This window comes from Xanthomonas sp. WHRI 8393 (assembly GCF_040203315.1).
In the GTDB taxonomy this organism is placed as follows: domain Bacteria; phylum Pseudomonadota; class Gammaproteobacteria; order Xanthomonadales; family Xanthomonadaceae; genus Xanthomonas; species Xanthomonas arboricola.
In genome coordinates, this window is record NZ_JBEGGL010000002.1 from 795018 (window position 1) to 910360 (window position 115343).

83 protein-coding genes and 5 tRNA genes (1 of these 88 only partly in view) are annotated in these 115343 nt (G+C 64.6%); 48 read left to right on the forward strand and 40 right to left on the reverse strand.

Annotated features, from left to right (window positions below):
- The first annotated feature begins 148 nt into the window (after positions 1 to 148).
- The 6 genes from recA to ABQ137_RS09580 all read left to right on the forward strand — a co-directional run bounded on the left by recA (position 149) and on the right by ABQ137_RS09580 (position 7428).
- The gene (recA, locus tag ABQ137_RS09555; protein ID WP_016904265.1) at positions 149 to 1183 is read left to right on the forward strand and encodes a recombinase RecA; all 1035 of its coding nucleotides are present in this window, start codon (positions 149 to 151) and stop codon (positions 1181 to 1183) included.
- Positions 1184 to 1458: 275 nt separating this feature from the next.
- A complete protein-coding gene (recX, locus tag ABQ137_RS09560) occupies positions 1459 to 1947 on the forward strand; it encodes a recombination regulator RecX (RefSeq protein ID WP_024939583.1) in 489 nt (162 codons plus the stop codon).
- 101 nt (positions 1948 to 2048) lie between these two features.
- Positions 2049 to 4697, forward strand: coding sequence for an alanine--tRNA ligase (gene alaS, locus ABQ137_RS09565; RefSeq protein ID WP_184434290.1), 2649 nt, complete (start codon positions 2049 to 2051; stop codon positions 4695 to 4697).
- Positions 4698 to 4835: 138 nt separating this feature from the next.
- The gene (csrA, locus tag ABQ137_RS09570; protein ID WP_024939585.1) at positions 4836 to 5048 is read left to right on the forward strand and encodes a carbon storage regulator CsrA; all 213 of its coding nucleotides are present in this window, start codon (positions 4836 to 4838) and stop codon (positions 5046 to 5048) included.
- A gap of 83 nt (positions 5049 to 5131) precedes the next feature.
- Positions 5132 to 5224, forward strand: a tRNA-Ser gene (locus ABQ137_RS09575).
- Between the two features lie 236 nt (positions 5225 to 5460).
- Positions 5461 to 7428 carry a methyl-accepting chemotaxis protein gene (locus tag ABQ137_RS09580; RefSeq protein WP_180969674.1) on the forward strand — a complete coding sequence of 656 codons (1968 nt, stop codon included), beginning with the start codon at positions 5461 to 5463 and terminating at the stop codon, positions 7426 to 7428.
- A 177-nt stretch (positions 7429 to 7605) separates the two neighbouring features.
- Here ABQ137_RS09580 and ABQ137_RS09585 read toward each other — a convergent pair whose 3' ends face one another.
- Positions 7606 to 8307: a pirin family protein gene (locus ABQ137_RS09585; protein ID WP_184455725.1), complete on the reverse strand. Its 702-nt coding sequence runs from the start codon at positions 8305 to 8307 to the stop codon at positions 7606 to 7608.
- A gap of 134 nt (positions 8308 to 8441) precedes the next feature.
- Here ABQ137_RS09585 and ABQ137_RS09590 point away from each other — a divergent pair, with 134 nt between their 5' ends.
- Both ABQ137_RS09590 and ABQ137_RS09595 read left to right on the forward strand, forming a co-directional pair.
- Positions 8442 to 9386 carry a LysR family transcriptional regulator gene (locus tag ABQ137_RS09590; RefSeq protein ID WP_349782172.1) on the forward strand — a complete coding sequence of 315 codons (945 nt, stop codon included), beginning with the start codon at positions 8442 to 8444 and terminating at the stop codon, positions 9384 to 9386.
- A 44-nt stretch (positions 9387 to 9430) separates the two neighbouring features.
- Positions 9431 to 10426, forward strand: coding sequence for a DedA family protein/thiosulfate sulfurtransferase GlpE (locus ABQ137_RS09595; protein WP_349782174.1), 996 nt, complete (start codon positions 9431 to 9433; stop codon positions 10424 to 10426).
- A gap of 146 nt (positions 10427 to 10572) precedes the next feature.
- On the opposite strand, the gene ABQ137_RS09600 is transcribed toward ABQ137_RS09595, so the two are convergent.
- The 10 genes from ABQ137_RS09600 to ABQ137_RS09645 all read right to left on the reverse strand — a co-directional run bounded on the left by ABQ137_RS09600 (position 10573) and on the right by ABQ137_RS09645 (position 16751).
- Positions 10573 to 10649, reverse strand: a tRNA-Arg gene (locus ABQ137_RS09600).
- Between the two features lie 109 nt (positions 10650 to 10758).
- Positions 10759 to 10835, reverse strand: a tRNA-Arg gene (locus ABQ137_RS09605).
- Positions 10836 to 10875: 40 nt separating this feature from the next.
- Positions 10876 to 11757, reverse strand: coding sequence for an alpha/beta hydrolase family protein (locus ABQ137_RS09610; RefSeq protein WP_349782176.1), 882 nt, complete (start codon positions 11755 to 11757; stop codon positions 10876 to 10878).
- Positions 11754 to 12563 (reverse strand): bifunctional hydroxymethylpyrimidine kinase/phosphomethylpyrimidine kinase, encoded by an 810-nt coding sequence (gene thiD / locus ABQ137_RS09615; RefSeq protein ID WP_349782178.1) that lies wholly within the window; start codon positions 12561 to 12563, stop codon positions 11754 to 11756. The genes ABQ137_RS09610 and thiD overlap by 4 nt, the downstream gene beginning before the upstream one ends.
- 37 nt (positions 12564 to 12600) lie before the next feature.
- Entirely contained in the window at positions 12601 to 13272 is a 672-nt protein-coding gene (locus tag ABQ137_RS09620; RefSeq protein WP_046342370.1) for a YoaK family protein, read from the reverse strand.
- A gap of 6 nt (positions 13273 to 13278) precedes the next feature.
- The gene (locus ABQ137_RS09625; protein ID WP_054591118.1) at positions 13279 to 13761 is read right to left on the reverse strand and encodes a hypothetical protein; all 483 of its coding nucleotides are present in this window, start codon (positions 13759 to 13761) and stop codon (positions 13279 to 13281) included.
- Positions 13761 to 15158, reverse strand: coding sequence for a PhoH family protein (locus ABQ137_RS09630; RefSeq protein WP_016904785.1), 1398 nt, complete (start codon positions 15156 to 15158; stop codon positions 13761 to 13763). The genes ABQ137_RS09625 and ABQ137_RS09630 overlap by 1 nt, the downstream gene beginning before the upstream one ends.
- Before the next feature lie 82 nt (positions 15159 to 15240).
- Positions 15241 to 15723, reverse strand: coding sequence for a peroxiredoxin (locus ABQ137_RS09635; RefSeq protein WP_104554951.1), 483 nt, complete (start codon positions 15721 to 15723; stop codon positions 15241 to 15243).
- A gap of 37 nt (positions 15724 to 15760) precedes the next feature.
- Positions 15761 to 16111: a ribonuclease E inhibitor RraB gene (locus tag ABQ137_RS09640; protein ID WP_039515997.1), complete on the reverse strand. Its 351-nt coding sequence runs from the start codon at positions 16109 to 16111 to the stop codon at positions 15761 to 15763.
- Between the two features lie 13 nt (positions 16112 to 16124).
- Positions 16125 to 16751 carry a glycine cleavage system transcriptional repressor gene (locus tag ABQ137_RS09645; protein WP_002813792.1) on the reverse strand — a complete coding sequence of 209 codons (627 nt, stop codon included), beginning with the start codon at positions 16749 to 16751 and terminating at the stop codon, positions 16125 to 16127.
- 92 nt (positions 16752 to 16843) lie between these two features.
- Here ABQ137_RS09645 and dapA point away from each other — a divergent pair, with 92 nt between their 5' ends.
- Positions 16844 to 17752 (forward strand): 4-hydroxy-tetrahydrodipicolinate synthase, encoded by a 909-nt coding sequence (dapA, locus tag ABQ137_RS09650; RefSeq protein WP_349782182.1) that lies wholly within the window; start codon positions 16844 to 16846, stop codon positions 17750 to 17752.
- Between the two features lie 16 nt (positions 17753 to 17768).
- Positions 17769 to 18287 (forward strand): hypothetical protein, encoded by a 519-nt coding sequence (locus ABQ137_RS09655; RefSeq protein WP_024939787.1) that lies wholly within the window; start codon positions 17769 to 17771, stop codon positions 18285 to 18287.
- A 119-nt stretch (positions 18288 to 18406) separates the two neighbouring features.
- Here ABQ137_RS09655 and fdxA read toward each other — a convergent pair whose 3' ends face one another.
- From fdxA to ABQ137_RS09680, 5 genes are all read right to left on the reverse strand, one after another.
- Complete coding sequence (gene fdxA, locus ABQ137_RS09660; RefSeq protein WP_006453280.1) at positions 18407 to 18730, reverse strand: ferredoxin FdxA; 324 nt, start codon at positions 18728 to 18730, stop codon at positions 18407 to 18409.
- Positions 18731 to 18847: 117 nt separating this feature from the next.
- Positions 18848 to 19726: a 2-dehydro-3-deoxygalactonokinase gene (locus ABQ137_RS09665; RefSeq protein WP_349782184.1), complete on the reverse strand. Its 879-nt coding sequence runs from the start codon at positions 19724 to 19726 to the stop codon at positions 18848 to 18850.
- Positions 19723 to 20634, reverse strand: a complete 912-nt coding sequence (locus ABQ137_RS09670; protein ID WP_349782186.1) for an SMP-30/gluconolactonase/LRE family protein — start codon at positions 20632 to 20634, stop codon at positions 19723 to 19725. The genes ABQ137_RS09665 and ABQ137_RS09670 overlap by 4 nt, the downstream gene beginning before the upstream one ends.
- Entirely contained in the window at positions 20628 to 21776 is a 1149-nt protein-coding gene (gene dgoD / locus ABQ137_RS09675) for a galactonate dehydratase (protein ID WP_024939784.1), read from the reverse strand. Before dgoD ends, ABQ137_RS09670 begins: the two co-directional genes overlap by 7 nt.
- On the reverse strand, positions 21773 to 22405 hold the full coding sequence (locus ABQ137_RS09680; RefSeq protein WP_039520823.1) for a 2-dehydro-3-deoxy-6-phosphogalactonate aldolase: 633 nt from the start codon (positions 22403 to 22405) through the stop codon (positions 21773 to 21775). The genes dgoD and ABQ137_RS09680 overlap by 4 nt, the downstream gene beginning before the upstream one ends.
- A 373-nt stretch (positions 22406 to 22778) precedes the next feature.
- Here ABQ137_RS09680 and ABQ137_RS09685 point away from each other — a divergent pair, with 373 nt between their 5' ends.
- From ABQ137_RS09685 to ABQ137_RS09740, 12 genes are all read left to right on the forward strand, one after another.
- Entirely contained in the window at positions 22779 to 23750 is a 972-nt protein-coding gene (locus ABQ137_RS09685; RefSeq protein ID WP_024939782.1) for a LysR family transcriptional regulator, read from the forward strand.
- A 258-nt stretch (positions 23751 to 24008) separates the two neighbouring features.
- Positions 24009 to 26939, forward strand: a complete 2931-nt coding sequence (locus ABQ137_RS09690; RefSeq protein WP_349782189.1) for a TonB-dependent receptor — start codon at positions 24009 to 24011, stop codon at positions 26937 to 26939.
- 337 nt (positions 26940 to 27276) lie between these two features.
- Entirely contained in the window at positions 27277 to 30000 is a 2724-nt protein-coding gene (locus ABQ137_RS09695) for a TonB-dependent receptor (protein WP_349782191.1), read from the forward strand.
- A gap of 110 nt (positions 30001 to 30110) precedes the next feature.
- Positions 30111 to 32372 (forward strand): beta propeller repeat protein, encoded by a 2262-nt coding sequence (locus ABQ137_RS09700; RefSeq protein ID WP_349782193.1) that lies wholly within the window; start codon positions 30111 to 30113, stop codon positions 32370 to 32372.
- Between the two features lie 106 nt (positions 32373 to 32478).
- Positions 32479 to 34395 carry a sialate O-acetylesterase gene (locus tag ABQ137_RS09705; RefSeq protein ID WP_349782196.1) on the forward strand — a complete coding sequence of 639 codons (1917 nt, stop codon included), beginning with the start codon at positions 32479 to 32481 and terminating at the stop codon, positions 34393 to 34395.
- Between the two features lie 83 nt (positions 34396 to 34478).
- On the forward strand, positions 34479 to 36149 hold the full coding sequence (gene galD / locus ABQ137_RS09710) for a GH35 family beta-galactosidase GalD (RefSeq protein WP_349782358.1): 1671 nt from the start codon (positions 34479 to 34481) through the stop codon (positions 36147 to 36149).
- 123 nt (positions 36150 to 36272) lie between these two features.
- Positions 36273 to 39176, forward strand: a complete 2904-nt coding sequence (locus ABQ137_RS09715) for a TIM-barrel domain-containing protein (protein ID WP_349782198.1) — start codon at positions 36273 to 36275, stop codon at positions 39174 to 39176.
- Positions 39177 to 39267: 91 nt separating this feature from the next.
- Positions 39268 to 41649 (forward strand): glycoside hydrolase family 95 protein, encoded by a 2382-nt coding sequence (locus ABQ137_RS09720; protein ID WP_349782200.1) that lies wholly within the window; start codon positions 39268 to 39270, stop codon positions 41647 to 41649.
- The gene (gene xylB, locus ABQ137_RS09725) at positions 41646 to 43139 is read left to right on the forward strand and encodes a xylulokinase (RefSeq protein ID WP_016903224.1); all 1494 of its coding nucleotides are present in this window, start codon (positions 41646 to 41648) and stop codon (positions 43137 to 43139) included. The genes ABQ137_RS09720 and xylB overlap by 4 nt, the downstream gene beginning before the upstream one ends.
- Before the next feature lie 47 nt (positions 43140 to 43186).
- Positions 43187 to 44524 carry a xylose isomerase gene (gene xylA, locus ABQ137_RS09730; protein WP_104568532.1) on the forward strand — a complete coding sequence of 446 codons (1338 nt, stop codon included), beginning with the start codon at positions 43187 to 43189 and terminating at the stop codon, positions 44522 to 44524.
- An 87-nt stretch (positions 44525 to 44611) separates the two neighbouring features.
- Positions 44612 to 46039: a sugar porter family MFS transporter gene (locus tag ABQ137_RS09735; RefSeq protein ID WP_016904374.1), complete on the forward strand. Its 1428-nt coding sequence runs from the start codon at positions 44612 to 44614 to the stop codon at positions 46037 to 46039.
- A gap of 384 nt (positions 46040 to 46423) precedes the next feature.
- Positions 46424 to 47962 carry an MASE1 domain-containing protein gene (locus ABQ137_RS09740; protein WP_065032301.1) on the forward strand — a complete coding sequence of 513 codons (1539 nt, stop codon included), beginning with the start codon at positions 46424 to 46426 and terminating at the stop codon, positions 47960 to 47962.
- On the opposite strand, the gene ABQ137_RS09745 is transcribed toward ABQ137_RS09740, so the two are convergent.
- A complete protein-coding gene (locus ABQ137_RS09745; RefSeq protein ID WP_184517803.1) occupies positions 47916 to 48383 on the reverse strand; it encodes a hypothetical protein in 468 nt (155 codons plus the stop codon). The two genes, ABQ137_RS09740 and ABQ137_RS09745, sit on opposite strands and share 47 nt — an antisense overlap.
- 210 nt (positions 48384 to 48593) lie before the next feature.
- Complete coding sequence (locus ABQ137_RS09750; protein ID WP_054591106.1) at positions 48594 to 48818, reverse strand: hypothetical protein; 225 nt, start codon at positions 48816 to 48818, stop codon at positions 48594 to 48596.
- A gap of 219 nt (positions 48819 to 49037) precedes the next feature.
- Between ABQ137_RS09750 and ABQ137_RS09755 the strand changes: the two genes are divergently transcribed.
- Positions 49038 to 50198: an N-acetylmuramoyl-L-alanine amidase gene (locus ABQ137_RS09755; protein ID WP_349782204.1), complete on the forward strand. Its 1161-nt coding sequence runs from the start codon at positions 49038 to 49040 to the stop codon at positions 50196 to 50198.
- Positions 50199 to 50233: 35 nt separating this feature from the next.
- Entirely contained in the window at positions 50234 to 51157 is a 924-nt protein-coding gene (folE2, locus tag ABQ137_RS09760) for a GTP cyclohydrolase FolE2 (protein WP_349782206.1), read from the forward strand.
- A 440-nt stretch (positions 51158 to 51597) separates the two neighbouring features.
- Here folE2 and ABQ137_RS09765 read toward each other — a convergent pair.
- Positions 51598 to 51672 (reverse strand) — tRNA-Glu (locus ABQ137_RS09765).
- A gap of 47 nt (positions 51673 to 51719) precedes the next feature.
- On the opposite strand from ABQ137_RS09765, the gene pcnB reads away from it, so the two are divergent.
- The 8 genes from pcnB (at position 51720) to ABQ137_RS09805 (ending at position 58462) form a co-directional block, all read left to right on the forward strand.
- Positions 51720 to 53087 (forward strand): polynucleotide adenylyltransferase PcnB, encoded by a 1368-nt coding sequence (pcnB, locus tag ABQ137_RS09770; protein WP_349782208.1) that lies wholly within the window; start codon positions 51720 to 51722, stop codon positions 53085 to 53087.
- Positions 53088 to 53090: 3 nt separating this feature from the next.
- Positions 53091 to 53576, forward strand: coding sequence for a 2-amino-4-hydroxy-6-hydroxymethyldihydropteridine diphosphokinase (folK, locus tag ABQ137_RS09775; protein ID WP_349782210.1), 486 nt, complete (start codon positions 53091 to 53093; stop codon positions 53574 to 53576).
- Between the two features lie 35 nt (positions 53577 to 53611).
- A complete protein-coding gene (gene panB, locus ABQ137_RS09780) occupies positions 53612 to 54427 on the forward strand; it encodes a 3-methyl-2-oxobutanoate hydroxymethyltransferase (protein WP_039510407.1) in 816 nt (271 codons plus the stop codon).
- Positions 54424 to 55266: a pantoate--beta-alanine ligase gene (gene panC / locus ABQ137_RS09785; protein WP_349782212.1), complete on the forward strand. Its 843-nt coding sequence runs from the start codon at positions 54424 to 54426 to the stop codon at positions 55264 to 55266. The genes panB and panC overlap by 4 nt, the downstream gene beginning before the upstream one ends.
- 176 nt (positions 55267 to 55442) lie before the next feature.
- A complete protein-coding gene (panD, locus tag ABQ137_RS09790) occupies positions 55443 to 55823 on the forward strand; it encodes an aspartate 1-decarboxylase (RefSeq protein ID WP_039527638.1) in 381 nt (126 codons plus the stop codon).
- Positions 55820 to 57334 carry a glucose-6-phosphate isomerase gene (gene pgi, locus ABQ137_RS09795; RefSeq protein ID WP_349782215.1) on the forward strand — a complete coding sequence of 505 codons (1515 nt, stop codon included), beginning with the start codon at positions 55820 to 55822 and terminating at the stop codon, positions 57332 to 57334. Before panD ends, pgi begins: the two co-directional genes overlap by 4 nt.
- A 156-nt stretch (positions 57335 to 57490) precedes the next feature.
- Positions 57491 to 57835 carry a type II toxin-antitoxin system prevent-host-death family antitoxin gene (locus ABQ137_RS09800; RefSeq protein ID WP_184517211.1) on the forward strand — a complete coding sequence of 115 codons (345 nt, stop codon included), beginning with the start codon at positions 57491 to 57493 and terminating at the stop codon, positions 57833 to 57835.
- A 3-nt stretch (positions 57836 to 57838) separates the two neighbouring features.
- Positions 57839 to 58462, forward strand: coding sequence for an ATPase (locus ABQ137_RS09805; protein ID WP_184517214.1), 624 nt, complete (start codon positions 57839 to 57841; stop codon positions 58460 to 58462).
- Positions 58463 to 58716: 254 nt separating this feature from the next.
- Here the strand turns inward: ABQ137_RS09805 and ABQ137_RS09810 are convergent, their stop codons facing one another.
- Positions 58717 to 60672 carry a PhoX family protein gene (locus ABQ137_RS09810; protein ID WP_026064900.1) on the reverse strand — a complete coding sequence of 652 codons (1956 nt, stop codon included), beginning with the start codon at positions 60670 to 60672 and terminating at the stop codon, positions 58717 to 58719.
- 435 nt (positions 60673 to 61107) lie between these two features.
- Here ABQ137_RS09810 and ABQ137_RS09815 point away from each other — a divergent pair, with 435 nt between their 5' ends.
- Both ABQ137_RS09815 and ABQ137_RS09820 read left to right on the forward strand, forming a co-directional pair.
- Positions 61108 to 63720 carry a glycoside hydrolase family 3 protein gene (locus tag ABQ137_RS09815; RefSeq protein ID WP_349782218.1) on the forward strand — a complete coding sequence of 871 codons (2613 nt, stop codon included), beginning with the start codon at positions 61108 to 61110 and terminating at the stop codon, positions 63718 to 63720.
- A 257-nt stretch (positions 63721 to 63977) separates the two neighbouring features.
- A complete protein-coding gene (locus tag ABQ137_RS09820) occupies positions 63978 to 65540 on the forward strand; it encodes a sodium/sugar symporter (RefSeq protein WP_039815756.1) in 1563 nt (520 codons plus the stop codon).
- A gap of 93 nt (positions 65541 to 65633) precedes the next feature.
- Here the strand turns inward: ABQ137_RS09820 and ABQ137_RS09825 are convergent, their stop codons facing one another.
- Positions 65634 to 67490: a putative bifunctional diguanylate cyclase/phosphodiesterase gene (locus ABQ137_RS09825; RefSeq protein WP_126966403.1), complete on the reverse strand. Its 1857-nt coding sequence runs from the start codon at positions 67488 to 67490 to the stop codon at positions 65634 to 65636.
- Between the two features lie 480 nt (positions 67491 to 67970).
- Between ABQ137_RS09825 and ABQ137_RS09830 the strand changes: the two genes are divergently transcribed.
- Positions 67971 to 68927, forward strand: a complete 957-nt coding sequence (locus ABQ137_RS09830) for a glycoside hydrolase family 5 protein (protein ID WP_046342393.1) — start codon at positions 67971 to 67973, stop codon at positions 68925 to 68927.
- An 818-nt stretch (positions 68928 to 69745) separates the two neighbouring features.
- On the opposite strand, the gene ABQ137_RS09835 is transcribed toward ABQ137_RS09830, so the two are convergent.
- On the reverse strand, positions 69746 to 70324 hold the full coding sequence (locus ABQ137_RS09835; protein ID WP_016903100.1) for a response regulator transcription factor: 579 nt from the start codon (positions 70322 to 70324) through the stop codon (positions 69746 to 69748).
- Positions 70321 to 71547 (reverse strand): ATP-binding protein, encoded by a 1227-nt coding sequence (locus ABQ137_RS09840; RefSeq protein WP_016903101.1) that lies wholly within the window; start codon positions 71545 to 71547, stop codon positions 70321 to 70323. The genes ABQ137_RS09835 and ABQ137_RS09840 overlap by 4 nt, the downstream gene beginning before the upstream one ends.
- Before the next feature lie 120 nt (positions 71548 to 71667).
- Here ABQ137_RS09840 and ispG point away from each other — a divergent pair, with 120 nt between their 5' ends.
- The gene (ispG, locus tag ABQ137_RS09845) at positions 71668 to 72933 is read left to right on the forward strand and encodes a flavodoxin-dependent (E)-4-hydroxy-3-methylbut-2-enyl-diphosphate synthase (RefSeq protein WP_024940821.1); all 1266 of its coding nucleotides are present in this window, start codon (positions 71668 to 71670) and stop codon (positions 72931 to 72933) included.
- Complete coding sequence (locus tag ABQ137_RS09850; RefSeq protein ID WP_184517222.1) at positions 72914 to 73612, forward strand: phosphatase PAP2 family protein; 699 nt, start codon at positions 72914 to 72916, stop codon at positions 73610 to 73612. The genes ispG and ABQ137_RS09850 overlap by 20 nt, the downstream gene beginning before the upstream one ends.
- Before the next feature lie 79 nt (positions 73613 to 73691).
- On the opposite strand, the gene ABQ137_RS09855 is transcribed toward ABQ137_RS09850, so the two are convergent.
- The 8 genes from ABQ137_RS09855 to amaB form a co-directional block, all read right to left on the reverse strand.
- Positions 73692 to 74990, reverse strand: a complete 1299-nt coding sequence (locus tag ABQ137_RS09855; RefSeq protein WP_184517225.1) for an MFS transporter — start codon at positions 74988 to 74990, stop codon at positions 73692 to 73694.
- A 165-nt stretch (positions 74991 to 75155) separates the two neighbouring features.
- Complete coding sequence (locus tag ABQ137_RS09860; protein WP_184517228.1) at positions 75156 to 75860, reverse strand: aspartate/glutamate racemase family protein; 705 nt, start codon at positions 75858 to 75860, stop codon at positions 75156 to 75158.
- Between the two features lie 140 nt (positions 75861 to 76000).
- The gene (locus ABQ137_RS09865; RefSeq protein ID WP_184517231.1) at positions 76001 to 76909 is read right to left on the reverse strand and encodes a DMT family transporter; all 909 of its coding nucleotides are present in this window, start codon (positions 76907 to 76909) and stop codon (positions 76001 to 76003) included.
- On the reverse strand, positions 76903 to 77955 hold the full coding sequence (murB, locus tag ABQ137_RS09870; protein ID WP_046342397.1) for a UDP-N-acetylmuramate dehydrogenase: 1053 nt from the start codon (positions 77953 to 77955) through the stop codon (positions 76903 to 76905). Before murB ends, ABQ137_RS09865 begins: the two co-directional genes overlap by 7 nt.
- A complete protein-coding gene (locus ABQ137_RS09875) occupies positions 77952 to 79007 on the reverse strand; it encodes a quinone-dependent dihydroorotate dehydrogenase (protein WP_184517234.1) in 1056 nt (351 codons plus the stop codon). The genes murB and ABQ137_RS09875 overlap by 4 nt, the downstream gene beginning before the upstream one ends.
- 5 nt (positions 79008 to 79012) lie before the next feature.
- A complete protein-coding gene (locus tag ABQ137_RS09880) occupies positions 79013 to 79780 on the reverse strand; it encodes a class I SAM-dependent methyltransferase (RefSeq protein ID WP_349782224.1) in 768 nt (255 codons plus the stop codon).
- A gap of 2 nt (positions 79781 to 79782) precedes the next feature.
- Positions 79783 to 80067, reverse strand: a complete 285-nt coding sequence (locus tag ABQ137_RS09885; RefSeq protein ID WP_016903110.1) for a DUF4190 domain-containing protein — start codon at positions 80065 to 80067, stop codon at positions 79783 to 79785.
- Positions 80068 to 80409: 342 nt separating this feature from the next.
- Complete coding sequence (gene amaB, locus ABQ137_RS09890; RefSeq protein WP_184517240.1) at positions 80410 to 81942, reverse strand: L-piperidine-6-carboxylate dehydrogenase; 1533 nt, start codon at positions 81940 to 81942, stop codon at positions 80410 to 80412.
- Positions 81943 to 82077: 135 nt separating this feature from the next.
- Between amaB and ABQ137_RS09895 the strand changes: the two genes are divergently transcribed.
- Positions 82078 to 82154: transfer RNA gene (locus tag ABQ137_RS09895), tRNA-Arg, on the forward strand.
- Positions 82155 to 82265: 111 nt separating this feature from the next.
- On the opposite strand, the gene ABQ137_RS09900 is transcribed toward ABQ137_RS09895, so the two are convergent.
- Positions 82266 to 83000, reverse strand: a complete 735-nt coding sequence (locus tag ABQ137_RS09900) for a tyrosine-type recombinase/integrase (protein WP_311769993.1) — start codon at positions 82998 to 83000, stop codon at positions 82266 to 82268.
- Positions 83001 to 83057: 57 nt separating this feature from the next.
- Here ABQ137_RS09900 and ABQ137_RS09905 point away from each other — a divergent pair, with 57 nt between their 5' ends.
- The 6 genes from ABQ137_RS09905 (at position 83058) to ABQ137_RS09930 (ending at position 86939) form a co-directional block, all read left to right on the forward strand.
- On the forward strand, positions 83058 to 83294 hold the full coding sequence (locus ABQ137_RS09905; protein ID WP_349782226.1) for a hypothetical protein: 237 nt from the start codon (positions 83058 to 83060) through the stop codon (positions 83292 to 83294).
- Positions 83295 to 83461: 167 nt separating this feature from the next.
- On the forward strand, positions 83462 to 84019 hold the full coding sequence (locus ABQ137_RS09910; protein ID WP_179465952.1) for a hypothetical protein: 558 nt from the start codon (positions 83462 to 83464) through the stop codon (positions 84017 to 84019).
- Positions 84020 to 84801: 782 nt separating this feature from the next.
- On the forward strand, positions 84802 to 85164 hold the full coding sequence (locus ABQ137_RS09915) for a hypothetical protein (RefSeq protein WP_179465951.1): 363 nt from the start codon (positions 84802 to 84804) through the stop codon (positions 85162 to 85164).
- Positions 85165 to 85373: 209 nt separating this feature from the next.
- Positions 85374 to 85946 (forward strand): hypothetical protein, encoded by a 573-nt coding sequence (locus tag ABQ137_RS09920; RefSeq protein ID WP_179465950.1) that lies wholly within the window; start codon positions 85374 to 85376, stop codon positions 85944 to 85946.
- Positions 85947 to 86240: 294 nt separating this feature from the next.
- Positions 86241 to 86483: a hypothetical protein gene (locus ABQ137_RS09925; RefSeq protein WP_179465949.1), complete on the forward strand. Its 243-nt coding sequence runs from the start codon at positions 86241 to 86243 to the stop codon at positions 86481 to 86483.
- Between the two features lie 54 nt (positions 86484 to 86537).
- Positions 86538 to 86939 (forward strand): hypothetical protein, encoded by a 402-nt coding sequence (locus ABQ137_RS09930; protein WP_349782228.1) that lies wholly within the window; start codon positions 86538 to 86540, stop codon positions 86937 to 86939.
- A 674-nt stretch (positions 86940 to 87613) separates the two neighbouring features.
- Here ABQ137_RS09930 and ABQ137_RS09935 read toward each other — a convergent pair.
- The 8 genes from ABQ137_RS09935 to ABQ137_RS09970 form a co-directional block, all read right to left on the reverse strand.
- Complete coding sequence (locus ABQ137_RS09935) at positions 87614 to 88525, reverse strand: NmrA family NAD(P)-binding protein (RefSeq protein ID WP_184517246.1); 912 nt, start codon at positions 88523 to 88525, stop codon at positions 87614 to 87616.
- A gap of 327 nt (positions 88526 to 88852) precedes the next feature.
- A complete protein-coding gene (locus ABQ137_RS09940) occupies positions 88853 to 89599 on the reverse strand; it encodes an NADPH-dependent F420 reductase (RefSeq protein WP_126966369.1) in 747 nt (248 codons plus the stop codon).
- 121 nt (positions 89600 to 89720) lie between these two features.
- Entirely contained in the window at positions 89721 to 90431 is a 711-nt protein-coding gene (locus ABQ137_RS09945; protein WP_221439236.1) for a nitroreductase, read from the reverse strand.
- A gap of 135 nt (positions 90432 to 90566) precedes the next feature.
- A complete protein-coding gene (locus ABQ137_RS09950; RefSeq protein WP_196768892.1) occupies positions 90567 to 90923 on the reverse strand; it encodes a MarR family winged helix-turn-helix transcriptional regulator in 357 nt (118 codons plus the stop codon).
- A gap of 592 nt (positions 90924 to 91515) precedes the next feature.
- Positions 91516 to 91962, reverse strand: coding sequence for a poly-beta-1,6-N-acetyl-D-glucosamine biosynthesis protein PgaD (gene pgaD / locus ABQ137_RS09955; RefSeq protein ID WP_016904642.1), 447 nt, complete (start codon positions 91960 to 91962; stop codon positions 91516 to 91518).
- A complete protein-coding gene (gene pgaC / locus ABQ137_RS09960) occupies positions 91959 to 93212 on the reverse strand; it encodes a poly-beta-1,6-N-acetyl-D-glucosamine synthase (protein WP_039527593.1) in 1254 nt (417 codons plus the stop codon). Before pgaC ends, pgaD begins: the two co-directional genes overlap by 4 nt.
- A gap of 3 nt (positions 93213 to 93215) precedes the next feature.
- Positions 93216 to 95114 carry a poly-beta-1,6-N-acetyl-D-glucosamine N-deacetylase PgaB gene (gene pgaB, locus ABQ137_RS09965; RefSeq protein WP_184517253.1) on the reverse strand — a complete coding sequence of 633 codons (1899 nt, stop codon included), beginning with the start codon at positions 95112 to 95114 and terminating at the stop codon, positions 93216 to 93218.
- Positions 95096 to 97054 carry a tetratricopeptide repeat protein gene (locus ABQ137_RS09970; protein WP_104608523.1) on the reverse strand — a complete coding sequence of 653 codons (1959 nt, stop codon included), beginning with the start codon at positions 97052 to 97054 and terminating at the stop codon, positions 95096 to 95098. The genes pgaB and ABQ137_RS09970 overlap by 19 nt, the downstream gene beginning before the upstream one ends.
- A 747-nt stretch (positions 97055 to 97801) precedes the next feature.
- On the opposite strand from ABQ137_RS09970, the gene ABQ137_RS09975 reads away from it, so the two are divergent.
- The 4 genes from ABQ137_RS09975 to ABQ137_RS09990 form a co-directional block, all read left to right on the forward strand.
- Positions 97802 to 99502 carry a ShlB/FhaC/HecB family hemolysin secretion/activation protein gene (locus ABQ137_RS09975; RefSeq protein WP_115510932.1) on the forward strand — a complete coding sequence of 567 codons (1701 nt, stop codon included), beginning with the start codon at positions 97802 to 97804 and terminating at the stop codon, positions 99500 to 99502.
- Between the two features lie 69 nt (positions 99503 to 99571).
- The gene (locus tag ABQ137_RS09980) at positions 99572 to 114157 is read left to right on the forward strand and encodes a hemagglutinin repeat-containing protein (RefSeq protein ID WP_349782232.1); all 14586 of its coding nucleotides are present in this window, start codon (positions 99572 to 99574) and stop codon (positions 114155 to 114157) included.
- A gap of 1 nt (position 114158) precedes the next feature.
- Positions 114159 to 114542, forward strand: coding sequence for a hypothetical protein (locus ABQ137_RS09985; protein WP_349782234.1), 384 nt, complete (start codon positions 114159 to 114161; stop codon positions 114540 to 114542).
- 365 nt (positions 114543 to 114907) lie between these two features.
- A protein-coding gene (locus tag ABQ137_RS09990; RefSeq protein WP_503021211.1) for a hypothetical protein crosses the window boundary here: on the forward strand, positions 114908 to 115343 show its 5' portion. Its footprint extends 323 nt past the window's final position; 436 of the gene's 759 nt are visible here — the first part of the coding sequence; the start codon lies at positions 114908 to 114910; its stop codon lies beyond the right edge, outside the window.

The window sequence follows — 115343 nt, forward strand, 5'->3', positions numbered from 1 at the left end:
CGTTATCCCGAGCCGGTGCCGCAGGATTTCCCGCTGCCATCGCCATGGCCACCTCCCTAATCTGAGTGTGTCGCAGCCAGTCTCAGCCTGTGCGATACACCGCCGTTACATTAGCCCTACACCGAAATCACTGACAAGGATCACCCAGATGGATGAGAACAAGAAGCGCGCCCTTTCCGCCGCACTGAGCCAGATCGAGAAGCAATTCGGCAAGGGCTCGGTGATGCGCATGGGCGACCGTGTGATCGAGGCCGTCGAAGTCATTCCGACCGGCTCGCTGATGTTGGACATCGCACTGGGCATCGGCGGCCTGCCCAAGGGCCGCGTGGTGGAGATCTATGGTCCGGAATCGTCGGGCAAGACCACCCTGACCCTGCAGGCGATTGCCGAATGCCAGAAGAAGGGAGGCACCGCTGCCTTCATCGACGCCGAGCATGCGCTGGACCCGATCTACGCCGCCAAGCTGGGCGTCAATGTCGACGACCTGCTGCTGTCGCAGCCGGATACCGGCGAGCAGGCGCTGGAAATCGCCGACATGCTGGTGCGTTCCGGTTCGGTGGACATCGTGGTGGTCGACTCGGTCGCCGCGCTGACTCCGAAGGCGGAAATCGAAGGCGAAATGGGTGACCAGCTGCCGGGTCTGCAGGCCCGCCTGATGAGCCAGGCGCTGCGCAAGCTGACCGGCAATATCAAGCGTTCCAACACGCTGGTGGTCTTCATCAACCAGCTGCGCCACAAGATCGGCGTGATGATGCCGGGCCAGAGCCCGGAAGTGACCACCGGCGGCAACGCGCTGAAGTTCTACGCATCGGTCCGTCTTGATATCCGTCGCATCGGCGCGATCAAGAAGGGCGACGAAATCATCGGCAACCAGACCAAGATCAAGGTGGTCAAGAACAAGCTGGCGCCTCCGTTCAAGCAGGTCGTGACCGAAATCCTCTACGGTGAAGGCATCAGCCGCGAGGGTGAGCTGATCGACATGGGCGTGGAAGCCAAGCTGGTCGAGAAGGCCGGCGCCTGGTACAGCTACGGCGAAGAACGCATCGGGCAGGGCAAGGACAACGCGCGTGGCTATCTGCGCGACAACCCGCAGGTTGCAGTGCGGCTGGAAGCCGAGCTGCGTGAGAAGTTCCAGCCGGCCGAAGCGCCACGCGAAGCCGGCGACGACGTCGAGAAGGAATAACAGCAGCCAGGCAGTGCGAGCCCAGCCGTCATCAGGCAGGTGTCTCGGCAGCAGCGCGAACCGGGACGTCCGCGTGGGGCCACCCCGGTTCTGCCTACCGGCCGCGTCCGCCTGATGGCAGAACGGCAGCACTGACGGCTGTGGCAGGTTTTCTATCGCGGGGACGGCGGAGTCAGTGCCGTCGCTTCCCGCGGTAGATCTATTGAAGGCCAGGAGGGCAGGCGCCACGGACGGCGCATTGATGCTGTGTGGTTTTGGTACTCGGGACACCCACGATGGACGAGCAACAGCCCGCGCCAAAGCGGGGACGCCGGTTCAAGGAGCAGACGCCGGTACAACGCGCACTGGGATTGCTGGTGCGGCGTGAGCATTCGCGCAAGGAATTGAATCGCAAGCTGCTGGCACGCGGTATCGAGCCGGACGCTGCACAGGCGGCCGTGGAGCGCCTGGCTGAGGAGGGGTGGCAGGACGACACCCGTTTTGCGGCCTCGGTCGTACGCAATCGTGCAGGTTCGGGCTACGGTCCACTGCATATTCGCGCCGAGCTCGGAACCCACGGCCTGGACAGCGATGCCATCAGCGCCGCAATGGCGACGTTTGAGGGCGACTGGACCGAAAACGCGCGCGACCTGATCCGCCGTCGCTTCGGCGAGGAAGGGCCTACCGATCTCCCGCAGCGGCGCAAGGCCGCCGATCTGCTGGCACGGCGTGGTTTCGATGGCAACAGCATTCGCAGCGCCACGCGCTTCGACCTTGAGGACTGAGGGCGTCAGGCCTGCTACCCTTCGTGGTTTCAGGTTGTTCCGCTCATCTGCGCCCACATCTCATTGGGTGACCGGGACTGCCGCCCGCCCAATGCCAGCACATGAACGCATCCGCCAAATTCAGCACTTCCCAGATCCGTAGTGACTTCCTCGCGTTCTTCGAGGGGAAGGGCCACACCATCGTGCCATCCGCGCCGCTGGTGCCGGGCAACGACCCGACCTTGCTGTTCACCAACTCCGGCATGGTCCAGTTCAAGGACGTCTTCCTCGGCGCGGAGAAGCGTAGCTACGTGCGCGCGGCCGACGTACAGCGCTGCCTGCGTGCCGGCGGCAAGCACAACGATCTGGATTCGGTGGGCTACACCGCGCGCCATCACACCTTCTTCGAGATGCTGGGCAACTGGTCGTTCGGCGATTACTTCAAGAAGGACGCCATCAGCTGGGCCTGGGAGCTGCTGACCCAGGTCTGGAAGCTGCCGGCGGAGCGGTTGCTGGTCACCGTCTATCACACCGACGAAGAAGCCTTCGCGCTGTGGCGCGACATGATCGGCATTCCGGAAAGCCGCATCGTGCGCATCGGCGACAACAAGGGTGCGCCGTACGCGTCGGACAACTTCTGGCAGATGGCCGATACCGGCCCGTGCGGCCCCTGCACCGAGATCTTCTTTGATCATGGCGACCACATCGCCGGTGGCCCCCCGGGCTCCCCGGACGAGGATGGCGACCGCTTCATCGAGATCTGGAACCTGGTGTTCATGCAGTTCGATCGCCAGCCCGACGGCACCCTGGTGCCGTTGCCGGCCCCGTGCGTGGATACCGGCATGGGCCTGGAGCGCCTGGCTGCGATCCTGCAGCACGTGCATACCAACTACGAGATCGATCTGTTCCAGGCCTTGATCGGCAAGGCCAGCGCGCTGACCGGCGTCACCGATCTGGAGAACAAGTCGCTGCGGGTGATCGCCGATCACATCCGCGCCTGTTCGTTCCTGATCGTCGACGGTGTGCTGCCGTCCAACGAAGGCCGCGGCTATGTGCTGCGCCGGATCATCCGGCGTGCGCTGCGCCACGGCTGGATGCTGGGGGTACGCCAGCCGTTCTTCAGCAAGATGGTGCCGACCCTGGTCGAGCTGATGGGCGAGGCCTATCCCGAACTGGTGGTCGCGCGGGAGACCGTCGCGCGCGCACTGCTGGCCGAAGAAGAGCGTTTTGCCGAGACGCTGGACGCCGGCATGAAGATCTTCGACGACGTTGCTGCGCGCTCGCAGGAAGTGATTCCCGGCGCCGATGCGTTCCGCCTTTTCGATACCTACGGGTTCCCGGTCGATCTGACCTCCGACATCGCACGCGAGCGCGGCTTGCGCGTGGACATGGAGGGCTTCGAGTTCGCCATGGAGCGTCAGCGCGAGACCGCGCGTGCCGCCGGCAAGTTCGGTGGCGGCGTCGCATTGCCGGCCGATCTGGTCGCCACCATGTCGCCGACGGTGTTTCTGGGCTACGAGGCCTACGATGCCGATGCACTCAAGGTCGTGGCGTTACTCAAGCAGGGCCGTCCAGTTGAACGCGCGGAAGCCGGCGACGAGGTCATCGTGTTCACCGACCGCACGCCGTTCTATGCCGAGTCCGGTGGTCAAGTCGGCGATAGCGGCCAGCTGAGCGGTAGCGATGTCTCCATCGAGATCACTGACACCCAGAAGTTTGCCGGTCAGTTCCATGGCCATGTCGGGCGCATCACCGAGGGTGCGCTGGCATTGGGCGATGTGCTGGCAGGCGGCATCGACGTGCAGCGTCGCGGCAAGACCATCCTCAACCACTCGGCCACGCATCTGCTGCATGCGGCCCTGCGCGAGGTGCTGGGCACCCACGTGCAGCAGAAGGGTTCGCTGGTTGCACCGGACCGCTTGCGGTTCGACTTCTCGCACTTCCAGCCGATCACGCCCGAAGAGCTCGCCGTGATCGAACGCAAGGTCAACGCCGAGGTGCGCACCAACCACAGCGTGGAAGTGCACAACATGGCCATGCAGGAGGCGCTGGATTTCGGCGCGATGGCGCTGTTCGGCGAAAAGTACGGCGAGAACGTGCGTGTGCTGAAGATGGGCGGTTATTCCACCGAGCTCTGCGGCGGCACCCATGTCACCCGCACCGGCGACATCGGCTTGTTCAAGATCACCTCCGAGGGCGGTGTGTCCTCGGGTGTGCGTCGCATCGAGGCGGTGACCGGGCAGGGCGCGCTGGACCATGTCGCCGATGAGGAACGACGTCTGCTTGAGGCGGCCAGCCTGCTCGGCGGCAATGCCACCGAGGTGGTCGACAAGGTTCGCGCGCTCACCGAACGGCAGAAGCGGCTTGAGCGTGAGCTGGAGTCGCTCAAGGCCAAGCTGGCCTCCGGCGCAACTGCAGACCTGGGTTCCAGCGCGGTCGATGTGGCAGGCGTCAAGGTGGTCGCCGTGCGTCTGGAGGGCTTCGATGCCAAGGCGTTGCGCGATGCGATGGATCGCCTCAAGCAGCAGCTGGGCGATTCGGTCATCGTGTTGGCAGGCGCGGCTGCCGGCAAGGTTGCGCTCGTTGCCGGCGTGAACGGCAGCCCAACTGGCAAGGTGAAGGCGGGGGAACTCCTCGGCCATATCGCCAGTCAGATCGGGGGCAAGGGCGGTGGTCGTCCGGATCTCGCCCAGGGTGGTGGCGAGGATGGTCCCGCCCTTGCGACCGCGCTGGAAGGCGTGCCCTCCTGGGTCAAGCAACACTTGGGCTGAACACTTGTCCTGGTATGCCTTGCTGCTTGGCAGGGTGTCCCGCTACCATTTCCGGTCTATTCCCTTTACCTAGGGCGCGCCTCGTCAGTCGGCCGCCGATGCTGGTGGGAAACCCACCGGTCCCAGGAGATTTGCAAAATGTTGATCCTCACTCGCCGGGTAGGCGAAACCTTGATGATCGGCGACTCGGTCACTGTGACCGTACTCGGCGTCAAGGGTAATCAGGTGCGTATCGGCATCACCGCACCGAAAGATGTTGCCGTACACCGCGAGGAAATCTATCAGCGGATCCAGCGTGGGGATGAGCCGGTCGCTTCCGGTGCGCATCAAGGCGACGATTCTTCGAATTGATCGTCATAAAGGGTTTACGTTAGCCCCTCTTACCCGGTATTCTTCGCGGCCTGCAACGGACACCGCGGCAGGACGCAAAAACTGGAGCGATGCCCGAGCGGCTGAAGGGGCTCCCCTGCTAAGGGAGTATAGGGTCAAAAGCTCTATCGAGGGTTCGAATCCCTCTCGCTCCGCCAGTGTTTCAAACGCCCGCAAATCCCTGATTTGCGGGCGTTTTCATTTGTGCCGGCAGGTCAGTGACGGTCTGCAGTGGCATCGCTGGCGCCACGCTGGTGGCTGTGCCGGCCGCAGCATCTGAATTGCCACGAACGCGCTGCATGCAGCGATTCAAGTAAGCCGGGCACGGGTCGCTAAGGCTGTGACACCTCTCTCGGATCTCACCCCGATGCGCCTACCGCCTCTGCTTGGACGCCTGTTTTCTTCCCGGAGCCGTGGGCTGCAGCACAAGGCCGATGCGGTGGACCGGGTGATGGCGGTGATCGAGTTCGATCTTGATGGCCGCATCCTGCATGCGAACCAGAATTTCCTGTCGCTGATGGGCTACCGGCTCGACGAAGTTGTCGGTCAGCATCACCGCATGTTCGTGACCCCCAGCGACCGCGACAGCGAAAGCTATCAGCAGTTCTGGCAGGCGCTGCGTCGTGGCGACTTCAACGCCGGGCGATTCTGCCGGCTGGACAAGAACGGGCGCGAGGTATGGATCAACGCTTCCTACAATCCGTTGCTGGATCGTGCAGGCAAGGCCTATCGGGTGGTCAAGTACGCCACCGACATCACCACGCAGGTGCGCCAGACCGCCGACTTCGAAGGCCGCATCGATGCGATCGACAAGGTCATGGCGGTCATCGAGTTTTCGCTGGATGGCACGGTGCTCGATGCCAACGAGAATTTCCTTGCGGTGATGGGCTACCGGCTCGATGAGATTCGCGGCAAGCACCATGGCATGTTCGTGGACGCGCAAACGCGTCAGTCGGCGGCCTATCGCGCGTTCTGGGAGAAGCTGGGACGCGGCGCGTTCGACGCGGGGCGCTACAAGCGCCTCAACAAGGACGGCAGCGAGGTGTGGATCCAGGCGTCCTACAACCCGGTGCTCGACGAGCACGGGCGGCCCTACAAGGTGGTCAAGTACGCCACCGACGTGACCCGTCAGGTGATCGATTCGGCCGACGCCGATGGTCGCATCCAGGCCATCGACAAGGTGATGGGCGTGATCGAGTTCGATCTGGAAGGGCACGTGTTGAGTGCCAACGACAACTTCCTGGCCATTTTGGGGTACTCCGCCGAGGAGGCGATCGGCCAGCATCACCGCATCTTCGTGGACGCAAACTACGGTGCCTCCGAAGACTATCGGCATTTCTGGGCGAAGCTGGCGCGTGGGCAATTCGATGCGGGCCGCTACCGTCGGCTGCGCAAGGACGGCAGTCCGGTGTGGATCCAGGCGTCCTATAACCCGATCCTGGATGTGTCCGGTCGTCCGTACAAGGTGGTCAAGTACGCCACCGATGTCACCGATCAGGTGCGCTCGGCCGAGCGCATGCGTCAGTTGATGCAGCAGACCATGAGCATTGCGCAGAACGTGCAGCGCGAGGCGCACCATATTTCGGTCAGCAACCAGGACCTGGTGAGCCGCTCGTCAACGCAGTCGGCAGCCGTGGCGCAGACCTCGACAACCATTGATCAGCTGGCAGAGACCGTACGCAGCAATTCCGACAGTGCCGGCTCGGCGCAGCGCATGGCGGAGGCATCGGCCGATGTTGCCCGACGCGGCGCTACCGTCATCGCCGACATGGTCAAGACCACGGCCGGCATACGCTCGGCTACCGATCGTATCGGCCAGATCATCGAGGTGATCGACGGCATCGCGTTCCAGACCAATATCCTGGCCTTGAATGCGGCCGTGGAAGCGGCACACGCTGGCGAGCAGGGGCGTGGATTTGCCGTGGTGGCGACCGAGGTGCGCAGCCTGGCGCAGCGCTGCAGTGTCTCGGCGAAGGAAATTCGCGGCTTGATCGACAATGCAGCCGACCAGGTGGGCGATGGTTCGCGCCTGGCCGAGCAGGCCGGGGCGGTGATGCAGGACATGGTCAGCTCGGTGCTGCGGGTCACCGCGACCGTGGAGCAGATTGCCGCTGCCAGTCAGGAGCAGGCGCGGGACATTTCCACCGCCAACACCGCGCTGCAATCGATCGGTGTGCAGGCGCGCGACCAGGCGCAGATGGTCGACGATCTGGCGCGCTCGGCGCGTGTGCTGGAAGCCGATGCCGATGCGCTGTTTGCGCTGGTCAATGGCGACAGCGATGGCGCGGCGGAGGCGGCTGCCGTGCGCAGCGAACCCGCGAGCAAGTCGCTTGTCAGGCCTGCCAAGCCGCAGGCGGCATGATCCCGCGCAGAGTGCTGCGCGGGATTGTCGATGCGCTGCGTCGTCGCAGCTGCCCTGCAAGCAGAGGTGCCTGAGCACAAAAAAGCCCGCCGGAAGCGGGCTTTTTGATATCGGCCGATCCCCAGTGCGCAGCGTGCCGCCTGGTCTGCGGCACGCCGTTCGCTGAGCTGGTGGCGCTTACCTCGGCAGATCGAACACCAGCACTTCCGCATCGCGTGCATCGGCCAGCACGATCTCCGGCTCGTCGATGATCTGCAACGCATCACCGGCCGACAGCGCCTGGCCATTGACGCTCAGGCTGCCGCGCGCCACCTGTACGTAGCCGATGCGGCCCTCGGCCAGTGGCTGCTGCAGACGCACCTCGCCGTCGAGGATCGAGGCATACAGGCGCGCGTCCTGATGCAGGCGCAGCGAGCCGTGCTCGCCGCCGGGCGAGGCGATCAGGCGCAGTTGGTTGCGCTTGCTGTCGGCATCGAAATGCTTCTCCTCGTAGCTGGGCTCGATGCCGCTGCGCTCGGGCATCACCCAGATCTGCAGGAAGTGCACCGGTTCGCTGGCGGAGTGATTGAACTCGCTGTGGGTGACGCCGCTGCCGGCGCTCATGCGCTGCACATCGCCGTAGTGCAGGACCGAGCCGGTGCCCATGCTGTCCTTGTGCTCCAGTGCGCCACCCAGCACGTAGGAAATGATCTCCATGTCGCGGTGGGCATGGGTGCCGAAGCCTTCGCCCGGGGTCACCTTGTCTTCGTTGATCACCCGCAGCGGGCCGATGCCCATGTGGCGCGGGTCGTGGTAACTGGCGAAGGAGAAGGTATGGCGCGAGGACAGCCAGCCATGTTCGGCGCGGCCACGGGTTTCGCTCTTGCGGACATTCAACATGCTGCTTCTCCTTGAAAGGGTTGGTGTCGCCAGGGAATGAGTCGGTGTCCCGGCGGCTTGGTGGCTAGTCTCTACCTCCGCGCCGGCGCCAAAAAGCGAGTAGATTTGGTCGCTACCATCGAAAAAATCGAACAATGAAGATCAGCCTGGAAGCACTGCAGATTCTGGATGCGATCGACCGCCGCGGCTCGTTCGCGGCCGCGGCCAAGGTGTTGTTCAAGGTGCCGTCGACGATTTCCTACACGGTCTCCAAGCTGGAGGACGATCTGGGCGTGCAGCTGTTCGAGCGGGTCGGGCCGAAGGCGACACCGACCCAGGCCGGGCGCGAACTGCTGCGCGAAGGGCGGCAGCTGCTGCGGGCCGCGCAGGAGCTGGAGGTGCGGGTGCGGCGGGTGGCGTCGGGCTGGGAGTCGGACTTCGCGATCGGGCTGGATGCGATCCTGCCGGTGGCCTTGCTGCAGGCGCAGATCCTGGACTTCTACACGGTGGCCGACAGCACCCGCCTGCGCGTGGTGAGCGAATCCTTGTCCGGCAGCTGGGAGGCGCTGCTGGATCGGCGCGTGGACCTGATCGTGGCGGCGGGCGAGGGGCCGAGCGGTGGCGGCTATGTCGCCGAGACGATCGGCACGCTGGGCTTCGTGTTCGCGGTGGCCTCCACGCATCCGCTGGCGGGCGCCGGCCTGCTGGGCGCGGCCGAGCTGGCCGAACACCGTGCGATCGCAGTGGCGGATTCGGCGCGGCGTCTGCTGCCACGCACGGTGGGCCTGCTCTCCGCGCGCGATGTGCTCACCGTGCCGGACATGCAGGCCAAGCTGCAGTTGCAGCTGGCCGGTGCCGGCTACGGTTTTCTGCCCGAGCCGTATGCGCGCGGCGCGCTGCAGGACGGCCGGCTGTGCGCGCTGCAGGTGGAGACCCGTAAACCCGACGAAACCTTCTACCTGGCCTGGCGGCCGGGCGAGGAGGGCGAGGCATTGGGCTGGTGGCGGCGCGCATTGCGCCGTGATGGAGTGTTCGATGGCTGGTTGCAGTCGCTTGCCGAAACGTATCGTTCCGTCGCCGCCGGGCAGCCGTGCGTGTGAGGAAGGGCGGATAATGGGTCCTCGCCGTCGCGCAGGGTCGCCGCATGCAAGGCTTGATCGAACAGTACGGATTGGCGCTGGTCTTTGCCAACGTGCTGGCGTTGTCGCTGGGCCTGCCGGTGCCGGCGCTGCCGACCCTGGTGCTGGTTGGTGCCGGCTACGCGCTGCAGGGCGGCAGCGACGCCTGGCTGGCCGGATTGCTGGCGTTGGCAGTGTCGGTGCTGGCGAGTCTGCTCGGTGACCTGGCCTGGTATCTGGCCGGCCGCCGTTTCGGCAACCGCACCCTGCAGTCGCTGTGCCGGCTGTCGCTGTCGCGCGATACCTGCATGAAGAAGACCGAGCGGTTCTTCTCGCGCTGGGGTGTGCGGGTATTGGCGGTGGCCAAGTTCGTGCCCGGTCTGTCGATGGTCTCGGTGCCGATGGCCGGTGCGATGCGGGTGCGCCCGGCGGCGTTCCTGCGCTACGACGCCCTGGGTGCGTCGCTGTGGGCGTTCGTCGGGCTGAGCCTGGGCGCGCTGTTCGCGCATCAGGTCCAGGACGTGCTCGCGTTGCTGTCGGATCTGGGTTCTGGTGCGGTGGTGGTGCTGGCCGTATTGCTGGCCTGCTACGTCGGCTGGCGTTGGTGGCGGCGGCATGCCTTGCTGCGCTCGCTGGAGCACGCGCGTATCGCGGTGGACGAACTGGTGCCGTTGCTGGATGGCGACGAAGCGCTACGGCCGACGGTGCTGGACATCCGTGCGCCGGGCCACCGCGATCTGCAGCCGTACACGATTCCCGGCGCGGTGTTTGCCGACGAGCGTCAGCTCGCGCAGATCCTGGCCAGCGTGCCGCGCGATCGCAGTGTGGTGATTTATTGCGCGTGTCCGAACGAGGTGTCGGCGGCGTGGTTGGCCGGTCGGATGCGCGAGCGCGGATATGGCGACGTGCGGCCGTTGCTGGGTGGGCTGGATGCATGGCGCGACGCCGGGTATCCGGTGACCTCGCTGCTGCCGGTGGCGGTGGTTGCCCGTACCGATGATGTGCTGGGCGCGATGGCCTGACCGCAGTGACGCGATGTCCTGCGGCGGGCGTGCTGGTCTTTGGCAGTTGCTGCGTCGCGTTCGCTGCGTGGTAACAGCGCGGCCACGCCATGCGCTCGAACGACAGGCAAAAAAAAGACCAGCAAGCTGGTCGTTTTCTTCAAGATTGGTGCGCCCGGAGAGATTCGAACTCCCGACCGCCTGGTTCGTAGCCAGGTACTCTATCCAACTGAGCTACGGGCGCATTATCTTGTTTTGACTTGCATTTCCAACTTGCAGATCCGTCGCAGTGCGATCGAATCCTTGTAACTAAAAAGACAGCGGTTGAAGGCTGTCTCTTATTGTTCTGAAGATGGTGCGCCCGGAGAGATTCGAACTCCCGACCGCCTGGTTCGTAGCCAGGTACTCTATCCAACTGAGCTACGGGCGCGTCGTCAGGAGCGGAATTATGCGGATGCCCGGAGTCCTCGTCAATCCCTTTGTGACATTCGATTGTCGCCACCCTCATCACCAAGACACCGGCGCAGCGCGGCGGCCACGGCGGCAGGCGTCTTCATCCATGCGAAGTGATCGCTGCGCGCGCCCAGTTGCGCATCGTCCAAGGCAACACGTTCGGCACGTGCCTGCGGCATTTTCTGCAGCAAGGCCTGCAAGGCGCCGGGCGGGCCGAAGCGGTCGCGTGCGAAGGTCACTGCGCTGATCGGCATGTCGAGTTGGCCCAACGCCTGCTCGAGATCCCACGACGTGCCTGCCGCACGATAGCGATTGCTGCGACCGACCTGCGCCCAATCGGCGATCAGGCTGCGCGCCTCGGTGCCGCCGAAACCGAGCCTTCGCCCGTGCAGCACGCCTTGCGTGCGTGCCAGCCATGGCAGCAGCCGGAAGATCAGCGGCAGGCCGTAGCGCATCGGCACCGGGAAATTGCGCCAGTACGGCGAGCCGCTGGCGACCAGCCACAGCTGCGCAATCCGTGCCGGCTGCAACGCGGCATGGCAGCAAGCCAGTTGGCCGCCCAGGCTATGACCGCCCAGCACGCACGGCAGCTGCGGGTCATGCAGGTCGAGCAGCGCGCGGCTGGCAGGGATATCGTCGGCAAGCAGCGTGCGATAGCCCCAGTCGTGCTCGCGCGAGGGGCGCAGGGTGCTGCTGCCGTTGCCGCGCCACTCGTGCAGATACACCGCAATGCCAGCGCTCGCCAAGGCGTGCGCGAACGGCTGGTAGTGCCGGGCGGCAACGCCCAGTGCCGGCAGCCACAGCAGGCTGGCGATCGGCCGCGCCGGTGCGTGGCGCAGCACCTGCCAGGCATGTCCATCCGCAGCGGTCACGGCGAGCGTGCTGACCTGCACGCTCATGGGCTAGGCGCGGCACCGAAATGGTCCAGCACCAGCACCTCGCCGTGCCCTGGGCTGTGGCCGAGGCGGATGGCACGCGCAACGTAGTCGATGGCCGCTTCGCAGGCATTGAGCAGGGACAGGCCCTGGCACAGCTGTGCGGCAATGGCCGCCGACAGGCTGCAGCCGGTGCCATGCGCATCGACCTGCAGGCGCGGATGCATGAACACGTCCTGGGTGACACCGTCATCGAAACGGTCGATCACCCGCGCGCCCTCGTGCAGGTGACCACCCTTGAGCAGTACCGCGTTGGCGCCGAGTTCGAGCAGGGCGGCGGTGGCATGCTCGGCGGCGTCGGCATCGTCGATGCGGCGGCCGGTCAGCAGTTCGGCTTCGGGCGTATTCGGTGTGATCAGCGTGGCCAGCGGCAGTAGACGCGCGCGCAGGGCCTCCAGCGCGGCGTCTTCGAGCAGGCGGGCGCCACTGGTGGACACCATCACCGGGTCGAGCACCACGAACGGTGGGCGATGGGTTTCGAGCAGATCGGCCACGCAATGGATGACCTCGGCGTTGGCGAGCATGCCGAGTTTGACTGCCTGAATTTCGAAGTCCTCAAAGCAGGCATCGATCTGCGCCCGCAGAAACGCGACCGGGGGGATATGCACGGCAGTGACGGCGCGGGTGTTCTGCGCGGTCAATGCGGCGATCGCCGACAAGCCGTGCACGCGGTGCGCGGCAAAGGTCTTGAGGTCGGCCTGGATGCCGGCACCACCGCCGGAATCGGAGCCGGCGATGGTCAGGGCGGACAGCGTGCTGGACGTGGTCATGGGGGGATTCTGCACTGCTGTCTGGCGGATGTGCGGATCAGCGCGTGCGCCAGCGACGCCACTGCAGATAGCCAACGTAGCCGGCACCGGTCACTCCGGTCAGGCCCGCCGGCAGGTAGAGCGCGTCGTAGTGCCAGCGCTGGAACAGCCAGGTGCCGAGCATGCTGCCGCCGAGAAAGCCGCCGATGATCAGTCCGCTCAGCGTGAGCCGGCGCACCTGCAGCGGGCGCCCGCGCAGCAGATGTCCCAGGCCGATGCCCAGGTCGGTGAACATGCCGCTCAGATGGGTGGTGCGGACCGCTGCGCCGCTGAGGGTGGTGGCCATGGCGTTCTGCAGGCCGCAGGCGCCTGCGGCGACCAACGCGCCGCCGACATGGTGCAGCTTGAACAGTGGGATTGCGGCCAGCAGCAGCAACGCTTCGAGCAGCAGCGCCGCGCCGTAGCGCTGTCCCAGCCGCAAGACATCGTCCTGGATGATCAGGCCGCTGAGCATGGCGCCTGCGCAGAAGGCGATCAGGATGCCCCAGAGAAAGCCGATCTCCGGTGCGCTGTTCTGCACCAGGGCCACGCCGAGCAGGCTGGTGGTGCCGGTGAGGTGGCTCACCACCTGATGCTCGGAGCCCAGGTAGCCGACCACGTTGACCATGCCGGCCACGCCCGATAACGCCACCGCGCCGATCCAGACCCAGCGCGGCAGCAGCAGGCCCATCGCGGGTCAGGGCGTACCGTTGACGGCGATCTGCGAGAACGCGCCGGTTTGCGGATCGTACAACGCACCCCAGAAGGCGCTACCGCCATCGCACACCCGGATCGCTTCCTTGGCCGGTTTCACCGGCGGATCGTTCGGGAGTTTGAAGGCGTTGATGTAGATCAGCTGCTGGCCCTGGACCACCACGCCCACGTACTGGCGATCGAAATCGCGCGGCTCGGGGATGGTCGGCGTCAATGCGTCCTGCCGGGATTCGAGCTGTTCGATCTGCTGCTGGCTCGGTGTCCAGTAGCCGGTGATCTGGCCCGGATGCCGCGCCGGGCTGTCGCGCGAGCAGGTGTCCAGCACCTGCTCGGCGATGCCCTGGCGGGTGATGACCCAGGACTGCCCGTTCTTGAGGTTGGTCGGCACGCTCGCTGGCGGCGGCGTGGTCGCGCAGCCGGCCAGTGCCATCACGGCGAGTGCCGCCGCGCCGCGCAGCCTGTGCATCACAGCACCTCCGAGGCGAAGTCGGCCAGACGCGAACGCTCGCCGCGCCGCAGCGTGATATGCGCGCTGTGCGGCCAAGCCTTGAAGCGATCCACCGCATAGGTCAGGCCGGAGGTGGTTTCGGTGAGGTAGGGCGTGTCGATCTGTTCGACGTTGCCCAGGCACACGATCTTGGTGCCGGGGCCGGCACGGGTGATCAGCGTCTTCATCTGCTTGGGGGTGAGGTTCTGCGCCTCGTCCAGGATCAGGTAGCGCGACAGGAAGGTGCGCCCGCGCATGAAGTTCATCGAGCGGATCTTGATGCGGCTGGCGAGCAGGTCGTTGGTGGCCGCACGCCCCCAGGCACCGCCGTCCTGGTTGTGGGTGAGCACTTCCAGGTTGTCGGTCAGTGCGCCCATCCACGGCGTCATCTTTTCTTCCTCGGTGCCGGGCAGGAAGCCGATGTCTTCGCCGACGCTGACGGTGGCGCGGGTCATGATGATTTCGCGGTAACGCTGCTGATCCATCGTCTGCGCCAGGCCGGCGGCCAGGGCGAGCAGGGTCTTGCCGGTGCCTGCGGTGCCGAGCAGGGTGACGAAGTCGATTTCTGGGTCCATCAAGGCATTGAGCGCGAAGTTCTGCTCGCGGTTGCGCGCCACGATGCCCCAGACCGCATGTTGGCCGCTGCGGAAATCGTCGACCAGGCACAGCGTGGCCTTGCCGCCGCCGACCTTGGCCACGCGCAGCTCCACTTCGTCCTCGCCCGGCAGGTACAGGTACTGGTTCGGATACCAGTCTTCGTCCTCGGCCAGCACGATCTCGTAATGGGTGCGGCCACGCTCGTTCCAGCTGCGCAGGTCCTGATTGTGCTTTTCCCAGAAGTTGTCCGGCAGCTCGATGGCGCCGGTGAACAGCAGGCTGAAATCGTCCAGCGCGCGATCGTTCTGGTAGTCCTCCGCGTTCAGGCCGCTGATGTAGGCCTTGATGCGCAGGTTGATGTCCTTGGACACCAGGATGACCGGCACATCCGGATGCTCTTCGCACAGCGCCAGCACCGACGCCAGGATCTTGTTGTCCGGGATCATCGCGCCGAAGGTGCGGCCCGGGTCGATCGGATGGATCTGGAAATACAGCCGGCCGATCGCCGCCTGGCCCTTGAGCTGGATACCCTGCGGATGGCTGAGCAGGATGCCGGCCTGGATCTGCTCGGCATTCGTGTTCTCCAGCAGTTCGTCCAGGAAGCGGCTGACCTGGCGCGCATTGCGGCTGACTTCGGACGTGCCCTTCTTGGCGTTGTCGAGTTCCTCGATCACCTGCATCGGCAGGAACACGTCGTGTTCCTCGAATTTGAACAGCGCGGTGGGATCGTGCATCAGCACGTTGGTGTCCAGCACGTAGATGCGCTTGCCTCGGGTCATTGGGTCTTCCAAGTGATGGAGCAGGGGCGAGCCATCACGCCTGCAGGGCAGGGTGATGGAGGACACGGGAAACCAGGGGGCGTCACTGTCTGGCGTGCGCCTTCAACGCGGCCAGCACGGCGTCGGCGTGGCCGGCGACCTTGACCTTGCGCCAGGCCTGCACCACCACCCCTTCGGGCGACAGCAGGAAGGTGCTGCGCTCGATGCCGAGCACCTGCTTGCCATACATGTTCTTTTCCTTGATCACGTCGAAGGCGCGGCACAGGGCCTCGTCGCCATCGCTGATCAGCGGGAAGGTAAATCCCTGCTTGGCGCAGAAATTGTCGTGCGACTTCACCGAGTCGCGCGAAACGCCCAGCACGACCGCGCCGGCCTGGGTGAACTGCGGCAGCAGCGCGTTGAAATCCAGGCCCTCGGTGGTGCAGCCGGGCGTGCTGTCCTTCGGGTAGAAGTACAGCACCACCCACTTGCCGGCGTAGCCACGCAGCGTGGTCTGGGTGCCGCCGGACAGCGACAGTGGCAGGTCGAAGCTTGCAGCAGGTAGTTCGAATACAGCGTCGGTCATCGTTGCTCAGCCCTAAGTGGAGGGGCGTACGGCGCGGTCAAGCCGGGCCGACATCCATCCCATCATAAGCAGCCACGTGGAAACGTTTGGCAAGCGCATCGAACTGCGCATTGCGCTGATTCAGCGACTCGATGGTGTGCTGTTCCAGCTTGTCCACGTGCAGGAAATACGACTCTTCGTCGTCGCCATCGTCTTCGTCGCGTTCGCCGAGGAAGATGTCGATGACCCGATAGCCGTCCCGGGTCAGTTGCTCGGCGAGGTGTTGCAGCGGTTGCTGCGCCGGGTCGGCGAAGAAATATTCCCAGCGCAACGGCCCGTCGAGATTCCAGTCGGTCTCGGAGCGGATGTGCTCGAACATCTGTTTCAGTGCGGAAAGGGCAATGGCCATCGGAACGTCTGCCTCAGAACTTCATCGGGTCCATGATCGCGTCGAGATTGAGGTGATCACAGAATTCCAGGAAATCATCGCGCAACGCGGCGATGTGCATGTTGGCCGGCACGCCGATGGTCACCTGCGCCGAGAACATCTCCGCGCCGGTCTGCATGGCGCGGTAGCGCGTGCTCTGCAGGTTCTCGATGGTGATGCCCTGGCGGTCGAAGAAATCGGCCAGCTGGAACAGGATGCCCGGCTTGTCGGCGGCGATGACTTCGACGATGTAGGGCAGCAGGTTGGACTGGGTCTGCTTGGGGCCGGTGCGGTACCACACCAGCTTCAGGCCTTCCTCGCGCTCGAGCCGGGTCAGCATCGCTTCGAGCTTGGCGACCGAATCCCAGGAGCCGGTGGCCAGGGCGGTGACCGAGACATCGCGCCCCACCGTAGCCAGGCGGGCGTCCACGAGATTGCAGCCGCTGTCGGCGATGCGGCGGGTGACGGGCAACAGGGGGGACTCCGGATGCGTCGTATAGGCGTTGATCAGGAGGTGGTTTTCGGTCGGCGAAGGCCGGGGAGTCGAGTCGGTCAAAGGGGCTTCCGGCATTGCATCAGGCTGAATGGCCGCCCGGGCAGGCGCCCTGGCGGTGACCAGCATACTTGCCCGTGGTTTCGCGCCGCAAGTAACATGCAGGCGGCCACAACCCGCGTGCGCGCGGGCCTTTCCTGTCACGTAAGAGCAGCAGAATCTTGTCCCTTTCCGGCATCATCACCGCGCTGGCGACCCCTTTCGGTCCGGACGGCGCACTCGACCTGGATGCCTGGCGGCGGTTGCTGGAACAGCAACTGCACGGCGGCGTGCAGGGAATCGTCGTCGCCGGTTCCACCGGCGAGGCCGCGGCATTGAGCGACGAGGAGTACGACACCTTGTTGCGTGCCGCCGTCGCGCAGGTGGCCGGCCGTGTGCCGGTGCTGGCCGGTACCGGCCTGTCGGGCACCGCCAAGACCATCGCGCAGACGCGCCGCGCCGCGGCGTTGGGTGTGCAGTACGCGCTGGTGGTGACGCCGCCGTACGTGCGTCCGACCCAGGCCGGCCTGCAGGCACATTTCCAGGCGGTTGCCGACAACGGCGGGCTGCCGGTGGTGCTGTACAACGTGCCCGGCCGCACCGGATGCGATCTGTTGCCGGAGACGGTTGCCGCACTGGTCGGCCATCCGAATATCGTCGGCATCAAGGAAGCGCGCAGCGAGCCGGAGCGCGTCGCCGCGCTGGTGGCGCTGCGCAGCGAGTCCTTCGTCGTGCTCAGCGGTGACGATGGCAGCGCCGCGCAGGCGATGCTGTCCGGTGCCGACGGGCTGATTTCGGTGGCGTCCAACGCGTTGCCGTCGGCGTACCGGCGGCTGTGCGATCTGGCCCGCGATGGTCAGCGCGAGGCGGCCACCACGTGGGACGCACGCCTGAGCGAGTACCACAGTTTCTGCGGGATCGAATCCAATCCCATCCCGGTCAAGGCGCTGCTGCAGCGCGCCGGGATCGGGCACGGCCTGCGCCTGCCGTTACTGCCCCTTTCTGCGGCGCACCAGCCTGCCGCCGACCGCCTTGCCGCCGACGCTGTTGCGTTGGAAGCGCTTTCCAGCCGCGAAATGCTCGCGGCCTGACCCAGGAGATTTATCGATGCGTCATTCCGTTTCCCCCGTCCGCGTGCTCTCGCTCGCGTTGCTGGCGACCGCCACCGTCGCCGCCACGAGCGGTTGCAGCTGGTTCCACAAGGGCGCACGCGGTGACTACGCGCTGGCCCCGGAAGCCCGTCCGCTGGAAGTGCCGCCGGATCTGAACCTGCCCGACACCTCCGGTGCGATGAAGGTGCCGACGCTGGCATCGAGCGCGCAGCAGAACACTTCGGCGCCACCGTCCGCCAGCGCCAACAGCGGTTTCACCGTGCCGGGCGAGCGCGACGAGGTGTTCGCCAAGGTTGGCGCGGCGCTGGCCGACATTCCCGGCCTGACCATCGCCAGCAAGGCGCAGATGCTCGGTTCCTACGACGTCAGCTACGAAGGCTCCAGCTTCCTGGTGCGCGTAGTGAAGGTCGAGGCCGGCAGCTATGTGTCGGCGGTGGATCCGCGCGGCATGCCGGCCACTGCGGCAGCGCCGGTGGCGGTCATCACGGCGTTGAAGGGCAAGCTGGGCGGCTGAGCCGCTGCAGCAACTGCAGACAGCAAAACGGGCGCTTCGGGCGCCCGTTTTGCATTCTGATGCGGTGCTGTCGCTTGGTTGCTGTGTTGTCGCCCGGCTGGATGCTGCCAGGCGCTGTTTTAGCGTTGCAGCAGCGGCAACTTGTTCGGCTTACCGTCCCACTCGGCGGCATCGGGCAGCGGCTCCTGGCGCACGGTCAACACCGGCCAGGCCTTGGCCAGCTCGGCGTTGAGCGCGACGAAGCCTTCCTGACCTGCCGGGACGTCGTCTTCCGGGTAGATCGCATTGGCCGGGCATTCCGGCTCGCACAGCGTGCAGTCGATGCACTCATCCGGGTCGATGACCAGGAAATTCGGGCCGACATGGAAGCAATCCACCGGACAGACCTCGACACAGTCGGTGTATTTGCACTTGATGCAGTTTTCGGTGACAACAAAAGGCATGGCGGAATCCGGCGTTTAGCCTGTCAATTCTAAAGCAGTCCGGTGGCCGGTGTGGGGTTGGCCGGGATTTGTCGGCCTCCAGCCCTGGCCGCTCGGCGCGGTCCTGACCGTCTCCGGTCAGGCCAGCCCGCGCTGCCTGGCCAGTGCGAACAATCCCGTGGCAGCCAGATCTTCCCGATGCAGCTGCGTCCGCACGCCCAGCTGCGCCAGCGCCAGCGCGTAGCGCTGCGCCAGGCCGGGGCTGCCGACCAGGTGCACGGTGGCGTGACTGCCGCGCTGCTCGCGCAGTTCGTGGCCGATCAGCAGGCCCGAGAGGTAGGACGGCAGCGCGGTGGCGGCGAGGCGGTCGAACAGGCCCAGCGTGCGGGCGCCGAACAGGTGATGGCTGAGGCCACCGGGCGCGGCGCTGCGGTCGACGCCTTGCGCGAAGGCATCGGTGTCCAGGTCCGCAGGGTCGTCCTGCATCAACTTGCCCAGGATGCTGTGCTGGCGCAGCACCGCATACAGCTCGCCGGTCATGACGGTGGCGAAACCGGTCAGCTGGCCGTGCGCGATCTGCGCCCATTTGCTGTGGGTGCCGGGCAGGCAGGCGACGTGTTCGCCATCGCCGAGTGCGGCGATCAGGCCGACCAGCTGGGTTTCCTCGCCACGCATGACATCGGGCACGCCGTGCTGCTCGCCGGTGCTTACGCCGGGCACGAACCACAGCGTGCGTCCGGGCAGCAGGTCGGTGTAGCTACGCATCGCCTGCGCCAGGGCGGTGGTATCGGCCGGGCAGGGCAGATAGGCCTGCTCGACCCAGCCATTGCGGCTGCCGATCATGCCCGACAGCAGCAGTGGGCCGTCCCAGCCGTCGACCAGCGTGCTCAGCACGTCGGCGAAGCGGCCCTGGCAGGCCAGGATGCCGTCGCTGCCGCGGCGTTGCTCCAGCACCGTGCCGTCGGCAGCGAGCAGGTAGCCACGCAGGCTGCTGGTGCCCCAGTCGATGGCGATCATGCGCTGGTCACCCGGCTCTCGGGCAGGCCCTTGATCGGCACGTCGCAGACGTACAGACCGCCGGCTTCCGGCGTGCGCGCCAGTTCTTCGGCGCTGTGGTCCAGGCGCGAGCTGATCACGTGCAGGCGGTCCAGCGCGGCGCCGCCGAGGGCGCTGCAGGTGGGGTGCTTGACCGGCAACTGCACGATGCGCTCGATGCTGCCGTCGGGGCGGTAACGCACCACGCGCCAGGCGCGCCATTGCGCATTCCACAGATGGCCTTCGCTGTCGATGATGGAGCCGTCCGGCTCGGCATCGTCGCGATCCAGCGTGGTGAACACGCGCACGTTGCTGGTCTGCGCAGTGTCGGCGTCGTAATCGCAGCACAGGATCTGCGGGCGCAGCGAGTCGCAGTAATACAGCGTGCGGCCGTCGGGGCTGAAGCAGATCGAGTTGGGGATCGACACGCCCGGCAGCGGCAATGCACGCAGGCCGTGGCGCAGCGAAAACTGGTATATCGCGCCGCGTGCGGCCTTGTGGTCGTGCTCGTCCATGGTGCCGAACACGAGGTTGCCGTTACGGTCGGCGCGGCCGTCGTTGCTGCGCGTGTGCGGGTTGTCGACTTCGATATCGGCCAGGTGCTCGAGCGGCAGCGTGTCGGCATCGGCGTTGTCGGGGTCGGCGATGCAGACCGACTTGGCCAGCGCGATCATCACGCGGCCGTCGTCCATCAGGCCGAGGCAACCGGGGCGGTCCGGCAGCGTCCAGTACTGCGTGTGTGCGCTGTGCGGATGATGCCGCCACAGCCGCTTCTCGCTGATGTCCACCCAGTACAGCGCTTCACGTTGCTCGCACCACAGCACGCCTTCGCCATGCGTGCAGCGGCTGTCGACCGCCAGCACGGCGGTGTGTTCGGGCGTGCTCACCATTCGGCGATGCTGCCATCGCTGTGACGCCAGACCGGATTGCGCCAGTCCGGCGGATTTTCGTTTGCGCGCTTGAGCATGTCTTCGTCGATCTCCACACCGAGCCCGGGTTTGGGCAGAGCGGCGATACTGCCATCGACACACTGAAAATCGTCTTTATTGATGACGTAATCGAGCAGGTCGGCGCCTTCGTTGTAGTGGATGCCGATGCTCTGTTCCTGCAGCACCGCGTTGTGCGAAACGAAGTCCACGTGCAGGCAGGCGGCCAGCGCGATCGGCCCGAGCGGGCAGTGCGGGGCGAAGCCGACATCGTAGGCTTCGGCCATCGCGGCGATCTTGACGCACTCGGTGATGCCGCCGGCATGCGACAGGTCCGGCTGCACCATGCCGATACCGCCGGCGCACAGCACGTTCTTGAATTCGAAGCGCGAGAACATGCGCTCGCCGGCCGCCAGCGGAATCGAGGTGCTCGCGGCCAGGCGCGGGTAGTACTCGGCCTGCTCGGCCAGCACCGGTTCTTCGACGAACAGCGGCTTGAACGGCTCCAGCTCGCGCAGCAGCGCCTTGGCCATCGGCGCGCCGACGCGGCCGTGGAAGTCGATGCCGAAGTCGATGCTGTTGCCGAAGGCTTCGCGGATTTCGGCGACCTTGACCACGGCGGCATCGACGGCGCGCGCGCTGTCGATCAGCTTCATTTCCTCGGTGCCGTTGAACTTGAAGGTGTCAAAGCCCAGCGCACGGTAGTCGGTGATCTGCTGGATGATCGCGCCCGGGCGATCGCCGCCGACCCAGCGGTAGGTCTTCATGCGATCGCGCACCAGCCCGCCCAGCAGCTCGTACACCGGCACGCCCAGCGCCTTGCCCTTGATGTCCCACAAGGCCTGGTCGATACCGGCGATGGCGCTCATCAGGATGGCACCGCCACGGTAGAAACCGGCGCGGTACATGGTCTGCCACAGGTCGTTGATGCGCGCCGGATCCTTGCCGACGACGTAGCCGGCCAGTTCGTGCACGGCGGCTTCCACCGAGCGCGCACGGCCTTCGATGACCGGCTCTCCCCAGCCGGTGATGCCCTCGTCGGTTTCGACCTTGAGGAACAGCCAGCGCGGTGCGGCGTGGTAGGTGGTGAGGCGGGTGATCTTCATCCTTGCAGTTCCTGGTAGGCCTGCACGAAGGCGCGTGCATGCGTCTGGGTCGTTTCGAGCGATTGCGCGGGTTTGTACAGTTCGCCACCGATGCCGGCGCCGGCGGCGCCCTGGGCAAGGAAACCGGCCAGGGTCTGCGGGCTGACGCCGCCGACCACGTAGACCGGAATGTGCTTGGGCAGCACCGAGCGCAGCGCGCGCACATGCGCGGCGCCATAGGTGGCTGCCGGGAACAGCTTCAGGATCGTGGCGCCGGCATCAATGGCGTCGAACGCCTCGCTGGCGGTGGCGAAACCGGCGACCACGGTGAGCCCACGCGACACCGCATGGCGGATCAGCGACGGGCGCGTATTCGGGGTGACGATGAAGCGCGCACCGATCTCGGCCAGGGTGTCGACATCGTCGTTGCGCAGCACGGTGCCGGCGCCGATCCAGGCGCGCTCGCCGTAGGTCTGCTGGGCCAGGGCGATGCTCTCGGCCCAGCGCGGCGAATTGAGCGGGATCTCGATCGCGTCGAAGCCGGCGTCGATCAGTGCACCGACATGGTCGAGCGTTTCTTCCGGCGTGATGCCACGCAGGATGGCGATCAGCGGCAGGGCGAACAGGCTGGCGGTGGTGTCTGAGGTCATCGTGTTACTCGCGATAGAGCGGAAAGCGGCCGTCGGCGTCCGGATGGGCGCCAGCGTCGGGGGAAGTTGCAGCGCTGCCTAGCAGCGCGCGGAGGGCGGCAGGCAGCCGCGACGAGGTGGCTGCGGCACTTGCGTGCGCACTCCAACGGCCTGCAATTGGCCGGCAAGTTGCCGTCATCGTCGTCCACCTCCGCAATCATGGCGTGCGTGTTGCCATCTCGTGGAAGATGGGTCACGTCTGTTCTGGCCGCGCCCGGGAGGTAGGGGCTCCTGCTGCGGCGTTCGATAGCCTCGCGCGGGGAGATATGTGCTGCAAATGAAATTTTCGGCATATTCTATTCCTCCTACGAATACAGCTGCGTGGCGATACCCCATGGCAAATTCCGGCACTCCCTGGTTCAACGCTGCCCGCCTCAAGACGCGCCAGCTCCTGCTGCTGCTGCATCTGCACGAACAACGCTCGGTGCTGCGCGCGGCCGAGGCCGCCAGCATGACCCAACCGGCCGCCTCCAAGCTGCTGGCGGAAATGGAAGACATGCTGGGGGTGAAACTGTTCGAGCGGCATGCCCGCGGGGTGGAGCCCACCTGGTACGGCCATGTGCTGATCCGGCGTGCGCGTGCGGCGATGTCGGAGATCGGCCGGGCGCAGGAGGAAATCGCCGCGCTGCGCGCCGGGCGCATGGGCCAGGCCTCGATTGGCACCGTGGTCAATCCGGGTACCAACCTGGTGCCGCAGGCGATCGCCGAGGTCAAGCGCGAGTTCCCCGACATCCTGGTGCGGGTGGAAATGGACTACAGCCGCCCGCTGGTGGCCAAGTTGCTGGACGGCCAGCTGGACATCGTGATCGGCCGCATCCTGGGGCCGGAGGGCGTGGGCGAGCTGGAGTTCGAGCCGCTGGCCGACGAGCCGCATTCGGTGATCGCGCGTGCCGGCCACCCGCTGGCCAGTCGGACCGGCCTGCAGCATGCGGATCTGGTGCGGCATGGCTGGATCCTGCCGCCGGCCGACAGCGTGCTGCGCGCGCGGCTGGATTCGATGTTCATGGAGCACGGCGTGCAGACGCCGACCAACGCGATCGAGACCTCGTCGCTGCCGGTGACCTCCACGCTGTTGCGTGGCACCGACATGCTGACCGCCTTGCCGGTGGAGTCGGTGGCGCCGCTGATCCAGGCCAAGCTGCTGACCGTGCTGCCGATCGAGCTGGGCGTCCGCATGGAGTCGTTCGGCATCATCCGGCGGCGCGATTACATCCTGCCGCCCGGGGCCGAGCGCATTCTGCAGGCGCTGCGCACCACCGCGCGGCGTTTGTACCCCGGTCTGCGCGGGCCGGAATCCACTGGTTAAGCGGGCTCTTCCATTTGTATTCCGGCACGGCATACCAGGCTGTGAATTTTTCATTGGCTGGCGCTAGACCACGCGCCTATATCTGTGAGCCAGATCGCACGCTGAAGCGCACGTGAAGTCGGGCAGGTGATCGGCGGGCAAACCGTCAGATAGAGGGAGGGGCAGGCGTCCGTGCCGGCTCCGCCGTGATCACGCGGGCCGCGTCGCGGCGCCGCGACAACCAGTCTTCAGTCGTCTTGCGTCCTGGGAGGGATTCAGATGTACAAGTTTTCAAGCCATGCCTCGGCAGGGACGGGCGTGCACGCACGTCGTACCCCGCGTTTGCGTCATTCGGCCATGGCCGTCAGCATCGGGTTGCTGCTCGCCGCCCCCGTCTATGCGCAACAGGCGCAGTCGTCGCAGGCCGCCTCCAGCGCCAATGGCGGCACCAGCGCGGTGGATCTGGACACGGTGGAAGTGCGCGGCGTGCGCGCCAGCCTGATCAAGTCGCAGGTGATCAAGCGCGATGCCAGCCAGATCGTGGATTCGGTCAGTGCCGAAGACATCGGCGCATTGCCCGACCGCAGCGTCACCGAAACCCTGCAGCGCGTCAGCGGCGTGACCATCGATCACTTCGCCGCACGCAGCGATCCGGACCATTTCTCCGCCGAAGGCAGCGGCGTGATGATCCGCGGCCTGACCCAGGTGCGCGGCGAACTCAATGGGCGCGACATCTTCAGCGCCGCCAGCGGCCGCGGGCTGAGCTTCGAAGACGTGCCGGCCGAGTTGATGGCCGGTGTGGACGTCTACAAGAACCCCTCGGCGGAAATCATCGAAGGCGGGCTGGGCGGCACGGTCAATCTGCGTACGCGCATGCCGTTCGACAATCCGGGCCGGATCGTCGGCGGCAATGTCGATTACAACTACGGCGACATGAGCAAGAAGTACAAGCCGTCGGCCTCGTTCCTGTTCAGCGACCGCTGGAACACCGGCATCGGCGAAATGGGCTTCATGATCGATGTCGCGCATTCGGAGCTGGCCACGCGCTCGGACGGCATCCAGGTGGAGCCGTACGTGCGGCGGACCGATGAGGCTGTGCTGGCCGGCAGCGGGCGCAGCGAAGTGTTCGTGCCGGGCGGGGTGAACTGGCGTCAGCTGGATTTCGAGCGCAAGCGCGACGGGATCGCGGCGGCGTTCCAGTGGAAGCCCAGCGATGCCACCGAGATCTATGCGCAGTTCCTGCGCTCGCGCTACGAGATGAACTGGCAGGAGCGCGCCGCGTTCTTCAACGACAGTAACAACAGCATCACGCCGGCACCGGGCACCACCTTCGACTACGACGATCGCGGCGCCTTCCTGCGCGGCTCGCCGGTATCCAGCTCGTGGCGCGGGGTGCTCACCGGCGATGGTGTGCGCTTCAATACCGACAACCGCTATTCCGAACAGCGCACCACCACCACCGACATGTCGGTGGGCTTCAGCCATTTCTTCAACGACAACCTGCAGATCAAGGGCGATATGCAGCTGGTGGAGTCGGAGAACGAACAGCTGGATTTCACCGTGTTCAGTGCGACCTATCTGCCGGGCCTGTCGTACGACGTGTCGGGCAAATATCCCAGCGTGCAGATCGCCAATCCGGGCTTTACCCAGGACCCGTCCAACTACTTCTGGGCGGCGGCGATGGATCACCTGGGCAAGAACCGCGGGCGGCAGCTGTCCACGCGTGTGGATCTGGAATACACCTTCGATGACAGCAACTGGTTGCGCTTTGCGCGCTTCGGCATGCGCGCCACCGACCGCAACCAGATCAACAAGAATTCCGGCTACAACTGGGGCGTGATCTCCGACAACTGGGCCGCCATTCCGGGCACCAGCAACGGCCTGGCGAATATGTCCGAGTTCATGACCGACCAGTCGTCGTTGTTCACCTTCTCCGACTTCTTTCGCGGCGGGGTGAACGTGCCGACCACGCTGGTGGTGCCCAACAGCAGCCTGGTCAACAACTACCGCTCTGCCTCGCAGATGATCCAGCAGATCGTGGCGCTGCGCGGCTACGGCTGGGCGCCGGACACCTATCAGCCGCAGGACACCAACCGCCAGCACGAACGCACCCAGGCCGCCTACGCGGCGCTGTACTTCGGCAACGACGAGGCCTGGGGCGTGCCGGTGGACGGCAACATCGGCATCCGCGTGGTGCAGACCAAGACCCAGGCCGAAGGCTTTGGCCAGTTCCAGAACCTGGCCGGGCTCAATGTCTCGCCGGAACTGCAGGCGCGCTATACCGGGCAGTACTTCGAGAACAACTCCCAGGGCAGCTATACCAACGTGCTGCCCAGCCTGAACCTGCGGCTGCGCTTCACCGACAGCCTGCAATGGCGCTTTGCCGCCTCCAAGGCGATGGCGCGCCCGGACTACACCCAGCTGCAGCCGTATGTGTTGCTCAACGTGGAAACCAACGACGCCGGCCAGGCGACCGATTTTGTCGGCACCGCCGGCAACCCGAACCTCAAGCCGATGGTGGCCAACCAGTTCGACACCGCGCTGGAGTGGTATTTCGACACCAGCGACATGCTGTACGCCACGCTGTTCTACAAGAAGGTCAAGGATTACTTCTCCACCCAGACCCGCAGCGAGATCTACGACAACCGCCCTTGGCTGGTGACGCGCCCGTACAACATGGACGAGGGCACCATCCGCGGCGCGGAGCTGGGCTATACCCAGTTCTTCGACCAGTTGCCGGGCTGGCTGAGCGGGTTCGGCGTCAATGCCAACTTCACCTTCGTCGACAGCCAGGGCGGCGCCAACACCGCCACCGACCCGTACACCAATACCACCGTCACCGGTGTCGAGCTGCCGCTGGAAGGCCTGTCGCGGCGCAGCTACAACCTGGCCGGTATCTACGAGAAGGGCCCGTTGTCGTTGCGTCTGGCCTACAACTGGCGCTCGCGCTACCTGCTGACCACCAGCGATGCGTCCACCCGTCTGCCGACCTGGGCCGACGACTACGGCCAGCTCGACGGCTCGTTCTTCTACCGCTTCAACGAGCACCTGCAACTGGGCGTGCAGGCCAACAACCTGACCAACACGGTGACCAAGGTGCTGATGGGGCCGACCTCGTACGAAGGCGGCGAGGTGGATCCGCGTCTGTATAAGCGCTCCTCGTTCGTCAACGACCGGCGCTATTCGCTGGTGCTGCGCATGAACTGGTAAGCGAAGGCCATCACGGAACTGCCGTGTGCGGGCTCGCAGACTTGAGCCCGCTTTGGCCGCCCGGCCGTCCGGATCCGCAATGCCATACCCGGCGGGTTTGTCGGCGTTGCTATAGTTTTTACGAATAGCTTTCCAGGAATATTTCATTGGTGTGGCACGACGGCACCGCCCTATGCTCCGGCCGCAGCCGCTAGGTAAGCCTCGTCAGGATTACCACGCATCGCACCGCCCGGCCTTCCGGTCATGGGCGGATGCGGGCCAGCACCAACGACGGGCAGGGCGTTCGCGCACCGGCCCGCTAAAAATTAGAAGTACATGCGTCCTGGGAGGGAGCACCATGTCAGTGCAACATCGCCACATTCCGGCAGGCCGGACTGTGGGTCAGCGTTCGATCCGTGATTTCCGCCGCTCCGTGATGGCCCTCAGTGTGGCCACGCTGTTGAGCACGCAGGCCTACGCGCAGGACGCGACCACCACAGCCACCCCGGCTGAGGACTCCACCACCCAGCAGCTCGACACCGTGCAGGTCACCGGCACGCGCAGCAGCGTCACCAAGGCGCAGCTGGTCAAGCAGAACGCCGAGCAGATCGTCGATTCCATCGTTGCCGAAGACATCGGCAAGCTGCCCGACAACAACGTCGCCGAGGCGCTGCAGCGCATCTCCGGTATCCAGATCTCGCGCAACTACGGCGAAGGCAGCTCGATCGCCATCCGCGGCCTGACCCAGGTGCGCACCGAACTCAATGGCCGTGACATCTTCACCGCCAACGATGGCCGTGGCCTGAGCTTCGAGGACGTGTCGGCCGAGCTGCTCGGCGGCGTCAACGTGTACAAGAATCCCTCGGCCGACATGATCGAAGGTGGCCTGGGCGGCACCGTCGACCTGCGCACGCGCCTGCCGTTCGACTACGACGGCCGCAAGATCGCCGGCAGCGTCCAATACAACTATTACGACCTGGCCGACGACGGCAAGCCTGCGTTCTCGGGCCTGTTCAGCGATCGCTGGCAGACCGGCATCGGCGAGATCGGCCTGCTGGTGAACTACTCGCAGCAGAAGAGCCCGTTCCGCCAGGACACCATCTCGATCGAGCCGTGGTACACGCAAACCGATCTGCCGGGCTATGAAGGCCAGGGCGTGTCGGTGCCGCACGGCGCCGGCATCAACACCACCATCGGTGAGCGCGAGCGCAAGACCGGTGCGTTCGCGATGCAGTGGCGCCCGAACGATTCGGTCGAGGTCTACACGCAGGTGCTGCGTTCGGATTACGACTTCAGCTGGCACGACTATTCGTTCTTCGCCCTGACCGGCGCCAACCCGATGCAGGGCTTGCCGGGCATCCAGGTCAACGACCGCAACGAGTTCGTCAATGGCTCGTTCCAGAATGTGCCGACCGAATCCAACACCAGCCTGACCGAGCGGCATTCGGTGACCACCGACTACTCGCTGGGTGCCAAGTGGACGGTCAACGAGAAGCTGACCCTGAGCACCGACTTCCAGTACGTCGATGCCACCACCAAGGGCACGCGCTACATCGTCGCCACCGGGCAGGACACCAGCCCGCAGTTCAATGTCGACTTCCGTGGCGATCTGCCGCGCCTGTCGGTGACCGATGCCAGCGGCGCGGAAGGCTATCTGGCCGATGCCAACAACTACGACGGCTGGCGCTGGCACCTGGACAACAAGGACGACAACAAGGGCACCGAGTTCGCCTGGCGCGCCGACATGGACCTGGCCTTCGACAGCGACTTCGTGCGCAGCTTCAAGGCCGGTGTGCGTTACACCGACCGCGATGCCGAGACCAAGGGCAATATCTACCGCTTCATGTGCATCAACGATTGCTCGGGTACGCCGTTCTCGCAGTACCCGACCATCGGCCTGGTGACCAACCCGATCACCGACTTCTTCCGCGGTGAGAGCAGCACCTTCGGCCGCACGCTGACGGCTGCCGACTCGGCAGTCGCCAACTACGAGCAGACCCTGGCCACCTTCGGTGCCAGCCCGCTGGAATTTGCGCCCAACAACATCAACACGCAGAACGAGAAGACCTACGCAGCCTATGGCGTGTTGCGCTTTGGCGTGGACAGCGACTCGATTCCGTTCGACGGCAACATCGGCGTGCGTGTGGTGCGCACCGAGGTGGGCTCGCAGGGCGTGCGCACCGGGACCGACAGCGAAGGCGGCGGCCTGATCCCGGTAGATGCGCAGCAGACCTACACCGACGTGCTGCCCAGCTTGAACCTGCGCTGGATGCTGAGCGATCAGCTGCAGTGGCGTTTTGCGGCCTCGCGCGGCATTTCCCGCCCCACCTTCGACCGGCTCAACCCAAACTTGAGCCTGAGCACCGGTACCTCCAATGGTGCCTCGACCTTCACCGGGACCGCGGGTAACCCGAGTCTGGAAGCGGTCAAGGCCGACCAGTTCGATACCGCGCTGGAGTGGTACTTCGGCCAGGGCTCGATGATGTACGGCACCTTGTTCTACAAGAAGGTCGAAGGCTTCATCGCCAATGCCGTCTTCAACGAGGTCTACGACGGCCAGGTCTGGCAGATCACCCGTCCGGTCAACGGCGATGCCGGCAAGATCCGCGGTGCGGAACTGGGCTACACGCAGTTCTTCGACTTCCTGCCGGGCTGGCTGAGCGGCTTCGGCCTGCAGACCAACTACACCTATGTCGACAGCGAGGCGCCGAGCCCCACCGCCACCGACACCAACGGCCAGGCGCTGACCGTGCCGCTGGAAGGCCTGTCCAAGAACAGCTACAACGCGATCCTCAGCTACGAAACCTCGCGCTTCCAGGGCCGTGTGGCCTACAACTGGCGCAGCGACTGGCTGGTGACCACCGCGGGCAACGGCACCGGCAACCTGCCGGTCTACAACAAGGGCTTCGGCCAGCTGGATGCCTCGCTGCGTTTCAACATCAATGATGTGTGGTCGATTTCGCTCGATGGCGTGAATCTGCTCGATACCCGTCGCGAAAGCTATCTGGGCACCGAGTCGCGCTACCGTGACTTCGTGATCAACGATCGTCGGTATGGCCTGACATTGCGGGCCAGCCTGTAGAACGCGCCGTAGGAAGTGCGTCTCCGGTCCGGCGAGCTGTGCAGGCAGCCCGTCGGGCCGGTGTTTTTCCTATCGACGGCAGGCCGTCGATCGCAAGAGGAGCCGGAGGAATGATCGCTGTGATCGATCCGCCTACTGTGCGCCGCGTTACCGCAGCGATGTGGCCGGTCCGTGTATGGCTGGCACTGCTGGTGCTGTTGTCGCTTTCGATTTTGCCGCTGCAGGCCGCCGATCCGGCGGTGCAGGGGCCTTACCAATGGCGCAGCGTCGCCATCGGCGGTGGCGGATTCGTCACCGGTGTGCTGTTTCATCCCGCTGAGCGCGATCTTGCGTATGCACGTACCGATGTCGGTGGTGCGTACCGCTGGGATGCGCGCGCGCAGCAGTGGATCGCACTGACCGATTGGTTGGGTGCCGACGACTGGAACCTGATGGGGATCGACGCATTCGCGGTCGATCCTGCCGACCCGCAGGCGCTGTATCTGGCTGCGGGCACCTATATGCACGAGCGCGCCGGCAATGCCGCGGTGCTGCGTTCGTTCGATCGCGGCCGCAGTTTCGAGCGTGCCGAGTTGCCGTTCAAACTCGGCGGCAATCAATTGGGGCGTTCCAATGGCGAACGGCTGGCGGTGGACCCGCACGATGGCCGTGTGCTGTTGCTCGGCTCACGCGATGCAGGCCTGTGGCGCAGCGACGATCGCGGCGCGCACTGGGCGCGAGTGGAGGCATTTCCCGCCGGGGCAATGGCGGGTGCGACGGCGCGCAATCATGTCGGACGCGAACAGGCCGTGGGCATCGCCTTTGTCGTCTTCGATGCCGCCAGCGGCCGCATCGGCCGTCCGACCCCGCGCATCTACGTCGGCGTGTCCACCGCGCAGGCCAGTCTGTATGTCTCCGACGACGCCGGTCGCAGCTGGTCGGCGGTGGCCGGGCAGCCCAAGGGCCTGCGTCCCAGTCATATGGCCGGCGGCAGCGATGGGCAGTGGTACCTGAGCTACGGCGACCAGCCCGGGCCGGACCTGATGGCCGGCGGCGCGCTGTGGAAATACACCCCGGCGCAGGCGCGCTGGAGCGAGATCAGCCCGATCGCGCAGCCGGCCAGCGGCGATGGCTTCGGTTGGGGCGCGGTGGCGGTGGATCCGCAACTGCCGCAGGTGCTGCTGGCCAGCACCTTCCGCCGTCGTAGCCCGCGCGATGAGCTGTTCCGCAGCGTCGACGGCGGGCGCAGCTGGACGCCGTTGCTGGCGGGCGCGCAGTTCGATCACAGCGCAGCGCCGTGGACCGCGCAGGCCACGCCGCACTGGATGGGCGCGCTGGCGATCGATCCGTTCGACAGCAACCACGCGCTGTTCGTCACCGGCTACGGCATCTGGGCCTCGCGCAACCTGCAGGATTTCGCCAGGCAGCAGCAGCCGTTGCAGTGGTGGTTCCAGGATCGCGGGCTGGAAGAGACCGTGCCGCTGGATCTGCTCAGCCCGATGCAAGGTGCGCACCTGCTCAGTGCGCTGGGCGATATCGACGGCTTCCGGCATGACGATCTGGAGCGTGCGCAGCTGCAATACGCCGGCCCGCGCCTGACCAATGGCGAGAGCATCGATGCCGCCGGGCAGGCCGCGCAGTGGGTGGTGCGCAGTGGTACCGTGCGCGATCGCCGCAACAACGAGATCCGCGCGCTGTACTCGCGCGATGGCGGCGCGCAGTGGACGGCGTTCGCCAGCGAGCCGCCAGCCGGGCAGGGCGCCGGCAACATCGCCATTGCCGCCGATGCATCCCATGTGGTGTGGGCGCCCGAGAAAGGCGGCAGCTGGCGCACCGCCGATTTCGGCAAGCACTGGCAACGTGTGCAGGGCCTGCCCGAGACCGCGGTGGCGGTGGCCGATCGCGTCGATGCGCGGCGCTGGTATGCAGTGGATACCGCCAGCGGGCGCTTGTACCAGAGCCGCGATGGTGCAGCGAACTTTCGCGACACCGGTGCACAGGCCGGCAACCCGGCGCGCGACGAACGGGCGCGCCCGCAGCTGCGCCCGGATCCGTGGCGGGCAGGGGTGGTGTATCTGGCCAGCCCCGCGCTGGGCGTGATGCGCTGGCAGGACGGGCGTTTGCAGACCTTGTCCAGGCCGGACGAGGCGCGTTCGCTGGGCATCGGCAAGGCACTGCGCGATGTCGCACCGCCGGCGCTGTATCTGGCCGGCCGCGTGGATGGAGTGGACGGCGTGTTCCGCTCCGACGATGAAGGCGCGCACTGGTTGCGCATCAACGACGACGCGCACCGGTTCGGCAAGCCCTACAGCGTCACCGGCGACCCGCGCCTCCCCGGGCGCGTGTACTTCGCCACCGGTGGGCGTGGCATCTTCTACGGCGATCCACGATGAGCGCTGCGTCCCTGTGCGCGTCGTCGCGCTGTCTTACCGTGTACGGCGGCATGCGCCGTCGCATCGCTGCGCGCCGAGTGGCCGCGCCGACCCTGGAGATCACTGCATGACCGTTTCCCTCATCCGTCGTGGCTGCCTGTTGGGCCTGGTGCTGGCCAGCCCTGCCGTGTTGGCGCAACCGAGCCTGCCGTTGTTGTTCGCCGATGGCGCGGTGCTGCAGCGCGACCAGGCGATGCCGGTGTGGGGCTGGGCCACGCCGCATGCCGCGATCACGGTCAGCTTCGACGGCAAACGGGCCACCGCCAAGGCCGATGCCAAAGGCCAGTGGAAGGTCAGCCTGCCCGCACATAAGGCCGGCGGCCCCTATGTGCTGAGCGTGCAGGGCGACGGCGGCGAGTTGCAGGTGCGCGATGTGCTGGTCGGCGATGTGTGGCTGGCCAGCGGTCAATCGAACATGGAGTGGCCGTTGGCGCAGGCCAGCGATGGCCCGCAGGCGGTGGCGGCCGCCAACGACCCGCAGTTGCGGCACTTCAAGGTGCCCAAGTCGTGGTCGCTGCAGCCGGAAGCGCGCCTGACCGGCGGCGACTGGAAAGCCGCCACACCGGACAACGCCGGCGAGTTCACCGCAGTCGGTTATTTCTTCGCCAAGGAGCTGCGCGCCAGCACCGGCGTGCCGATCGGTATCGTCAACAGCACCTGGGGCGGCAGTTCCATCGAGGCGTGGATGGATGCGGCCTCGCTGGGCCTGGATGCCGGGCAGAGCCAGGGCGCGATCGAAGCGATCAAGCAGCGCGATGCCGCTGCGCAGGCGGCCACCGGCAAGCGCATCGCGCGCTGGCCCAAGGTGGATGGCGAGATGCCGCAGTGGCGCGAAGCGACGTTCGACGACAACGACTGGGACAGCATCCCGACCACCCAGCAGTGGGAATCCAGCGGCTATGACGGCATGGACGGGATCGCCTGGTATCGCACCACGGTCACCCTGAGCGCTGCCGAAGCCAAGGCCGGCATCACGTTGGGCGTGGGACAGATCGACGACTCGGACATCACCTACGTCAATGGCCAGCAGGTCGGCACGACCGAAAAGCAATGGAACCTGCCGCGCGTATACGCCGTGCCGGCCTCGGCCTTGCATGCAGGGGTCAACCACATCGCGGTGCGGGTGGAAGATCTCAGTGGCGGTGGCGGCATGCATGGCCCGGACGAGCAGCGCTTCGTGCAGACCAGCGCCGGTGCCAAACGCGCGTTGGGCGGCTGGAAATTCCGCCCCGCCGCCGTGCGTGTATCGCTGGTCGACAACAAGAATCAGCTGCCCACGCTGCTGTACAACCAGATGATCCATCCGCTGCAGCCGTTCCCGGTCAAGGGCGTGATCTGGTACCAGGGCGAAACCAATGCCAGCGACACCGGCGCGCTGAAGTACCGCGAACAGTTCGCCGCGATGATCCAGCAATGGCGCGCCGAACGTGGCGCGAAAACGCTGCCGTTCCTGTGGGTGCAGCTGGCCAACTTCAAGGCCGGCGGCGACAAGGGCGAGCTGAGCCCGTGGGCACTGTTGCGCGAGTCGCAGTCCAAGACGCTTGCGCTGCCGGCGACCGGGCAGGCGGTGATCATCGATATCGGCAACCCCACCGATATCCATCCCACCAACAAGCGCGATGTCGGCCATCGCCTTGCGCTTGCTGCACGTCATGTGGCGTATGGCGAAACGCTGGTGTACAGCGCGCCGGTGTTCAAGCAGGCGCGCTTTGCCGATGGTCAGGCAATGCTGAGTTTCGATCTGCAGGGCAGTGCCTTGCAGGTGCGTAATGGTGGCGAAGTGCAAGGCTTCCGCGTCGCCGGTGCCGACAAACACTTCCATTCGGCTACCGCGCGCATTGAGGGCGATCGCGTGATCGTGCGCAGCGACGCGGTGGCTGCACCGGTCGCGGTGCGCTACGGCTGGAGCGAAAACCCGGACGACGCCAACCTGGTCAATCGCGAACAGCTTCCCGTTTCCCCCTTCCGCACCGATACCTGGTGACACGGAGTCCTATGTCCATGCATTCCCCCGTTGCACGTCTAATCGCTTCTTCCCCTGCACGCCGATACCTGCGTCCGCTGCTGCTGTCCGCGCTGACGCTGGCCCTGGCAGCGTGCCAATCCGGCGAGCAGGACGACCAAGCCAAACCGGCCGCAGTCGCACCGACTGCCGGTAGCGCAGCGACCACGCCTGCCACGGCAGCGGCGCCGGCTGCGCAGACGCCGATGCCGCAGTTCGTCAGCAAGGACGGCAAGCACGCATTGATGGTCGATGGTGCGCCGTTCCTGATCCTGGGCGCGCAGGTCAACAACTCCAGCAACTATCCCGGCGTGATGGACAAGGTGTGGCCGGCGATGCAGGTGCTGGGCCCCAACACCGTGCAGGTGCCGATCGCCTGGGAGCAGGTCGAGCCGGAAGAAGGCAAGTTCGATTTCTCCTTCGTCGATACGCTGCTCACGCAGGCACGCGAGCACAAGGTGCGGCTGGTGCTGCTGTGGTTTGCGACCTGGAAGAACAACGGCCCGGCGTACGCGCCGCACTGGGTCAAGACCGACAACCAGCGCTTCCCGCGCGTGGTGACGCGCGAGGGCAAGGCGATCGGGTCGCTGTCGCCGCATGCGCAGGCCACCCTGGATGCCGACCGCAAGGCCTTTGTCGCCTTCATGCAGCACCTCAAGCAGGTCGATCCGCAGCACACCGTGATCATGATCCAGCCCGAGAACGAGCCGGGCACCTACGGCAGCGTGCGCGACTTCTCGCCGATGGCGCAGAAGCTGTTCGACGGCCCGGTGCCGGAAGAGCTGCTCAAGCGCTTGAACAAGCAGCCGGGCAGCTGGGCACAGGTGTTCGGTGCCGATGCGGACGAGATCTTCCATGCCTGGTCGATCGGTCGCTACATCGACCAGGTGGCCGAAGCCGGCAAGGCCGAATACCCGCTGCCGATGTACGTCAACGCCGCGCTGCGTGGCCCGTTCAATCCCGGCCAGCCCGGCCAGTACGCCAGCGGCGGCCCCACCGACAACGTGCTGGATGTGTGGAAGGCCGCCGGCCCGCATATCGACCTGCTGGCGCCGGACATCTACATGCCCGAGTACCGTACCTACACCACGGTACTGGAGCGCTACGCCCGCCCGGACAATGCGCTGTTCGTCGCCGAAACCGGCAACCGCCCGGAATACGCGCGCTATCTGTTCCCCGCGCTGGGCCACGACGGCATCGGCTGGTCGGCGTTCGGCATGGACTACACGCGTTATTCCAACTATCCGCTGGGCGCCAAGCACGTCAACGAGGAAACCCTGGCCCCGTTCGCGCTGGGGTTCGAGCTGGTCAAGCGCGGCATGCGCCCGTTCGCCAAGGCCGCGTCCGAAGGCAAGCTGCACGGCACGGCCGAAGAACCCGGCCAGGCGGTGCAGGAGCTGCAGCTCAACGAACGTTGGGGCGCCACCATCACCTACGGCGTGCCGCAGTTCTGGTTCAAGGGCGAGCCGCCGGGCAACCCCGAGCCGATCGGCGCGGCCTTGATCGCCGAGCTCGGCCCGGACGAATTCCTGGTCACCGGCTACCACGTGCGCGTGACCCTGCATCCGGCCAGCGAGGCGACCGCCAACATGCTCTACGACCGCGTCGAGGAAGGCGTCTACGACGGCAGCGACTGGAAGTTCGAGCGCAACTGGAACGGCGACCAGACCGATTACGGCGTCAATTTTTCCAGCGCGCCGCAGCTGCTGAAGATCAAGCTGGCCACCTACAAGTAAACCTGCGCGGCCACTTGTTGCGCAGCCAGATCGCTGCGCAGCACGCCGGCTTCCAGGTCGAACGCAATGAACCCATGCGTTGCCGCCCCCGCGGCAGCGTTTCGTAATTCCAAGGGAGTGAACATGCAAACCATCAACCGTTCCGCCGGCCATGCGCCTGCCACCCGACGTACACCGCTTGCGCAGTGCCTGGCGTTGTCGCTGGCCTTGCTGGCCAATGCCGCGCACGCGCAGGAAGTGCGCAAGGCCGCCGATGGCGTCACCGTGGTGCCGAGCGCCAAGGGCGCCGCACCGGTGCGTCTGCAGGTGGTCGATGCCGGCATCATCCGCGTCAGTGCCGACCCGGACGGCGACTTCGCGCGCAGCCCCAGCCTGATGCGCGTACCGGTGCAGGGCGATGGCAACTTCCAGCTGGCCGAGCAGGGCGACAGCGTGCAGCTGAAGACCGGCAAGGTCACTGCCACCGTGTCCACCATCGATGGCCATGTCAGCTTCGCCGATGCCAATGGCAAGCCGGTGTTGTCGGAGGTTGCCGGCGGGCGCAGCTTTGCGCCGCTGAAAGTGGAGGGCAAGCAGTACCTGAGCGTGCGTCAGCGCTTCCAGTCGCCCGACGACGAAGCGCTGTACGGCTTCGGCCAGCACCAGCAGGGCTGGATGAACCAGAAGGGCCGCAACATCGAGTTGCAGCAGAACAATATCGACATGGCGGTGCCGTACCTGGTGTCCAGCCGCAACTACGGCCTGCTGTGGGACAACAACTCGATCAGCCGCCTGGGCGACCCGCGCGGCCTGCAGCCGCTGCCCAAGACGTTGAAGTTGTACGACGCCAAGGGCAAGGCCGGTGCGCTGACCGCGCGTTATGCGATCAACGGCAAGCAGATCGTCGAACGCCGCGAGAGCGAGGTGAACTACCAGTACCTCAGCGACCTGACCAAGTATCCGAAGAAGGCGATCACCAAGGACAAGGACAGCCGCATGCAGGTCACCTGGGAGGGCGAGATCGAAGCGCTCACCGGTGGCGAGCACACCTTCTCGCTGTATTCGAGCGAGTACGCCAAGCTGTACGTGGACGGCAAGCTGGTCGTCGATCGCTGGCGCCAGAACTGGAACCCGTGGAATCACGAGTTCAAGCTGGATCTGGAGCCGGGCACGCGCCACACCGTCAAGGTCGAGTGGGACCTGATCGACCCCAGCTACATCGCGCTGCTGCACCGCGACCCGCTGCCGGCCGCCGAAGCGAAGGACCTGTCGCTGTGGTCCGAAGCCGGCCAGATGATCGACTACTACTTCGTCTCCGCCGATTCCTACGATCAGGCCGTGGCCGGTTACCGCGAGCTCACCGGCAAGTCGGTGATGCTGCCCAAGTGGGCCTACGGCTTCTGGCAGAGCCGCGAGCGTTACAAGAGCCAGGACGAGTTGGTCGGCGCGGTGGCCGAATACCGCAAGCGCAAGTTGTCGCTGGACAACATCGTGCTGGATTGGTCGTACTGGCCCGAGAACGCCTGGGGCTCGCACGACTTCGACCCGCAGCACTTCCCCGATCCGGACGGCATGGTCAAGGCCGTGCACGACATGCATGCGCAGATCATGATTTCGATCTGGCCCAAGTTCTATCCCACCACCGCCAACTACAAGGAACTGGACGCGGCCGGTTTCATGTTCAAGCGCAACGTGGAAGTGGGTGAGCTGGACTGGATCGGCAAGGGCTACAAGAACTCGTTCTACGATCCGTATTCGGAAAAGGCGCAGGCGATCTACTGGCGCCAGGTCAACGAAAAGCTCAACAGCAAGGGCTTCGATGCGTGGTGGATGGACGCCGACGAACCGGACGTGCATTCCAACCTGGACATCGGCGAGCGCAAGGCGCGCACCACGCCCAACGCGCTGGGCTCGTCCACCGAATACTTCAACTCCTACCCGCTGCCGCACACCCATGGCGTGTACGTGGGCGACCGTGCGGCCGACGACAAGCGCGTGTTCATCCTCTCGCGCAAGGGCTACGCCGGCACCCAGCGCAATGCGGTGGCAGTGTGGAGCGGCGACATCGTCTCGCGCTGGGACGACATGCGCGACCAGATCTCCGGTGGCGTCAACATGGCGCTGTCGGGCCTGCCCAACTGGACCTTCGACATCGGCGGCTTTGCGGTGGAGAAGCGCTACGAGAACCAGGACCCGGCACACCTGCCGGAATGGCGCGAACTCAACACGCGCTGGTTCCAGTTCGGTGCATTCGTGCCGATCTTCCGCTCGCACGGCCAGTTCCCGTACCGCGAGATCTGGAACATCGCCCCGGAAGGCACGCCGTTCTACGACAGCATGGCGTACTACAACCGCCTGCGTTACGCGCTGCTGCCGTACATCTACAGCCTGGCCGGCGACACCTATCAGCGCGATGGCGTGATCATGCGCGGCATGATGATGGACTTCCCGAACGACCCCAAGGTCCGCGACATCAACGACCAGTACCTGTTCGGCCCGGCCTTCCTGGTTGCACCGGTGACCCGCTTCGGCGCCACCTCGCGTCAGGTCTATCTGCCGGCCGGCAGCAGCTGGCTGGATTTTGCCACCGGCAAGCGCTACGAAGGCGGCCAGAGCATCGAAGCGGCCGCGCCGATCGAGCGCATGCCTTTGTTCGTGCGCGCCGGTTCCATCGTGCCGACCGGCCCGGTGCAGGAATACGTGGATCAGAAGCCGGATGCGCCGCTCACCGTGGTGGTCTACACCGGTGCCGACGGCCAGTTCTCGCTGTATGAGGACGACGGCAAGGGCTACGGCTACGAGAAGGGCGAGTTCAGCCGCATTCCGCTGAGCTGGAACCAGGCCAAGGGCGAGCTGAGCATCGGCAAGCGCGAAGGCAGCTGGACCGGCATGCAGGCCAAGCGCACCGTCAACGTGCGCTTCGTCGACGGCCCGCGCGAGGACGCCGGTGCGCTGGAGCCCAGGACCGATGCCAGCATTCAGTACGACGGTAATCCGGTCAGCGTGTTGCAGCGCAAGATTGCGTCCGGCAAAGCGCGTCGTCGATGATCGCAACTCGTTGTCAGTCAGTGAGTGCGCAGATGCCGGATCGCCGCAAGGCTCGGGCGTGCAGGTCCGGTCATGCAGCACGGTGGTGCACGTGCTGACCCGCAGGGAAGTCTGTAAGGCAACCGGTGCCGCACTCGCGGCGCTGGGCGCTGCGCCGGCTGGCGCCGCCATTGCTGCGCCGGCCAAGGCTGCCGGCGAGCAATCGCTGCCTGCCGTTGCTGCGGGCGATGCCTTGCAGCTGTGGTACCGCGAACCGGCCAACGAGTGGGTGCAGGCGCTACCGGTCGGCAACGGCCGGCTGGGCGCGATGGTGTGGGGCGGCATTGCCCACGAGCGCCTGCAACTCAACGAGGACACGCTGTACGCAGGTGGCCCGTACGATGCCACCAGCCCCAACGCACTGGCGGCCTTGCCACAGGTGCGCGCGCTCGTGTTTGCCGGGCGCTATGCCGAAGCCGAAACCCTGGCCGACGCAAAGATGCTCTCGCGTCCGCTCAAGCAGATGCCGTATCAACCGCTGGGCGATCTGCTGCTGGATTTCGATCGTGCCGACGGCATCAGCGAGTATTGCCGCCAGCTCGATCTGGATACCGGTGTGGCCACCACCACGTTCCGCTCCGGCGGTGCTGTGCACAAGCGCGAAGTGTTCGTGTCGGCGCAATCGCAATGCATCGTGGTGCGCCTGTCCTGCGATCGGCCACGCGCGATTTCCCTGCGCGTGGGCATCGACAGCCCGCAGACCGGTGCGGTCACGGTGGAGCAGGGCGGGCTGCTGTTCAGCGGCCGCAACGGCAGCTTTGCCGGCATCGACGGCAAGCTGCGTTTCGCCTTGCGCGTGCTGCCGCAGGTCAAGGGCGGTACGCTCAGCGGGCTGCGCGACCGCCTGCGCATCGAGGCCGCCGATGAAGTGGTGCTGCTGCTCACCGCCGCCACCAGCTACCAACGCTTTGATGCAGTCGATGGCGATCCGCTCGCATTGTCCGCAGCAAGCATGCAGAAGGCGGGCAAGCTGGACTATGCCGCATTGCTGCGTGCGCATCTGGTCGATCACCAGCGGCTGTTCCGGCGCGTGGCGATCGATCTGGGCACCAGCGAGGCGGCGGCACTACCCACCGACGAGCGCGTGCAGCGTTTTGCGCAGGGCAACGACCCGGCGCTGGCCGCGCTGTATCACCAGTTCGGCCGTTACCTGCTGATCTGCAGCTCGCGGCCCGGCACCCAGCCGGCCAATCTGCAGGGCATCTGGAACGACCTGATGCAGCCGCCCTGGGAAAGCAAGTACACCATCAACATCAACACCGAGATGAACTACTGGCCCAGCGAGGCCAATGCGCTGCACGAGTGCGTCGAACCGCTGGAATCCATGTTGTTCGATCTGGCCAAGACCGGCGCGCACACCGCACGTGCGATGTACGACGCACCGGGTTGGGTGGTGCACAACAACACCGATCTGTGGCGCCAGGCCGGGCCGATCGATGGTGCCAAGTGGAGCCTGTGGCCGATGGGTGGCGTCTGGCTGCTGCAGCAGCTGTGGGACCGCTGGGATTACGGCCGCGACCGTGCCTATTTGGACAGGATCTACCCCTTGTTCAAGGGCGCGGCGGAGTTCTTCGTCGCCACGCTGGTCAAGGATCCGCAGACCGGCGCGATGGTGACCAACCCGTCGATCTCGCCGGAAAACCAGCATCCGTTCAACGCCGCGCTATGTGCCGGCCCCACCATGGATGCGCAGCTGCTGCGCGATCTGTTCGCCCAATGCATCGCGATGAGCAAGCTGCTCAAGGTCGACGACGCCTTCGCGCAGCAACTGAGCACGCTGCGCGAGCAATTGCCGCCCAACCGCATCGGCAAGGCGGGGCAATTGCAGGAGTGGCAACAGGACTGGGACATGCAGGCGCCGGAGATCCATCACCGCCATGTCTCGCATCTGTATGCCTTGCATCCTTCGAGCCAGATCAATCTGCGCGATACGCCCGAGCTTGCCGCCGCGGCCAAGCGCACGCTGGAAACGCGCGGCGACAACACCACCGGCTGGGGCATCGGCTGGCGGCTGAATCTATGGGCACGGCTGGCCGATGGCGAGCATGCCTACCGCATCCTGCAACTGCTGATCTCGCCCGAGCGCACCTACCCGAATCTGTTCGACGCGCATCCGCCGTTCCAGATCGACGGCAACTTTGGAGGTACCGCCGGTATCACCGAAATGCTGCTGCAAAGCTGGGGCGGCAGCGTGTTCCTGCTGCCTGCCTTGCCCAAGGCATGGCCGCGCGGCAGTGTGCGTGGCTTGCGCGTGCGCGGCGGTGCCAGCGTGGACCTGCAGTGGGAGGGCGGCCGCCTGCAGCAAGCACGCGTGCACAGCGAGCGGGGCGGGCGCTATCAACTGTCTTACGCAGGGCAGACCCTGGACCTGGAACTGGGTGCTGGCCGCACCCGGCAGGTGGGCCTCAACAACAACCGATTGGTGACGCAATGAGCTTGTACGTAGGACTGGATGTGGGCACGCAGAGCGTCAAGCTGGTGGCCTACGATCCGCAGGAGCGCGCCGTGGTCGCCACGATCGCCGCGCCGATGGAACTGATCAGCCGCGACGACGGCACCCGCGAGCAACAGGCGCAGTGGTGGATCGACGGCATCGTGCATTGCTTCGCGCAGCTCGATGGTGAGCAGCGTGCGCAGGTGCGTGGCATCTCGGTCTCCGGCCAGCAGCACGGCTTTGTGCCGGTGGCCGCCGATGGCAGCGTCACCGCACCGGTAAAGCTGTGGTGCGATACCAGCACCGCACTGGAATGCGAGGAAATCATGGATGCGGTGGGCGGAGCCGCAGGCAGCGTGGCCACCGCCGGCAACCCGATCATGGCCGGCTACACCGCCTCCAAACTGCCGTGGACGCGCAAGCATCGCCCCGAGGCGTATGCGGCGATGACCACGGTGATGCTGCCGCACGACTACGTGAACTTCTGGCTCACCGGCGAGCGCTTTGCCGAAGTCGGCGATGCCTCCGGCACCGGCTGGCTGGACGTGCGCACGCGGCAGTGGTCCGAGCGCATGCTCGGCGCGGTGGATGCGCAGCGCGACCTGCGCGAGGCACTGCCGCCGCTGGTGGAGACCGGCGCGGTCTATGCCTTGTCCGACGCAGCCGCCGATGCCTTGAATCTGCCGGCCGGCGTGCGTGTCACCACCGGCGGCGGCGACAACATGATGGCCGCCATCGGCACCGGCAACGTGGTGCCGGGGCGCCTGACCATGAGCCTGGGTACCTCGGGCACCTTGTTCGCCTACGCCGATCACCCGGTAGTGGACGACGAGGCACGCTGGGCCGCGTTCTGCTCGTCCAGCGGCGGCTGGCTGCCGCTGATCTGCACCATGAACTGCACCGTCGCCACCGAGGCGGTGATGCGCATGTTCTCGATCACCCGCGAGCAGACCGACGCCCTGATCGCCAGCACCACGCCCGGCGCCGATGGGCTGGTGCTGCTGCCGTTCTTCAACGGCGAGCGCACCCCGGACTTGCCGGCCGCCCGCGGCTGCCTGTTCGGCATGGACCTGCACAACACCACCCCGGCGCATTTCTACCGCGCCGCGATGGAAGGGGCGACCTATAGCCTGCGCAACGGCTTCGATGCCTTCGTTGCGGCAGGTCTGCAGTTCGACACCATCCTGCTCACCGGCGGCGGCAGCAAGAGCGCGCAATGGCGGCAGATGGTGGCCGATATCTTCAACCTGCAGGTCGTGGTGCCGACCCAGCCCGAAGGCGCTGCCTTCGGTGCCGCGCTGCAGGCCTTGTGGGCCTGCGATCGCGATGACGGCGGTACGCACGCGTTGTCGGATGTGGTGCTGGAGCATCTGCAGGTCGACGACAGCCTGTCGGCGCGCCCGGATCCGCAGCGCGTGGCCCAGTATCAGCAGCACTACCAGCACTTTCTCAAGCACCTGCATGTGGTCAGCCCGCTCTACGCCGGCTGATCGACACGCTTTCTACAACTCCCCCAGCAGCAAGGACATTCCACCCCATGAGCAACACCGTCTACATCGGCGCCAAGGAATATTTCCCCGGTATCGGCAAGATCGGCTTCGAAGGCCGCGACTCGGACAACCCGCTGGCGTTCAAGGTCTACGACGCCAACAAGCAGGTCGGCGACAAGACCATGGCCGAGCATCTGCGCTTTGCCGTGGCCTACTGGCACAGCTTCTGCGGCAACGGCGCCGATCCGTTCGGCCCGGGCACGCGTGCGTACCCGTGGGATATCGGCAACACCGCGTTGAATCGTGCCGAAGCCAAGGCCGATGCCGCGTTCGAATTCTTCACCAAGCTCGGCGTGCCGTACTACTGCTTCCACGACGTGGATCTGTCGCCCGATGCCGACGACATCGGCGAGTACCAGAGCAACCTCAAGCACATGGTCGGCATCGCCAAGCAGCGCCAGGCCGATACCGGCATCAAGCTGCTGTGGGGTACCGCCAACCTGTTCTCGCACCCGCGTTACATGAATGGTGCGTCGACCAATCCTGACTTCAATGTCGTCGCGCGTGCGGCGGTGCAGGTCAAGGCCGCGATCGATGCTACCGTGGAATTGGGCGGCGAAAACTACGTGTTTTGGGGCGGCCGCGAAGGCTATGCCTGCCTGCACAACACCCAGATGAAGCGCGAGCAGGACAACATGGCGCGCTTCTTGACCCTGGCACGCGACTACGGCCGCGCGATCGGCTTTACCGGCAACTTCCTGATCGAGCCCAAGCCGATGGAGCCGATGAAGCACCAGTACGACTTCGACAGCGCCACGGTGATCGGCTTCCTGCGCCAGCACGGCCTGGACCAGGACTTCAAGCTCAACATCGAGGCCAACCACGCCACGCTGTCGGGCCACAGCTTCGAGCACGACCTGCAGGTGGCATCCGATGCCGGCCTGCTGGGCAGCATCGATGCCAACCGCGGCAACCCGCAGAACGGCTGGGATACCGACCAGTTCCCGACCGACCTGTACGACACCGTCGGCGCGATGCTGGTGGTGCTGCGCCAGGGCGGGCTGGCACCGGGCGGGCTGAACTTCGATGCCAAGGTGCGCCGCGAGTCGTCCGACCCGCAGGATCTGTTCCTGGCGCATATCGGCGGCATGGACGCGTTCGCACGCGGGCTGGAAGTGGCCAATGCGCTGCTGACCTCCTCGCCGCTGGAACAGTGGCGCGCCGAGCGTTACGCCAGCTTCGACAGCGGCGCGGGTGCGGACTTTGCCAACGGCAGCAGCACGCTGGTGGATCTGGCCAAGTACGCCGCCGGCAACGAACCCAAGCAGCTCAGTGGCCGTCAGGAAGCCTACGAGAACCTGATCAACCAGTATCTGACCCGTTGATGTCCCGTGGCCGGCGGCGCACTGCGCGTCGCCGGCCGATGTCGGCCGCCCCCGTGGCCGCTCCCTTGCATGCTTCCAGGTGAATCCATGTCCAGTGTCTCCGTGAACGGCGCCCCCGATGCCGGTGAGAACACCCGTTTTATCGTCCTGATCAGTTGCGTAGCCACGATCGGCGGTTTTTTGTTCGGTTTCGATAGCGGTGTGATCAACGGCACTGTCGACGGCCTGAAGCAGACCTTCAATTCCAGTGCCGCCGAGACCGGGTTCGAAGTCGCCTCGATGCTGCTGGGCTGCGCCATCGGCGCCTTCTTTGCCGGCCGTCTGGCCGACCGCTGGGGCCGCCGTGCGGTCCTGATCATTTCGGCGGCACTGTTCCTGCTCTCGGCCATTGGCGCCGGTGCCTCGCACAGTTCCGGCTTCTTCATCTTCGCTCGTGTGATGGGCGGCTTTGCGGTGGGCGCCGCCAGCGTCATCTCGCCGGCCTACATCGCCGAGGTCGCCTCCGCGCGCTATCGCGGCCGGCTCGCCACGATGCAGCAGATCGCCATCATCAGCGGGCTGTTTTGCGCATTCCTGAGCAACTACCTGCTGGCCAACGCCGCCGGTGCCTCCACCGAGCCGCTATGGGCAGGGCAGGCCGCCTGGCGCTGGATGTTCTGGATGCAGGCGGTTCCCTCGCTGCTGTTCCTGTTGCTGTTGCTGGTCATCCCGGAAAGCCCGCGCTACCTGGTGGTCAAGGGCCGCCGCGAGCAGGCGCTGGTGGTGTTGAAGCGGCTGTACGGCAACGCCGCCGCGCAGACCAAGCTGGCCGAGATCTCGGCCTCGATGTCGGCCGACCAGCACAAGCCCAAGTTCTCCGACCTCATCAACAAGGCCACCGGCAAGATCCGCCCGATCGTCTGGATCGGCGTGGGCCTGGCGGTGTTCCAGCAACTGGTCGGCATCAACGTGGTGTTCTATTACGGCGCGGTGCTGTGGCAGGCGGTGGGCTTCTCCGAGCAGGACGCACTGCTGATCAACGTGCTCTCCGGTGGCCTGAGCATCGGCGCCTGCCTGGTCACGGTGATGCTGGTCGACAAGATCGGCCGCAAGCCGTTGCTGTGGATCGGCTCGGCCGGCATGGCGGTCTCGCTGGCCCTGGTGACCTATGCCTTCGCCACCGCCTCGCTGGACCCCAACGGCAAGCTCGCCATGTCCGATGCCATGGGCATGCTCGCGTTGGTGGCCGCCAACGTCTACGTGGTGTTCTTCAATGCCTCGTGGGGCCCGGTGATGTGGGTGATGCTGGGCGAGATGTTCCCGAACCAGATCCGCGGCTCGGGCCTGGCCATTGCTGGCGCCGCACAGTGGACCTCCAACTTCGCCATCACCGTCAGCTTCCCGATCCTGCTCGGCAGCATCGGCCTGGCCGGCGCTTACGGCATCTACACCGTGGCCGCCTTCATCTCGGTGTTCTTCGTGCTCAAGTACGTCTACGAGACCAAGGGCAAGGAGCTGGAGCAGATGGAGGGCTGATCTGCTCCGTTATGCGGATATCGGCATGGAAGACGAACAAGGCCGCGCACTGCGCGGCCTTGTTCGTTAATGGTCTTGCCGGGACCTTGCCGATGTCTCGCATGCCTGCATCGCTGCAGGCGCCCCAATCGCGCTGGCTGTCATCGTCGGGCTGGATTGGGTGCATGCATCGTCTCGTGACTGCCTGCTGCTCCGGCCTGTGCTGTGTCAGGCGGCCTGATTCCCATGTGGCCCAACGCACCACCAAAGTGCAATGCGCGTCTTCAACGGCGATAACCGCCTGGGAGGGCACCGGCTCTTTTTGCAAATTGTGCGCCACCGCTATACTCCACTAGGCAGTTTCCCTCCAGACTAGGGCGAATCGTGGAACCAAGGAGTGGTGGTATGGCGGTAGCTAAAGAGCTTGTCAGGGGCATGCTGATCAGCGTGTGCTACTGCCTGGTGTTTCTGATGCTTTGGCGTTTTTCCCTTGATCAGTGGTACCTACCAGTTGGTTTGCGGGTTGTTACCTTGCTCTATCGACCTTATCGGGAGTGGCCGTTTCTGTTGGCGGGGGACGCCGCAGCGATGTTGTTCCTGCGGATTCCTTTGGGCGAGCTTCAGGGGTTCAGCCCGCTCTGGTCGTATTTGAGCCCCCTATTGCACGCGCCCTTGATCGCCTGTGCGATTGGACTGCTACGTTACCGCGCTCCTTACATCGTCAAGCGGGAGCAGTGGCTTGTCCCCGCGGCTCTCGCGCTAGCGCTTTGGAATGCGTTATGCAGCCTGTTATTGAATGGGCTGCTCGGTGGGCCGCCGATCTACCCTGTAATAGACCTGCTGTTGCGATATGGGGCGGGCAGCTATCTCGGCGTGCTCACCCTGTTGTTGCCGGTAATGTTGTGGGCCAATTGGAATGAGAGCCCTGTGCGTTCCAGTTTTCCGCGGGATGTTGGTGTCGCTGTGGTTGTTGTCCTCAGCTTCTTCTTCACTCTTAGTGTCCTGAATGATCCATCGATTCGAAACGTTTTGATGGTCGCGATGCTCGTACCGATGGTGGTACTGACTTTCAGGCATGGGTGGAGAGGGAATGCCTTAGGGGCGCTGTTGGCAAGCTTTGCGCTTGAGTTCTCGATGCCTAAGGTGTATCAGCTCGGGTTCTTTGATCAGGCTGTTTTCAATATCCAACTGCTTTATGCGTTTGTGACGACGATTCTGTTTGTCTTCAACGCCCGTCTGCGTGAGCCTGCCCGCGGCGGTATATCGAATCAGTCGAAGGATGATATTTATACCTTTGGTCGCGCAAGTTACGCCAGCGCCGAGCGCCTGTTGCGCAATCGCGTGCTTGAATACTCCGACATCAATGTGCAGATCAATCGGATGCGCAAAGATGTGGTGGCCGATTTGAGAGCAAAAGGGCAGCATTCGGTTGCGATGGAGATGACACGAGTGGGTGTTATCGAATCGCAGCTGTTGCAGCAATATGTGGCTGCATTGTATCCGTTGGAAATAGAAACGCATGGGTTGTATCAAGCGCTATGTTCGCCGGCGCTTGAGCGCTTCTGCGCTTCCAAGTTCCAATGTGTGTTTCGTGGCGACTGTAGGAGCCTGTCTTTGGAGCTACAGTTGAGTGCCTATCGCAGTGTGCTCAATTGCGTCGAGATTCTGCCTCCGGCTGGTAGGCATTTCATCCAGGTGCGTGCATGGATAGCGAGGGAGACGCGTGGTGTTGCAGTGCGTGTTATTGCTGATTCCTCATCGGTTGACGCGGTACGGCGCGACTCGAATGACGTAGAAGCAGAACTGAAAGCAAGATTGAAAGCGCATGGCGGCATGTTTCATCGCCGCCATGCATTGGTTCTGACATTCCTGGTGGCTGAAGCCAATCCCGTACTGGTCAGGGAGACACGATCCACTGATCCCCAGTTGCTCCGCGCCGTGTGAGCACTGTGAAGTTTCTTGTCTTATAGACAAGTTGGGCTTGATTGAGCTGGGCTGCATCGTTTGCAGTCAGCTCGCTCAGGCTTGGAGCTGAGGAGATTTTATTTTTCTTGGGCAATACAACGCGATCCACATCCTTGCCCATTGGTAGGGTCCATAGAGCGTCATCCACCCGGGCGACGACAGCGTGGACCACACCGGTGACGTCGTTGATTTGCAAATATGTCACGCCATCACGATGGAACTCGTAGATGGCAAGCGAGGAGTCCATAGCGAGGTTGGCTGCCTTGGGATTGCTATCGCCAAGCCCGACGGCGGGCGCGCCGATGCCGCCACTGGGACAGCAATCAGCCATCGCCGCGCTCGATGCGAAGAGTCCGACGATTAAACAAAAAGCTATAGGCCAGGTTTTTGCGTTCTTCATGATTTTGCCTTCCCCCTGCATGGGGCAACTCCGCCTGCGATTCAGGCGCTTATACGTTACGTGTTGAATGGCAGATTTTGTTGATTGTTTGTCGCAGAAAATGGCTGCGGCATACCGTCCGCCGATCAGCGAGGAACAGTCAACCGCATCCGCTGTTACCTGGACCTATCCGGTCAGGCGTGATGTGCAGTGCTGGAGCGCGCGCGCTATTTAGCGGCTCGGCTCGAGTTCGCCACCGGCACGTTCAAACCATCCAATCACTCGCCGGTGATGAGATTCGCCCCAACGACGCAAGAACTGCTGGGTGTGGTGGTCGCCGAGGTCGCGCAGGCTGGCGAGTCGTTGGGCGATGAAAGGGGCGGTCAGCGGCTGGGCGCAGTCGACTTCGATGCAGTGGCGCCAGGCGGTATAGCTGTCGGGGATGACGGGCGACATCGTTGTGCTCTTCGGTAAAAGTGAACGTGAGGGCAGTGGCGGGGCACGGCGGGCTTGATTTTGCGCAACAAGTGTTACTTTATAACACTTCATCCATCGTTCGTCCGGTCACGCCGTGTCGCGTTCCTTGCCGCAGAGTGTCGTTTGCCTGGTCACCGTGCCGAACCGTCCGTGCTCCAAGTGGCGCGTTGGCCGCGTCGATCCCCCGGGGTTGGCCCGATGAGGCGGCGGCAGGTGTTGCACGCCGTCGGTGCCGCCTTGGTGCTGTCGCCGCGCCTGGTCCACGCGCAGCCGCAGCCGCTGCTGCGCAGTTGCAATCTGCAGCGTCAGGGCGCGGGGCTGCGACTTCGGCTCGCATTGAGTACGCAGGTCGCCTACCGCAGCTTCAGCCTGTCCAATCCAGCGCGCTTGGTCATCGACCTGCCGGGCGTTTCGACGCAACCACCACAGATCGATCCATTGCCTGACGGTCTCGCAGTCGTTGCCATCCGTAGCGGCTCGCATGGCGATGGGCTGCGCGTGGTGCTCGATCTGGTGCAGCCGCTGACAGCCACGGCGCGCTGGGAGGATGGTGCGCTGGTGGTCGATCTTGCTGCTGTGCCCGGCACTGCGTCGTTGTCCGCAGCCGATCCCGCCGAGCCGGCCGTTGCGGCGGCTGCGCCCACGCGCTCCCGCCTGCATCCCTACGTGGTCGCCATCGACGCCGGTCACGGCGGCAAGGATCCCGGCGCGGTCAGTGCCGATGCGCGCTACGAGAAGCATGTGGCCATGGCGGTCGCGGGGCGGCTGCACCAGCGCCTGGCGGCCGATCCGCGTTACCGGCCGACCATGATCCGCAGCGATGATCGCTTCGTGGCGTTGCACGAGCGGGTGTTGATCGCCCATCGCCGCAATGCCGATCTGTTCGTGTCCATCCATGCCGATGCTGCGCCCAGCAGCCAGGCGCGCGGCGCGTCGGTATTTGTCTTGTCGCAGAACGGCGCCAGCTCTGCATTGGCGCGCTGGATCGCCGACAGCGAAAACGCCGCCGACGACATGGGCGACAGTGCGCGCCGTCTGCGGGTGCCCAGCAATCCGGTGTTGTCGCAGGTGCTGGCCGACCTGTCGCTGAGCGGCACCATCGCCAGCAGCGTGGCGTTCGGCAAGGTGATGCTCGGGCGGCTGCAGCAGGTGACGCGGCTGCATCAGGACCAGGTCGGGCAGGCCGGCTTTGCCGTGTTGAAGTCGCCGGATATTCCGTCGCTGCTGGTGGAAACCGGCTTCATGAGCAATCGCGACGATTGCCGGCGGCTGTGCGGCGATACGCATCAGGACGAACTGGCGCACATGCTGCATGCCGGTATCGACGATTACTTCCAGATGTTTCCCGGTCGCGCCTGAGGCGCGATTGCCCTCATCCCTTCTACGAGCTTTCGATGTCCGCCACGCTGCCCGATGTTGCCGTTACCGAACCTTCCCCACTGAGCGCGCCGCTGCGCTGGGTCGGCATGCAGGACATCGCCGTGCCGCTGCGGCTGGCCGATGCTGGGCCCGGCGGCAGCGTAGCCGCGCGTGCCAGCGTGCAGGTGGATCTGCCGCGCCCGGAACTCAAGGGCATCCACATGTCGCGCTTGTACCGCCTGCTGGATCGGCATCTGGAGCAGCCGGTGTCGCCGGCGATGGTGTCGCAGCTGCTGCAGGCGCTAATCGACAGTCATGCCGATTGCGGCAGCCGTGCGGCGCGGCTGGCGCTGAACTTCGAGTTGATGCTGCGGATGCCGGCGCTGCGCAGCGAAGGACTGAGCGGTTGGCGCGCCTATCCGGTGCGCATCGATGCGCAATCCAGGGCAGGCCGCACCGAGATCCAGTTGCAGGTCGATGTGCTGTACGCCTCCACCTGTCCCTGTTCGGCGGCCTTGTCGCGCCAGTTGCTGAGCGATGCGTTTTTGCAGCAGCACCAAGGGCGCGATGCGTTACCGCTCGCAAAGGTTGCGCAATGGCTGCAACACAACGGTTCGTACGCCACGCCGCATAGCCAGCGCAGCGTGGCACGGGTGCGCGTGGAGCTGAGCGCATGCGCGCAGCGCTTGGACATCCGCGAGCTGGTCGGCCTGTGCGAACAGGCACTGGCGACGCCGGTGCAGGCGGCGGTACGGCGCATCGACGAGCAGGCGTTTGCCCGCTTGAATGGCGCCAACCTGATGTATGTCGAAGATGCCGCGCGGCGGTTGCGCAAGGTGCTGGCCGAGCGCCATGCCGTCTTCCATGTGGCGGTGCGCCATCTGGAAAGTCTGCATGCCCATGACGCCATTGCCGAAACCGACAGCGATGCCGGCGCGTTTCATCCATTGGCCGAGTGAGGAGTTGCCATGCAATGCAAACATCCACGTCGATCTGCCGTTGCTGCGCGCCAATGCGAGATTGATCGCACGCTGCGGCGATGCGGACGCGCGGTCGCGCAGGCCTATGTGTTGATCGGGCCGTACATGATTTTCGTAGTGGGGTGATCGGCAAGAGCCACGCCTATGCGCCGCTGCCAGGGTGCACGACGTGCAGCCGCAGGACTGAAGTGCGCGATCGGCGGCAAGGCGCAACCCGCAGCGCCCGGCGCCGTAACCAGCCTCAGCCAGTCGGCGCATCTCAGCACCTTGGATCGATGGCGTTGCCATGGGAGCTGCGCTTATCTGACCCCTGGGCCGGGATCAATGCGCGTCCACCCGACCAGCGGCAACCACCCATGCCCAATAACGCAAAAACCCCGCAATGCGGGGTCTTAGCGTGTTCTGCAGTCAGACGACGGTGGTGCTCCCTAGGGGACTCGAACCCCTGTTTTAGCCTTGAGAGGGCCACGTCCTAACCATTAGACGAAGGGAGCGTTTGGTGCGTCTTGTGCAGCGCGCTAGTATAGTGCGCTAAAACCCGTTGGGCAATCCTGCAACACAAGACGGAAGCGCCATCATCGAACCCTCAGTTACATCTCCGTTCACGCTGCGCGTCATCCCACGCGATCAGCACACCATCTCGCGCAAGGACATCAGCCCCAACGCGCTGCGCGTGCTGTACCGCCTGCGCGAGTCGGGCTTTGGTGCCTACCTGGTCGGCGGCGCCGTCCGCGACCTGCTGGTCGGCGGCCATCCCAAGGATTTCGACGTGGCCACCAGCGCCACGCCGGAAGAAGTCAAGGCGCTGTTCCGCAACTGTCGCCTGATCGGCCGCCGCTTTCGCCTGGCGCACGTGGTGTTCGGCCGCGAGATCATCGAAGTGGCCACGTTCCGCGCCAACATCGACGATGGCAGCGGCGACCGCGAACTGGATAACGGCCGGCTGGTGCGCGACAACGTCTATGGCACCATCGAAGACGATGCGATCCGTCGCGACTTCACCTGCAACGCGCTGTACTACGCGATCGAGGATTTCTCGGTACGCGACTACTGCGGCGGCTTCGAGGACGTGCAGGCACGCCTGATGAAGCTGATCGGCGCCCCTGAGCTGCGCTACCAGGAAGATCCGGTGCGCATGCTGCGCGCGGTGCGTCTGGCGGCCAAGCTGAACTTCGATATCGAAGCCGGTACCGCAGAACCCATCCCGCGCCTGGCCGGTCTGTTGTCCGAGGCCGCGCCGGCGCGCTTGTTCGAAGAAATTCTCAAGCTGTTCCTGTCCGGACACGGTGTGGCCAGTTTCGAGGGGCTGGAGCGTTACGGCCTGCTCGGTGCGCTGTTCCCGGAGAGTGCGGCCGCATTGCGCTCCAACCGCAGTGGCGCATTGCGCGCCATGGTGCTGGAAGGCCTGCGCAATACCGATGCGCGCGTGGCCAACGACGAGCCGGTGTCGCCGGCGTTCCTGTTCGCCCTGCTGCTCTGGCCGGCGTTCTGCCGCACCTTGATGGGTCTGCAGGCGCAGGGCGTGCAGCCGGAAGACGCGCAGCGTCGCGCCGCCGACCGGGTCACCCTGCATCAGCTCGAGCGCGTGGCGCTGCCGCGCCGTTTCTCGCTGCCGATGCAGGAAATCTGGCTGCTGCAGACGCGCTTCTCCTCGCGTCAGCGCAAGCGCGTGTTCCGCACCTTGTCGCACCCGCGTTTCCGCGCCGCGTTCGATTTCCTGGTGTTGCGCCAGTTCGCCTCGGCCGATCACGCCGCCGATGTGGAGTTCTGGCGTGAGGCGCAGAAGTCCTCCGGCCAGGAACTGGTCGATGCGATCGAAACCGCGCAGGCCGATCACGAAGGCAAGGAAGGTGCACCGCGCAAGCGGCGCCGCCGCCGCCGTCGCACCGGCGCGCCTGCAGGCGAGTAGGGCGTGCACACCGCCTTCGTCGGCCTGGGCGCCAACCTGGGCCCGGCCGAGGCCAGCGTGCGCGCGGCCATCGCCGCACTGGGCGAGCTGCCGCAATCCACCCTGATTGCCGCCTCGCGCCTGTACCGCACGCCGGCCTGGGGCCACGAAGACCAGCCCGATTTCATCAATGCGGTGGCGCAGCTGCGCACTGCGCTGGCGCCATTGCAACTGCTGGAGGCCTTGCTCGGCATCGAGCAGGCCTTCGGCCGGCAGCGTATCGACGGCGAGCGCTGGGGCCCGCGCACGCTGGACCTGGATCTGCTGCTGTACGCCGATCAGGTGATCGACCTGCCACGCCTGCAGGTTCCGCACCCGCATCTGCAGGCGCGCGCCTTTGCGCTGCTGCCGCTGTCCGAGCTCGCTCCGGAGGCGATCATTCCGGGTCATGGAACAGTGCGACACGCCCTGCAGGCCATCGATGTCTGCGGGCTGGAGCCGATTGGGTAGATAATGGCCGGCTTATCACCCCACGTAATGACTTCATGAGCAGCCATACCGACAGCAAGCCCTGGACCGTGCCCGCCTTGGCGCAGGCCAAGCGCGAGGGTCGAAAACTGGTCATGTTGACCGCCTACGACGCCGGCTTTGCGCGGACCTTCGATGCCAACGGCGTGGACCTGATCCTGGTTGGCGATTCGCTGGGCATGGTGGTGCAGGGGCACGATTCGACCTTGCCGGTGACCACCGCCGACATGGTCTACCACACCGCCGCAGTGGCCAGGGTGCTGGAGCGGGCGTTGCTGGTGGCCGATCTGTCGTTCCAGGCCGATGCCACGCCCGAGCGCGCACTGGACGCTGCCACCCAACTGCTGCAGGCTGGCGCGGAGATGGTCAAGATCGAGGGCGCCGGGCACAAGCTCGAGGTGATCCGCTATCTGGTCGAGCGCGAGATCCCGGTCTGCTCGCATCTGGGGCTGACCCCGCAATCGGTGCTGCGTTTTGGCGGTTACACGGTGCAGGGGCGCGGCGAAGCCGGCGAGCAGTTGCGTCGCGACGCGCAGGCCGTGGTCGATGCCGGTGCCAGCCTGGTCGTGCTGGAATGCGTGCCCACGCCGATCGCCACCCAGATCAGCGCCGCGCTCGGCGTGCCCACCATCGGCATTGGCGCCGGTCCCGGCTGCGATGGCCAGGTGCTGGTGATGCACGACATGCTGGGCCTGGACAGCGGTCACCGCCGGCCCAAGTTCGTCAAGGATTTCCTCGCCGAAGGCGGCTCGGTGGCGGGCGCGGTGCGCGCTTACGCGCAGGCCGTGCGCGACGGCAGCTTCCCCGACGCAGCGCACGCGTACGCCGCATGATCCAGACCCTGACCGATCTTTCCACCCTGCGCGCACTGGTCACCGGCTGGAAGCGCGAGGGCCTGCGCGTGGCGCTGGTGCCGACCATGGGTAACCTGCACGCCGGCCACTATTCGCTGGTGATGCTGGCGCGCCAGTACGCCGACCGCGTGGTGTCGAGCGTGTTCGTCAACCCGACCCAGTTCGGCCCCAACGAAGACTTCGCACGTTACCCGCGCACGCCGGAGGCCGACCTGCGCGGCCTGGAAGACGCCGGTTGCGATGCACTGTGGCTGCCTGACGTGGGCACCATGTATCCGCTCGGCACCGCACTGGCCACTCCGATCCACGCGCCGGGCGTCAGCGACGTGCTGGAAGGGGTGTGCCGGCCGGGGCATTTCGACGGCGTGTGCACGGTGGTGGCGCGGCTGTTCAACCAGGTGCAGCCGGACGTTGCCGCTTTCGGCAAGAAGGACTATCAGCAGCTGGCGGTGATCCGCCAGATGGTGGCCGACCTGGCGTTTCCGATCGAGATCCTGGGCGGCAGCATCGTGCGCGAGGCCGACGGCTTGGCGATGAGCTCGCGCAACCAGTATCTGACCGCCGACGAGCGCCCGCGCTCGACCCAGATCCGCAAGGTGCTGCTGCAGATGCGCGACAGCTACGCCGGCGGTACGCCGCGTGCGCAGGTCGAGGACGCCGCCACCCAGGCGCTGGAACAGGCCGGTTTCCGCGTCGATTACGCGGTGGTGCGGCTGCCCGACCTGAGCGAACCGGGCGACAGCCATGCCGGCGCGCGCGTGGCCCTGATCGCCGCCCGTCTGGGCAGCACGCGGCTGATCGACAACCTGGAATTCTGAGCGGTCTGATACCGCTGCAGGCGCTGCGTCAGGCCGCGACCGGCAACGCCTGCGCTCCTGCGCACAGGCGCGGTTGTCCAGCGCCGGCCTGAAGCCCTCACCACCGGTTGCGCGGCAGGCCGGTGGACATCGGCGCTTTCCGCTAAAATGCCGGCTTTCCTTTGCCGTTGCCCGTCATGCACCTGTCCCTGCTGAAAGCCAAGATCCACCGCGCCACCGTCACCCATTCCGAGCTCAATTACGAAGGCTCGATCGCCATCGACGGACTGCTACTGGAAGCCACCGGCATCCGTGAGTTCGAACAGGTGCATATCTGGGACGTCACCAACGGTGCGCGTTTCAGCACCTATGCCATCCGTGCCGACGAAGGCAGCGGCATCATTTCGCTCAACGGCGGCGCCGCGCGTCACGTGCAGGTCGGCGACCTGATCATCGTGGCCGCCTTCGCCAGCATGAGCGAAGCCGAAGCCGAGACCTTCAAGCCCAATCTGGTATATGTGGACGGCAACAACACGATCACCCACACCAACCACAGCATCCCCACGCAGGCCGCATGACACATACCAACGGATTCGACGCGCTTCACGCCCACGCCCAGCGCCTGCGCGGCGCTGCCATCCCCGCATTGCTTGCCGCCGAGCCGCAACGGCCGACGCAATACGCCAGGCAGGTCGGTCCGTTGTATTTCAATTTCGCGCGGCAGAAGTACGACCGCGCCGCGCTGGATGCCTTGTTCGCCATCGCGCGCGAGCGTGACCTGGCCGGCGCGTTCCAGCGCCTGTTCCGCGGCGAGCAGGTCAATGTCACCGAACAGCGCGCTGCATTGCACACCGCATTGCGCGGCGACCTGACCGATGCGCCGGTGGCCTCCGAAGCGTATGTCACCGCTGCGGAAGTCCGCCAACGCATGGGCGCGCTGATCCAGCAGCTGGAAGCCACCGACGTCACCGATATCGTCAGCGTCGGCATCGGCGGTTCGGACCTGGGGCCGCGGCTGGTGGCCGATGCCTTGCGTGCGCCGTCGGGTGCGCGTTTCCGCGTGCATTTCGTCTCCAATGTCGACGGCGCGGCGATGCAGCGCACGCTGGCCACGCTGGACCCGGCACACACCGCCGGCATCCTGATTTCCAAGACCTTCGGTACCCAGGAAACGCTGCTCAACGGCAGCATCCTGCACGCCTGGCTGGGCGGCAGCGAGCGCCTGTACGCGGTGAGTGCCAATCCCGAGCGCGCTGCCAAGGCCTTCGACATCGCACCGAGCCGCGTGCTGCCGATGTGGGACTGGGTCGGTGGGCGTTATTCGCTGTGGTCGGCGGTGGGTTTCCCGATCGCGCTGGCGATCGGCTTCGAACGTTTCGAACAATTGCTGGAAGGTGCTGCGCAGTTCGACGCGCATGTGCTCGACACGCCACTGGAAGAAAACGTCGCCGTGCTGCACGGCCTGACCGCGGTGTGGAACCGCAACCTGCTCGGCAGCGCCACGCATGCGGTGATGACCTATGACCAGCGCCTGGCCCTGCTGCCGGCCTACCTGCAGCAGCTGGTGATGGAAAGCCTGGGCAAGCGGGTCAAGCTCGACGGTTCTGCAGTGGACAGCGACACCGTGTCGGTGTGGTGGGGCGGTGCGGGTACCGATGTGCAGCACAGCTTCTTCCAGGCGCTGCACCAGGGCACCAGCGTGGTGCCGGCCGATTTCATCGGCACCGTGCACAACGACGATCCGTATGCGGAGAACCACGTCGCGCTGATGGCCAACGTGCTGGCGCAGACCGAAGCGCTGGCCAACGGCCAGGACAGCAGCGATCCGCACCGCAGCTATCCGGGCGGCCGCCCAAGCACGGTGATCCTGCTCGATGCGCTGACCCCGCAGGCGCTGGGTGCGCTGATCTCGATGTACGAGCACAGCGTCTACGTGCAGTCGGTGATGTGGGGCATCAACGCGTTCGACCAGTTCGGCGTGGAGCTGGGCAAGCAGCTGGCCAGCCAGTTGCTGCCGGCACTGAAGGGCGAGTCGGCCGACGTGGCCGACCCGGTGACACGCGAGCTGCTGGCCAAGTTGCGCGGCTGAGCCTGTTGCGCATCGATGGTGTCAGAAGACGGGGCCTGCGGGCCCCGTTCTGTTTCTGGAGTTCCTGCCTGGCAATAAATTGGACCAAATGGCCAAATTTCCCAAAATGGGACGTTGGGAGTAGGCTGAGGCCACCACAGCGCGCAGGACCGTCCCATGTCTCGCCTCCAGGATCTGCCCGAGCTCGAAAAATCCCCCGCCGCCGACATCAAGGTGAAGGGCTGGCCCAGCCTGATGCGCAAGGTGCGCTCGCATGGCGCGGTGGTCATCACCAACCACAATCACCCCGAGGCGGTGGTGGTGGACGCGGAGGAATACCGCCGGCTGGTCAGCCAGGCGAGTGCAGCGACGGCCGCCTCGACGCGTGCGCAGTCGCTGCAGGTATTGCAGACCAAGTTCGATGCGCATCTTGCGGCGGTGACCGATGGCGCAGGCCTGGCCCAGGTGATCGGCAAGCCGGCACGCCGGGGCAGCAAGATCACCCTGGGGCCGTCGCTCTAAATCGTGGGGAACATTCTGGTGCTTGCCGGCGTCAACGGCGCCGGCAAGAGTTCGCTGCTGGGCAGCCTGCTGCGGGAAGATGGCGCCACCTGGTTCAACCCGGATGCGTTCACCCGGGACCTGGTGGAGCAGGACTGGTCACCCGGAGACGCCAATGCGCAAGCCTGGCAGGAAGGCGTGCGGCGGCTGCGTCAGGCCATGGCCGCCGGCCACGACTATGCATTCGAAACCACCCTGGGCGCGACCACCATCCCGCGCCTGCTGCGGCAGGCCTGTGCGACGCACACGGTGGCGGTCTGGTTCTGCGGCCTGTCGAGCGTCGAGCTGCATATCGCACGTGTGGCGGCGCGCGTGGCCGCAGGCGGGCATGCCATCCCCGAGCACAAGATCCGCGAGCGTTACGATGCCTCGCGTGCCAATCTGATCGCGCTGTTGCCGCACCTGTCGGTGCTGCATGTCTACGACAACAGCGCGCCTGCCGACGCGACCGGGCAGGTCGCGCCGCTGCTGGTGCTGGAACTGGACCGCAATGGCCTGCAATACCCGCAAACGCCCGAAGAACTGGCGCAGGTGCCCGATTGGACCAAGCCCATCGTGATGACGGCGCTGGAGTTGCGGCAGTCCTGACCGCGCTCAGGCACTTGCGGTCTGATCCGCTTCTCGCGCCCAGGTGCGCTCCTACTGGCTTTGCGACAGCAGCGAGAACGCCACGCTGCACGTGTCAGCCTCACCCGTAGGAGCGCGCCCGGGCGCGACAGGCATACCGGGAAAGCTCCTCGCGCCCAGGTGCGCTCCTACTGGCCCTTGCGACAGCAGCGATAACGCCATGCTGCACGTGTGAGCTGTAGCGTCACGCGGCGCTGCAACTGCAACGGCGGCGCTTACGCCTTGCCCAGCTTCACCGCCACCGGGTCGCCGGTGAGGTAGCCCACCGCCGCGCCGAAACGGTTCTTGTAGTTGGCGCGGATCAGCGGATCCAGCGTGGCCTTGACGGTGTCGTGCAGGGGGCTTTCCCAGTCGCCGGGATGCTGGAAATTGCTCATCACGTAGGTCCAGCCGTGGATCTGGTCGACCGCATGCAGGCCGGTGGATTCGGCGCCGGCCGGCACCGACAGCACCCGCGTCAGCGTGCCGCTGTCCACGTTGTAGGCCCACAGGAAATTGTTCACGTGCAGGCTGCTGTCTTCGCCGATGAACAAGGTGCGTAGCGCTTCGGAGAACTTGAGGTTGTCCGGGTTGGCCAGCCGTTCCGGGTCGGCCAGGTTGCCCAGCGCGTCGGCCTTGGCCAGATCGTGGCCGGTGAGTGCGGCCGGTGCGGCCATGTCGATCGGCACCCAGTCGCTGTGGATCGGCGCGCCGTGGTTGTCGCGCTGGCCGCCACGCAGATTCAGGGCGTACACCGCACCCGCATCCGGGCCTTCCACCTTCACGTCGCCCGAGCCGTTGCGCATGCTGGTGACGATGTAGGACATCGCCATGTAGGCAATCTTGTCGCGCGCGTTGACGGTGGTGCCTTCGAGCTTGGTGAAGCCCAGGCTGCCGCCGGCCAGCGCCGCGTAGCGATGGGTTTCCAGATAAGTCGCCGCCTTCTCCATGCCCGGCTTGATGCGGATCCAGTTGAAGGTGCCGTTGAACGGGATCTTGGTAAACGAGGCATCGCCCGGGTCGCTCAGATGCACGTCGAGGATGTCGGCGGCGGTCAGGCGGTCGGCCATGGCCTGGATCTCGGCACTGGTGGCGTGGCCGAGCTTGATCCAGCGCAACGTGGCCGCGCCCGGGCCCACGCCCGAGGTCTGCTGCCACTTGCCCACGTACAAGGTGCCGGCCGACAGGTCCGCCTTGCGGTCGGCGATGAACATGAAAAGACCGCCATTGGTGGCGTCGTCGCCCATCAGCACGGTGCGCTGGTCGGGCATCACCTGCACCAGCTCGTGCGAGATGCGGCCCAGGCAGTAGTGCTTGCGCACGCTCCCGGTGCCGTCCGGGTGCACGGTGATTTCGGGCAGGTGGCCGTAGTGATACGGATTGGCTTTTTCCGGGTCGCCGTACAGATGTGTGCTGTAGCTGCGGAACTGGGTGTTGCCGGCCAGCGCGGTGGCGTCGGGTTCGTACTCTTCGCTGGACAGGTGGGTATTCCACGGCGACAGGCTGGCGCCGCAGGTGGTCCACAGCCCGTGCACCGGCGCGGTGTCGACGTTGTGGTATTTCACCAGCGACAGCTTGCCGGTGGCCGGGTCCTGATCCAGCGTCAGCACCGCGATCGGCGCGGGCAGGTGGCGGTTGGTGTCGTTGCCGGCCTGGTCGCGGGTGGTGTATTCGAACTGCACCACCGCAAACACGTGGTTGCCCTTGACCCCGGGCACCTTGGCATCGGGCAGGGTCAGCAGCGAGGAGCCGTCCGGGCAATCGGAAAAGAACGGGCGTTCGGCACCGGGTTTGGAGCGGTCGATGATCGGCCGATGCTGGATGTCGTAATAGCCACCGGCCAGCACGGTGCCGCCCTTGCCGTCGGGCACCTGGTCGCCGGTGACGAAGAACGGGTGGTACGCAAGCGCATAACGCTGGGTGCTGCCGTCGCTGCGCGCCACCGTCAGCGCCGACCCCACCGTGGTGGTGGCCATCGCCGCGGGGTTGGCCAGGCTGGGTGCGGGCATGCCATGGAAGGTGGCCGACACCAGCTGGGTCGGGTTGTCCGACGGCCGCAACGGGTGTGCGGCCAGTGCCGCGCCGCCGAGGTGTTGCAGGGCGGCGGCGCTGGCGCTGCCCAGCGGCAACAGCGGGACGGACGCCAGCAACTGCATCAGGCGGCGGCGGGCGGGATCGGGGGAGGCAGACATCGAAACTCCAGGCAAAGACGACGATCGACGATGGCCGGTGGCGCATCGGCAAGCCAGTCACGCTAGGCCCGGGGTATGACAGTTGTTTGACGGCGAGCTCACCCGTTGGCGGGCGTTCGTACACGGTGCAACAAGCGAACCCAGCAACGCGCGTACAGGTGACAGGAGCTGCGCAATGGTGATCGCGGGCAGTGGTGCATTGCAGCAAACTGTGCCGCCGCGAAAGATCAAGCGCCACGCCGGATTCGGCGCTTTGCCGTGGTTTGACAGGTGCTGCCGGTATTCCAAGCCTATAGCCCGGGCCAATAAGTTGGCCGGCGTTTGGCATACAAGCGCGTGTTGTTGACAGGGTAGGGGAATCACGCAAGCGTACGCCGCCTAATGGCCTGCGGCGTCACGCATCGCCGTGGGGAGAACCACCTGGAGACCTGAATCTTGGACAAGCTGCTTCGTCGTACCGCCGCGCCCGTGGCGCGTCGTGCCCTCTCTCTGGCCACCGCCGCAGCGGTGCTGATGCTGGCCGCCTGCCAAGGCAAGGACACCGCTGCCGAGGCGAGCAAGACCGCACCGGCCGCCGCACCTGCCGAGGCGTCCACCACGATCCATCCCGACCAGTGGCCGTCGCCGAAGTGGCCGTTCGCCCAGGACCAGGCCCTGGAGCAGCGCATCACCGATGTGATGGCCAAGATGAGCGTCGAAGAGAAGGTCGCGCAGACCATCCAGGGCGACATCGCCAGCATGACCCCGGACGATGTGCGCAAGTACCGCATCGGCTCGGTGCTGGCCGGCGGCAATTCCGATCCAGGCGGCAAGTACGACGCCAGCCCGGCCGAGTGGTTGAAGCTGGCCGACGCCTTCTATGAAGCGTCGATGGACACCTCCAAGGGCGGCAACGCGATTCCGATCATCTTCGGCATCGATGCGGTGCACGGCCAGAGCAACATCGTCGGCGCCACGCTGTTCCCGCACAACATCGGCCTGGGCGCCACGCGCAACCCGGAGCTGATCAAGCAGATCGGCGAAGTCACCGCCGCCGAAACCCGCGTCACCGGCATGGAGTGGACCTTCGCGCCGACCGTGGCGGTGCCGCAGGACGACCGCTGGGGCCGCAGCTACGAAGGCTATTCCGAGTCGCCGGACGTGGTGGCCAGCTTCGCCGGCAAGATGGTCGAAGGCGTTCAGGGCGTGCCGGGCACCCCGCAGTTCCTCGATGGCAGCCACGTGATTTCCTCGGTGAAGCATTTCGTCGGCGACGGCGGCACCACCGACGGCAAGGACCAGGGCGACACCAAGGTGTCCGAAGCCACCATGCGCGATATCCACGCGGCCGGTTACCCGCCGGCGATCGCGGCCGGTGCGCAGACGGTGATGGCCTCGTTCAACAGCTTCAACGGCGAGAAGATGCACGGCAACAAGGTCATGCTGACCGACGTGCTCAAGGGCCGCATGAACTTCGGCGGTTTCGTGGTCGGCGACTGGAATGGCCACGGCCAGGTCAAGGGCTGCACCAACGAAAACTGCCCGGCCTCGTTCATTGCCGGCGTCGACATGGCGATGGCCTCCGACAGCTGGAAGGGTATCTACGAGACCGAACTGGCGGCAGTGAAGTCGGGCCAGATCTCGGCCGAGCGCCTGGACGATGCGGTGCGCCGGATCCTGCGCGTCAAGCTGCGCCTGGGCCTGTTCGAAGCCGGCAAGCCGTCCAAGCGCCCGCTCGGTGGCAAGTACGAATTGCTCGGCGCGCCGGAACACCGCGCGATCGCCCGCCAGGCGGTGCGCGAGTCGCTGGTGCTGCTCAAGAACCAGGCCGGCATCCTGCCGCTGGATCCAAAAAAGCGCGTACTGGTGCTGGGCGACGGTGCCAACGACATGGGCAAGCAGTCCGGCGGCTGGACGCTGAACTGGCAGGGCACCGGCACCAAGCGCAGCGACTACCCCAATGGCAATACCATCTGGGAAGGCCTGGACAAGCAGATCAAGGCCGCCGGCGGCAAGGCCGAGCTGGCAGTCGATGGTGCGTACAAGGCCAAGCCCGACGTGGCGGTGGTGGTGTTCGGTGAGAACCCGTACGCCGAATTCCAGGGCGACATCGCCACCCTGCTGTACAAGCCGGGCGACGAGAGCGAGCTGGCGCTGATCAAGAAGCTCAAGGCCGAAGGCATCCCGGTGGTAGCTGTGTTCCTGAGCGGGCGTCCGTTGTGGATGAACCAATACATCAATGCCGCCGATGCCTTCGTCGCCGCCTGGTTGCCCGGTTCGGAAGGCGAGGGCATTGCCGACGTGCTGCTGCGCAAGGCCGATGGCACGGTACAGAACGACTTCAAGGGCAAGCTGAGCTTCTCCTGGCCCAAGACCGCGGTGCAGTTCGCCAACAACGTCGGGCAGAAGGATTACGACCCGCAGTTCAAGTTCGGCTTCGGCCTGACCTACGCCGACAAGGGCGACCTGGCTGCGCTGCCAGAGGAATCGGGCGTGTCCGGCGAGCAGTCGGTGGGCGGGGTGTACTTCGTGCGCGGCAAGCCGGCACTGGGCATTGCGATGCAGCTGTCCAATGCCAGCCAGGCCAACATGCCGGCCACCACGCTGCCGGTGGGTCTGTCCGATGGCAGCCTGAAGATGACCGCGGTCGACCACAAGGCGCAGGAAGATGCACGACGTCTGGTCTGGTCCGGTGCCAAGGCCTCCAGCGTATTGCTGGTGTCCGGCAAGCCGGTCGATGTCTCGCGTGAGAGCAACGGCGATGTGCAGTTGCAGCTGACCGTGCGCCGCGACAGCGCGGTGACCGCGCCGGTGTGGCTGGGCGTGGGCTGTGGCGACAAATGCGGCGGCCGCGTCGATGCGCAGAAGACCCTGGCCGCGCTGCCGCAGGGCCAGTGGAAGGTGGTCGGCGTGCCGTTGAAGTGCTTCGCGGTGGCCGGTGCGGATGTGACCAAGCTGACCCAGGTCGCCAGCATCGAAAGCGCTGCGGCGCTGGACCTGTCGGTGTCGAAGATCGCACTGGGCGCGCTCAACGAAGCCGAAGTCACGCTCGACTGCCCGGTCAAGTAAGCAGCACACCCGCAGGCGCGCTTGCGGGTATGCCCAGGTAACAACCCCATACATGCGTCGCCGGCCCCGGCGACGTGTCAAAGCGGCCACCCTCAGCGGTGGTGTCATCAGCCGCCGCGGGACGCGCGCGTCGATCGGCCGGGACGGCCTGCAGCTGCGGTTCGCCGCGCTGCCGCAACGCACGCAGTGCGGGCGGCGGCAGTCTGCAGACCTGTCCGGTCCACGACGCTCGGCCCAGAGCCAGACAGGAGAGTGCAGTGGGTTTGGCGACGTTGGATATCGTGATTGTGCTGGTCTATCTGACCGGCATCTTCGTGCTCGCGCAGTGGGTCTCGCGCGAGAAGGCAGGGCACAGCAAGAGCGCCGAGGATTACTTCCTGGCCAGCAAGTCGTTGCCGTGGTGGGCGATCGGCGCCTCGCTGATCGCCGCGAACATCTCGGCCGAGCAGATCATCGGCATGGCCGGTTCCGGCTACGCGATCGGCCTGGCGATTGCCTCCTACGAGTGGATGGCCGCGCTGACGCTGCTGATCGTCGGCAAGTTCTTCCTGCCGATCTTTCTGCGCAACGGCATCTACACCATGCCGCAGTTCCTGGAACAGCGGTACGGCAAGTGGATCCGCACGCTGATGGCGGTGTTCTGGCTGCTGCTGTACGTGTTCGTCAATCTCACCTCGATCCTGTGGCTGGGGTCGATCGCGGTCAGCCAGGTCACCGGCATGGACCAGACCCTGGCGCTGGCGTTGATCGGCGTGTTCGCGCTGGTCTACCAGCTGTACGGCGGTCTTAAAGCGGTGGCCTTGACCGACATCGTGCAGGTCACGCTGCTGGTGCTGGGCGGCCTGCTGGTGGCCGGACTGACCCTGGCACGGATCGGCGACGGTGCCGGCGTGCTGGCCGGCTTCAAGCACCTGTGGAGTGCGCACCCGGAGCACTTCCACATGATCCTGAGCAAGGACAACCCGTTCTACAAGGACCTGCCCGGCCTGAGCGTGCTGCTGGGCGGTCTGTGGGTGATGAACATCAGTTACTGGGGTTTCAACCAGTACATCATCCAGCGCGCGCTGGCGGCCAAGAACATCGGCGAGGCGCAGAAGGGCATGGTGTTCGCCGCGTTCCTGAAGCTGCTGATGCCGTTGGTGATCGTGGTGCCGGGCATCGCCGCGGTGGTGCTGGCGCCGGACCTGGCCAAGCCCGACCAGGCCTATCCGACCATGATGCAGCTGTTGCCGACCGGCATCCTGGGCCTGGTGTTCGCGGCGCTGGTGGCGGCGATCGTGGCCTCGCTGGCTTCAAAGATCAACTCGGTGGCGACGATCTTCACCCTGGATTTCTACGCCAAGTTCCGCCCGCAGACCGAGCAGAAGCAGCTGGTGCGCGTGGGTCGCATCGTGGCCATCGTGGCGGTGGTGATCGGCATCCTGACCGCGCGGCCGCTGCTGGGCAACTTCGATCAGGGCTTCCAGTTCATCCAGGAATTCACCGGCTTCTTTACGCCTGGCGTGGTGGTGATCTTCATGCTTGGCCTGTTCTGGAAGCGCGCCAACGAGGCCGGCGCACTGACCGCGGCGATCGGCTCGGTGGTGCTGTCGTTCGCGCTCAAGTTCGCCTGGCCGGAACTGCCGTTCATGGACCGCATCGGCGTGGTGTTCGTGGCGGCGCTGGTGCTGGCAGTGCTGGTGTCGTTGATGACCGCGCCCACCCAGGCACGCGACCTGATCCGTACCGACGATGTGGCCTACGGCACTACGCTGGGCTTCAAGGTCGGTGCGATCGGGGTGGTGGTGATCCTGGTCGCGCTGTACGCGGTGTTCTGGTAATCGCCCAGCCAGTCCGCTGAAATTGGTTGTGCGCACGCGGCGCGACACTCAGTTGTCGCGCCGCGTGCGTTTTGGCTGCTGTGCTGCTTTCGCTTACACCCGCGCCGCGGCCAGGCTCGCAGCGAGCAGATTGACCGGCGCTTCCAGCTGCTCATGCCACGGCGTCTGCAGCCAGGTTTCCAGTGCGGCCGCCGGCATCGGCTTGGCGATCCAGTAGCCCTGACCTTCGTCGCAGCCCCAGGTGCGCAGCTGCGCGTAGGCCTCCGCCGACTCGATGCCTTCGGCGACCACGCGCTGGCCCAGGCTGTGGCCGAGCTGGATCATCGCCGGCACCAGGGTGCGGTCGGTGCGGTTGTCCGGCAATGAGCGGATGAAGGATTGATCGATCTTCAACGAGCTGGCCGGCAGCTGCTTGAGATAGCTGAAATTGCTGTAGCCGGTGCCGAAGTCGTCGATGGCGATATGCACGCCCAGCGCCGCGATGGCCGCCAATTGCTCGGCCAGATGCTCGGGGTGGCGGATCATCGCGCTTTCGGTGAATTCGATCTCCAGCCGGCGCGGATCCAGGTTGTGGCGCTCCAGGCCACGCCGCAGCAGGCCGACGAATCCGGGCCGGTCCAGATCGGCGGCCGACACGTTCAGGGCCAGGTTGAAATCCAGGCCCTGTTGCTGCCAGCGCGCGGCCTGGGCGATGCCGTTGTCGATGACCCAGGCGGTAATGCGGTTGATCAACGCGGTTTTTTCGGCCATCGGCACGAAGTCGGCGGGCATCACCGGGCCGATCATCGGATGCTGCCAGCGCAGCAGCGCCTCCACTCCGACGCAGCGGTGATCGTGCAGGTCCACGCGCGGCTGGTAGTGCAGGCGCAGCTGGCTGGCGCTGTCCAGCGCGGCGGGCAGGGAAGCCAGCAGGCGGAAGGTATTGCGCTGGGCCACGTCGTGCTTGCGCTCGTACATGCTCCACGGCACGCCGCGTTCGCGCGAGATGTCCACCGAGGTGGTCAGTGAGCGGATGGTGTCGGCCGCGCCATAGCTGGTCTGCAGCGAGACCGCGCCGATCGAGGCCACTGCGGTATGCGGAATGCCCTGATGTTCCAGCGTCTCGGCAAAGGCCTTGGAGACCTTGGTGCACAGCGCGGACAGACGCTGCGTTTCGGCCTGGGCCAGAAAGCCGAAGGTGGTCGGGTCCAGCCGATACAGCGCGGTGCCGGCGGGCAGATACGCTGCCAGCCGACGCTGCGCGATCGCCACATAACCGTCGGCATAATCCCAGCCTAGCGCCTTGACCATGTCACGGAAGTAATCGCTGCCGCAGATGTCGACCGCCACCGCGGTAGTGGCCGGCGCGCTATCGCGTTGCGACAGCCAGGCATCCAGGTCTTCGGCAAAGCGCGACCGATTGGGCAGCCCGGTCGGTCCGTCGCGGTAGGTGGTGCTGCGCAGGTTTTCCACCCGCAGCACCGCCAGGTCGCGCAGGCCTTCCAGTTGGGTGATCGCTTCGGCGTCCAGGCCCGGACGCGGGCTTGTCCCGATCACGCACAAGGTGCCGATGCGGTGGCCGTCGCGCAGCGTCAGCGGCGCGCCGGCGTAGAAGCGGATGAAGGGTGGCCCCAGCACCAGCGGGTTGTCGCAAAAGCGCGGATCCAGTTGCGCGTCGGGCACTACCATCACCTCGGGGGCACGGATCGCATGCGCGCAGAACGCCTGGTCGCGCGGCGTTTCCTGCGGTTCCAGGCCGATGCGGGCCTTGAACCACTGACGATGCTCATCCACCAGCGACACCAGCGCGATTTCTGCGCCCAGGTTGCGGGCGGCCATGGCGGCGATGGTCTCGAACACCGGGTCCGGCGGCGAGTCCAGCAGGCACAGGCCACGCAGGACGGACAACCGGGTCGACTCGTCGACCACGGGCGGAAGAGGGGAATTGGCAGGAGCAAGCACGGATTGCATGTGCTTCTATCGGCCTGAAGCGTAATCCCTTGATCGACGCTGCTAGGTGGCGTTCAGTTGAGGCGGCATTGCCGCGCGATGGCTGCGCCAACGCCGCTGCAGGGACAACAGCGGTGCGATGGCATCAGGCCACAGCATGACGAGGCGGCCTACGCGCCAGGTCGACGGTCGCTCTGACTCACGCGTCATGCGTGATGTAAGCAAACGTGCGGCGTCGTGGTCGGCGCTGGCGCACGACCGCTAAACATTGCCGCCCCCTCGCCGATGACTGAGGGTGCGCCTGCCTTGTCCCCCACAACAACGTAATCGTTCAGCGCACTTGTTTCGGCGCTTGTTCGATATGTGACAGGGGTTGCATCGGCTGGCACGTCAAATTGACACAGTGTTCACGCGCACTGTGTGTGCCGCCATCGCTCGTCCTCCTCCCCCTGTCTGGAAAAATCGATCGTGAAATCACCGTTGTCTCGTTTTGCCCACCGCATGCTGCTGGTCGTTGCAGGCCTAGCAGTGTCGTCTGCCGCGCACGCGGGGCTGTCGGTGTCCGGCACACAACTGCGTGAGTCCAATGGCAACACCGTGGTCCTGCGTGGCGTCAATCTGCCGCATGCCTGGTACGCGAGCCGCACCGACGCGGCCCTGGCAGCCATCGCTGCCACCGGCGCCAATAGCGTGCGCGTGGTGCTCAGTTCCGGTTATCGCTGGAACCGCACGCCGGAGGCCGAGGTGTCGCGCATCATCGCGCGTTGCAAAAGCCTGGGCCTGATCGCGGTGCTGGAAGTGCACGACACCACTGGCTATGGCGAAGACGGCGCTGCCGCTGGCCTCGCCCACGCTACTGCGTACTGGACCAGCATCCGCAAGGCGCTGATCGGCAACGAAGACCAGGTCATCATCAACATCGGCAACGAGCCGTTCGGCAATCAGTTGAGCGCCAGCGAATGGGTCAACGGCCATGCAACCGCAATCGCCGCATTGCGCAAGGCCGGATTGACTCACGCTCTGATGGTGGATGCGCCGAACTGGGGCCAGGACTGGAAGTTCTACATGCGCGACAACGCTGCCGCGTTGCTGGCGCGCGACAGCCGCCGCAACCTGATCTTCAGCGTCCACATGTACGAAGTGTTCGGCAGCGATGCGACGGTCAACAATTATCTGCGCGCCTTCCGCGATAAAAAGCTGGCGCTGGTGATCGGCGAGTTCGGGGGAGACCATCGCGGCGCGCACGTGGACGAGGCAGCGATCATGCGCCGTGCCCGCGACTACAACGTCGGCTATCTGGGCTGGTCGTGGTCGGGCAACGACAGCAGCACGCAATCGCTGGATATCGCAATCGGCTGGAACGCCACGCGCCTCAGCAGCTGGGGGCGCAACTTGATCCTGGGCGCCGATGGCATCACCGCGACCTCGCGCAGGGCGAGCGTGTTCGGCCCACGTTGAGAGTGAAGCCCTGCAGCCAGCGTCTTTGGTTTTTCGGGATGGGTGGATAGTTAGCTGCCGAGCTGCGGCTTGTCTGCAGGGCCCTTGCCCGCCCACCATCGCAGGACACGCCGCAAGTACGTCCTTGTAGGCTCTTACGCGGCATCCATGCCGCGTAAGGTCCCGCGACGGTGGGCGGACAAGGACCCGTCGAGATGGTCGGTGTGCATGGTTTTCAACAAAACAGCCGGCAACCGGTGCGGTGTCATCGCCGTGTTCTCGACGCTGTGAATTGGCTGCAGGGCCCTTGCCCGCCCACCATCGCAGGACACGCCGCAAGTACGTCCATGTAGGCTCTTACGCGGCATCCCTGCCGCGTAAGGTCCCGCGACGGTGGGCGGGCAAGGACCCGTCGAGATGGTCGGTGTGCATAGTGGAAATGACACAGGACGTGCGTTGGTCGGATCACTAAGCGTTCGATCAACCTCTGACTATTTTCGCGTCGCAAGCCGAGCAGCAAACGGGCTTTCAACACGCAAGCTGCAAACGTCGCAGCTGCTGCCGCAAGCCGAGCAACACGCTTTCAAGAAAGCAGCCGGCCAACTGTCTGGCGCGGTGTCCTTGCCGGTTGCGGGACCCTTGGCGGCATGGATGCCGCCAAGGAGCCTCCATGGACGGATTCACGGCGTGTCCCGCAAGCGGCGAGGGCACCGCGCTCTCGACTCACCGAGCGTTTGAGCTATGTATCGGATCTCGCCAAAAACAGCGCCATGGTTGAATGGATCAAGCCTCGGGTAGCGCCTGAAAAACGCCACGGTTCAACGTCTCGATGCCAGGCCTCAACGCCCGGGCTCGCGTAACGGCCCCGGGCTTGGCCGCTTGGTCAGCTTGCGCTGCAGCGAGCGGCGGTGCATGCCGAGCAGGCGTGCGGCGGCGGAGACATTGCCGCCGGTTTCGTGCAGCGCCTGCTGGATGTGCTCCCACTGCAGGCGGCTGAGCGGTGTCATCATTTCCCGCGCGGTTTCTTCTTCGTCCGGCTCCGGCAGCTCGTCGTCCTCTTCGCCCAGCGCCCGCATGATGGTCGGGATATTGGCCGGCTTGGGCAGGTAGTCGTCGGCGCCGAGCTTGATCGCCTCCACCGCGGTGGCGATGCTCGCATAGCCGGTGACCAGCAGGATGCGCATGTCGGCGCGGATCTCGCGCAGCGGCTGGATCAGGCTCAGGCCGGAATCGTGGCCGAGCTTGAGATCGATCAAGGCGAAATCGGGCAAGGCGCTGCGGGCGGTCGACAGGGCACTGGCCGCGTCGGTGGCGGTCAGGGTTTCCACGCCGCGGCGGGCGAGGCTGCGCTGCAGCGTGCGCAGGTACAGGGTGTCGTCGTCGACCAGCAGGCCGGTACGCAGGGGAGTGCTTGTCATGCGAGTGCCTCGTGTTCGGAGAGCGGCAGACGGAAACCGACGCGGGCGCCGCTGCCTTCGGCGGGCAGCATCCACAACTCGCCCTGCAGCCGCTCGACGGTGGCGTGCGAGAGCGCCAGCCCGACGCCCATGCCGTCGTGCTTGCCGCTGTTGAACAAGGTGCCCGGCAACATGGCCTGCGAGGTGTCGAAGCCCGGACCATAGTCGCGGACTTCGCCGCTGAGATGGTCCTGCTCCACGCGCAGGGTGAGATCGATCTGCGGCCGGCCGGCACGTTCGCCGGCATCGGCCGCATTGTTGAGCAGCACCATCAGCAGATGGCTGACGCCGGGCTGCAGCAGCAGGCGCATCGGTGCGTCGTCGTTGCGGCGCAGCTCGATGGTCGGGCGTACCAGCCGCCATTGTTCCAGCACGTCCTTGACCGCCACCTCGCGGCTGAGGTGGCCGTTGTCGGCCGGTGCGGCCAGCGCCAGCACGCGCTCGTGGCACTGCACCAGCAGTTCGCGCAGGGTGTCCAGATCCTCGCGCAATTCGCCCTGGTCGCATTGGTCGGCGATGTCGTCGACCAGCAGGGTCATCGTCGCCAGTGGCGTGTTGAGTTCATGCGCCACCGAGGCCGCGTGCGTGGCCAGCGCGACGATGCCCTCGTTACGCGCAAATCGCTCGCGCAGCGTGGAGATCTCGCGCTCGCGTTCGCGCATCGACAAGGCCAGCCGGGTGGCGAAGGCCAGCACCACCACCGTCGACAGCAGGAAGTTGGCGGCCATGCCCCACATGTGCAGGCTGAGCGGGTCGAAGCTGCCGTAGGGCAGCGGCAGGCCGAACGCTGCACTGATCACATACCCGGCCACACAGGATGCCGCCACGGCCATCGCCCAGCCCAGCGGCAGGGCCAGCGCGGCCAGCGCGATCAGCACCAGGAACAGCGAGCCGAACGGGTTGGCGATGCCGCCGCTCCAGCCCACCATCCAGGTCAGCACGGTGACATCGACCAGGATGTGGCCGAACTCGGTGGCCGGGCTGACCGCGCCACGGTGGGCCACTCGCAGTTGCGCATACAGGTTGAACACCGCCAGTGCGGCCACGCCGGCCCACAAGGGTTGCTGCGGCAGGTCCAGGCCCATCAGGCCGGTGGCGACCAGGATGGTGGCGGCCTGGCCGGCGGTGGCCAGCCAGCGCAGGCTGCACAGGGTCCGCAGGAAGGAGGCGTCTGAGGAATTCATCACGGCAATGCTATGCGCTCGGGGGCGTGGCGGCCTGCGACAAACCGTCGCATCGGCCCGGAAGACGGCCTGCGCAGCGCTTGAGCTGTGAGCGGACCGATGACAGGCTAAAATACCGCGATGTACGATGCCGTGACTCGCCCAACCCCTCCCGCCGACGCCACCGCCTGGCCGCGCCGCATCACCCAGGCCGTCAAGATCGGCAGCGTGACTGTGGGCGGCGGCCACCCGGTGGTCGTCCAGTCGATGACTAATACCGATACCGCCGACATCGCCGGCAGCGTCAAGCAGGTGGCCGACCTGTGGCGCGCCGGCTCGGAAATGGTGCGCCTGACCGTCAACAACGCAGAGTCGGCTGCGGCCATTCCGCGCATCGTCGACAAGCTGCGCATGATGGGGATCGAGGTGCCGTTGATCGGCGATTTCCATTACAACGGTCACCAGTTGCTCGCCGCCGAGCCGGCCTGCGCCGAAGCGCTGGCCAAGTACCGCATCAATCCGGGCAATGTCGGCTTCGGCAAGAAGAAGGACCTGCAGTTCGCGCAGCTGATCGAGTTCGCGATCAAGTACGACAAACCGGTACGCATCGGCGCCAACTGGGGCTCGCTGGACCAGTCGCTGGCTGCGCAGCTGATGGACGAGAACTCGCAACGCGACACCCCCTGGGATGCCGGCCGCGTGCTGCGCGAGGCCTTGATCCGTTCGGCAGTGGATTCGGCCGAGCGCGCGGTGGAACTGGGGCTGGCGCGCGAGCGCATCATCCTGTCGGCCAAGGTATCCGGTGTGCAGGAGCTGATCGCGGTGTATCGCGACATGGCGAGCCGCTGCGACTTTGCGCTGCATCTGGGCCTGACCGAGGCCGGCATCGGCAGCAAGGGCATCGTGGCCTCGGCTGCGGCGCTGAGCGTGTTGTTGCAGGAAGGCATCGGCGACACCATCCGCATCTCGCTGACGCCGGAACCGGGCCAGTCGCGCACCCAGGAAGTGATCGTCGCGCAGGAACTGCTGCAGACCACCGGCCAGCGCGCCTTCACGCCGATGGTCACGGCCTGCCCGGGCTGCGGCCGCACCACCTCCGAGTTCTTCCAGGAACTGGCCGGCGTGGTGCAGAACCACGTGCGCGCCAAGATGCCGGAGTGGAAGATCAGCAACCCCGGCGCGGAAAACATGACCCTGGCGGTGATGGGCTGCGTGGTCAACGGGCCGGGCGAATCGCGCCACGCCAACATCGGCATCTCGTTGCCGGGCACCGGCGAGGCGCCGTCGGCACCAGTGTTCATCGATGGCGAAAAAAGCGTCACCTTGCGTGGCGAAAACATCGCCTACGAGTTCATCGATCTGATCGATCAGTACGTCGAACGCACCTATGTCCGTCGCGCCGGCTGAATCGCCGGCCGGTTTCAGGGGATGGCTGCGCAGCAATGCGTGGCGCATGGCGTTGCTGTTTGCCGGCGTGCTGTTGCCGTTGGGCTTGTTCGTCGACCTGGCCGACGAAGTCCACGAGCTGGAAAATTTCTATTTCGACGAGCCCCTGCTGTGGAGCATGCGCAGCATCGCCACGCCGGGGCTGGATGCGTTTTTCAGGGTGGTCTCCAAGATCGGCTACCAGTACGGGGTGATCCCGGCCGATGTCGCCATCGTGCTGGTGTTGCTGATGTTGCGGCGCTGGCGCGAGGGAACCTTTGCCGCACTCGGCTTTGGCGGCTCGGCCTTGTTGAACATGGGCGCCAAGCAGGTGTTCCAGCGCGACCGCCCGAGCCTGTGGGAATCGATCGCCCCGGAAAGCACTTTCAGCTTTCCCAGCGGGCATGCGATGGGCTCGATGACGCTCGCTGCGGTGGTCATCGCGCTGGCCTGGAACACGCGCTGGCGCTGGCCGGTGACCACTGCCGCCAGCCTGTTCGCGGTGCTGGTCGGTGTGTCGCGGATCTACCTGGGCGTGCATTACCCTTCCGATATCCTGGGCGGCTGGTCGGCCGCGCTGGTATGGGTGGTCGGGCTGTATCTGGTGATGTTTCGCGGCGCACGGCGGCCGCATTGGCGTCGCCATCTCACCTCGGCCTGAGGGTACGGCCGGGCCGACGTCGAAGGTGGTCGGCGCAGGCGTGTGACCGGGACTGACGCAGACCGGCACGGCGTTCGACTCAGTAACGACGTACGCGCTCCCCGCGCCACAACTGCAGCCCGATCACGCTGCCGATTGCGGCCAGCAGAATCATGTAATACGCCGGGCCCATCGGGTGTTGCTTGAGCAACATCACCACCACCAGCGGGGTCAGGCCACCGAATACCGCATAGCCCAGGTTATAGGCGAACGACACGCCGGACAGGCGCACCACCGGCGGAAACGCTTCGACCATGACGCGCGGAACCGCCCCCAGGACGCCGAGCGCCGCGCCCAGCAGGGCGTACAGCGGGAACAGCAACTGCGGATCACCGGCCAGGCGATAGAACAGCCAGGCGCTGGCGCCCAGGAACACGCTGCCGGCAAGCAGCACGCGTCCGTTGCCGTAGCGATCGGACAAGGCGCCGGCCACGATCGAGCCGATCGCCTGCAGCAGGACCGCGAGCAGGTTGGCCTGCAAGGCGACCGCTGCCGGGTAGTGGTACGCGCTCTGCAACAGCGTCGGCGTCATCAACGACACCACCAGCACCCCGGCTGCCACCATCCAGGTCAGCCACAACGACTGCGCCACACTGCGTGGATGATCGCGCAGCACCAGCTTGAGCGGCGTTTCGCGCGCGACGGCACGCATCGCCATCAGCTCGGCGAACACCGGTGTTTCGTGCAGCCAGCGCCGCAGATACACGGAAAGCAGGCCGAAGAGGCCGCCGGCCAAGAACGGCAGGCGCCAGGCGTCGTCGGCGATTTCCTGCGGCGTGAAGGCGCGATTGATCGCCCCGGCGCTGAGCGAACCGAGCAACACCCCGGCGGCCAGGCCGGCAGTCAGTGTTCCGCAGGCCAGTCCCCTGCGTTGCGCAGGCACGTGCTCTGCGACGAAGACCCATGCACTGGGAACTTCGCCGCCGATGGCTGCGCCCTGCAGCAACCGCATCGTCAGCAGCAGGAGCGGGGCGGCCAGGCCGATCTGCGCGTAGGTCGGCAGCACGCCGATGACCAGCGTCGGCAAGGCCATCAATCCGATGCTGAGCGCGAACATGCGCTTGCGACCGAGCAGGTCGCCGAAGTGCGCCATCACGATCCCGCCCAGCGGACGGATCAGGTAGCCTGCAGCAAAGATGCCGAAAGTCTGCAACTGCCGCATCCAGTCCGGTATGCCCGGCGGAAAGAACAGCTCTCCCAGCACCGTCGCGAAGAAGATGAAGATGATGAAGTCGTAGAATTCCAGCGCGCCGCCTAGCGCGGACAGGGCCAGGGTCTTGTAGTCGCCGCGTGTGAGCTGGCTTGTGGGTGCAGTGCCTGTTGCGGAAGGGGTCTTCAAGGCATGACATCCTGTGGCAGGTGCCCGCGCGCATGCGCGTGCTGGAGCAGTGAGGTATGAGTCATCCGTGCTATTGCTGCGGCAACGCGCAGCTTGCACGCTTGCCCGCCACGGCCAGGCGCATGCACTTCGGGAAAGGCGCGCTGGCTGCGCCTTCGGTGCCGATCAGTCGCGCACACTTGCGTGCGCCGCCGCTTCGGCATGCAGTGCGGTGGTGTCGAACAACGGCAGCTGCGCATCGCTGCTGTCCACCAGCAGCGAAATCTCGGTGCAGCCCAGGATGATCGCTTGCGCACCCTCCTGGCCGAGGTCGGCCATGACCTGGCGGAAATAGCCGCGCGACTCCGGCCGGATGATGCCCTGGCAGAGTTCGTCGTAGATCACCCGATGCAGTTGCGCACGTGCGTCGGCCGGCGGTACCAGCACCTGCAGGCCACGCGCAGCCAGGCGCTCGCGATAGAACGGCTGTTCCATGGTGAAACGCGTGCCGAGCAGCCCGACACGGGTGACGCCTGCCGCAATCAACGCATCGGCGGTGGCATCAGCGATATGCAGCAAGGGCAGCGGCGTTGCGGAGGTGATCGCATCGGCAACGCAATGCATGGTGTTGGTGCACAGCACCAGGAAGTCGGCACCGCCGGCATACAGCGCGCGCGCCGCTGCCGCCATTGCCTGGCCTGCGCCGTCCCAGTCGCCGGCGTGTTGCAGGCGCTCGATCTCATGGAAATTGACGCTGTACAGCAACAGCCTGGCCGAATGCAGGCCGCCGCAGGCCAGGCGCACCCGCTGGTTGATGATGCGGTAATAGGGCAGGGTAGATTCCCAGCTCATGCCGCCGATCAGGCCGATGGTTTTGCTTGGAACCGGCATGCCGACCTCACCTTGGAACAGTCAACGAAGTGGGTGCGCATCGCCCCTTCGATGGCCGGGGAGCGCGTACCAGCGCAGTGTACGTCGGCATCGTCGCCACGCCACCGCGCGGGCCGGTCAGGCCGCTCGCAGACGCTCGATCACTCGCCCGGTTTTGCGCCTTCCAGCGGTGCGTGCGTGGCGGCACGACGTGCCAGCACGCTTTCACGATGGGCGATGTAGACATTGGCGCAGATGATGATGGCCGCACCGATCAGGGTATGGTGTTCGATCGCCTCGCCGAACAGCCACCAGCCCAGCAGCGCCACCAGCGGCAGCTGCATGAAGCTGATTGGCTGCAGTGCGGAGACTTCGCCCAGCTTGAGCGCGCGCGTCCAGAACAGCTGGCCGGCGGTGCCGAAGATGCCGGTCGCCGCCAGCCAGAGCCAGTCGATGCCCTGCGGCCAGCTCCACTGAAACAGTGCCGGAATCAGCGACATCGGCACCCAGAACACATAGGTGTAGAACACCACGGTGTCCGAGTCGTCGCTGCGCGAGAGCTGCTTGATCTGGATCGCCACCACGGCGCTGATCACCGCTGCCAGCAGCGCAATCAGCAGACCGGGCGTAAAGGTGGACGAGCCTGGCCGCAGGATCACCAACACGCCGATGAATCCGGCCGCCACCGCCAGCCAGCGGCGCAGGCGCACCTGTTCGTGCAGCCACACCACGGCCAGCACGGTGACGAACAACGGGGTGGAATACGACAGCGAGATCGCCTGCGACAACGGCAGGTGGCCGATCGCCCAGAACCCGCACAGCATCGAGGCCAGGCCGATCAGGGTGCGTGCCAGGTACTGCGGCAATTGCCGCGTGCGCGGCGCCTTGCCGGCGCGCAGGATCAGCGGCAACAGGGCCAACAGCCCGAACGCATTGCGAAAGAACGCGATCTCGGTGGTGGCGATCGTGCCCGACGCCAGCCGGATGCAGATGGCCATCAGGCCGAAGGCGCAGGTACTGGTGAGCATCCACAGCGCAGCACGTCGTGATGCCTGCTGCGCTATCACCAATGCGCTCCGATGATGCGCGGCTCCGGCTCCAGGATCACCGAGTAACGCTCGCGCACCGATTCGGCGATGCGCCGCGCAAAGTCCAGCAGCTGGGCACCGCTGGCGGTGCCGTAGTTGACCAGCACCAGGGCGTGATCCGGCGACACTCCAGCATCGCCTTCGCGCCGGCCCTTCCAGCCGCACTGCTCGATCAACCAGGCCGCCGACAACTTGCCCTGGCCGGGCTGTTCGCCGGGGTAGACCGGCATATCGGCAAAGGTGGCCTGCAGCGCGGCAATCTGCTCGCTGGGCAGCAAGGGATTCTTGAAGAAGCTGCCGGCATTGCCGAGCACATCCGGGTCCGGCAGTTTGCGCCGACGGATGTTGATCACCGCCTGCGCCACATCGGCGGCACCGGCCAGGTCGGCGCCCATGCTGGCCAGCTCCTCGCGGATACCGGCGTAGTCCAGCCGCAACTCGTGCAGCAGCGGCAGATTGAATTCCACCGCGACGATCAGATAACGCTCCGGCTGCTGCTTGAACACGCTGTCGCGATAGGCAAAGGCGCACTCGGCCGCGGTCAGCCGCACGAACTGCTGGGCATGCAGATCGAAGGCGTCCACCACATGGATGAAGTCGCCCACCTGCGCGCCGTATGCGCCGATGTTCTGGATCGGGCATGCGCCGACGGTGCCGGGAATCAAGGCCAGATTTTCCAGCCCCGACAGGCCTTGCTGCAGTGAATACAGCACCAGCGCGTGCCAGTTGACGCCGGCACCGGCGCGCACGATGGCGTGGTCGGCGTGGTGCGCGATGATGGCGATGTCGCGGTTTTCGAAACACAGCACGCAGCCCGGTGGGTCGCCGGCCAGCAGCACGTTGCTGCCGCTGCCCAGCACCAGCAGCGGTTGCCCGGCGATCTCCGGCGCTGCCAGCGCCTGCGGCAAGGCATCGGGTGCGTGGATGCTCAGCAACCAGCGCGCCGTGGCATCGACATGAAAGGTATTGAGCGCGCGCAGGGGCGCGTGTTCGCTCAAGTGCCAGCCGGCCTGCGTTGCATCGCTCATAGCGGCGACACCGCACCGCCGCTGGGCGCTTCGCGGCGGCGACGGATCGCGTCCACGCATTCGCCGATCAGCGGCGGCCCGCGATACACCAGGCCGCTGTAGCACTGCACCAGCGTCGCGCCGGCTGCCATCTTGGCCACCGCATCCGCACCGGAGTTGATGCCGCCCACGCCGATCAACGGGATCGACTCCGGCAGACGCGCGCGCAGGCGGCGCAGCACCAGCGTGGATTGCCCCAGCAGCGGCGCGCCCGACAGGCCGCCGGCCTCGGCAGCCAGCGGATGGTTGGCGATCAGGGTACGCGTCACCGTGGTGTTGGTGGCGATCACACCATCCACCGCCAGATCGGCCAGCACGCGCGCGGCCGCATCGATGTCGCGATCGTTGAGATCCGGGGCCACCTTCACCAGCATCGGCACGCGCTTGCCGTGTTGCGCGGCCAGGGCTTCCTGGGTGTCGCGCAGATCGGCGATCAGCCGGCGCAGCGCCTGTTCTTCCTGCAGCTCGCGCAAGCCGGCAGTGTTGGGCGAAGAAATGTTAACGGTGATGTAGTCGGCCAGCGGGTATACGCGCTCCATGCAATAGCGGTAGTCGCAGGTGGCTTCCTCGTTGGGCGTGTCCTTGTTCTTGCCGATGTTGATGCCGAGCAGGCCGCCGCGACGCCGCGCGCGTTGCACGTTGGCCACCAGCACGTCCACGCCCAGGTTGTTGAAGCCCATGCGGTTGATCACCGCCTGGTATTCCGGCAAGCGGAACATGCGCGGCGTGGGATTGCCTTCCTGCGGCCGCGGCGTCACCGTGCCGATCTCGACGAAGCCGAAACCCAGCGCGAGCAGCGCATCGATGTGCTCGCCGTTCTTGTCCAGGCCGGCACCGAGCCCGACCGGGTTGGGAAACATCAGACCGAAAGCCGGCGTCGGCAGCGGCACCGGGCGCTTGGCCAGCAGCGGCGTGGTGCCGGTGCGGTAGGCGACATCGATGGAGCGCAATGCCAGCGCGTGGGCGCGCTCGGCATCGAGGGAAAACAGCAAGGGGCGGGCAAGCGAATACATGCGGGTCAGTTCAATTCCCCGGCGAACACCCGGGTCTGGTATTGGAAGTCGATCAGCCCGTCGCGCGCATGCGCGTCGAACAGCGTGCGTAGCGCGGCGAGCATCGGGGCATGGCGTGGGTCATGCGCGAGCGGGGCATACGACGAAGACAACAGCCGGCCGCGTAAGGCATCGAAGTCCAGCCGTTGCACATTCGGAAAGCGTGCCATCGCGCGGAAGCCTTCGCCGAACCACGCCTGCATGGTGGCATCGTCCTGATAGCGTTCGGCCACGGCCGAATAGTCGGTGCCGTAGTCCAGCAGCAGTTGCTCGTAGCCGCGCAGGAAGTCGGTGGTGTCCAGCTCGCGGCTGTTCCAGTAGATCACCGCCAGCCCGCCGGGCTGCAGGATGCGCGCCCACTCGGCACGCACCGCCTGCACGTCGAACCAGTGGAAGGCCTGCGCCGCGGACACCAAGCCGACGCTGGCATCGGCCAGCCCGGTGGCCTCGGCGGTGCCGTCGACCGCGCGGAACTTGGGGAACTCCGCCAGCCACTGCTGCGCGGCTGCGCGCATGGCCGGGTTGGGTTCCACCGCAGTGACCGGACAACCGGCCTCCAGAAACAGCCGGCTGGAGATGCCGGTGCCGGCACCGATATCGGCCACCGCGGTGGCCGGCGTCAGGCCCAGCTCTTCGTGCAGCCAGCGCAGCAGCTGCGGCGGATAGCTCGGCCGGTAGCGCACATAGGCCGCGACGCGGTCGTTGAAGCGTTGAGCGGAGGAGGGCGCGGCCATGCTCAACTGTTGGCGGCCGCAAGCCAGGCCAGGCCGCCGAAGAACAGGATGAAGATCGCCACCCCTGCCACCCAGAGCGCGACCGCCAGCCAGCCAAGAATCAGCCCGCCGATGGCCAGCCCGTCGCCGTCCAGTCCCTGCGGATTGCGGCGGATTTCGCCGCGAGCCAGGTGGCCGGTGATGATGGCGCAGAGGCTGCCGAGGAACGGGATCAGCGTCCAGCCGAGAATGCCCGAGACCAGGCTGACGATGGCCATGGCACTGGTCTGTCGAACGACGACGTTCATCATGAACTCCTGAAGTGGCGGCAGCCGACGGCTGGCGTGGGCCGATTATCCCAGAGCCGCCGCCCGAATGGCGTGCCGTCTGCGGCCAGACGCGGTGCGGGGCCGGTTTTGACCGGAATGGGAGGGCTTGCGTGTCTGGTCGCCCCGCTATCGGACCGAGCGGCCGATGAGACGTTGGGTGCCGAGATCGTGCGCGGCTGCGTGGCGCACTGCCAATGACAAAGACATCGGAACCAAGCCGCCGCTGATTGGCTGAGCCGGACGCAGGCGCAACGTGGCGGCCATGCTCCGGTACGCTTGCGACAGCGCGCCGGCTCAATGCCCGGCGCGCCTGCACATCGATCAAAGATCGAACTTGATGCCCTGCGCCAGTGGCAGCGAGTCAGAGTAGTTGATCGTATTGGTCTGGCGACGCATATAGACCTTCCACGCATCCGAGCCGGATTCGCGGCCACCGCCGGTCTCCTTTTCGCCGCCGAACGCGCCGCCGATCTCCGCACCGGAGGTGCCGATGTTGACGTTGGCGATGCCGCAGTCGCTGCCGGCCGCCGACAGGAACTTCTCGGCCGCCTTCAGGTTCTGGGTGAAGATCGACGACGACAGGCCCTGCGGCACGCCGTTCTGCAGCTCGATCGCCTCGTCCAGCGTGCTGTACTTCATCACGTACAGGATCGGCGCGAAGGTCTCGTGCTGCACCACCGCGTCGCTGTTCTGCAGCCCGGTGACGATGGCAGGCAGCACGAAGTTGCCCGGGCGGTCGATCGCGGTGCCGCCCACTTCGACCGTGCCGCCAGCGGCCTTGGCCTTGGCGATCGAGGCCAGGAACTGCTCTACCGCGCCCTGGCTGTTGAGCGGGCCCATCAGGTTTGCCGGGTCGGTCGGGTCGCCGATCTTGCTGTCGAGCTGCTTGTACGCCTTGACCAGCGTGGCCAGCACGTTGTCGTAGATGGATGCGTGCACGATCAGGCGGCGCGTGGTGGTGCAGCGCTGTCCGGCGGTGCCCACCGCGCCGAACACGATGCCCGGGATGGCCAGCTTCAGGTCGGCGGTCTCGTCCAGGATGATGGCGTTGTTGCCGCCCAGCTCCAGCAGGCAACGCCCCAGGCGGTGCGCGACCTTTTCCGCAACCACGCGACCGATCTGGGTCGAACCGGTGAAGCTGATCAGCGGCACGCGGCCGTCTTCGACCAGCTTCTGCGACAGCGCCGTGCCGGCATCGTTGATCAGGAAGAAGATGTCCGGGAAGCCGGCGTCCTTCAATGCCGCATTGCAGATCTTCATCGTCGCGATCGCGGTCAGCGGGGTCTTGTTGGACGGCTTCCAGATGCAGATATCGCCGCAGATCGCCGCCAGGAACGCATTCCACGCCCACACTGCCACCGGGAAGTTGAACGCGCTGATGATGCCGACCAGACCTAGCGGCTGGTACTGCTCGTACATGCGGTGGCCCGGGCGCTCCGAATGCATGGTGTAGCCGTACAGCATGCGGCTCTGGCCGACCGCGAAGTCGGCGATGTCGATCATCTCCTGCACCTCGCCGTCGCCCTCGGGCTTGCTCTTGCCCATTTCCAGCGCCACCAGCGAGCCCAGCGCATCCTTGTGCGCGCGCAGCGCCTCGCCACACAGGCGCACCGCCTCGCCACGGTGCGGCGCAGGCGTGGTGCGCCACACCTTGAAGGCCGCCTGCGCACGCTGGACGATCAGCTCGTAGTCTTCCGGCGTGGTGGCCTGCACCTCGGCGATCACCGCGTTGGTGGTCGGATTCAGCGGCTGCAGCACCCCGGCGCCGGTGGCCTGCGACCAGGTCGCCTCGCCAAGATAGGTACCGGAATTGGACGCGGCGAGGTCGAGCGCCTTGAGCAGGTCAGCGGACATGGGATCTCCAAAGGTCGGGACGGTCGCGTGGCGGCCAGCGGCCCCCCGCGACACGGGTAGCCGCCGATTTTAGCAGGCTCCGCCGACCACCCGCCGGCTTGGCAATCGCAACGATCGTGCGACAATGCCCACCTTGGCCCCGTAGCTCAGCTGGATAGAGCGTCCCCCTCCTAAGGGGAAGGTCGCCCGTTCGAATCGGGCCGGGGTCACCAGGAATCAATGGTTTAGCGCGACGCGCGCACTACCCATTTCGCTTATCAGGGCACATATCCACAGGGGTTGGTCACAGTGGACACAGCAGCATTTAGCATCGCGGGCTGCCTTTAAAATCTCAGGTGTTTGACCGCGGCCTCGTCGCCCTGAGGCGTCAAATGTGCATAGTATTTTTCAGTTGTCGCATAGTCCGCGTGTCCTGCCAAAACTTGGACCCGGCGCAGCGGCACGCCCGCCATGACTAGGTGTGCGCAAAAGGTGTGGCGCAGCCGGTGCAGGCTTCCCCCGATTCCTGCTTTGCGGGCATCGGCAGCGAACCAGTCGCTTATCGTGTCCTTGTGTACGTCGATAAGCCGCTCAGGGAGTCGGCGCAGTGCCCATCGTGCATAGCGGTTGAGCGGAACCTCTCGCCACTTGCCCGATTTGGTACGGCCGCTTCCCGTTTCATCCGGCTCGCTCTCGATCATGAGCCTGCTGCCTTGCACTGAGGACTTGTGCAACTTGGCAACCTCACCACGGCGCAAGCCGGTGTGCGCCATGAAAAGCCACAGTGGCGCGCGTGCGGGGTTCGCGCGGTAGAGCTTCCGCATCGCGGCTCGGTCGTAAAAGCGAACGGCCACACTGCGTACGCCGCGTGGTGCTTTCACTATCTCGAGCGGGTTGACGTCCAGTTCCTTCCACTCCACGCCGCGGCGAAATGCCGCTTGCAGACGGCTAATCTCTTTGCCAACGGTTTCCGGCGCCGCCTTATCGGTGAGAAGGCGGTCGCGCTTGTAGCCTTCCATTTCCACCGGGCGCAGCGTGTCGATCGGCCGGTGGCCAAACTTGGCGATAAAGCGCTTCACCTCACTACGCGCCTTGCCCGCAGTCGTAGGATGCTTGGCGGCGTACCAATCAATGTGGTGACGCCGGACCCGGATGCAGATCCGCTCGCGCAGGAGATCACAATCATCTGGAACCCAATCAACGACGCCGGCACGGTGGCGCTCCAGGTCGAGGACCGCGGCACCGCCTCGGCGTGCTGCGGCGCCAATCGTCGACCTGATCGCGCCGACCTACGCCATCCGCTATCCCGGCGCGGACCCGGCGGAGGTCTTGAGGGCTGGAAGCTCCAGGCGCTGATCAAGGCTGTAACCTAAGCGGCGATTGCATCGAAAGTTACGTTTGCTGCTGCGTAATTGGTGGCCTCTTAGATCCGGCGAATTGGCCGGGACGTCTTGTCGCTTTGCAGCAGCCATAAACAAGCATGCCTTTGCTATGCTCGGTCGGCGGACAGTGAGTTCGCATGGATTTAAAGGATTTTGCAATGAAAAAAGTTTTCATCGCCGCGGCGGCTGGGCTCGCCCTCGCTGCCACTTGTAACGCCGCTGCACAGGACGTTCGTTATCTTGGAGTCACCCCGCGAATTGCAGCGGAGGCAGCAGCACAGCCTGCACTTGTGCCGGAAGGAGTGACTCTGATCTCGCTCGAACGCTGGAAGTTCCAAGAAGACACATTTTCGGCTAGGCCCATCACGACTGTCGGGCAAAGTCATCCAGGTAAGCGTCAGGGAGTACTCGGCTTCATTTCGTTCACGCCGTTTGCCGGTGGGCACACGCTCTACGCATGCATCACCAGTAACTATCGCGATCGGTTCACATCTCCTGACCCGAACTGCGAGGGCCAGGTCCCGTACCCGGCATCTATGCCCATCACTGGATATGTAGCATCAACCCAGCTTCCAGGCACGGTGCCGCTCTATCGCTGCATGCGCGGTGGGCTGCAGCCCGGGAATTGGGCCGACCACTTCGAAACCTTGGATGTAAACTGCGAAAATGTGAGATTCCCCGCGAGCGACGGGATCATTGGCTACATCTGGCTCTGATTCCTTTGCTTTTTGAAGTCACGATAGATTCGTGTGTGTAGTTTGCCGGCGGGTCGAGGGGACTCTGACCCGTCGGCGCGGAATTGGGCGATAGGTACAGCGCTTCGTTTTCGCAGCCAGTCTTGCGAAGGTTAAGCAACTCTGGCTTGACCAGCTGAGATTTTTTCCAGCGACCGACGGCGCCGACCTTGCGCACGCCTCTGCGGCCCCGGAATTTGAAAGGCCAAGGCGTAACCAGTTAGCCAGGCCGAAACCGTTCGGCGATTGAGAAGTGGTCCTCACGGAGATCCCTGGCGATGTCGTTCACCAGCACGGACGGCGCGGAGGTCTTCGGCACTCGGCAAATGTCGGTATATCCATCGGTCTTGAGTGCCACGGTGTAGGGCCCCTGCCCAGGATCTCGCCGCAAACCACGACGCGTGCGCCGATCGACGCGGCGCTTGCGTGCGGCGCGATGCGAATGACGAAGACGTCCAGCGTCTTGGAGGAGACAGTCCTCGCTTTGGATGGCTAGCGTCAGTGGGGCGAGGCAGTGCACAGGTGCACCCAAATTTTTACAGAGTAGAGATGTGCGAAATCGAGGCCGTTACGCATTGGATTAGGATCAAGCTCCCTGAATGTGCCGTCGGGCAATTCTGACGCCACGCAAGGTGATTTGCCGATAGCGGGAGTTGGTGGAGCTGGGTAGTCTAGGCCTGCCGGTCACGTTGCCAAGACAGCCGCTCAACTCGCGGAGCTCTGAGCAAGCTCAAGCCGGCTCCCCGTTATGACATGGAGAAGTTATGAAAATCTTGCTTTCCCCGATTTTTGCCGTTGCATCAATGCTCGCTATGTCTTCTGCCCAGGCAGCTACCTACCAAACCGTGGTACAGGGGTACGCCATCACCGCGGGTGGGCAGGCCGTGGATTCAAGCCCCCAATGCCCAGCCGGCTTCACACCGATTTCTGGTGGCTGGAATACCAGTGACCCGAACAAAGTGACGTTCGTTGGGGGCTTGCCCGAAAATAATGGGCGTACCCAGTCTATGAACGCGGGTCGATTTTCGGTCGTGGGGAGCTATCCGAACGGTAATGGCTGGCGCACCTATGGCTATGTCAACGGCGCAGCGATCATCAACATCTACACGGTCTGCGCATCCCAGTAAGCCCCTAGCACACGGCCATTGTCAGCTCAATCCGCAAGGCGCCCGAGAAGCGCCCAACCGGCACACATCCGCAGCAAACACAACAGTTGATGCCTGCAATTAGAAGGTTCCTGGAACAATCACTACTCCCAAATCAGAAATTCCTGATAGCGAAATCCGTATTTGGCACATAGGGTGGTGCAGCAGGGGAAATCTTACTGGAGGTCAGGATGTCGAAGGCGCTTTTGTTTTCAGCGGTTGCAGCAATGTGTGCGGGCTTGTCATGGAGCGCGTCGGCTCAGGAATATGAAAATCTGCTGCCGCTTGGTGATATTAGCAAGCTCGAGCTACGCAGCGGAGCGGTCGCGCTCCAGTTCCCCGAGGGTATGAATCCGAAGCCGCTCTTCCGCTTGCATAACACACGAGTCAAGATGCATCTGACTCATGGGGAATTACCGAATAACTGGAGTCAGCTAGGCTGGAAACTGGAAGGTACTCTGGGGATTGGCTCACACTCATGGTTTCCCGGTTCGCACCAAGTGTTTTCTTGCTATATGCGCAGCCGTACAACGGGAGAGCAGGGAAGATATTTCAGTTCTACTGATCCTAACTGCGAAGGTTGGACGCTGACCGAATGGGCGCCCCATATCACTTTCCTAAATGATGTTCAGGTGCCTGGCACTGTTCCTCTTTATCGTTGCTACTACCAACCCAATTTAGATCATTACGATACGCTCTCCGATACTTGTGAAGGTCTTCCTGGTGCCACGCGTGAAAGCATCCTAGGATACATCTATCTTTAATACTTCATGCGAAAGCATGTCTTGAATAAAACGAAGCCGATCAATCGATCGGCTTCAATTAATCCTAATCGGTTGAGCCAGTGTCTCGTCAGCTCGATGACTTTCGATCACTTCCGCTGGATATTTTGCGAGGAGTTCGGCTTCAAATTGCTCCATAACTGAAAATGTGTCGACAGTGCTCGCGACGCGATAGTGCAGCTATTCGAAGAGACTGAGGGTCTGGTTTTCGTCCATCGGGCGAAGTCTACGGACATTGGTTTTAAGCGGTGAGATGGCTACGCCGATACTGTGGGCATGGACAGAACCCAACTTAAGACCCATTTCGAGAACCTTGATGCCGCAGTGCCGGCGCTGCTGAAGATTAACCCCGACCGTTGCCACTTCTGGCTGGCCTTCGATGGCATGGCGAACCTCGTTGAGGGATGCGCCATCGCTGGCGACGATGCTCAATTCGTCTCCCGGCTGCTCGATGAGATTTTGGCCTGGCACGGCCTCCAAGATACCGACCGCAGCTTTGGAGAGGCGGCCATTTGTTAGTCCGCGCAGATCCTAGCCGAGTTCAAAGAATTCCCGCAGGATTTTGACGCCGTGATGGACATCGACAACCACGTGAAAGCCTTCTGTTGGAGCGAGGGCGCCCAGGCGCGCCGGATCAAGGCACCACGTGCGATGGTGGGTGAGCTGCTGGAGATCGGCCCGCCCGAGCTGCAGGAGAACCTACGCGCGGCGGACGCGGCCGATCCAAGGAGCCGAGTGTCATCGTTCCCCAAAAGTCGGACGCTGACCGAGCTACCTGTCGGCATGAATTGGCTGAACCCCGTCGTCGGCGAGACCATCAATCGCGATCAATTAAATGTGTTGTGTGTCGATCCAGGTGGCGCAGATGTCCCTGCAAGAGTTCGGCGTAATCAGTTTTACGGCAGCAACTGTGACAAAGCCAAAGCCTGCAATGCAAGCTCTATTGACATAGCACAGCCACAGAGCGCGCGATAAGCCTCACGTCCCAAGCACCCACCTAAGGAGAAGGTCGTCCGTTCGAATCGGGCCGGGGTCACCAGGAAACAATGATTTGGCGCGACGCGCGCACTGCCATTTCGCACGACTACTGCCAAGGGTTGTATGGCTTGCCATGTCCAACCGAGCGAGTTGGCATCCATGCCGTGCAGGCCATCATCCTCCAAGATTTCAAATGGATCTGGTGCGATCAGGTGATAGTGGACATTGGGTATCGATGCCCAGATGAATTCGTAGGCAGTGGGCAGACAGGTCGTCTGGTCGCAGTGCAGGCGAACGCAGGCTCGGGGAGTTCAGGGAAGGGGATGGCTGTTTTTGGTATTGCGGGGTTTGGTTCGATATCCCCGTGCCGCGACGTTACAGACGCTGCAGGTTCTGATCTAGGCCGTGACCAAGGCTGCCATTTCGCAGGCTTGGCGCCCGCCGGGTAACTGGCAGGGGCCCTAAAGCAGGGCGCTGGACGTGCAGCTGTCACTGCACCCCCGGCACCGCAACACCGGCGTTCTCACCGCCTTGCATGTGCCCGGACCCTGTGCCCTCGCGATGCCACAGGGTCGGTCACCGACATCGCAGACGTTGAGAACCCAATGACCCGGTCCACGATTCCTGGCCGGGCAGCAGGCGCTACCTGATCAAGCACTTCTAGCCCTGCTTCACGTCGAAGGGCTATCAACGAATGCCAGGAGCTGCGTTTTGTGCATTTCCGCCCAAGCACGGACGTTGATTGCTGGCCGGCCCAGCAGATAGGGGACGTCGTCCTTGACCGTACCCATGTAGCCCATGCGTCCATCGGCGAACTGTGTCAGTAGCTCGAATGAGCTACGGGCATACCAGTCCTCGACTTCCACAGTACCTTTCTTGAAATGCGCTTCCACATCAGAGACACCGAGCATGTTGCAGTGAATCGGACGGTCGAGCACCTCGCTAAGCGCGGCGGCAAGCTCTGCGCCGGTCATGGTTTCGGTACTGAGGTAGTAGTTCTTGGACCCGTGGCGTTCCGGACCCTCGCGCAGGACCTTGGCAGTTACTGCCGCCAGATCGTGAAGCGCGACATAGCCGACTCGGTTCTCACCCCAATAAACCGAGAACGTGCCTCCGACCGGCGGCGACACACTCAGCATGTTTTCGAGAAACACGTTGGGGTGCAGGTGCGTCCAGGCAATGCCGCTGGCCTCGATGTAGGCTTCGACCAGCGCGAACCAGCAATACTTCGAATCGGTAGCGTCGTCTGCCGCGAAGACTCCCTGGTTGACGATGTGCCGGACGCCGGCCTTTTTCGCCGCGTCCACCACGGTCTTGGTCTGGTGAGTCATGGCGATGGTATAGCCGGTCAGGACGTTCATGCGATCGACACCGCAGAGCGCAGTGGCAAAGGTGCGTGGATCATCGAGGTCGAATAACACGGCATCACGGCCCTCAGCGCGCAGCCGTTCCAGATCCTCCTGCTTGCGCACGCCGATGCGAACGCGCACGTCGCCTGGGTTCTTGTCGAACTCTTGTAAAATTAGGCGGCCGGTCTGGCCAGTGGTACCCATGAGGAAGATGAGAGGAGTGCTTTGGCTCATAAACGTTTTCCAGTGGTGACTTTTGGGTTGTGCAGGGCACGCGCGATCCGGCTAGGGCAATCTGGGCGTCGTGCATGTCCCAAGGCGAAAGAGCAGGGACACTTAGCGAGGCAGCAGAGTGCCGCCATCGTGGCGGCTCACCCATAGCCGGAACGCCGCAGTGGTCCGTTCGAACCATGAGCAACGCCTCATCGACCTGTTATGCCTCGCCGGCGGTGCCCACGCCCGAAGAGGGCAGGGCGCGCTTGATTGCAAAAGACGATATGTTTCGGACCCATCAGCCGGCAGTCTGCCGCTGAGGTAGCTCCTCAAGGCACGTTGCGACGCTCACATGAAGAGCGCCCGGGTAAGGCGAACGGCATACTCCGAGTCGGGGTTGGTGGTTCCGTCGCCAACCCGCTCCATGATCGCCTCGATCGCCAGGTCGCGGCGCTTAGGCAAGCGTGCACGGTCGGTAGCCTTCAAGGCCTGGGGCAGCTCCTCGCGCGTGAGGTCAGTGCAATAGCTTGGCGATCCAGGCTGCTGGCGCCATGATTCGCTGAGCGGTCCCGAATGGACGGCGTCAAGTCCGGTATCGTCCACCAGCCTCATCGCCATGTCGCGTGCACGGTCATCGTTGGCAGCGACGGGGATGGCGATTCGCCCCTCCGCGCCGGCAGGGACACCCTTCTCCGCGAAGGACGCGGAGGTGATGGCATTCCACGCCTTGGCGATAGAGCGGCCAAGCTGTGCTGCGACCCATTCGCTCTCTGTCAGCCCAGCCTCGATCTCCGCAATCTCACCATCGCGCTTGGGGTAGTAGTTGGAAGTGTCGATCACAACGGGATTGGCAGACAGGTTGGCAAACAGTGGGGCTATCTTTGGAATGGCACCGAGGGGCGTCGATAGAATCACCACGTCCACGTCCTGTACCGCTTCCAGGGACGTGACGGCACGGGCACCATGCCCAAGGATGTCGCCCTTGATGGTGTCCGGCCCTCGCGAATTGGCCACTTTGACTTCATGACCTGCGGCACTGAGTTTCTTCACGAGCGTTTTGCCGATGTGGCCGGTTCCCAATATGCCTATTTTCATTGTTTATCCTTTGAGTGGTCGATCGCTGCCAAAGGCGCGGCAAGCCGCGCGAAGCACTCCGTTCACCGCCCCGACTCAATGGAGTGGGCGCGGTGGATAATTGAATGCGCGCTGGCGTGCGTCAGGAATGGAAGGTCGTACTCGTGTCGACGGGCACGCGATCCATATAAATCCGGTTGCCAGGCGCTGCCTCATCTACGTACCCGAAAGAGATGCCGAACAGCAGCTTCAATTCGTCGGGAATGCCAAGAAATTCGCGGATTGTTCCGGCAAAGAACGCGAGCGCGGTTTGCGGGATGCCGCCGAGTCCGCGAGCTGCAAGCGACAGAAGGATGGTCTGGCCATACATGCCCATGTCACCGGCGACGCGTACATTGTCGCCAAATGAGGGCATGAACAAGAACGCGACCTGTGGGGCATTGAAAAACGAGTAGTTCATCGCTCCTACGCGGCGCCGGCCTTCCTTGTCTTCGCGCATGACGTTCATGGCTTCGTAATAGGCCTTGCCTAGCGCGTCGTTACGTTTGCGATACTCGCCGTAGAAGTCATTCTGATCAAACGAGAAGTCGGGAGTGAATTCTCCTGCGTCGTTCTTGGCATGCAGTACCCTGGAAAGCTGCTTGAGCTTGTCGCCGCGGACAATGTGAGTATTCCAAGGCTGCGTGTTGCAATTGGACGGCGCGTGTTGCGCATCCTCCAGAACCTCCCGGATAACACGATCCGGCACCGGCCCATCCAGAAAGCCGCGTATCGAGCGACGCACGCGAGTTGCCTCGGTGAACGAGAGCATTCCTTCGGAGGTCGTTGCTGATTGTTCTCTGGCTTTGTGCATTTTTATGAATACTCCCGGATTTGTAAGGGCGTTCAGAGAATCCTCCAAGTCCGCCGCGGAACCTCAGAAAAATCTGGTGAACTACAACATAGTGCGCTAGATAAATGGGTTGAAGAGAAGGCTCTGGCGGCGTCTTTAGCCGAGTTGAGGACGACTCAGGGCCTGCAAGGTGTCGCGTAACTCGATCAAGCCCTGTTCGTCGAGCTTGCAAGCACTCTTGATCTTCTGGCTGACGCTCAAGATCTCGTCCCGGATGCCGCCGGCACGCGCTGTCAGATCAACAAGCACGCGTCTTTCATCGCGTGGGTCGCGGGTACGGGTAACAAATCCCGCCGCTTCAAGCCGCTTCACAAGGGGGGTGATGGTGCCGGTGTCCATGTCGAGACGCTCGCCAAGCATGCCTACGGACTGCGGCGAGCCATGCAGGAGCTCAAGTATCACAAGGTACTGCGGGAACGTCAGGCCCAGTGGCTCAAGGAACGGCTTATGCATCCGAGCCATTCTGTTGGCCGCTCCATACAGAGCGAAAGACAGTTGCAAACCCACGCTTTGAGACTTCGGCATCACGTTTCTGGTGAATTAGTCTTGTGCGCTAGACAATAAGTCTGGCAATTCGCTATTGCAATAGCTGTGATTGACAAAGGGAACCAGCATGGCCTTTCCATACATTTTCGAGCGGCTGTCAACAGGCTTGGTCAGCGTATGTCAGCTGAGTCCCACGGATACGCTTCGTACGTGGGGAAGCCTTGTACGCCCGAAGGCCGTTGTTCAGTGATGTGCAGTCATGGCTCAGACATTCTTGAATTGCGCCAGCATAGCCATGGTGTAGCAAGGTCGACTGTTGTCATCTGCATCTACACGCTCGGCGCTGCCCCCCGCGAGCAACAGGGACCGAATCTTCCCTCCTCCTAGCCGCAGCGAGGCCATGGATCGGCACGAAGCCCTGCAGCCCCGGAAGGTCGCCCGTTCGAATCGAGCCGGGGTCAACAGAATCGACTGGACTGACGCTTGCGCTCGGCGCATTGCTGAGCGAGGTCATCGATTGCCTGAGCGATCGGTCGTATCTATCGTCCATCAACCCGACTCAGCCATGCCGCACAACCCGCACCCCTACCGGTCGTGCAAACTTGTCCATCGCCACCGAGGAGATGCGGCTATGGCGCAGCAGGCTGCCGAGTTGCTCGGGGACGCCCAGGCGTTGATCGACTTCCGGTTCGAGCACGGTGCGGCGGCGTTTGCGTTGATCGGCCTTGGCGAAGCGGATGCGGTTGTACTCGGCCCAGCCGACGGTGGTGATGGCGCTCATCAGGGCGATTACCGGCAGGGCGCCCAGTGCGAACGGATCCAGCGCGTTGTGCTTGAGGTACAGCTCCATATAGGCGCTGCGCAGGCCGAAGAACCAGGCGATCAGCGTTGCCAGGGGGGCCCACAGATAGAAGTAGACCATCCAGGCGCCAGCGGTGGCGGCGCCGTAGGCGAGGCGGCGCGAGCGGCCGAGGCGTTGCGGCAGGTTGATGATGGGCGGTGTCATTGGATTCCTCGGTCGGGGCTTTTCCAGCGGGCGCGTTTGCTGCGGCGCGCGAGCAGGGCACGGGGGAAGGCGATGACGGCAGTGAGCATGCCGATCATCCAGAAGGCGACCGGATACCAGATCACCCAGAAGAACTGGCGCGCCAGGCCTTTTTCGTAGCGGCGTTCGATCACCAGGCTGGTGGCGAACTGCATCAGGCACACCACCGCCAGCACCAGGCCATGCCAACGCGGCAGGATGGTGTCGACGTACAGCGCAGGCGGCAGCGGGATGACCTTGCCGAGCAGCCACAGCACGATGATGAAGAGCATCGTGTAGGCCCAGGCCAGGCTAAGCGCGTATTCCAGCAGCACGCCCCACATGCGTCGGCTGCGCCAGGACAGCACGCGGCGGCCATGGCTCAGCAACACTTCCACACCGCCGCGCGCCCAGCGCAGGCGCTGCATCCACAGGCCGCGGAAGGTCTCCGGCATCAGGATCCAGCACAGTGCGTTGGGTTCGTAGCGGATATCCCAGTCGTCGAGCTGCAGACGCCAGGAGATGTCGATGTCTTCGGTGACCATGTTGTCGGACCAGAAGCCGACGTGATGCAGCGCCGACCGCCGGAACGCGCAGATCACGCCCGACACGGTGAACAGCCGCCCGTAGACACGCTGCGCACGCTTGATCAAACCGACGATGGCGGAGAATTCGCCCACCTGCATGCGGCCCATCAGCGTGGTGCGGTTACGCACCCGCGGGTTGCCGGTGACGCCGCCGACGCGCGGGCCGGAGATCAGGTGGCCGACCATCCAGCGGGTGGCATTCGGGTCCAGGATGGCGTCGGCATCCACGCACACCAGATAGTCCGAGCGCGACGCCAGCGTGCCGACGCGCAGCGCGTTGGCCTTGCCGTGGTTCTGCTCCAGGTGTACCACGCGCAGGCGCGGATGCTGGTGGGTGAGGTCGTCGAGCGCTTGGGCGGTGTCGTCGCTGCTGCCATCGTTGATGGCGATGATCTCGAAGTCCGGGTAGTTCTGCGCACTCATCGCGGCGATGGTTTCGCCGACATGCTTGGCCTCGTTGTAGCAGGGCACCAGCAACGACACGAACGGCTCGCTGGCCAACGGTGGCGGCGACGAGGGACCCGGTGTGCCGCGTTCGCGTCGCAGGTAGTAGTACGTGCCTCCGATCATCCAGAAGAACGCCATGATGATGGGATAGAAAAACGCGAAGTTGAACAGGGCGCCCAACAGGAGGCTGGTCGTCATCGGCTACCGCTCGATATATGGGAATTGCCGAGCCGACATGGCCTCGCGCGCTTCGGGAAGAGACGGGTGGCCGCCGATGAAGTCGTCGGGGTAGTACGCCAGGTGGCGCACGCCCGCAGCCAGGAGCAACTTGCTGTGTTCGAGCAGCACGCCCTCCGGCAGGGGCTTGCCGGTGCGCCAATCCACGGTCTGCAGTTCGAAAATGGTCTTCTCGAAACCATGCGGCTGCTGGCCGACCCGCTGCGCCAGCTGCTGAAGCCACTGCTGTGGGTCGTTGGCTTGCTCCATGTACGGCATCGCCATCAGCGCTGTGTAGTCGTAGGCCGAAGCAAATGCGTCCAGGCGCTGCGCGAACCAGGCCTCGCTATGCGGCTGCAGCACTGGCTGCGCGAACAGGTTGCGCACGGTCACCAGCTTGGGGCGCCAGCGTTCGGCGGCTGCTTTCAGCTCCTGGGTGAAGCCGATCAGCTGCTGCGTGCGCGTGGCAGGATCGCCATTGCCGTAGGCAGGCACTTCGTCGTCGCGCAGATAGGCATCGTCGTGGAACAACAGGCCTTCGAAGTAGGTGTTGGCGGCCAGGTCCTCGTAGATGTCGGCGACCAGCTGATGCGTGCGCGGATTGCCCGGATCCAGGCGCGGCACATCCTTCGGGTCCTTGCCGCGAATCTGCAGCGCCGCCTGCTGCTGCGCGTCGGGCAGATGGAAGCCCAGCACCGGCAACCAGGCGAACACGCGCACGCCGGCACGGGTGCGCAGCTGCCAGGCCACACGCCCGAACAGATCCGCGCGCATCGGCAGATGCCGGTTGGGGAAGTACAGCGCATCGGCTGCGCCATCGCCATCCGGGTCGGCGAAGGCCTGCAGGAATACATGGCTGGGGCCGATGTCCTTGACGCGCTGGACCAGGATGTCGAGGTTGCGTGCCAGCTGCGCCGGGTCCGGGTCGTAGACGTAATCCAGATCGATCTGGATCGCACGCAGGCCATCGCGCGACAGGTCGCGTCGCAGTTCGCCGGCCAGGTCGCGCACATCGGGGTTGTTGAACAGCAACAGGCGGCCGAGGCTGGCCAGCGATTGCCCGTCCACGCGGTCGCGGCCCTGCTGGCCGATATCGGCTTCGTGCGAACGGCCTTCCAGGTCGAAGCTGAGCGTCATGCCCAGTTGCGCGGCAATGGCGTTGCTGGCGCGGTTGTAGGCGGCATACGGCCACACCATGGCGCGCGGCGGTTTGCCCAGGTGCGCCACGATGGCGTCGCGGCTATGGCGCAGATCGGTCTGGATGCGCTGGCGATAATCCGCTTCGCTCTCATAGCCCTTGCCCGCTTCCCAACGACGGGTGACCGCTGCCGGGGTCTGATTGCCGAATGGATTGCCGGGGATACCTTTGTGCAGATCGTCGCTGTGCGAACCGATTTCGATCAGGCCGCTATCCTGCATTTCGCGCAGTTGTGCCCAGGTGACGAAATCATCGTGGGTGAAATCGCGATGGCCGTAGGGCACCACCTGGTCGGCCGGCAATTCGACCCAGCTGGTGACCGGTGCGACCAGCGCGGGATAGCCATAGGCCTGCAATAAGGGGAACACACGCGTGTAGACGCTGCGCAAGCCATCGTCGAAGGTCAGTAGCACCGGCCTGGAGGGCAGGGCGCGCCTGCCGGCACGTGCATCCAGGACCTGCTGCACACTCACCGGGTGATAGGCGTGCGAGCGCAGCCAGTCCAGATGCGCGGCGAAGTTGCTCGTGGACACCGCATAACGATCGGGATCGCCCTTGGCGGCGACGTCGTCGCGAATATCGTGGTAGCTGAGCACCAGCAGGCCCGCCTGCGCCGACGACGCGAACGTCATCAGCAGCAAGGCGACCAGCAACAGCGGCAGGCGGATCAAGGCGTACCTCCCCATCGGAAATCCAGGTCGAATCCAAGTTGTTGTTCGCGCTGGCCGTCGTAGACCGGGCGAGACCAGCTCACGCCGTAGCTCAGCGCACTGCCGTCGCCCAGCGACCACAGGTGCCGGTAGGCCGCACTGGGCACCCACTGGCTGCCGAAGCCGGACTGATAGGTCGGCCCGACGGTGACCTCCAGCCGCTGCCGGAAGGCGTAGTCGTAGCGACGCCAGCCGATCTGATCGATGCGCACGCCGGCGGCCACCGCAGAGTTGCGGCGCGGATTGAAGTAATTGACGGCGCGGTCGTCTTCGGCACGTCCGGCCGAAGCGGCGAACAGGCCATCCAGCAGCAGGTGCGGGCTGGCCCACAGTCGCTGGCTGCCGGACAGATCCAGCTGATCGCGCCGATTGCCGTCGCTGTAGCGCAGCTGGCGTGCCTGCAGTTCCCAACGGCTTTCGTCGTTGGGTGTCCAGCGCAGGGCGGCACCGATGCTGTCGCCGGTGATGCCGAAACGGCGTGCCTGCAATGAGGCGTCCGGATCGCGTGTGCGCCAAGCCAGGCTGCCGTACCAGGCATCGGAAAACCGCCAGCCGGCATCCAGCGCCCAGGCGGTGCCATCGCGATCGAATTCGTCGAGCGCGCGTCCGCCGTAGGCGCTGACATCCAGGCGGTCGTAGCGGTAGTGCGCGCCCAGCCAGAAACTGCGATAACGCACGCGCGTGTCCTGGAAATCGGCCCAATCGTCGCGTGCGCGCAATCCCACGCGCCAGCGCTCGCCGAGCAGCGGCGATTCGGCTTCCAGCAGCGTGCTGCCGAAGTCGTTGCCGAGCGGCGAAGTGCTGTTAGTCAGGGTGTCGTTGTCGCTGCGGCCGCGCGCATGGCTGAGATGTACCTGCCAGCCGCGTTGACGTTCCAGCGAGGCGCCAAGCCGCTGCAGGCCGGCGTCATCCGGATATTCCTTGCGCAGCGGCGCAAAAGTCGCTGCGGCCAGATCCAGGCGATCCAGATCGCGCTGCGCTTCGACCACGCCACTGCGCGCCTGTTTCTGGTGCGGATCCAGCGTCAATGCCATCGCGTTGCGTTGCAGCGCTGCGCTCGGGTGCCCGCGACGGAATTCGATCGAGGCCAGTGCCGCCTGCAGCTCCGCATTGTCGGGGCCGATGGCCACACGTTCGCGCAACAGGGCGTCTGCGTCGCGATTGTGGTTGGCCGCCGAGCGTGCGGTGGCCAGGGCAATGTCTGCGCTGAAGCGATCCCAGTTTTCGTAGCCGCTGCTGGCGCCGTTGCGGCGCGGCCACGGCGCCTGCGTGGCCGCGAGTCTTTCAAACAGCGGCATCGCCAGGTCGAAGCGTTCCTGCTCGAGCAAGGCATAGCCCAGCAGCAGCTGCGTATTGAAGTCGTCGGGATTGTGCTGCAGGGCCTGCCGGAGCACGGCTTCGGCCTCGGCCGGGCGACGCAGGCCCATCAGCGAATCGCCGACCGTCGGCAATACATAGGCGGGAACCTCGATACCTTCCGCCTTCAACGCCTGGTAGTTGGCCACCACGTCGCGATGGCGCTGGCGCTGGTTGAGCGCGACCAGGCTGTCGACGCGCAGCCGCGTGGCTTCCCAGGTCAGTGTCGGCGGTGATTCGCGTTCGATGCGGGCGACATTGACCAGGGCCTGATCGGTCTCGGCATAGCGGTGCGCCGCATCGATGGGTTCGGCGCTGGCCCAGCCGATCATGTGGGCGACGCGATCGTTTTCGATGCGCTCACGCTCCTGCTGCGAGAACCAGTCCGGATGCCGCCATACCGCCTCTGCTGCAAGCTGTGCGCTGCCGAGGTCGCTCAGCGTGATCGCACGCATGGTGTAGGCGCCACGATCCCGCGGATTCGCACGCAGTACGCGCTCATAGATGGCCAAGGCATCCGCATGGCGTTGCTGGCCGCGCAATTGCTCAGCCTGCTGCATGGGAGTGAGGGCGGTGGAGGCGTCAGTCACCCCGTTCGGCCGCACTTCACCACTGTGCGCCTGGGGCACACATGCGGCAATCAAGGCGAGGCTGAGCAGAGGAGTGAGTGCGCCCGTGCGGTCAGGACAACCGCGACGCACGTGGTTGCAAAAGCTGGGGGAAAAGGCAGTGCATTAGCGGTCCAGGCGTATGACGACTGGCGATACTGCGTATGCCTATGTAAAGCCTACGTCATCACGAATTTAACGCGATCTTCATCGGATCAGTTCGCTTTAAATGTGACTTTTGTCACTAAAAATGCTTTAAGGCAATCTTCCTGCCCTAATTAATTGCCTTCAGCGGCGCCTCGGAGACCTGAAGATTGACCAGACCGGCATCACTCAACTACGCCGCTGATTTGCCACGCTGGTCGCAGTTAGATATGCATTAAAAGTAATTACTCTGTTGTCTACGATAGCGGCACGTTGCCGGATGTTTCCGGTTTGGGAGCAACCGAATTCGGTAGTGAGCGCGTGGGCCGAGATATCTTCGCCCGCTTTTTAAGTGATTTACGTCACAAAAAGTGAAAGGGTCGGGTTTTTCTTACAGGGTGGCCCCTACATAGCGCGTTGACCAGTTCTTAACGTTCCATCACAGTTGCGCCGCGTTCGTTGTGCTGAAGGTTGCGTCGCCGTCTTGGTGGCCGGGCATGGCGGTGTGAGCGACGGGGCGCCCAAGCGCGGCCCGCCGGACAGGGGGCAGGACAAATGTGGATGCGTTCGGCGCCAATGGCGCTGGCGGCTTGCCTATGGGCTGTCGCCGGGCTGGCGGCTGCACAACAAACAGCACCGACAACGCTGGATCGCCAGGAGCAATTGCGCCAGGCCGAGGAGATTCAGCGGCGTCAGGAACAGGAGCGACAAGCACCCTTCGCCGGCCCGCGCGAGGATGCCGAGCGCGTGGATGCGCGCAGCACCGTGCTGCCAAAGGAGGAACTGTGTTTCCCGATCGCCCGCGTGCGCCTGTCCGGTGCAGGAAACGACGGTGCACGCTTTGCGTGGTTGTGGACCTCGCTGCGTCGTTATGAGGGCCGCTGCATCGGTCGCGCGGGTATCGACATCATCCGCCGTCGCGCCCTGGATCAGCTGGTCGCGCGCGGCCTGGTCACCACCCGCATCGGCGTGCCCGAACAGGATCTTTCGCGCGGCGAACTGCGTTTCGAACTGATGCCCGGCCGCTTGCGTGCGGTGCGCGTGGTTTCCGACACCGGCGGCGAACATTGGAAGAGCGCGCTGCCGCTACGGCACGGCGACCTGCTGGACCTGCGTGCGATCGAGCAGGCGGTGGAGCAGTTCAAGCGACTGCCTTCGCAGGACGCCAAGATCGACATCGCGCCGGGCGAGGCACCGGGCGAATCGGATCTGGTCATCACCTTGCAGCATGGTCGGCGCTGGCGCGGCGTGGCCAATGCCGACGACTCTGGCGTGGAAGCCACCGGGCGCGTGCAGAGCGGGCTGGATTTTTCGCTCGACAACCCGCTGGGCCTCAACGATCTGCTCAGCGTCGGCTACAGCCATGACCTGGCCACGCGCGACGAAGAGCGCGGCACGCGCGGCAACAGTCTCAGTTACAGCCTGCCATGGGGCTGGTGGACGTTTGCGTTGTCGGCCTCGTCGTACCGCTACCACCAGCGCGTGGACGGGTTTTTGCAGACCTTCCAGTCCAGCGGCGAATCCAGCAACGCGCAGCTGGATATCCAGCGCGTATTGCATCGCAACGGCACCAGCAAGACCTCTGCCGGTGTCACGGTTGGCCGGCGGCGTGCGCGCAGCTATCTGGATGGCGTGGAGATCGGCATCCAGCGTCGCGATACCAGCAGCGCAGAGTTCTACGTCACCCATCGCCGTTATCTGGGGACGATGCAGTTGGACGTGCGCATCGCGCATCGGCGTGGCACGCCGTGGTTCAACAGCCAGTGGACCGGTTACGACCCGCAGATCGGCTTCCCGACATTCCGTTATGGCGTGACCACGCTGGACGTGAGCACCGCCATGCCGTTCAAGCTGGGACCGGTGCCGATGGCGTGGGAAAGCAGCCTGCGTGCGCAAACCGCAGGCGAGCTGTTACTTGGCTCGGAGTTCGTCACCATCGGGGGCCGCTACAGCGTGCGCGGCTTCGATGGCGAAGCGACCTTGGGCGCGGAAAAAGGCGCGTATTGGCGCAACACCTTGAGTTTTCCGATCCAGCAGATCGGGCTGACACCGTACCTGGGCCTGGATGCCGGTCGCATCGATGGCACCAGTGCCAGCGGCCTGCGCGGCCGCAGTCTGGTGGGCGGCGCGGTGGGTCTGCGCGGGGGCTGGTTCGGTGCCAGCATCGATGCGTTTGCCGGCTGGGCGATTCATCGCCCGGATGGGTTTGGAAGTGCGCAGCCGGCGTATGGCGCGCGTGTGATCTACCAGTTCTGACATGGATCGCGCCGCCAGCCGGCAGCGCGCTGTTGATTGATGACGCCGATCAGTGGCGAGAGAGAAACGATGGACACCGAAGCGATGAGCGTACGTGCTTACCTGGCCGAACAAAGCAAGCGCGCGCTTGCGTTGCTGCTGTGCTGCACGGTCACCTGGACATCGTTTCCGGCGTGGGCACAGGTGGCACCAACGCCAAATCCCGGCGGCCAGACACCCGGTCAACAGGTCGCCGCCAATGGCGTGCCGGTGGTGGACATCGTCGCGCCCAATGCGCGCGGCATCTCGCATAACCGCTACAGCAATTTCAACGTCGGCCCGAACGGGTTGATCCTCAACAACAGCGCGCAGATCTCCAAGACCGAGCTGGGCGGCTATGTCGCCGGTAACGACAATCTGCAGCGCAGCGGTGCCGCCTCGCTGATCCTCAATGAGGTGGCCTCGGCCAGCAGCCGCTTGCAGGGGTACACCGAAATCGCCGGTGCCAAGGCGCAATTGGTGATCGCCAACCCCAACGGCATTTCCTGCGATGGCTGCGGGTTTCTCAACACCGCGCGCGTGACCTTGACCACCGGCACGCCCAACCTGGGCAGCGATGGTGCGTTGAACGGCTTCAGCATCACCGGCGGTGCGCTGAGTATCGGCAGCAACGGTCTGGATGCGTCTAACGTGGATCGCCTGGACCTGCTGTCGCGTCAGCTCAGCGTGGAGGGCTCGATCTGGACCAGGGAACTGGTCGCTGCCGCGGGTGCTGGGCGGGTCAGCTACGACGGCATGCTGCTGGACGTGATGCCGGGCACCGATGGCGCCGCACCGTCGATCGGCATCGACGTGGCGCAGCTGGGCGGCATGTATGCCGACCGTATTCGCCTGATTGCGACCGAAGCCGGTGTCGGCGTGGTGAGTCGCGGCACCCTGGCGGCGCAGAGTGGCGATCTGCAGATCGACAGCGCGGGCCAGGTGAGCCTGAGCGGGACCACGGTGGCGCGCGATGGAATGGGTGTGCGTGCCGCCGGTGACCTCGACCAGCGCGGCGTGCTCGGCTCGCAGCAAGGCGATGTGCATCTGCGCGGCGCGCGCATGACCCTGGCAGGCGATCTGGTCGCCGCCGGTATCCTGGATGCACAAGCCAGTGGCACGTTGAGCCACAGCGGCCGCAGCAGCGCCGGCGCCATCCGTCTGTTCGGTTCGGAATTGAATGCCGATGGCAGTCTGCATACGACGGGTGCGCTGGATCTGGGCGCCGATGGCATGTTGCGCAGCAGCGGTGTGGCCTATGCGGCAACCGCTGCAAACCTGCGCGCGGGGCAGATTGGCCTGACCGGCACGCTGCAGAGCGGCGGCGCGATCGGGCTGAATGCGAACGCGATCGATGCACTGGGCACCCTGGACGCGGCCACCGCCTTTCGCGTGAACAGCAGCGGCAACGTGCGCCTGGGTGGATTGGCGCAGGCCGGGCAGGGTGCTGATGTGCAAGCCGGCGGTCGGCTGGAACTGCAGGGTCAGCTGATTGCAGCGGATGCAATGGCGCTCAATGCGGCGAGTATCGACATCGCACAGCGCGGCGTAGTGTCTGCGGGTGGCGATCTGGAGTTGCGCAGTGCAGGTGCGTTGAACAATGCCGGTAGCGGCTACGCGGGCCGCGATCTGCGTCTCCAGGCAGCGTCTGTCACCACGACGGGCAGTCTGGCGGCCGCACGCGATGCGCAGGCGGCGGTTGCCGGTGGTCTGGTCAATAGCGGCACGTTCGTTGCAGGCAATGCGCTGACCATTGACGCAGCGCAGCTGGACAGTCGTGGCGATATCGGCAGCCAGCGTGGGGAGACGCTGCTGCGCAGCCGCGGCGGTCTGGCGCTCAGCGGCAACACCGTGGCAGGTACTGCTTTGGGCCTGGACGCCGCAGCGGACGCGCAGGTCTCGGGCATCCTCAACGCCGGTCGCGTAAATCTTCGTAGCGGCGGGGATACCGCACTCTCCGGCACCCTGCAGACCACCGCCGGTGGGTTGGTGATCGCCGCAGGCGGTGAGCTCGTCAGCGATGCCGTGGTGAGTTCGACAGGCACGATCGATTTGCAGGCGAACGGCGCGCTGCGTCAGCGTGGTCAGCTCCGCGGCGACGGCGCGGTGCAATTGCGCGGCGCAGCGGTCGAGCACAACGGTGTCATCGATGCAGGTGGCGACCTGCGCATCGCCAGTGCTGCCGAGCTCGCGTTGGACGGCACCGTGCAGAGCGCTGGCTCAGCCACATTGCAGGCGGGCGCAGCACTGCAGAATCGCGCGAAGGTGATCGCAGCTGGCGCGCTGGATGTAGAGGCAGCCTCGTTGCGCAACGCGCAAAGTGGCGCGTTTTCGTCGGATGCCGGTGCGCGCGTGCGCACGGCCGGCACATTGGATAACGCCGGCAGCCTGTATGCGGCAAGCGATCTGCAGCTGACCGCTGGCGCGTTCACGCAAAGCGGCAGCGCCAGCTCGGGCAACACGCTTTCGGCAGCTGTGAGCGGGTCATTCGACAACGCTGGCAATGTGATTGCCAGGAACGCGCTACAGATCGATGCCGGCAGCGTGCGCAGCAGCGGTCAACTCGGCAGCGAAGCGGCAGGTGTTCGTCTGGGCAGCCAGGGCGATATCGCGCTGCAAGGCGTGGTTGCCGCTGCGACCACGCTGCAGGCCAGCGCCGCTGGCGATCTGCAGCAGGCAGGCTCGCTAAGAGCGCAGTCGCTGGCATTGAGTGCCGGGCGTGATCTCACTGCTGCTGGCAACCTGCAGTCGGCGTCCACGCTGGATCTGCAGGCACAGCGTGCTCTGACATTTGCTGCCCAGGGCCAGGCTGGCGGTGATGCTTCGCTGCGCGCCGCCACACTGACAACCAGCCAGGATGCGGTGTTGCAGAGTACGGGAGCGATCGCGCTGGACAGCGCGGCCATCGACAGCCGCGGCAAGCTGGATGCAGGGAGCGATCTGCACATCCGCAGCCAGGGCGATCTGGCGCTGGCGGGTGTGGCACAAGGCGGGCGCGACGTTGTTTTGAATGCAGCCGGCGCGCTCAGTAACGCAGCGCAGGCGTTTGCAGGCCGCGATCTGTCGGTGCAGGCAGGTAGCCTCGACAACACCACGAGCGGTGTGTTGGCGGGCGAGGGCAACATCGCCCTGACCACTACGGCACTGCTGAACAACGCTGGCCGCATGCAGGCCGGTGGCGATCTGCAGATCAGCGCAGCCAATATGGACCAGGGCGGCAGCGCGTCTGCAGGCAAGGCATTGCGCGCCGCCATCGCAGGCACGCTGGCCAATCGTGGCAATCTGATTGCCAAGGATGCGTTGCAGGTCGATGCGGCCACGCTGCGTAGCAGTGGGCAGTTGGGTAGCGAGCGGGCCGATGTCACGTTGAACAGCCGAGACACGCTGCAACTCGAGGGTGTGGTTGCAGCGGCCAATGCATTGCGTGCGACTGCTGGCGGCGATTTGCAGCAGGCCGGTTCGCTCAAGGCACAGTCGATCGCATTGCAGGCGGGGCGCGACCTCACTGCAAATGGCGCTCTGCAATCGGCATCCACGTTGGATCTGCAGGCGCAGCGCACGCTCGCCCTGAATGGACAGGCATCGAGTACGGGTGAGGCAACCGTCACCGGCGCAACAGTTCTGACAGGCGCTGCAGCAGTGCTGCAGAGCGGTGCCGGCATCACCCTGGATGGCGGCTCCATCGATAGCCGCGGTTCGCTCGATGCGGGGACCGATTTGAGCGTGCGTAGCGCCGGTGATCTTGCACTGGCTGGCGTGGTCCAGGGCGGGCGCGATGTTGCGCTGACCGCTGCGGGCGCGTTGAACAATGGCGCTCAAGTCGTCGCAGCCCGCGATCTGCACCTGCAGGCTGCCAGTGCCAACAATGCTGCAACTGCAACCCTGGGCGCACTACGCGACCTGCGCGTCGATGTCGCCGGAGTGTTGGAAAACAATGGCAGCCTGCATGGCGAGCGTGGCCTTGCACTGAACACCGGCACGCTGCTGCAGCGCGGCCGTGTCTACAGCGGGGATGCGGTATCGATCTCGTCGACAGGCGCATTCGAGAACGCGGGCCAGCTGGTATCGGGCAAGGATCTGAGCATCGCTGCCGACAGCATCGTCAGCAGCGGGCAACTCGGCTCGGTCAACGGCGCTCTGACGCTGACCAGCCAGAACGCGATCGATCTGCACGGTGTGGTGGCTGCGGCGACCACGCTGCAAGCCACCGCTGGCACCAATCTGCTGCAGACCGGCTCGCTCAACGCGCAGGCCGTGACATTGCAGGCTGGCCGCGATCTCACTGCCGGTGGAACCCTGCAGTCCGCGTCTGCGTTGGATCTGCAGGCGCAGCGTAGCCTGACGTTGAACGGTCAGGCGCAGGCGGGCAGTGACGCCAACCTGCGCGGCAACAGCATCGCCACCGGCCGCGACGCCGTGCTGAAAAGCGTCGGCGCGATCAGCCTGGACGGTGCGGCAATCGACAGCCGTGGCACGCTCGATGCCGGCACGGACCTGCGCCTGCGCAGCACGGGAGCACTTGCGCTCGCAGGCGTGGCGCAAGCCAATCGCGATGTTGTGTTGAGCGCAACCGGCACCTTGAGTAATGCGAGCCAGGTGATTACCGGCCGTGATCTGTCGGTGCAGGCAGGCAACATCAATAACGTGGCGGCCGGCGTGTTGGCGGCCGATGGCAGCGTCACGCTGACCACTGGCGCGTTGCAGAACGGCGGCAGCCTGCAGAGCGGCGGCGATCTGCGCATCACCGCCGCAAGCATGGACCAGAGCGGCACTGCGATTGCAGGCAAGGCACTGACCGCGAAGGTCACTGGCACGCTGGACAACCGCGGCAACCTCATTGCCAAAGACACGCTGCAGGTGGAGGCAGGCAGCTTACGCAGCAGCGGCCAGCTCGGTAGCGAAACTGCCAACGTCAGCTTGATCAGCCAAGGCGACATGACGCTGCAAGGCGTTGTCGCCGCAGCGACCACACTGCAGGCCACTGCAGTTGGCGATCTGCAGCAGGCGGGCTCTCTCAAGGCGCAATCGATCGCGCTACAGGCCGGGCGCGATCTCACCGCCGCAGGCACGCTGCAGTCGGCAACGCAACTGGATCTGCAGGCGCAGCGCGCACTGACAATGAACGGACAGGCGGTGGCGACGGGCGATGCAACCCTGCGCGGCGCGCGGATCGGCACCGGTCAGGCTGCCGTGCTGCAAAGCGGTGGCGCTATCAGCCTGGATGGCGCCGCGATCGACAGCCGTGGCGCACTCGATGCAGCCGCTGATTTGAATCTACGCAGCACCGGCGACCTGGCGATTGCCGGTGTCGCGCAAGCCGACCGTAATGTGGTGCTGAGCGCAGCTGGCGCGTTGACCAATGCGGCGCAAGTCGTCGCTGGTCAGAGCTTGAACGTCACCGCAGCCAGCGCAAGCAATGCCGCCAGCGGCGTGCTGCTCGCGCAGGGCGACGCTACCTTCGCCATCGGCGGCTTGCTCGACAATGCTGGCGCCGTGCGCGCTGGCAATCAACTCACGCTGGGCGTCGGTTCGCTGCGTCAAACCGGTCAGGCCTATGGCCTGCAACGCCTGGGTGTCGTCGCCACTGGAGCAGTGGACAACCGCGGTGACCTGATCGGCGGCAATGGCCTGCGCGTGGAAGCGGCGCAAGTCAGCAGCAGCGGCCAGCTGGGCAGCGAGCGCGGCGATGTCGCATTGATCAGCCGCGGCAACCTGCAGCTCGGCGGCAGCCTCGCATCGGCAGGCAGCTTCTCGGCGCAGGCCGATGGCGCGGTGGCACAGAGCGGCACCTTGAGCGCTGGCAGCACGCTGGAATTACGCTCCAAGGGCGATCTGGGTGTGGCCGGTCAGCTCGGCGCTCAGCAGGTCACCTTGACCAGCGACGCCGTGTTGCGTCAGCAGGGCACCGTCAGCGGTACGACGGTAGGTCTGCAGGGGGCCCGCATCGAGAACGCCGGGCAGACCACCGCTTCGGGCAACTTGAGCCTGCGTGCGGGTGAGATCAGTATCGCCGGCACAGTGGGCGCCGGTATCAGCGCAGACGGCAGCCTCGGCAGCGGACGCACGCTGAGCCTGATCGCCGATCGCCAACTCAGCGCCTCCGGCAAGCTGTTGGCTGGCGGCAACCTCACGGCGCAGGGCAGCCAGCTGCAGCTGGCGGGTGCCAGCACACGCGCAACCGGCAATGTCGCACTGACCACCGGCGGCAACCTCGATCATCGTGGCGGTGATTTGCTTGCCGGCGGCACGCTCACCGTGCAGGCCGGCGGCAACATCGACAACGGGCGTCTCAACGCCGTCGCCGGCCAGATGCAGGCCAACCAGCTGAGTATCGACGGCGCCAGCCTGAGCAATGCCGGCGGGCGGTTGGTGCAAAGCGGCAACGGACTGACCCGCGTCAGCATCGGCGGCGCGATCGACAACACCGGTGGCACGCTGGCCAGCAATGCGCAGGATCTGACCATCACTGCAGCCAGCCTGGAAAATGCACAAGGACGCATCGAGCACGCCGGTGCCGGCGTCCTGTCGGTCACCAGCCGTAGTGCGCTGGGCAACAGCAGTGGGCGCATCCTCACGCAAGGGCAACTGCACCTGGACGCGAGTGGCGCGTTGAACAACCAGGGCGGCGCGATTGCCGCAGCGGGCGATGCAGCACTCACTGTTGCTGGCCTCAATAACATCGGTGGTTCGGTCTCAGCACGTGAATTGAAGGTGCAAAGTACCGGCGCGGCCGACAACCGCAACGGCTTGCTGCAGGCCAGCGGTGGTGCGCTGACCTTGCGTGCCGACAGCCTCAGCAATGCCGGCGGCATTGTGCAGGCGGTCGCGAACGCTGGTGCGGGTGGAAGCCTGCGCGTCGAACTCAATCGTGGCCTGGACAACGGCAACGGCACGATCGGTGCCGGCAGCGACGCAGTGGTTACTGCGGAAAACATCAGCAGCAGCGGCGGCAGTCTGCAAGCAGCGCGCGACCTCAGCGTCACGGCACGCGGCCAGCTGGACAATCACCAAGGCGGCAAGCTCAGTGCTGGCCGTGATCTCAACGTTGCCGTCGCCGGCGCGTTGCTCAACAGCGGCGGCCAGCTCGATGCCGGCAATACGCTGACCGCCTCCGGCGGAAGTATCGACAATAGCCAAGGCAGTATCGTCAACAACGGCGGTGGACTGACACGCATCACCACTGGCGGTGCATTGACCAACAGCGGCGGCAATCTCGGTGGACGCGGCAGCGTGGTGATCGATGCCGCCAGCATCGCCAACAACAGCGGTCAGCTGGTCGCCGGCGGCGACCTGATCGCCAACACCACTGACTTGAACAACCAGAGCGGCAACGTCTATGCCGGCGCAAGCTTCCTGCTGCAGCGCGCAGGCGCCACGCTAGACAATCAGAACGGCACCATCAAGGCCGAGCAGGCAGTCCGCCTGAACCTGCAGAACTTGATCAACGCGGGTGGCAAGATTGGCGCCGGCAGCGTGACCGGCGGCGCCGGCGATGTGGTGATCGACACCGTCGGCTTCGACGGTGGCGGCAGCATCCTGGCGCAGAACCTGCTGGACCTGACCTTGCGTAGCGACTACACCCACCGCGCCGGTGCAGACCTGACCAGTAACGGCACTTTCAACCTGCGCGTCGGTGGGAGCCTGGTCAACGAGTCCACGCTCAAGGCTGCGCGCAGCCTGGACATTACGGCAGGCAGCATCACCAACCGCGCAGGCGCCAACATCCTGTCCAACGACACGCGCCTCAACGGCGGCAACATCATCGACAACGCCGGCAGTATCTCCGGCAATGGCGCACTGTCGCTGGTGGCGAACAGCATCAACAACACCGGCAGCATCGTCGGCGGCAACGTCTCGGTGAACACCGGCACATTGGTGAACGGCGCCGACTTCGGCGGCGCGACCGACAACGCAGCCTATGGCTCGGCCTTGCTCGGTTCCACCGGCAACATGAATCTGATCGTGCGCGATCAACTGCTCAATCGCGACGCGCGCATCTTCAGCCTGGGCAATATCGCCATCGGCGGCGCGCAGGATGGCGGCGGCACCTTGGTATCGCGTACGGGTGTGGTCAATAACCTGTCGGGCAGCATAGAGGCTGATGGAAGCATCTTGATTGCGGCCAACCAGCTGAATAATCGGCGGCGGGTTTTGACTGCCGCATTGGGTACATTGACCGACCAAGAAAAGGCAGCTGCGAATGCAACGATGCCCGAGGAGCTTATTGAGTCACGCGGAATCGTCTATCCAAGGCAGTCTTACTTCATTCGTATTCCTTACGTCGGAAAAAATCCTGGTGTTTATCGTTCCTATTCGGTCGAGCAGCAAGAGCGTCTCATCGCTGCAAGTGCGGAAGGACGAATCGCGGCTGGAGGAAATATAGCGATTTCCGGAAGCGTCACCAATAACACTTCGTCGATTGCGGCGGCTGGTGCGCTGCAAATAAATCAACGTGGTGTGGGTGGATTGAGTGATGGGCTTTTCGTTGGTGGAGAGTCGATCTTCAACGAATCGCTTGCCTTGAATAGGCAAGTCGTACAGAGAGACTACGAGTATGCAGTAACAGCGGTCATTGACGACTGTGCGCTGAACCAAGGAAATCGGCGTCCTATCTGTACATATGATGCTGAATCAAAAACCATTTCTTCTTCCACGATCAATACGAGCTATATCGCCCTGGGCGCCAGCATGACCGGTGGCCAAGGCGTCAGCATCAATGGTGCCAACATCAGCAATGGTGCCGTCGGCAGCGACGGTCGTGGTATCAGCGGCGCTTCACTGAATGGTGTCGGCGCACAAGGTGGCTTGACTGGTCGCGCCATGCAAAGCGCCGGTGGAGTGGGCGGCCAGGCAGTGATCGGCCGTGCCAATGGCGGCGCGAACAGTATTCGTGTTGCCACCGGTACGACCGGCAGTGCAGGCACCCAGGTGGGCGCCAACACGCAGGACGCAACGCTGGCCACATCGGGTGGCATCGTCAAGATGTCGGTTGCACCTGTCGCGTCCAACGACAGTGGGCTTGTACGCAGCAGCGTCGATCAGGCAGACGTGCAGGCCACCGCGGCCGGTACCGGCGTCACTGCCGTCGCAACCGACAGCCGTACCCGAGTCGATCCGGCCACCATTCCGGTGACCAACATTGTGGGTAGCGGGCAAACCTCGCTGACGCAGATCGATCTGCCCATTGGCGGGCTGTATCGCCTATCCGGCGGCACCGGTACCGATCTGACCGCAATGGGCCGCGCCGCCAACGGGCTGGGCGGCATCAATGCCTGGCGCAGCAATGGCCCCGGCCGTCGTTACCTGATCGAGACCGACCCGCGCTTCGTCAACTACGACAACTTCATCAGCAGCGACTTCCTGCTGGACAAGCTGGGTGTTGACCCGGAGTGGACCCAGACCCGCCTGGGCGATGGCTTCTACGAGCAGCGCCTGGTGCTGGACCAGATCACCCAGCTCACCGGCCGCCGCTATCTGGGCAACTACGCCGATGGCGTGGCGCAGTACCGCGCCTTGCTGGAGTCGGGCGTGGCCGCCGCAGGCCAGCTGCAGCTGAGCATGGGCGTGGGCTTGACCGCCGCACAAGCGGCCGCACTGACGCAAGACATCGTGTGGATGGTCGAACAGGACTACCAGGGCCAGAAGGTGCTGGTGCCGGTGGTGTATCTGGCCTCCAACTCGCTGCAGTTGCGCGGCAACGGCGCATTGATTGCAGGCGGCAACGTCGAGCTCAACGCCACCAATTCCATGAGCAACCAGGGCGTCATCGCCGGTGCCGACGTCAGCGTCACCGCCGGTAACCTGCTCAACCAGGGCCGCATCAGCGGCACTGGCAGCGTTGCCCTGGAAGCGCGCAACGACCTGCTCAATCAGGGCCAGATCCAGGGTCGCGACGTGGCACTGGTGGCCGGCAACAATCTGGTCAGCGAAGCATCCAAGGCCATCAACGGCGTTGGCATCCTGTCCGGCATCACCGCCAGCAACACCCTGCAACTATTCGCCGGCAATGACATGACGTTGAGCGGTACCCGCGTGCAGGCCGATGGCAGTGCGGCGTTGATCGCAGGCAACAACCTCAGCCTCACGCCCAGCGCCTTGCGCGACGACAACGGCCTGCTACGCGGTGGCGATGCGGTGTCGGTGACCACTGGCAAGGATCTGGTGATGTCTGCAGGCAACGACCTGCAACTGCATGGCGTGACCATCAAGGCCGGCGGCAGTGCCGCACTGCAGGCAGGCAACAACCTCTCGCTGACCCCGACCACTGGCCTGGATGGCAAGGTCGCCACGCGCACCAACATCAGCACCGGCGACAGCCTGCAATTGACCGCCGGCAACGACCTGACCATCCGCCAGGCCGACGTCAAGGCCGGCGGCGATCTGATTGCCGCAGCAGGCAACAACCTCAACGTCGAGTCCGTCCTCAACGAGACCGAAACCAACAGCTACAAGACCCGCAACGGCAAGACGCGCGTCACCACCACCACGACCACGCAGAGCATCGATCAGCAGGCACTCACCGCCGGCGGCAACCTGATCCTCAGCGCCGGCAACGACGTCAATCTGGTCGCGGGCAAGCTGGACGCCGGAAAGGGCCTGGGCATCAGCGCCGGCAACGACATCAATGCCAGCACGCTGACCACGGTGGACACCAGCAACACGCTGGAAACGCGAAAGCGCTTTAAGCAGACGACCAGTACCAGCGACGAAACCGTCCACGGCACCGAGTTCAGTGCCGGCGGAAACCTGGCGATGCAGGCCGGCAATGACATCGCCCTCACCGCCGCATCTGCCGCCACCAAGGAAGGCGGCATCACCCTGGCTGCCGGCAACGACGTCAACCTGCTCGCCGCCAGCGAGCAGCACGACGCCGTGCAGGACATGACCAAGAAGAAGAAGGGCACGTTCTCCAGCAAGACCACAACCACGCATGATGAGTGGCACGACAACGTGGCGGTCACCACCACGCTCAGTGGTGACACGGTGCAAATTGCGGCGGGTAACGATCTGCTGTCGCAAGGTGCGCAGATTGTCGGCACCGGCGACGTCACGCTTGCAGCAGGCAACAACCTGACCTTGGAAACTGCTCAGAACACGCATAGCGAAGAGCATGACAAAGTCACCACCAAGTCCGGTCTGTTCGGAAGTGGCGGTATTGGGGTGACGCTCGGTAAGCAAAAGGTCACCACTGGCGCCGACATCGACCAGATCACGCATACCGGAACGACGGTCGGCAGCCTTGGGGGTGACGTCACCCTGATGGCCGGCAACAAGTTGGCGATTACGGGCAGCGATGTCATGGCGTTGCAGGGCGACCTGACCGCGACCGGCAAGGACATCGCGATCACGGAGGTCTACAACGACAGTGATGCGGAACAGCGCAGCAAGTTTAGCCAAGGCGGTTTGTCGCTGACCCTGAGCTCGGCTGCGATCAGCCTGGCGCAGGCGGCAAACGACAGCTACAAGGCCAGCAAGGAGGTCAAGGGCGACAGTCGCATGGAAGCACTTGCGCTCGGATCGGCGGCCTACAGTGCATATGGGGCAGGACAGGCGCTGGGCCAAGCCGGAAGCGCATTGAGCAGTGGCAGCGCCGCCGGCGCAGCTCAGGGGGCCAATCTGAGCATTGCCATCAGCATTGGCGGCAGCAAGAGCGAGAGCAAGAGCACGCAGACGGCCAGTCTCGCACAAGGCTCCAAGCTACAGGCAGGTGGTGACGTCAACTTGATTGCAACCGGCGGTGGCGACCAAAGTAATTTGTTGATTCGTGGGAGTGACATCAAGGCGGGCAATGATCTGCTGCTGGCAGCCGATCACGATGTACTCATCGAAGCAGCCAAGAACACCGCCGAGCAAAAAAGTACCAGTAAGAGCAGCAGCGCGTCGCTGGGTGTTGGCATCACTTACGGCCCGGATGGTGCCGCATTTGGCGTGATGATCAGTGCAGCTGGATCGCGCGGCAAGGCCAATGGCGAGGACGTGACCTACAGCAATAGTCATCTGGCTGCGGGCAACACGGCCACGGTCATCAGTGGCAATGACACCACACTCAAGGGCGCGCAGCTGTCGGCGGACAAGGTGATCGCCGATGTCGGTGGCAATCTGAGCATCGAGAGCCTGCAGGACACCAGCACGTACGACAGCAAGGACAAGAGTGTTGGCGCGAGTGTGACCTTTGGCGCAGGTTTTAGTGCAAGCGCGAGCTACAGCAGCAACAAGGTCAACGGTGACTTCGCCAGCGTGACCGAACAGAGCGGTATCCAGGCCGGCGACGGCGGCTTCAACATCCGTGTCGGCGGCAATACTGATCTGAAAGGCGCGGTGATCGCCAGCACCCAGGCGGCGGTGGATGCCGGCGTCAACCGCCTGCAGACCGGCACGCTGACCTATAGCGATATTGGAAACACCAGCAGTTACGACGCCAAAGGGTTCAGTCTATCGGGCGGATATAGCAAGGGAACAGGCGACAAGAAGCAGCAAGGAGAAACCGGTCAGGTCCAGCCGACAGTCAACAACGGTGCAAACTGGTCGTGGCAGAACTTCCAGACTGGAAGCACCGGTACAGCGGCTGGCATTGGGAGCAAGAGTGGCGATGCGACATCGACCACCACCAGCGGGATCAGTGGTGGCAGCTTGCTCATCACCGACGAGGCTGGGCAACTCGCCAAGTCTGGCAAGACCGCTGCAGATGCATTGGCGGGTCTTAAGCGCGATGTGATCAGCGGCGACGACGCAGGTGGCTTGACCAAGCAATGGGATGGTCAGGCACTGCGTGACCAAGTTGCCGCGCAAGCGCAGATCACCGCCACCGCAGGGCAGCAGGCAACGAAGTTTGTTGGCGATTACGCACAGGGAAAAGTTGACAAGGCGGCCGAGCTCTATGCGGAAGCAGATGCAACCGGTGACGACAGCAAGCAGGCCGAAGCTGATCAGTTGATGAAGGATTGGGGCAATGGCGGCACGTTGCGTGTGCTGTCACATGCGGTTGTGGGTGGTCTGACAGGTGGCACAGAAGGAGCGCTAGGCGCAGCGGCAGGCACCGTGGCGGCACCGTACCTGGCAGAAGCGTTGGAGAAAGCCGGAATCAATAAAGCGGTGGCTGCCACCTTGACAGGGTTGTCAGCGAGCGCGCTAGGCGCTGCGGCCGGTGGTGCTGCAGGCGGTGCCGCAGCCTTGAATGAGGTGTCCAACAATTACCTCGGCCACCAAGAGCGGATGGAATATGCCACGGCCCTGATCGCTTGTTCCAAGTCTGGCACCCAGTGTGAGCGCGCCGAGCAACTGAAGGCGCTGTCGGAAGAACGCAATCTCGCGTTGCGCGGTGCGTGTAGCGATCCAGCTAGCGGCGGATGCGCGGAGCAAAAACAGCTGGCCGCTGCAGCCATGCAAGATCAGCTCGATCACGCTGGGGAATACACCGCTTGGCTTGCGGGTCACGTGCCTGAGTTGGTTGGCCTGTTCAACTCCGACAAGGACGGTTCACTGACCAAGGACTTCGTCACCCATGTGACGACTGCAGATCTTGGCCACAAGCTTGCGTGTGCGATGGCAGGTGATTGCAGTAACCAAGCGCTGGCTTCGGCAGCATGGAACGGTAGCATCCCGCTATCGGTTGCTACCGCTGATTCTGCGCTGCGCGCGGCGCTGGGTATGGGAGCAGGTACGGTCGGTGCTACCGGCCGGGTTTGGGAAATGGTTACCGGTGTGGCAGAGCTGGCCAAAGGTATGAGTCCTGCAGGCCAGGTCGGAAAATCGATTGATCAACTAGCCTACCTGTGGGGGAATGGTTACGCAGCTACTGCCGAGAAGAACTTTAACGACGCAAAGGGCGCGTTAAATGCAATAAAAACTGGTATCAGCGGCTATGCAGAGGATCTTGCATTTGCGGCCTACACGAACACGCACGGTTCTTGGGATATCTATGACATAGCCAAGGCGGGTGCAATCGGCGGCAAGGTCAGCGTTGACGTTCTCTCGCTCGTTGTTCCAGAGCTCTATGCAGGGAAGGGTGGTGTCGCTGCAAAGGCTGCAACGGAAGTAGGTACGGCGTTTAAGGCTGATGATGTAATTGAATATATTAACCAATTAAAGCCTGCTGCTAGCGCGGAAATACCTAAGGGATATAGCCGGATCAATTCGGCTGGCGCAATGGCAAATGAAACAGGCGGCTTGCCGCAAGGCTATAGGCGGTTATTGAATTCTGATGGTGAAGTGGTTGTTCAGTCGCCAAATGGATCAATAATTTCGTCTGATCAGGTCATTGATGAAATTGGTGGCGTTTTTTCAGGCCTGGAAAAATTCAGGACTGAATTGGGTTTGCCCGAATCTGGTACGGCCTCGGATAGATCAACTATTGCAAAGATTAATGTGGATGGCAAGGAAATTTATGGTATAAATGCGCATGGCCAGCCTACTTCTGGAGTAAACAATATATCGAAAAGTCATGCGGAAATCGATGTTTTGAATCAACTAAAAAACAGTGGTGGAGATTTTAGTGGTAAGAGTTTGACTATGTATGTGGATAGGCAGCCATGTAAGGCTTGCGGACAAAACGGTGGGATACGTACTATGGTTCGTCAGTTGGGTTTAAAGGAATTGACAGTTATTGGCCCTGATGGTCCTTTATTGATTAGGCCTTAATATGAAATTTTATCTTGACAATCGAGTTGGAGCTCATAATGTGGACGATGAGTTCTATGGTTTGGATCAAAGTGGTGTGGTTAATTTGCTTGGGAAATTGAATGGTGAACGGCATACGTTGCTTTGTGTGAAGAGAGAGGATGGTTGGGTGCTCTTTATTGGTGGCGGAAGTGAGAAATTCTTGGTCAATAAAGTTTCTCCGGAAGATATTAGCTATGAAGTGAAGTCAGATATGCCAGGTAGCAATATTGAACTTTGTGTTGGTGGGCAATATGGAGAGTACGAATCCTCTTCTTTAGCGAGTTATGATTTGGCAAGGATGGCTCTTTTGGATTTTTGTGAATTTTCTTCTCTAGAGAAATATACGTGGTCTGTTGTTGAGTAGTAAGGTGGAACCTCGAACCTGAAAAAAATCAGGGGCGGAGGCTGAGGTTTTCCCAGCTATAGCTCTTTCCAATCAATGATTTGTGCAACATCCGGGACGGAGGTAATTAAGGGGGCGGCCCTGACCGCCAGCATGACCAGCAGTCAAGGCGCAGCATTAGCGGCAGCGCGCTTAACAGCATCGGCGCATAGGGCGGCCTGCCCATTGGCGGGCTGTATCGCCTATCCGGCGGCACCGGTACCGATCTCACTGCAATGGGCCGTGCCGCCAACGGGCTGGGCGGCATCAATGCCTGGCGCAGCAACGGCCCGGGCCGTCGTTACCTGATCGAGACCGACCCGCGCTTCGTCAACTACGACAACTTCATCAGCAGCGACTTGCTGCTGGACAAGCTGGGTGTTGACCCGGAGTGGACCCAGACCCGCCTGGGCGATGGCTTCTACGAGCAGCGCCTGGTGCTGGACCAGATCACCCAGCTCACTGGCCGCCGCTATCTGGGCAACTACGCCGATGGCGTGGCACAGTACCGCGCCTTGCTGGAGTCGGGCGTGGCCGCCGCAGGTCAGCTGCAGCTGAGCATGGGCGTGGGCTTGACCGCCGCACAAGCGGCCGCGCTGACGCAGGACATCGTCTGGATGGTGGAGCAGGACTACCAGGGCCAGAAGGTGCTGGTACCCGTCGTGTATCTGGCCTCCAACTCGCTGCAGCTGCGTGGCAATGGCGCCTTGATCGCCGGCGGCAACGTCGAGCTCAACGCCACCAATTCCATGAGCAACCAGGGCGTCATCGCAGGCGCCGATG

Coding starts and splice junctions, on each gene's coding strand:
- recA (WP_016904265.1), top strand. CDS start 149: ATGGATGAGAACAAGAAGCGCGCCCTTTCCGCCGCACTGAGCCAGATC.
- recX (WP_024939583.1), top strand. CDS start 1,459: ATGGACGAGCAACAGCCCGCGCCAAAGCGGGGACGCCGGTTCAAGGAG.
- alaS (WP_184434290.1), top strand. CDS start 2,049: ATGAACGCATCCGCCAAATTCAGCACTTCCCAGATCCGTAGTGACTTC.
- csrA (WP_024939585.1), top strand. CDS start 4,836: ATGTTGATCCTCACTCGCCGGGTAGGCGAAACCTTGATGATCGGCGAC.
- ABQ137_RS09585 (WP_184455725.1), bottom strand. CDS start 8,307: ATGTTGAATGTCCGCAAGAGCGAAACCCGTGGCCGCGCCGAACATGGC.
- ABQ137_RS09590 (WP_349782172.1), top strand. CDS start 8,442: ATGAAGATCAGCCTGGAAGCACTGCAGATTCTGGATGCGATCGACCGC.
- ABQ137_RS09595 (WP_349782174.1), top strand. CDS start 9,431: ATGCAAGGCTTGATCGAACAGTACGGATTGGCGCTGGTCTTTGCCAAC.
- ABQ137_RS09610 (WP_349782176.1), bottom strand. CDS start 11,757: ATGAGCGTGCAGGTCAGCACGCTCGCCGTGACCGCTGCGGATGGACAT.
- thiD (WP_349782178.1), bottom strand. CDS start 12,563: ATGACCACGTCCAGCACGCTGTCCGCCCTGACCATCGCCGGCTCCGAT.
- ABQ137_RS09620 (WP_046342370.1), bottom strand. CDS start 13,272: ATGGGCCTGCTGCTGCCGCGCTGGGTCTGGATCGGCGCGGTGGCGTTA.
- ABQ137_RS09625 (WP_054591118.1), bottom strand. CDS start 13,761: ATGCACAGGCTGCGCGGCGCGGCGGCACTCGCCGTGATGGCACTGGCC.
- ABQ137_RS09630 (WP_016904785.1), bottom strand. CDS start 15,158: ATGACCCGAGGCAAGCGCATCTACGTGCTGGACACCAACGTGCTGATG.
- ABQ137_RS09635 (WP_104554951.1), bottom strand. CDS start 15,723: ATGACCGACGCTGTATTCGAACTACCTGCTGCAAGCTTCGACCTGCCA.
- ABQ137_RS09640 (WP_039515997.1), bottom strand. CDS start 16,111: ATGGCCATTGCCCTTTCCGCACTGAAACAGATGTTCGAGCACATCCGC.
- ABQ137_RS09645 (WP_002813792.1), bottom strand. CDS start 16,751: ATGCTGGTCACCGCCAGGGCGCCTGCCCGGGCGGCCATTCAGCCTGAT.
- ABQ137_RS09655 (WP_024939787.1), top strand. CDS start 17,769: ATGCGTCATTCCGTTTCCCCCGTCCGCGTGCTCTCGCTCGCGTTGCTG.
- fdxA (WP_006453280.1), bottom strand. CDS start 18,730: ATGCCTTTTGTTGTCACCGAAAACTGCATCAAGTGCAAATACACCGAC.
- ABQ137_RS09665 (WP_349782184.1), bottom strand. CDS start 19,726: ATGATCGCCATCGACTGGGGCACCAGCAGCCTGCGTGGCTACCTGCTC.
- ABQ137_RS09670 (WP_349782186.1), bottom strand. CDS start 20,634: ATGGTGAGCACGCCCGAACACACCGCCGTGCTGGCGGTCGACAGCCGC.
- dgoD (WP_024939784.1), bottom strand. CDS start 21,776: ATGAAGATCACCCGCCTCACCACCTACCACGCCGCACCGCGCTGGCTG.
- ABQ137_RS09680 (WP_039520823.1), bottom strand. CDS start 22,405: ATGACCTCAGACACCACCGCCAGCCTGTTCGCCCTGCCGCTGATCGCC.
- ABQ137_RS09685 (WP_024939782.1), top strand. CDS start 22,779: ATGGCAAATTCCGGCACTCCCTGGTTCAACGCTGCCCGCCTCAAGACG.
- ABQ137_RS09690 (WP_349782189.1), top strand. CDS start 24,009: ATGTACAAGTTTTCAAGCCATGCCTCGGCAGGGACGGGCGTGCACGCA.
- ABQ137_RS09695 (WP_349782191.1), top strand. CDS start 27,277: ATGTCAGTGCAACATCGCCACATTCCGGCAGGCCGGACTGTGGGTCAG.
- ABQ137_RS09700 (WP_349782193.1), top strand. CDS start 30,111: ATGATCGCTGTGATCGATCCGCCTACTGTGCGCCGCGTTACCGCAGCG.
- ABQ137_RS09705 (WP_349782196.1), top strand. CDS start 32,479: ATGACCGTTTCCCTCATCCGTCGTGGCTGCCTGTTGGGCCTGGTGCTG.
- ABQ137_RS09715 (WP_349782198.1), top strand. CDS start 36,273: ATGCAAACCATCAACCGTTCCGCCGGCCATGCGCCTGCCACCCGACGT.
- xylB (WP_016903224.1), top strand. CDS start 41,646: ATGAGCTTGTACGTAGGACTGGATGTGGGCACGCAGAGCGTCAAGCTG.
- xylA (WP_104568532.1), top strand. CDS start 43,187: ATGAGCAACACCGTCTACATCGGCGCCAAGGAATATTTCCCCGGTATC.
- ABQ137_RS09735 (WP_016904374.1), top strand. CDS start 44,612: ATGTCCAGTGTCTCCGTGAACGGCGCCCCCGATGCCGGTGAGAACACC.
- ABQ137_RS09740 (WP_065032301.1), top strand. CDS start 46,424: ATGGCGGTAGCTAAAGAGCTTGTCAGGGGCATGCTGATCAGCGTGTGC.
- ABQ137_RS09745 (WP_184517803.1), bottom strand. CDS start 48,383: ATGAAGAACGCAAAAACCTGGCCTATAGCTTTTTGTTTAATCGTCGGA.
- ABQ137_RS09750 (WP_054591106.1), bottom strand. CDS start 48,818: ATGTCGCCCGTCATCCCCGACAGCTATACCGCCTGGCGCCACTGCATC.
- ABQ137_RS09755 (WP_349782204.1), top strand. CDS start 49,038: ATGAGGCGGCGGCAGGTGTTGCACGCCGTCGGTGCCGCCTTGGTGCTG.
- folE2 (WP_349782206.1), top strand. CDS start 50,234: ATGTCCGCCACGCTGCCCGATGTTGCCGTTACCGAACCTTCCCCACTG.
- panB (WP_039510407.1), top strand. CDS start 53,612: ATGAGCAGCCATACCGACAGCAAGCCCTGGACCGTGCCCGCCTTGGCG.
- panC (WP_349782212.1), top strand. CDS start 54,424: ATGATCCAGACCCTGACCGATCTTTCCACCCTGCGCGCACTGGTCACC.
- panD (WP_039527638.1), top strand. CDS start 55,443: ATGCACCTGTCCCTGCTGAAAGCCAAGATCCACCGCGCCACCGTCACC.
- pgi (WP_349782215.1), top strand. CDS start 55,820: ATGACACATACCAACGGATTCGACGCGCTTCACGCCCACGCCCAGCGC.
- ABQ137_RS09800 (WP_184517211.1), top strand. CDS start 57,491: ATGTCTCGCCTCCAGGATCTGCCCGAGCTCGAAAAATCCCCCGCCGCC.
- ABQ137_RS09810 (WP_026064900.1), bottom strand. CDS start 60,672: ATGTCTGCCTCCCCCGATCCCGCCCGCCGCCGCCTGATGCAGTTGCTG.
- ABQ137_RS09825 (WP_126966403.1), bottom strand. CDS start 67,490: ATGCAATCCGTGCTTGCTCCTGCCAATTCCCCTCTTCCGCCCGTGGTC.
- ABQ137_RS09830 (WP_046342393.1), top strand. CDS start 67,971: ATGCTGCTGGTCGTTGCAGGCCTAGCAGTGTCGTCTGCCGCGCACGCG.
- ABQ137_RS09835 (WP_016903100.1), bottom strand. CDS start 70,324: ATGACAAGCACTCCCCTGCGTACCGGCCTGCTGGTCGACGACGACACC.
- ABQ137_RS09840 (WP_016903101.1), bottom strand. CDS start 71,547: ATGAATTCCTCAGACGCCTCCTTCCTGCGGACCCTGTGCAGCCTGCGC.
- ispG (WP_024940821.1), top strand. CDS start 71,668: ATGTACGATGCCGTGACTCGCCCAACCCCTCCCGCCGACGCCACCGCC.
- ABQ137_RS09850 (WP_184517222.1), top strand. CDS start 72,914: ATGTCCGTCGCGCCGGCTGAATCGCCGGCCGGTTTCAGGGGATGGCTG.
- ABQ137_RS09860 (WP_184517228.1), bottom strand. CDS start 75,860: ATGCCGGTTCCAAGCAAAACCATCGGCCTGATCGGCGGCATGAGCTGG.
- murB (WP_046342397.1), bottom strand. CDS start 77,955: ATGAGCGATGCAACGCAGGCCGGCTGGCACTTGAGCGAACACGCGCCC.
- ABQ137_RS09875 (WP_184517234.1), bottom strand. CDS start 79,007: ATGTATTCGCTTGCCCGCCCCTTGCTGTTTTCCCTCGATGCCGAGCGC.
- ABQ137_RS09880 (WP_349782224.1), bottom strand. CDS start 79,780: ATGGCCGCGCCCTCCTCCGCTCAACGCTTCAACGACCGCGTCGCGGCC.
- ABQ137_RS09885 (WP_016903110.1), bottom strand. CDS start 80,067: ATGAACGTCGTCGTTCGACAGACCAGTGCCATGGCCATCGTCAGCCTG.
- amaB (WP_184517240.1), bottom strand. CDS start 81,942: ATGTCCGCTGACCTGCTCAAGGCGCTCGACCTCGCCGCGTCCAATTCC.
- ABQ137_RS09910 (WP_179465952.1), top strand. CDS start 83,462: ATGAAAAAAGTTTTCATCGCCGCGGCGGCTGGGCTCGCCCTCGCTGCC.
- ABQ137_RS09915 (WP_179465951.1), top strand. CDS start 84,802: ATGAAAATCTTGCTTTCCCCGATTTTTGCCGTTGCATCAATGCTCGCT.
- ABQ137_RS09920 (WP_179465950.1), top strand. CDS start 85,374: ATGTCGAAGGCGCTTTTGTTTTCAGCGGTTGCAGCAATGTGTGCGGGC.
- ABQ137_RS09925 (WP_179465949.1), top strand. CDS start 86,241: ATGGACAGAACCCAACTTAAGACCCATTTCGAGAACCTTGATGCCGCA.
- ABQ137_RS09930 (WP_349782228.1), top strand. CDS start 86,538: ATGGACATCGACAACCACGTGAAAGCCTTCTGTTGGAGCGAGGGCGCC.
- ABQ137_RS09935 (WP_184517246.1), bottom strand. CDS start 88,525: ATGAGCCAAAGCACTCCTCTCATCTTCCTCATGGGTACCACTGGCCAG.
- ABQ137_RS09940 (WP_126966369.1), bottom strand. CDS start 89,599: ATGAAAATAGGCATATTGGGAACCGGCCACATCGGCAAAACGCTCGTG.
- ABQ137_RS09945 (WP_221439236.1), bottom strand. CDS start 90,431: ATGCACAAAGCCAGAGAACAATCAGCAACGACCTCCGAAGGAATGCTC.
- ABQ137_RS09950 (WP_196768892.1), bottom strand. CDS start 90,923: ATGCATAAGCCGTTCCTTGAGCCACTGGGCCTGACGTTCCCGCAGTAC.
- pgaD (WP_016904642.1), bottom strand. CDS start 91,962: ATGACACCGCCCATCATCAACCTGCCGCAACGCCTCGGCCGCTCGCGC.
- pgaC (WP_039527593.1), bottom strand. CDS start 93,212: ATGACGACCAGCCTCCTGTTGGGCGCCCTGTTCAACTTCGCGTTTTTC.
- pgaB (WP_184517253.1), bottom strand. CDS start 95,114: ATGGGGAGGTACGCCTTGATCCGCCTGCCGCTGTTGCTGGTCGCCTTG.
- ABQ137_RS09970 (WP_104608523.1), bottom strand. CDS start 97,054: ATGCAGCAGGCTGAGCAATTGCGCGGCCAGCAACGCCATGCGGATGCC.
- ABQ137_RS09975 (WP_115510932.1), top strand. CDS start 97,802: ATGTGGATGCGTTCGGCGCCAATGGCGCTGGCGGCTTGCCTATGGGCT.
- ABQ137_RS09980 (WP_349782232.1), top strand. CDS start 99,572: ATGGACACCGAAGCGATGAGCGTACGTGCTTACCTGGCCGAACAAAGC.
- ABQ137_RS09985 (WP_349782234.1), top strand. CDS start 114,159: ATGAAATTTTATCTTGACAATCGAGTTGGAGCTCATAATGTGGACGAT.